The sequence below is a fragment of the Streptomyces sp. Ag109_G2-15 genome (assembly GCF_900215565.1).
GTDB lineage: Bacteria > Actinomycetota > Actinomycetes > Streptomycetales > Streptomycetaceae > Streptomyces > Streptomyces diastatochromogenes.
Genome location: NZ_OCNI01000001.1, coordinates 4,578,267 through 4,693,609, shown reverse-complemented (window position 1 = coordinate 4,693,609; position 115,343 = coordinate 4,578,267). Strand labels below are relative to the sequence as shown.

The window sequence follows — 115,343 nt, the reverse complement described above, 5'->3', positions numbered from 1 at the left end:
GTCGGCGCCGGCCATCAGCGCCAGCTCGGCGGCGGCGACGGCCGTACCGCGGTCGTTGTGAGGGTGGACGGAGATGCAGACGTGCTCGCGGCGGGAGATGTTGCGGCTCATCCACTCGAAGCGGTCCGCGTGCGTCGACGGGGTCGAACGCTCCACCGTGGCGGGCAGGTTGAGGATGATCTCGCGGCCCGGACCCGGCTGGTAGACGTCCATCACCGCCTCGCAGACCTCCAGCGCGAAGTCCAGCTCGGTGTCGGTGAAGATCTCCGGGCTGTACTGGTAGCCGAACTCGGTCTCCGGGCCCAGCAGCTTCTCGGCGTACTCCATCACCAGACGGGTGCCGTTGACGGCGATCTGCTTGATCTGGTCCTTGGAGCCGCGGAAGACGACCCGGCGGAAGACCGGCGCGGTCGCGTTGTACAGGTGGACGGTCGCCCGGCGGGCGCCCTTCAGGGACTCCACGGTCCGCTCGATCAGGTCCTCACGGGCCTGGGTCAGCACGGAGATGGTGACGTCCTCGGGGATCGCGCCCTCTTCCTCGATGATCGAGCGCACGAAGTCGAAGTCGGTCTGGCCGGAGGCCGGGAAGCCGACCTCGATCTCCTTGTAGCCCATCTTGACCAGCTGGTCGAACATCCGGCGCTTGCGCTCGGGCGACATGGGGTCGATCAGGGCCTGGTTGCCATCGCGCAGGTCGGTGGAGAGCCAGCGGGGGGCGACGGTGATGCGCTGCTCCGGCCAGGTGCGGTCCGGGATGTCGACCTGCTCGTAGCGGCCGTACTTGTGGATCGGCATGGAACTGGGCTGCTGGCGGTTGGCCATGATGCGGGGGCTCCTTGGAGGTGTCCGGAAGGACGGCCGACGACGCAACGCCAAGCTCCGCGGGGAGGGAGTCGGCCTCGACTACAGGCCCTCGCCGCGGCAGCTAAGAAGGAGCAGCCCGAAACGCATGATGCTCCGCATGCTAGCCGAGCCGTGCCTCGCCGCGAGGGTTCGTATCAGTATGCGGGACCGCGGGTGCAAATCGGACAAAAAGTGCGCCATACCACTTCGACTACGGGGAGTGAGCCCGATGTCACCGTATTTCACCAATCATGGTTGCGAGTGGTGACAGTCGCATCACACAGTGCAAGGGTGCCGGGCATGACGACCAACGGGGGCTTCCAGCCCGTCTTCTGCACGATCGTCCCGCCGCACGTCCTCGACAAGCTCGCCCGCAACGAGGACCCCGCGCTCTCCCGGCCCGCCCGCCGGTCCCTGGAGCACGACGCCTACCAGCGCACCCACCGCCGCCTGACCACGGTGATCGGCGCGCCCGCCGTCGCCGCGCCCGCCGGGGCCGTGGCCGACCAGCCGCACCGCACCATCTACGACGCCGGCCACCAGCAGGACCTGCCCGGCACGAAGGTCCGCGAGGAGGGCGCCGAGCCCGGTGCGGACGCCACGGTCAACCGCGCCTACACGGGCCTCGGCGCCACCTTCGAGCTGTACCTGAAGGCGTACGGCCGCAACTCCATCGACGGCGAGGGGCTGCCGCTGGACGCGACCGTGCACTTCGGCGAGGGCTACGACAACGCCTTCTGGAACGGCGAGCAGATGGTGTTCGGCGACGGCGACAACGAGATCTTCCTGGACTTCACCATCCCGGTGGACGTCATCGGCCACGAGCTGACCCACGGCGTCACCCAGCACACCGCGAACCTGGCCTACTTCGGCCAGTCCGGCGCGCTCAACGAGTCGGTCTCCGACGTCTTCGGCTCGCTGATCAAGCAGTACGCGCTCGGCCAGAGCGCCGCCGAGGCCGACTGGCTGATCGGCGCGGGCCTGCTCGCCCCGCGCGTCACCGGCACCGCCCTGCGCTCGATGAAGGCGCCGGGCACGGCGTACGACGACGACGTCCTCGGCAAGGACCCGCAGCCGGCGACCATGGAGGACTACGTCCACACCGGCCGCGACAACGGCGGCGTGCACATCAACTCGGGCATCCCGAACCACGCCTTCTACCTGCTCGCCACGGCCATCGGCGGCAACGCCTGGGAGCGGGCCGGACAGATCTGGTACGACGTCCTGACCGGCGGCGAGCTGAAGCAGGACGCCGAGTTCACCGACTTCGCCACGCTGACCGTCAAGGTCGCCCGCGAGCGCTACGGCTCCGGCGACGAGCTGCAGGCCGTGCAGAAGGCGTGGGAACAGGTGGGGGTGCGGACGCTGTAGATCCGTACTAGAAGTGACCCATGCGTATCCAAGTGCGGCGCACGGGCGGCTTCGCGGGCATCGAGCGCCGGGCCGAGGTGGACACCTCGGGCCGGCCCGACGCCCATGAGTGGCACACCCTGGCCGAACGCGCCCTCGCGTCCGGCCACGGCACGCGCCCGGCCGGGGTCCCGGACGGCTTCAGCTACGAGATCACCGTGGACGGCCGGACGGTGTACGCGGCCGACCCCCGACTGACCGAGGAACAGCGGGAGTTGATCTCGCGGGTGCTGAAGGAAGGCGCCTAGGGCCTGTCGTGGACGGTGGGGTCTAGGCCTGCGGGGTGGCGCGGAAGTCGCGGAAGGACAGTTCCGTGTTGTCCGCGCGGATGCCGACGCCACCGGGCAGCACGAGCGGGCCGGGCGTACGGTCGTCGTGGCTCAGCACGGTCCGCTCGTCGATGCGCAGCTGGAGCCGGACGCCGCCGAAGAGGTTGACGGCGCTCGCGGTGACCTGGTGCCAGCTGTCGTAGGCGAAGGCGTGGCGGCTCTCGGCCAGGGTCGCGTAGTCGCCGCCGTCGACAGCCCGCGCATCGTGCGCGGGCACTTTTCTCTTGATCACCACGGCCCCGTCACGGCGCCGGAAGCTGAACGCGTACAGCTCCTCGGGGCTGTGGTAGCGCAGCCAGAGGTGGCCGCCGTCCCAGTCCCGGGCCGGCGTCCGGGGCGTGGTGACGGGCGGTCGCAGGCGCACCCAGGTACTGACCGACACCGACCCGAAGTCCCGGCGCCGGCTGACCAGCCGGAAGACGGCGGAGTCGGTGGCCCGGGCGGAGTCCGGCCCGGTGGGGCCGGCGTCCGGCGCTCCGGTCCGGCCCTCGCCCTTCGAGGCGAACAGCGAACCGCTGGTGACCACCCAGTCCGGTGAGCGCCGTGCGTCGGTGGCGTGCGGATGCCGGAACGCGTACTCGTTCGTCACCAGCCCGTCGGCGCCGAGGACCGGCGCGAAGGGTGCGGTCTCCTTGCGGAGGGCCCGGTCGAGCAGGACCGCTCCGGTCGCCGTGGCGGACGCGCCGACGGCGAGGCCGCCACCGAGCAGGGCACGTCTGGAGACCCGCCGGCCGCCGGCCGCCCACGGGGGGAGGCGGTCCGGGGCGGCCGGCGGGTCCGGGCGGTCCTCTCGACCGCTCACGAGCCCACCTGGGGAGTCACCTTGAGATCCCCGACGGTGGGCCACGAGTGCCGTGTCATGTCCCGGTACGCGGAGTAGGCCACGCCTCCGGTCTCCGACCTGGCCATGAGCGTCATCCGGACCGAGCCGTCGACAGCGATCTCCGTGGAGCCGCCGGTCACGGTGACGGACACCCGGTGGCTGTCCGCCGGGGTGAGCCGACGGGTGCCGACGAGCTGCTGGTTGTCGGCGTCCCCGGAGAGGACGTTCAACTGGCCCTGACCGACCTGCACGCTGATGGCCAGGGCGCTGCCCACCCGGACCCAGATGGCCCCGCTGACGCCCGGCCCGGACAGCCGCTGCACCGTTCCGGTGACGGTGTAGCCGGTCCAGCCCTGGGTCCGCCCGGGCTGGTAGGCGCCGTACGCGGAGAGCGTGCGCCCCGTGGGCTCGATGGCGGTGTGCGAGATACGGAAGGGCGCCTTGACGCCGGGCGCGCTGAGCCACTGCGCGGCGGGGTCCATGAGGTGGGCGTCGGTGACGCTCTGCCGGGCACCGCCGGAGCTGGGGAACGCGCCGGTCAGCTGCTTGATGGCGAGGGCCGTGAACCTGGGCCAGGCCGCGCCGGACCGGTTGATGCCGACCCGGATGCCGATGCCGCCGGTGATGTCGGCCGCGGCCCGGCGGGACGTCCGGCGCAGGGTGACGGTGCCGTCGACCTGCACGGTGGTGGTCTGCCCCTGGACGGTGACGCGCAGCCGGTGCGTGGTGGCCGGGACGAGCTTGGCCTGACCGACATGCTTGCCCTTGACGGACAGCAGCAGCGTGCCCTGGCTCACGCTCACGTCGACCGGTTCCAGGCTGCCGCCGCGGACCTGGACGGCCCCCTGGTTGGTGCCGTCCCCGAGGCCGCCGATGGTGGCGTCCACCCGGTATCCGGTCCAGTCGACGCTGCTCATGTCCCGGTAGTCGGCCGCCACGTAGTGCGCGGATCCCGACGGAGCGGGTCCGGTGCCGGTCAGCGCGCCGATGCCGTGCTGGCCGGTTCCGTCGTCGCGCGTCCAGCGCGCCGGGTGCGACAGCGGGGCCGGGTCGGAGGGTGCCACCTGGGTCCACTCGGCGATGTCGGACATGAGGTGGTCCAGTTTCGTGGTGCGGACGACCTCCAGGCGCTGCACCACCCGAGCCGAGGCCGCTCGCCGACCCGCCGTCAGCGGCCGGGACGAGTCGTTGGTCATCGTCGCGGCGAAGTAGCGGTTCATCAGGTCCTGGAGCGTCGGTCCGGGACTGGGCACGTTGACCTTCTCCGTCGCCTCCGAGAAGGGGTAGGCGAAGACCTGCGGTTTGGGCAGGCCATGGTCGGCGAAGTCGGCGAACGACCGCTTGATGTCGGCGGTGACCCGGCCCTCGTACTCCTCACGGGTCTCCAGCCGGTTCTCGTCCTTCAGCCACAGCCGGTTGGCCAGCATGGAGGCCGTGTGCCCGGCGGCGTCCACCGCGCCCCGCAGGTGCAGGTCGTGGGTGTGGTCCTGGAAGTCCCAGCGGCCGGACCCGGCCATGCGCTTGATCTCGTTCCAGGACAGGTAGTACGGGCGCCGGTCGACGCGTCCGGTGATCAGGAAGACGGTGCCGTGCATGTGGTGCCGGGCCAGGATCCGGTCGCCGTACACCCACAGGCCGTTGGGCCCGTCGTCGAAGGTGATGTACACCGAACGCGGGGGCGCCGGGCCGCCCTTGAGGTAGTCGACGAACTCGTCCGTGGTCAGGCTCCGGTAACCGGCCTGTTCGAGCGCGGCCATCTGGGCCTCGAAGGCCTTCGGCGTGACGACGTAGGAGCTCTTGTTGTGCCCGATGTCGTGATAGGCGAGCACGACCGGCGCCGACGTGGCGGGCAGGCTCTTGATCTTCGCGGCCCAGGAATCGGTGTCGGCGGACGTCAGCTCCACCGGGGCGGTGGCCACCTGGGTGCTCATGTACTTCTGGTACAGGTAGTACTCGGTCGCGGCGTAGAACGGCAGGGCGAGCACGGCCAGGGCGAGCAGCACCAGGCCCGCCCGGGCGGCGTAGTGTCCCGGCCCCCGGCGCTGCCGGCGGCGTGCGGTGGCCGGCGCCGCGAAGGACTCGTGGCGGGTCACGGCAGGATGCTTCCTCTCGTCAGCACGATCAGATAGACGCCGGAAACCACGGCGAGGGACAGCAGCGCGGCGAGCAGCCGCAGCACGAGACGGAGCCCTGTCATCAGTTCGCCCCCCGCGCCCACACCCCGCGCCGGATGGTGGCGAAGGAGTACGGCAGGAGCCAGGCCAGGACGAGCGCGGAGAGCAGGCTCATCAGCGGCCGGTACCGCCAGCGTCCGTCACCGGGGTTGTCGATCTTGAAGGCGAGCCCCCAGACGCAGCCCTTGAGGATCACCCCGCACAGGTACAGCAGGGTCAGGAAGGCGGCACCGTGCAGCGGCGCCCACAGCAGGTGCCGGAACGCCATCACGGGCGCGGCGACGACCCACAGGGCGTGGCCGTAGTAGAGGGCGGCCGGGCCGGGGCCGCGGCGCCACATGAAGGAACCGGTGAAGAACAGGTTGCGGATGAAGCTCTTCTTCCAGCGGATCTGCTGCTTCATGAAGGGCTTGAAACGGGCCGGCACGTTCGTCCACACCTTCGCGGACTGCACGTAACCGATCCGCCAGGCGCGCTCCGGATAGTCCTGTGCGGTGACGAACGGGGAGTCGGCATAGCGCCGCTTGAGGGCCTTGCCGCGCCAGCGCTGGCCCAGCACGTAGCCGGTGAGCTGGCGGTCGGTGGCGAAGCGGAAGGGCGCGCCGAGGAAACGGTCCCCGGCCCAGGCGGGCAGGTAGTTGTAGATGGCGTCGCGCCGGAACACGGCGAGCGGTCCGGAGACGCAGGTCACCGAGCCGAAGGTGGACTCGGCCGCCTTCGCCACCCGGAACTGTCCCTCGTACCAGACGTCCTGGGCCTTGGTGAAGAAGGTGTCCGCCGCGTTCAGCGCCCGGGCGTGACCGCTGACCGCGCCCAGTTCCGGGTGGGTGGTCAGGGCGCGCACACAGCGGGCCAGCGCGTCGGGGGCGAGGATGCAGTCGGAGTCGGTGAAGGCGATGACGTCACCGTCGGCCACCTCGCAGGCCCGCACCAGGGCGTGCTTCTTGCCGACGTTCTTCTCCAGGTAGATGACCGTGATGCCGAGTTCGGCCTCCAGGCGGCGCAGTACGTCCCGGGTGCCGTCCTCGGAGAGGTCGTCGACGACAACGACCTGCAGGTCGGGGTAGTCGCTTCCGGCCATGGAGCGCACGCAGTCCTCGATGCACTCCTCCTCGTCCTTGACCGCCAGCAGGAAGGAGACCCGGGGCACGGTGGGCAGCGGGGGGAAGGCGGCGAGGTCCTTGGCGCGGGGGCGGCGCCTGAGCGGCCGCTCCGACGGGTCGTCGTAGCGGCTGTAGGCGATGTAGAGCATGGCGATGGTGCCGATCAGGACGGTGAAGCCGTAGCCCAGCACCAGCGGGCTCTGTGCCAGCCGCGGTGCCTCACGGCCGAGGATCAGCAGCATGGGCAGCAGGCACACCAGCGTCAGGACCCGCCGGGCGGCGTGCCGGATCGCCGGATCCTGACGGTCCAGCCCTCGGCGTATGAAGCCGGGCTTGTGCGGGCGGGCCGACCGCAGCCGGGGCAGCGGAACGGGTGCCGCGTGGGGCCGCGACGGGGCGGGCACGGCGGCCGGACCGGTCGACCCCTCGAAGGAACTCGGCTCGTGGACACCGGGGTTGCCGTACGGCGTCGCGACACCGGGGTTGCCGTACGCCGTCGCGACACCGGAGTTGTACGGCCCTCCCGGGACGGCGCCGGAGTCGTACGGCGTCCCGGCACCGGGCCGGTACGGCTGTTCCTGCGCGGAACCGTGGTCCCAGCCCCCGAATGCCTGGTCGACGTAGGCCAGGGCGTCCTCGCCGCCCCAGCGCTGCTGTTCGGGGGGCGCTTCCTCGTACCACCGCTCGCCGCCCGGCGAGAGGTGAGATCCGTTGCTCACACGACCGCCTTGCCGGGCACGGAGTCGAGCCGGTAGGTGGCGTCCAGCACCAGCGGCTGCCCGGCGAGCCAGCCGAGGTCGACCCCGGGGTGCACGGTGTGCACCAGCACCAGGTCCCAGGCCTCGGCGGCCGGGTCCGCCAGGCTCTCGCGCACCGCGGCGCCCAGGCGCAAGGAGGACACCAGCGGGTCGTGGAAGTCCACCTTCGCGCCCTCGGCCGTGAGTTCCTCGATGATCTCCAGCGCCGGGGACTCCCGCAGATCGGCCACGCCGGGCTTGTAGGCGACGCCGACGACCAGGACGCGGGCGCCCGAGACGGACCTGCCGCTCTCGGCGAGGAGGTCCCGCACCCGCTGGACGACGCGGCGCGGGCGGCCCGCGATGGCGGTCATGGCGGCGTCGATGAGGGGCGAGGAGACCCGGTGGGCGCGCAACTGCCAGAGCAGGTAGTGCGGATCGCAGGGGATGCAGTGCCCGCCGACGCCCGGGCCGGGGTAGAACGGCATGAAGCCGTACGGCTTGGTGGCCGCCGCCTCGATGATCGACAGCGGCTCCAGGCCCAGCACCCGGCAGTCCTCGGCGAACTCGTTGGCCAGCGCGATGTTGACCGCGCGGAAGGTGTTCTCCCACAGCTTGGTCATCTCGGCCTGCTCGGCCGAGGGCAGCAGATGCACGGCGGGCGCCGTGCGCTGCAGGACCGCCTCGGCCAGACGGTTGGTGAGTTCGTTGGTGCCGCCCACCACCCGGGGCGTGCGGTCCTGGGCGTGATGGGCGTTGCCCGGGTCGATGCGCTCGGGCGAGAAGGCCACGTACACGTCCGTGCCCACCCGGAATCCGCGCGCGGTCAGCGGCTCCACCAGCAGTTCGCGCGTGGTGCCGACGTAGGTGGTCGAGGTCAGCATGATCAGCTGGCCGGGCACGGCGTGCGCCACGACGGAGGCGCAGGCGGCGGCCAGCGCGTTCAGGTCGGGCACCAGGTGGCGGTCGACCGGAGTCGGCACGCAGATGACCACCGTGCGCGCCCGCTGGAGGGCCGCGGGGTCGGAGGTCAGGGTGAAGCGCGGGTCTCCCAGGTGAGTGGTGAGCCGGCCGTGGTCGCTCGGCAGCAGATCGACCTCGCTGCTGCGGATGGCGTCCAGCCGGGCCTCGCTGACGTCGATGCCGACCACTTCGTTGCCCGCGGCGAGCAGGGCGAGGGCGGTGGGCAGACCGACGTACCCCAGGCCCACGACGGCTACGGGCGCGGCGGCGTGCTCGGCGGGGGCCGGCGCAGCGGTCGCGGAGGCCGGCCGTGCGGGCGAGAGAAGTTCCATGACTCTCCGTGGTCAAGATCAGGACAGATGCACGACTCCCCCTGAAGAACCGTTTCTTCGTGCGGTGAGGGCACACAGACGCGGCGTCGTACTGCACCAGCGCTGCGGGTCGCGCAGCCCACCCGGCAGATCAGGGAGCCCCGTTGAAGAAGTCCGCGGGGAAACTTTGACCGGGAAACTACTTCCGACTTCACCATTCGATCAAACGTCAGACACGTGGCATCTTGGGCGATTTTCCCGATATGGGTGCTCAACGGTCGGCGAAATAAACCGGTTTAGGCGCGATCCGCCCCCGCCAATATGGGGAGATCATTAACAAGTTGCGATCATGACGTGATGACTCATGGAGAATTTGTGAAGGTCTACCAGCGGTAACCGGCCACTCTTCACTGGAGCGTTGACTTCAGTTACCGGGGGTAAGGATGATCCCGGCCATGGCGACTGACGCACTCAATCCGATCCCCCGCTTCCCGGCCGGCTTCCTGTGGGGTGTCTCGACCTCCGCCCACCAGATCGAGGGTGCGGCCGACGAGCGCGAGGCGTCCGTGTGGGACGTGTTCACGGCCGAGCCGGGGCGGGTGAAGGACGGCACGACGGCGGCGGTGGCCTGCGACCACTACCACCGCTACCGGGAGGACGTGGCCCTTCTCGCCGGCCTCGGCGTGGACGCGTACCGCTTCTCGATCTCCTGGCCCCGCGTGAACTCCCCCGGCGGCCTGGACTTCTACGACCGCCTGGTGGACGAGCTGTGCGCGGCGGGCGTACGGCCCGTGCCCACCCTCTTCCACTGGGATCTGCCCGCCTCGCTCGACTGGCTGGAGCGGGACACGGCGGACCGGTTCGCCGAGTACGTGTCCGTGGTCGCCGAACGCCTCGGCGACCGCGTCAGCAAGTGGATCACCCTCAACGAGCCCGCCGAGCACACCCTGCTGGGCCACGCCCTCGGCGCCCACGCCCCCGGCAGGCAGCTCCTCTTCGACGCGCTGCCGGTCGCCCACCACCAGCTCCTCGCCCACGGTCTCGCGATACGGGCCCTGCGCGCGGCCGGCGCGACGGACATCGGCATCGCCAACTCCCACGGCCCCACCTGGCCGGCCTCCGACGAACCGGCCGACCTGGAGGCGGCGGGCTTCTACGACACCCTGCTCAACCGGCTGTTCGCCGAGCCCGTCATCCTGGGCGCCTACCCGGAGGGCATCGGCGACCTGATGCCCGGCGACGTGTCCGCCGACCTGAAGGTCATCTCCGAGCCCGTCGACTGGTACGGCATCAACTACTACGCGCCGACCAGGGTGGGCGCCCCGCAGGGCACCGAGATCGAGTTCGGCGGCCTGACCATGCCGGCCGAACTGCCCTTCTCCGTCCGGGAGATCGAGGGCCGCCCGGTGACGGACTTCGGCTGGCCCGTCGTCCCGGAGGGGCTGACGGAGCTGCTCACGGGCTTCCGCGACCGCTACGGCGACCGGCTTCCGCCGATCGTCATCACCGAGAACGGCTGCTCCTACGAGGGCGTCGACGACCAGGACCGGATCGCCTACCTGGACGGCCATGTCCGCGCCCTGCACACGGCGCTGGAGTCCGGAGTGGACGTACGCGGCTACTTCGTCTGGTCCCTGATGGACAACTTCGAGTGGGCGGAGGGGTACGCGCGCCGCTTCGGCCTGGTCCACGTGGACTTCGACACCCAGCAGCGGACCCCGAAGGCGTCGTACCGCTGGTTCCGGGACGTGCTGCGGGCGCAGAGATGACCACCGCCCGTGCCTCGGCCGCCCTCGCCGAACCCGTGGAGCGGGTCGGCCGCGGCTGGACGGCGGCGCTCTCGCTGGCCAACGGGGCGATCTGGGTCGGCTGGTTCGGCCCGCTGCAGATCCTGCTCGCCTCCCAGGCGAAGGACTTCGCGCCCGGCTCCGGGATGTCGAAGGAGACGATGCTGGCGTGGGTGACGGGGGCGGGCGCGGTGGTCTCGCTGCTCGCGAACCCCTTCTTCGGCGCCCTGTCCGACCGCACGACCGCCCGCCGGGGCCGCCGTACCCCGTGGATCGTGGCGGGCACGGCGGGCGGTGCGCTCTCCCTGCTGCTGCTCGCTGGCGCGGGCGGGCTGTGGACGATGACGCTGGGCTGGTGCCTGGTGCAGCTCACGCTGAACGCGGCCTTCGCGGCGGTGACCGCGGCCGTGCCGGACCGGGTGCCACGGCTCCAACGGGGCTCGGTGGGCGGCTGGTTGGGGGCGGCACAGATCCTGGGCGTGGTGGGCGGGACGGGCCTGGCGACGGCGGCCGGCGGGATCGGCGCCGGGTACACGGCCTGCGCGGTGTTCACGCTGGTGGGCGTCCTGCCGTACATACTGCGCTACGAGGACCTGCGCCTGGCACCGGAGGAGCGGCCGCCCTGGTCCTGGCGCGGCTTCCTGGCGTCCTTCTGGCTCAGCCCGCGCCGCCATCCCGACCTGGGCTGGGCCTGGCTGACCCGCTTCCTGATGAACCTCAGCAACTCGCTGGTGCTGCTGTATCTCCTCTACTACCTGCGCGACCGCCTGCACTACTCCGACCCCGACCAGGGCGTGCTCGTCCTCACGGCGGTCAACAGCCTGACGCTGATGGCGACGGTCGTGTGGGGCGGGGTCTGGTCGGACCGGGTGGGCCGGCGCAAACCGTTCGTCGTCTGGTCGGGCGTGCTGATGGCGGTGGCCACGGCGGCCCTGTCCGGCTGGCAGACCTGGCCGGGCGCGATCGTCGCGTCGGCGGTCCTGGGGATCGGCTTCGGCGTGTTCACCTCGGTCGACTTCGCCCTGATGACCGACGTCCTGCCGAAGGCGCTGAACCGGGGCAAGGACCTGGGCGTGATCAACGTGGCCAACGCCCTGCCCCAGGTGGCGGCCCCCGCCCTGGCCGCACCGATCGTGACGTACCTCGGCGGCTACCGGGTGCTGTACCTGGTGGCGGCGGTGATCGGGCTGGCGGGGGCGGTGCTGGTGGGGCGGATACGCGGGGTGGACTGACCGGTCACAGGGCTCCGGCGTCCCGGGCGGACCAGACGGTCGGGAAGTGGGGGCGAAAGCCGAGGTCCCTGCGGATCCGCTCGGTGGACATGATCCCGAACCACGGGTCGGGATCGGTCCGGGTGTACAACTCGGCGGGCACCTCGACGCCGTTGAGCTGGTGCAGCTCGACCGCCGTCACAGGGGCGTCGTCGGCAATGTTGTGGACCGGTCCGCTCACCGCCGGCGCGTGCAGGAGGCGCAGCAGCCCCTGGGCGACGTCCGCGTGGTGCGCCAGCTGCAGCCGCTGGGCCGACGCCCAGTTCGCGGCCCACCGCAGGGACTGGGCGAGGTGCGGGTCGCCCTCGCCGTAGACGAAGGGCAGCCGGCCGATCCGCACCTCCATGCCGTCCAGCGCGAGCAGCTCCCGCTCGGCCTCGGCCTTCGATTCGGTGTAGGCACCCCACATCTCCCCGCCCGGCCGGACCTCGTCCTCCTCGACCAGCGGGCGACCCCGCCCCAGGCCGTACACGAGCCCCGTGCTGACCTGCACGAAGCGCCGTACACCGGAGGCCAGCGCGGCGCGGCCCAGTTCCACGGCCGCGTCCCGGTTGACGGCCCATGCCTCCTCGTCCGGCACCCCGCGGAAGGACGCCGCGACGTTCACGACCGCGTCCACCCCGGCCACCGCCTTGCCGAGCGCATCCGTGTCCCTGAGATCCCCGAGCACGACCTCGGCGCCCAGCTCGGCGAACCGCTCCGCACGGGCCGCGTCGCGCACCAGAATCCGCACCCCGTCCCCCGCCCGGGCCTGCGCCAGCAGCCTCGGCACGAAGCGCCGCCCGACCTGCCCCGTCGTACCCGTCACCAGTGTCGACATCATCTTCTCCTCGCTGTCCGGTGCCACCACCTTCGGGCGGAGCCGGGACGGGCGGGAGAGACCCGTCGATCAGGGGATCGGCAGTCCCTGGATAAGCCGGGCGCGGTGCCCCACGCTTGTGAGGTGAACCGGAGCGAACTCGCCGACTTCCTGCGCCGCAGCCGTGCCCGCCTGGACCCCGCCGACGTGGGCCTCCCGGCCGGCGCCCGACGCCGTACCCCCGGCCTGCGGCGGGAGGAGGTCGCCTCGCTCGCGGGCATGTCGGCGGACTACTACACCCGCCTGGAACAGTCCCGGGGCCCGCGCCCGTCCCGCCAGATGCTGACGGCACTGGCCCGTGCGCTGCGGCTCACGGACGACGAACGCGACCACCTCTTCCATCTGGCGGGTGAGGAGCCACCGCGCCGCGACACGGCCTCGGCTCATGTCCGCCCCGGTCTGCTGCTGGTCCTGGACCGGCTGCACGACGCGCCGGCGCTGGTGGTGACGGACTGCGGCGAGGTGTTGGCGCAGAACGCGCTGTCGCGGGCGCTGTCGGGAGACGTGCCGACCAGGCCGCCGCGCGAACGCAACCTGATCCGCCGCTTCTTCCTGGACCCGGTGGGACGTGAACTGTTCCCGCCGGAGGACGTACCGGAACACGCGCGCGTCCATGTGGCGAACCTGCGCGCGGTGGCCGCCGCCCGCCCGGACGACCCCGAGCCCGCCGCGCTGGTGGCCGAACTCCGCGCCACCAGCGAGGAGTTCGCCCACCTCTGGGACACCCACGAGGTGGCGGTACGGCGCACCTCGACCAAACGCTTCCGGCACCCGGTCGTGGGCCTCCTGGAACTGGACTGCGAGGTCCTCCTCACCGACGACCACCGCCACCACCTCGTCCTCCACACGGCCCGCCCGGGCACGGAGTCCTACGAACGGCTTCAGCTGCTGAGGGTGGTGGGGTTGCAGGACATGACGCCGGGCGGGGTGGACATGCTGGAGGACTGAGCGAGCTGCCCGCACATCACTCCCTTGTCTCTGTTTGTCCATATGGCTCCCTCGGACATCACCCCGCTGCTAAACAGTGCGCACGGTGGAATCCGGGGGGTATCACGCGATGCGGCGCGAGTCGGTCGAGGACTTGGTGGTGGTCGTCCCAGGCATCATGGGCAGCCGTCTGGGGCTCGGGGGACGTGAGGTGTGGGGGCCGTCGCCGGGTGCGGTCTGGCAGGCCGTCAGGACGTTCGCCGGTTCGGTGAGGGAGCTCGCCCTTCCGAAGGACATCGGCGACGACCACCCCGGAGACGGTGTCGTACCGCTGGGCCTGGTCCGGTCCCTGCACGCGTTACCCGGGGTCTGGCCCCTCACCGACGGCTACGACACCCTGCTCGACTGGCTGCGGGGCGGCTTCACGCCCCGGCCGGCCGCGAACCTGGTGGAGTTCGCCTACGACTGGCGTCTGTCGTGCCGCCACAACGCCCGGCTCCTGGCCCGCCGTATCGACGAGGCGCTGGGCCGCTGGCAGGCGTCGGCCCCCGGGCGAGCCGATGCGAGGGTGCGGCTGATCTGCCACTCCATGGGCGGCCTGGTGGGCCGCTACTACGTCGAGTGCCTGGGCGGCGCCGAGGTCACCCGCCGGCTGATCACCCTGGGCACCCCGCACCGGGGGTCGATCGGCGCGCTGGACTCGCTGGTGAGCGGCCACCGCCTCGGCCGGAGAGGGCCACGGGTGGGCCTGCTGACGGGCTTCGCCCGCAGTCTCCCGTCCCTGCACCAGCTCGTCCCCGACTACGCCTGCCTGGACGGCCCCCGCGGACTGCTGAAGCCGCCGGAGGTCGCCGGCGGTCTGCCCGGAGTGGACCCCGAACTCCTCGAAGACGCCGCGAAGTTCCACGAGGACATCCGCGACGCCGCCCTGGCACGGGTCCGGCGGGGCGGCAGCGACCGCCTGTGCCTGCCCGTGGTGGGGGTACGGCAGCCCACGCCGACCACCGCGGCACTGGAGGGGGAACGGCTGCGGCTGCGGGACACCATCAAGGGCACGGACGAGGGCGGTGACGGGCGGGTGCCCCAGTTCGCCGCGTTCCCCGCCGAGGTCGCCCTGGACAGCGAGACCGCCCGGCAGGCCTTCGCGACCCACGGCGCGCTCAAAACCCACACCGGCGTACGGGAGGGCCTGTTCGGTCTGCTGGCGCCGGCACCGCGCGTCTACCGCGGTGCGGATCCCGCGTATCCGCTGAGCGTGCGGATCCCGGAGCAGTTGCCCGCCGGTGAACCCCTGCCCGTGGCGGTTCAGGCCGTGGAGGACCGGTCCGGGGCGGACGCACTCGCCGTCCGCGCCGAGCTGACCGGACCGGACGGCATCGCACACCGCCGCACCCTGCGCAATCTCGGCGGCGGCCGCTATGCCGGGCAGTTCGCCGGCCTGGAACCGGGGGCGTACCGCGTGTCGGTGCACGCGGCGGGGGACACGGCGTCGGGCACTGTGACGGCTCTCGCGCTGATCGGCGACGACGAGGACGACGTATGCGACAGGTGAACAGCACGTGCGGCGACGGGTCGTTCCTGGCCGTCGTGTACGACGCCTACGACGATCCACGCCTCACACCGCTCGACGGCGCGATGGAGCAGGTGACCGAACTGGCCGATGTGCTGCGGGCGTTCGGCTACCGCCCGACCCTGCTGGCCAACCCGGACCAGGCCGGTCTGCGCACCCGCCTGCGCGCCTGGTCCGACGGCTGGGCCGCGGCGGGGGAACACCGTCCGGCCGTGGTCGCCTGGTCCGGACACGCTCTCATGCGCCGGGGGGAGCTTCGGCTGATCAGCCGCAAGGCAGGGCACCAGCCGGGCACGGACGAGTACCTCACCGCGGCAGAATTCGCCAGAAGAGCCCTGGAGAGCGGTGCCGACCAGATCCTCGTCCTCCTGGACACCTGCCATGCCGGGGCCGGCGCGCGCGCCGCCGTGCAGGAGGCGCTGAACACCATGGCCGAGCAGACCCTGCCCGCACCGCGCCGGGCGTGGCTGGGTGCGCTCGCAGCCTGCCAGGAGGATGAAGAGGCCGAGGGCGGCAGAGGGGTGCTGCTGGAGACCGTGCTGCGCACGCTCCGGCACGGCCCCACCCAGGAGGGCCGGTACCGGCACGAGTGGAGCGTGCGCAACAAGGGCGTCAGCGGCCACACCCTGGCTCTGGCCGTCATGGCGGACTGGTCGGAGGACGGGCAGGTGCCCGTGCTGGCCTCGGCGGGCCGTCCCGAGCCGGTCTTCCGCAACCCGCTGTGGCGCCCGCATGCCGGTGAGGCGCTGGTGGAACACCTGGTCCTCGCGGCGAGGGGCATCGACCCGACGGAGGAGGGCTGGTTCTTCACCGGCCGCAGACGCCTTCTCGGGGAGATCACCGAGTGGCTCGCCGAGGGCCGGGCAGGCATGCTGCTGCTGATGGGGAGCGCGGGCTGCGGGAAGTCCGCCGTCGCGGGCCGCATCGCCGCCCTCTCGCACCCGGAGGAACGCCGGGAGATCTTCCTCCACGCGCGCCCCGCCCCCGGCGAACCCGACCCCGGGAAGAACAGCGTCGACGCGGCACTGCATCTGCGGGGCATGAGCGTGCAGGGCCTGGCCGAGGCACTCGCGCAGAAACTGGGCCTGCCCGCGCCCGAGACACCGGCCGGCCTGATTGCCGAGCTGGAGGGCCTGGAACATGCGGGGGCCCGCCGACACGTCCTGGTCCTGGACGGGCTGGACGAGGCCGCGCCGGACCAGGCCGGCCCGATCGCCGAGCAGCTCCTGGTCCCGCTGAGCCGGCTGTGCACCGTCCTGCTGGCCTCCCGGGACCGGCCCTTCCAGCCGCACACCGAGTCCGGCGAGACGCTCGGTGCGGCCCTGACCCGCGCCGCCGGGGCCACGGTCCGGGTCGTCGACCTGGACGAGGAGCCCGACACCACCGACGACATCGCGGCCTACGTGCGCAAACGGCTCGACGCCGACGGTGTGCCCGTCGGCACCGCCGCCGAGATCGCCGCAGAACTGGCCGGCCGCGCCGCCCGCGGCCGGGGCGGCTTCCTCTTCGCCCGCATCGTCGCCTCGGCCCTCGCCCGCGGCCTGTCCGCGGACCCGGACCGCCCCTGGCGCGACCGGATCCCGGACGGCATCGGGGACGCGCTCGCCCAGGACCTCGCGGCCGGCGCCGTACGCCACCGCGACGGTAGCCTCCTGCCCCACGCGGCGGGCGACCTGCTGACCGCCCTCGCCTGGGCCGCCGGCACCGGCATGCCCGCGCACGGTGTGTGGCAGGCGGCGGCGGAGGCCGTCAGCCGGGAGGGCACGTCGTACGGGCCCGAGGACATCGACTGGGTGCTGGCGCACTACGGCCGGTACATCGTCGAGGACAGCGACGGGGAGCAGGCGGTGTACCGGCTGTACCACCGTGAGCTGGTGGCGTATCTGCGGGACGCGGATGCCCGGCGGAACCGGGAGAGACCGCCCAGCGAGCTGGCGATCGTACGGGCGCTCGTGGCGCTCACGCTGCGTCAGACCGGGGGCGCGCAGCGACCCGAGGACGCGAACGCCTATCTGCGGGGGCATCTGGCGGAGCACGCGGTGGTCGCGGGGGAGGAGGGGGTGGAGGCGTTGCGGGGGCTGGCCGGGGCGAACTCGGCGGCCTATCTCCCGCCGCTCGCGGTGGCGTTGACGGCGCTCGCGCTGCGCCTGGGCCACCGGGAGGGGCAGGGAGAGAAGGCCCTGCACATGGGCGTGGAGGCCGTCACCCTCCACCGCGAACTCGTCCTCGGCAATCCGGCTCTCCGGCCTCGACTCGCCACGTCGCTGAACATCCTCTCCCTGCTGCTGGCAGAGAACGGGCAGCGGGAAGCGGCCACGGCCGCGGCGCAGGAATCCGTGCGTATCTGCCGGGAGCTCTCCGCGGACAGCCCCGCCGCCCACCGCGCCAATCTGGCGAACTCCCTGAACAGCCTGGCCAACCTGCTGGCGGAGGCCGAACGCCACGACGAGGCACTGGACCTGGCCGAAGAGGCCCTCGGCCTCTACCACGAGCTGTCCCGGACCGGGCCCGACGTCCACCGTCCGGGGCTGGCCGGGACCCTCGTCAACCTGGGTCTGCGGCGCGCGCGGATGGGCAAGCACGATGCGGCCCTCGACGCGTTGCAGGAGGGCACCGACCTCTACCGGGAACTCGCCCGGAAGAATCTGACGGCGCACCGCCCCGAGCTGGCCGCGGCCCTGTCCAACCTCGCCACCCAGTTCGTGGACGCCGGGCGACACGAGGAGGCCCTGGTGCTGGCCGAAGAGGCCACCGCCTGCTACCGCGAGCTCGCCGCGACCAGCCCGGCCGCCCACCGCCCCGCCCTGGCCCTGTCACTGGGCAACCTGGCCGCCCACCTGGCGGGGTTCGAGCGGCACCGGGAGGCGCTGGTGCTGTCTCAGGAGGCGGTGGCCCTCTATCGCGACCTCTCCGAGACCAGCCCCGCCGCCCACCGCCCCGCCTTGGCGAGCGCCCTGGACCGCCTGGCCAGGTACCTGGCTGCCGACGGGCGGCACGACGAGGCCCTCGCCGTCGCCGAAGAGGGGGTGAGGCTGCATCACGAGCTGGCCGTGGCCGACCCCACCGCCCACCGGGGCGACCTCGCGGACTCGCTCGGCCAGTTCGCCGACCGCCTCGCGGACGTCGGGCGACACGAAGAGGCCGTGGCTTTGGCCCGGCAGTCCGTCCGGATCCGCTCCGCGCAGGCCCGGACATCCCTCTCCGCCCACGGCCCCGACCTGGCCTCGTCACTCCGTACGCTCGCCGTGCGCCTGGCGGAGGCCGGACGGGAAGCCGAAGCCGTGGCGCCGGCCGCCGAGTCCGTACACATCCGTCGTCAGCTCGTCGCGGCCAACCCCGGCGCGCATCTCCCTGAACTGGCGACCTCTCTCACCACCCTCACCGCCGTCCTGCCGCCCGACTCCCCCGACCTCGCTCTGCGACTCGCCGAGGAAGCCGTCGCCATCCACCGTGACCTCGCCCGCACCAACCCCGCCGTCCACCGGGCCGGTCTGGCGGACTCCCTGCACAAACTCTCCGGCCAACTGGCGGAAGCCGCACGGTACGACGAGGCCGTGACGGTGGCGGAGGATGCCGTCAGCATCTACCGCGAGCTGGTCCGGTCCAGCCCTGTCGTGTATCTCCCGGCCCTCGCCACGGCGCTGGGCAACCTCGGCAGGCATCTGTCGGGCACCGGACGCTCGGACGCGGCCGTGCAGTGCCTGGCAGAGTGCCTCGGGATCCTCCGCCCCCTCTGCCGGGCCAATCCTGCCGCTCATCTCCCCGACCTGGTCACCGCACTCAACAACCTGGCTGTTGATCTGACGGAGGCCGGTCGACCGGAAGAGGCCATGGCGCACGCCGACGAGGTCGTCCGGATCCGCCTCGACCTCGCCTTGGCCGACCCCGCCACCCACCTGGACCTGCTCTCGGCGCTCAACAAACTCGCCCTCCATCTGAAGGCGGCCGGACGGCCCGAGGAAGCCATCACGCGCTACCGGGAGATCATCGAGGCCTTCCGGGGACAGGCTCATGTCGCCTCGGTGCTCACCTGCGGCCTCGCCACGCACTGCCTGAGGATCGGCGACCTCGCGGCTGTCGTCGACGTGCTGTGCCCCCTGCTGTCCGGCGCCGACGACGACCTCGACCCGGAGATCACCTTCGAGGCCCGCCGCCTGCTGCGCCGCGCCGCGGAGGCCGATCCCCCGCTGCGGGAGGCCGTGGCCCGTCGCTGCGGGGAGAACAACGCGGCACCGGACTGGCTGAACGTGAGCGAGGCGGCACTGCGGTTGACGGAGTCGTGGCTGACTACGCCGACACCCGCCGAGTCCCGCGCCTTCCTGCTCGCCCACCCCGAACTGCTCACGGAGGAGTGCGTACGGGCCGTACGGGAATGGACCCTGATGAACCCGGCGGCCGACGAACGCGCGGAACGTCTGGAGCGCATCGTGGCCGGCACCCCGGTGGACACCGTCTACCGGCCCCTGTTGCTGTGGACGACCGTCGCCGGGTGGTTCACCGGCGGCGACGCGACGACCGGCTCGACCGACTACTGGGCCGCCTCCGCCGCATACCTGACCGCCCATGCCGCGGAACTCCTCACCCCGGAGGCCGATCAGATCCTGGCCGAGATGGCGGCCCTGGCCTCGGTGACGGCCCACGTGGCCGGGTACCACCGCGCGATCCTGGGACTGGCCGCCCTGGACGGCATCGAACCCGCCTACGACCTCCTGCGCAGGCCACATGCCCTCCAGGACCGCATCTCCAAGGCCCTGGACACCGCTGACGCGAGGGCACTGGAGTGGCTGGCGACCCTGGAGGCCAACATCTTCTTCGCCGGCTGGTCCGGCACGGTGCACTGGCTCACGGCGCAGGTCCTCTCCGGCGCCCCGGCCCCACTGGACGTCCTGTCCCGCATCCCCGAGCAGCAGGCCCCCACCCCGGCCGACCGCCACCGGGCCGCCACCGAAGTGGCCGCACTCCTCACCGCCCACCCGGACGAGGCCGTGGCACTCGGCGCACTGCTCCAAGCGGTGCTGACCCCGGAGCCCGGGCAGGGCACGGAGCCGGACCGGGCACGGGACGGCGCGGACCAGGACCGGACGAGCAGCGGCGAACGGGAGGGAACGTCAGGTGCGTGACGGTCGTACGGGACTCGTGCTGGTGTGCGCCTGCTACCTGCTCGTCGTCCACATCACCAACCGGGGCCTGATCGCCGCCCCGCGCTACCGTCTGCTGCAGGCCCGGCTGCGCGACTGCCGGGCCAGAGCCGGGGTACTCGCCGCCGGCTGTCCCGAGGGGTCAGCGGAAGGGGCCACCGTCAGCGCCGTGCTGACCCGCCTTCAGGACCTGGACCTGGCGGGCACCGTGGTGTGGCGGCTCAGCCCCCGCTTCGGCGTGCTGGCGATACCCCTGTCGAAGCTCGCCGCCGCCTGGCGGGTCCTGCACAGCGCGGAACGCCGGCTGCTGTCCGTCGAGAGTGCCGCGGAGTTCCACGCGCAACGCCAGTGGTTCCTGCTCCGTCTGGCCGCTTCCTCCGACCCCGCCGACGGCGAACTGGCCGCGAGACTCGCCACCGACTCCGCCGCCGACCCGCAGGCACCCGAGGCCCGCGCGCTGCTGCTCACCGCCGCGCAGCGCGTCCACGACCTGGAGGACACCGCGTCGGAACGGGACTACGAACAGCAGCGCATCGCACTGTGGCTGGCGATGACCGGCCTGGGGTCGATCCTGTTGATCGGCTCGGTGCTGGACCACCGGGCCACGATGCTTCTCGGAGCGCTGGGCGGCTTCCTCTCCCCCGTCATCGGCGTCCTGCGCTCCCAACGCCCGTCCTCCTGGGGCGTCCTGGTGCTCGCCCCGGTCGGCGGAGCCCTCGCCGCGGTAGGCGGGCTGCTGCTCGTGCGTATGCTCGCCGACCCGGACCTGAACCTCCTGGGTCAGGTCTTCCTGGAGAACTCCTGGGCCGCACCGGCCCGCCCCCTGGCCCTGGCCATGGCCCTGTTGTTCGGCTTCTCGGGCACCCTGTTCTCCCGCCTGGCCCTCACAGCCACCGGCCAGCTGACGGGACCGTCGCCCCGCCCGGTCTGACCGGTCCGAACCCAAGCCTGCTGGTGGGCGGAGAAATCAGAAGCCCAGCCTGCGAAGTTGCTTCGGGTCCCGCTGCCAGTCCTTCGCCACCTTCACGTGGAGGTCGAGGAAGACCGGCGTACCGAGCAGTGCCTCGATGTGCTTGCGGGACTTGATGCCGACCTCCTTCAAGCGCTTGCCCTTGGGGCCGATGATGATGCCCTTCTGGCTGGGGCGTTCGATGTAGACGTTGGCGTGGATGTCCAGGAGGGGACGGTCCGCGGGGCGGTCCTCGCGCGGGAGCATCTCCTCCACGACCACCGCGATGGAGTGCGGCAGTTCGTCGCGGACGCCTTCCAGGGCCGCCTCGCGGATCAGCTCCGCGATCATGACCTGCTCGGGCTCGTCCGTGAGGTCACCCTCGGGGTAGAGGGCCGGGCCCTCGGGCAGCAGCGGGACGATCAGGTCGGCCAGCAGGCCCACCTGCTTGTCGCCGACCGCCGACACCGGCACGATCTCCGCCCACTCGAAGCCCAGCTCCTTGCCCAGCTGGTCGATCGCGATCAGCTGCTCGGCGAGGGTCTTGGAGTCGACCAGGTCGGTCTTGGTGACGATGGCGACCTTCGGGGTCTTCCGGATCCCGGCCAGTTCCTTGGCGATGAACCGGTCGCCCGGGCCGAGCTTCTCGTTCGCCGGAAGGCAGAAGCCGATCACGTCGACCTCGGCCCACGTCGTCCGTACGACGTCGTTGAGCCGCTCACCGAGCAGGGTGCGCGGTTTGTGGAGCCCCGGGGTGTCGACCAGGATCAGCTGGGCGTCGGGCCGGTGCACGATGCCGCGCACCGTGTGCCGCGTCGTCTGCGGCTGGTTGGCGGTGATCGCCACCTTCTGCCCGACCAGAGCGTTCGTGAGGGTGGACTTGCCCGCGTTGGGACGGCCCACGAAGCAGGCGAAGCCGGCGCGGTGGGCGGTCTCGGCCGGCTCTTCGGATGACGGGGTACGAACGCTCATGGCGACCATTGTCCCTGATCCACAAAGCCGTCCCGTACCGGTGGGGCACACCCCGTCCACACGTGAGCTTTCGGAAACCCCCACGCAACGAAACGTCACGGAAACACACCCGTACGCAACCGGAAACTCACACCGGTGACCCTCTGACGAGCCCGCACACCGTTGGAGACGCCCGTGACCCTCGCCGCCACGCACGTGAACACCGGCGACACCGCCTGGCTGCTCGCGGCCACCGCCCTCGTCCTGCTGATGACCCCGGGTCTGGCCCTGTTCTACGGCGGCATGGTCCGCACGAAGAGCGTCCTCAACATGCTGATGATGAGCTTCGTGTCGATCGCCCTGGTGACGGTGGTGTGGCTGGCGGTCGGTTACTCGCTGGCCTTCGGCGACGACGTCGGCGGCGGGCTGATCGGGGGGCTGGAGCACGCGGGCATGAGCGGCCTCGGCCCGGACAGCGTCCACGGCACCGTCCCCACCCTCCTCTTCGCCACCTTCCAGCTCACCTTCGCGATCATCACGGCCGCCCTGATCAGCGGCGCGGTCGCGGACCGGACGAAGTTCTCGGCGTGGCTGGTCCTCGTCCCGGTGTGGACCCTCCTCGTATACGTTCCGGTCACCCACTGGGTGTGGGGCCCGGGCGGCTGGATCCTCGACGGACTCGGCGCCCTCGACTTCGCGGGCGGTCTGCCCGTCGAGATCACCTCGGGTGCGTCCGGGCTGGCCCTGTGCCTGGTCATCGGGCCGCGCCTCGGCTTCAAGAAGGACGCCATGCGTCCGCACAACCTGCCCATGGTGGTCCTCGGCGCCGGCCTGCTCTGGTTCGGCTGGTTCGGCTTCAACGCGGGCTCCGCGCTCGGCGCGAACGGCCTCGCCGCGGCCGCCTTCCTCAACACCCTGGCCGCCGGCTGCACCGGCCTGCTCGGCTGGCTCTTCGTCGAGCAGCGGCGCGACGGCCACCCGACCACGCTGGGCGCCGCCTCCGGCGCGGTGGCCGGCCTGGTCGCGATCACGCCCTCCTGCGGCACGGTCTCCCTGCTCGGCGCGCTGGTCGTGGGCCTGGCCGCCGGCGTCGTCTGCTCCTACGCGGTGAGCTGGAAGTTCAGGCTGAACTTCGACGACTCGCTGGACGTCGTCGGCGTCCACCTGGTCGGCGGCGTCATCGGCACCCTCCTCATCGGCCTGTTCGCCGAGAAGGCGATGACCGGCGGCGTCGAGGGCCTGTTCTACGGCGGCGGGCTCGCCCCGCTCGGCAAGCAGCTGCTGGCCGTCGTGGTCGTCGCGGGGTACGCCTTCACGGTGACGTACGGCCTCGGCAAGCTGATCGACCGGGCGATGGGCCTGCGGGCGAGCGAGGAGCAGGAGCACACCGGCCTGGACCTTACGGTGCACGCCGAGACGGCTTACGATCACGGGGTCCTGGGGCACGGTGCCCCGGTCTCCTCCTCCGTCGTCCCCACCGCCCAGAAGGTCAAGAGCCAGGCATGAAGCTCATCACCGCGATCGTCAAGCCGTACCGCCTGGACGCGGTCAAGACCGCCCTGCAGGAGCTGGGTGTGCACGGTCTGACCGTGACCGAGGCGAGCGGCTACGGCCGCCAGCGCGGCCACACCGAGGTGTACCGGGGGGCCGAGTACCAGGTCGACCTGGTGCCGAAGGTCCGGATCGAGGTCGTCGTCGAGGACGCGATCTCCGAGGACGTGATCGACGCGATCGTCAGCGCCGCGCAGACGGGGAAGATCGGGGACGGGAAGGTGTGGGCGCTGCCCGTGGAGACCGTCGTACGGGTGCGGACCGGCGAGCGCGGCCCCGACGCGCTCTGACCAGCAGCACACCCGTCACCACGCCCGCGACGAACACCAGCCCGACAAGCAGCCACGGCAGCGCGAAGAAGGAGGCACTCGCCGACTGGCGGGTGTCCTGCGCGCTCGCGGTCAGGGTGATGTCGCCCCAGTCGAGCTGGGGTGCGCCGTGCCAGGTCTCGGTGAGCCGCACGCTCTGTCCCGGCAGCAGCTCGGACGGGATCCCCTTCAGGGCGCGGTCGAGCAGCGTACGGCCGAACAGCCCGCGCGCCTTCAGCTCCACCTTGGGGTCGAGGGTGACGTTCCCGGTGTTGCGCAGGGTGTAGCCGATGGTCGCCGTGCTGTCGCCGAAGCCGGGGACGAGCGGCTGGTGATGGCTGAGATGCACCTGCTCGACGGAGATCCCGGTCAGCGTGGGCCCGCCGACCCGGAGGTAGACACGGGCGCCGACGGCCCGCTGCACACCGAGCGCCAGCTTGCCGCTGCCGGGGTCGACCCGCTCGTCGAGCGCGACGATCGCGCCCGGGTGGTCGCCCGGTTCGGCGCCCTGGGGGACGCGCAGGGTGAAGGGCACGGTGACGGTCTTGTGTCCGGGGACGGTGATCCGTGACCTGGCGGGCCTGGCCCACGCGCCCACCCCGCGCATCCGTTCCTTCAGGGTCCGTACGGCGAACCCGCCGTCGCGGGCGGTGTTGTAGGCGTCGGCCGCGTAGAGCCGGAAGGTGAGCGGCTTGCCGGTCTTGTTGGCGACGGCGACCTTGTCGGTGAGGGTCTGCCCGGGGTCGGCCGAGAGGTAGAAGTAGGGGCGCGCGGCGACCTTGGAAGCGACCGGGTAGACGGACCAGCTGCCGTTGTCGGCGGCCCGCGCGGGGACGGCCGTCAGCCCGAGGAACAGGCCGATCAGGCTCAGGAGGAGGACGTACGGCTTGCGCATGGGTGCGGACCCCCCATGGGCTCGGGTCGTGGCGGTCGGGCGGGTGCGGCCCCGTGGTGCGGCAGGGCGCCCGGCCACCGGTGTCGGAGTGCGGGTCAGGTCAGGGTGAGGGTCAGGACGCCGGAGTAGGAGCCCGGAGGCGTGAACGCCGGTACGTCCAGGGAGAGTCCGGCGTCGACGGTGAACTCACCGCCGGTGAGCGTGGCGGCCGGGGTCGACGCGAGGGTCGCTCCCGAGGTGCCCACCGCGCCCGTGGAACCGGCCTTGCAGGTGCTGGGGCTGCCCGCCTTGGTCACACAGGCGGGGGTCCAGCTCAGCCTGCTCGCGTCGATCTTGGCGCCGGGACCGGTGAAGTCGGTGACCTTGCCGGTCAGGGACCAGCCCGCGGGCCCGCCGCGGAAGTCCTTGACGGTCACCGTCTGCAGCGCTCCGGTGGAGGCCCCGCCCTTGCCGAAGTCGACCGACGACAGCGCGACGGCGTCCCCGGCCTGGGACATGGACAGGGTGCCCGCCTTGACCGTGGTGGTCAGCTTCTGGCTGCCGGCCGGGACGGGCGTGTTGTCGTTGACGACGTAGGCCGCGGGGCCCGCGCCCTTGTCCGCGTTCCAGGAGCCGCCCTCGTAGGCCACGATCCCGGTCGTCGTCTTGTCGTTGACGACGAGGGAACCACTGAAGGAGCCCTGGGCGTTGGCGGTCACGGTGGCGGTGTCCGCGGTCTGGGTGGCCCCGGCCCGCCCGGCCAGGGTGACGGTGGCGCCCGGCGTGAAGTTGCTGCCGCTGACCGTGACGCCGGCACCCGGGTCACCGGAGGCCGAACCCAGCGAGATGGCACGGGTGTTGGCCGGGGTCCCGTCGGTCGCGGTGACGGTCTGCGACACCGGGGCGGGCGGGTTGGTGACCGTGCACGGGGTGTCCAGCTCGAGGATGTAGCTGGTGTGGATGTTGTAGTCGCCCGGCGAGAGGGTGATCTGGCCGGCCTTGGTCACGGTGAACGTCCCGGTCATGGAGAAGGACGGGAACGCGGCCTTCCCCGGCACCGGCGGGTTCTTCTTCGGTCCGGCGACGGTGACGGCACCGGTCTGGGCACCGCCGAGGGTGACCTTGCCGGTCGGGGTCATGATGTCGGCCGGCAGGGCCAGGTCGGTGGGGTTGCTGGCGGCGGCCGTGACCACGGTGTAGGTCACGGTGACCGTGTCGCCGACCTTCGGGCTGGCGTTGTCCACCGAGACACTCGCGGTGGTGGTGCCGTCGATCGGCGGAATGCCCGCGACGGCGGGCGGGATGCAGTGCGTGGCGAAGTCCACGTTCGTACCGGCGGCACCGGCCGGACCGGCCAGCGCGCCGCCCGCGGTGACCGCGAGAGCGGTCGCCCCGAACAGTGACGCCCAGCGCCACCGTCGGGATCTTAGGGGTGTCGAACCCATGGGGGCCCCTCCTGAGGGTTGCGGGCGCAGCGGCTCATCTGCGCCGACAGGGGGCATTGATGTGGAGCCCGCGTGAGAAGTCAATGGAGATGCCGCAGAAAACTGACGGATCATCAGTTTCTGCGGCATCCCCGGGAGATCCGGCAAGAACCGGAACAGATCGCTCAGTTCAGTCAGTCGAAGACGAACGGTCCGGGCGACTGCTTGGCCGTCGCCGTACAGGTGACGTTGACCCCGAAGATCGTCATCTTCAGCGAGCCGCCGTACGCCTCCAGGCTGTCGCCGGAGGCCACGGTGCCGGTGAGCGGGCCGGCCGTGACCGGGTCGCCGGCGGCCATGGCCGGGTTCTTCGTGCCGGTGAAGACGGTGGTGCCGCCGCTCGCCTTGACCAGGGTGAGCTTGGAGGTGATGGAGTCCTTCGCCACCGCGACCGGCGCCTTGACCGCGGAGGAGGTGAGCGTGATGGTGGCCGAGGTGCCGCTCTGGGTGGCGGTGAGCGTGGCCGCGCCACCGCCGAAGATGCCGCAGCTCGCGTTGATGGTCGCCGTCTGGGGAGTGACGGCGGCCGCGGTGGGCGCGAAGGCGAGTCCGGTGACCGCGAGGGCCCCGGCAACCAGCGCCGCACCTGTTGCTGTGCGCTTGCCTCTCATGGGGATCCGCTTCCCTTCCCTGTGGGGATGCCATGTGGGGATGGTCGGAAGGTGCGCCGACGAACGGCAGGCCTGAGCAGGTGGATGCGGGCACGCTGCGGCGGCGGTGCGGATCTGACGGATCGTCGGAACTTACGGCTCCATTGATGCGCGAGAGGCAGGCGACGGCAAGGATGAAATCCGGACTACTCCGCGGCGCCCGCCGGGACCGTCAGCTTCACGGCCCCGTCCGGCCCGGCGAGCAGCACCGGCGTCTCGGCACCGCCCAGGTCGGCCACGGCGGCCCGGTCCTCGGCGGCGACCCCCTCCGCCTCGCTCACCACCGCCGCCGCCTCCAGCGACTTCGCCCCGGAAGCCACGGCCATGGCGACGGCGGTCTGCAGGGCACTCAGCTTCAGCGACGCGAGCTGCACCGACCCGGCGACATACGTACGCCCGGTCTCGTCCCGTACGGCCGCCCCCTCGGGCACACCGTTGCGGGCCCGGGCGGAACGGGCCAGGGTGACGATCTTGCGGTCCTCGGGGTCGAGCGCGTTGCTGTCGGTCATGCCCCGAGCATACGGACCGGGCCGGACCGGCGCCGAGGTCAGTCCAGGGTCTGAACGATCCCGCTCCGCGCGGCCGTGTGCAGCACGCGGGCACGGGCGCCGTTCACCAGGGGAAGGTAGGGCGCCACGTGGCCGCACTCGACGTCCGCGACGATCGGTACGCCCAGGGAGCCGAGGGCGTCGAGGACGGCCTCGTGCTGGGTGAGCGTGCGGCCGTCGGGGGCGTGGGTGCGGCCCACGAGGACGGCGGTCGCCCGGTCGAAGAACCCGTTGAGGCGCATGCCGTGCAGATTGCGGCAGATGGTGAACGCGTTGTCCTCGGCGGCCTCGACGTAGACCAGCAGCCCCTCGTCGCCCGCGAAGGACGAGGTGTTCAGGTACGGCGTCCCGGCGAGGTTGGTGAGGGTCTCGATGCAGCCGCCGATGAGCCGGCCCTCGACGTCCACGTCACCGGTGCCGTCGAGCCGGGTCCAGGTGCCCTCGGCGTCCAGGGTGAGGTCGCGGATCCCGGGGTACTGGACGTAGTCGTCCCAGCCGCCGGACCGGTGGCGGCCGGGCGGGGTCTGGGAGAGCGGCCCGCCCTGCGGCGCCGCCACGATGTCGAGCCAGGACAGCAGGCCCTCGGGCGTCCGGTAGGGCGTGTCCATCAGGTTGTTGCCGTGCACGGTCGCGACGCCGGTGAGCAGGGTGAGGGGCGTGATCAGGGTCGACATGTCGGACCAGCCGGCCACCCACGTCGGCTCGGCCCGCCCGATCTTCTCGAAGTCGAGCAGCGGCAGCAGGTCGATCGCGGTCTCTCCGCCCCACGGCGGCACCACGGCCCGGATCTCCGGATCGGTCAGCATCTCGGTCAGTTCGGCGGCGCGCTCGGCGGCCGGGGCGCTGATGTGTCCGGTGCCGTCCATGCACCGGCCGACGACCACCTCGTACCCGCGCGCCTCCAGGTCGCGTATCGCCACGTCGAGGCGCCCGAGCATCTTCTCGGCCACCCCGCTGGACGGGGAGGTCACACCGATACGGTCACCGGGGCGCAGTGGGCGCGGATATCGCACAGAAGCCATGCGCCGGATTCTGACACGGGGTCAACCGGCCCCGGCAAAGGGTTTTACGCCCGGTCCAGCCGGAGTCGCTCCGCCCTCGGCAGGCCCGCGACGACGAGGTCGTACGAGTCCTCGATCAGCTCGCGGACCAGGCGGTCCGGGAGGCCGCCGTCCACCGTCACCGTGTTCCAGTGCCGCTTGTTCATGTGGTAACCGGGGATGACCAGCCCCTCGTGCTCACTCCGCAGCCGGACCGCGTCCTCCGGGTCGCACTTGAGGTTGACCGTCAGGGGCCGTGCGTCCAGCCAGGTCAGCGCGAACACCTTGCCCAGCACCTTGAAGACCGAGATCTCCGGGCTGAACGGGAAGTCCTCCACCGCCGCGTTGAAGGACAGGCAGAAGGCGCGCAGCTCCTTGGGGGTCACTCGGGCTTCTCCTCCCGGGCCGGCCCGCCGGCCGGCTCCACCAGGACCGTGACGATCTTGTTCCGGCGGCCGGCCGCCGCCTCCGCCGTCAGCCGCAGCCTGCGCTCGTCGGGCAGTTCGACCTCGGCCGAGGCGCCGGCGATGGGCACGCGGCCGAGCGCCTTGGCGAGCAGTCCGCCGACCGTCTCCACGTCCTCGTCGTCGTACTCCTCCAGGCCGTACAGCTCGCCGAGGTCGGTGATGTCGAGGCGCGCGGTGACCCGGTAGCGGTCGTCGCCGAGGTCCTCGACGGGCGGGAGTTCGCGGTCGTACTCGTCGGTGATCTCGCCGACGATCTCCTCGAGGATGTCCTCGATGGTGACGATCCCGGCGGTGCCGCCGTACTCGTCGATGACGACGGCGACGTGGTTGCGGTCCTTCTGCATCTCACGCAGCAGGTCGCCGGCGTTCTTGGTGTCCGGGACGAAGACCGCCGGGCGCATGGCCGTGGACACCAGGTCGTTCTCGGCGTCGCGGCTGATGTGCGTCTTGCGGACCAGGTCCTTCAGGTACACGATCCCGACGATGTCGTCCTCGCTCTCACCGGTGACCGGGATCCGCGAGAAGCCGGAGCGCAGGGCGAGGGTGAGGGCCTGGCGGATGGTCTTGTAGCGCTCGATCACCACCAGGTCGGTGCGCGGGACCATGACCTCCCGCACGAGGGTGTCGCCCAGCTCGAAGACCGAGTGCACCATGCGGCGCTCCTCGTCCTCGATCAGCGACTCCTTCTCGGCGAGGTCGACCAGCGCGCGCAGCTCCGCCTCGGAGGCGAACGGGCCGCGGCGGAAGCCCTTTCCGGGGGTGAGCGCGTTGCCGATGAGGATCAGGAGCGACGGGATCGGGCCCATGATCCGGGCGAGGGGCAGCAGCACGTACGCCGCCGCCGTCGCCGTGTTCAGCGGGTGCTGGCGGCCGATGGTGCGCGGGGAGACGCCGACGGCGACGTACGACACCAGGACCATCACGCCGATGGCGACCAGCAGGGCCTGCCAGGTGGCCGCGAACTCCTGCAGGCAGGCGTACGTCACCAGGGCCGCGGCCGCCATCTCGCAGGCGACGCGGACCAGCAGGGCCACGTTCAGATAGCGGGTGGGATCGGCGGCGACCTGGGCCAGCTTGGCGCTGCCGCGCCGCCCGGTGCGGACGGCCTCCTCGGCGCGGAAGCTGGAGACGCGCGCGATGCCCGCCTCCGCGCAGGCGGCGAGCCAGGCGACGACGACGAGGGCGATGGCGCCGATGACGATCTGAAGACTCATGGGGTGCGCTTACGACACCGTCGGCGCCGGCGACGGGCCGGTCAGCCCCCGCTCGGCCCGCCACCCGTCCACGATGGCGGCCTGGAGCCCGAACATCTCCGCCTTCTCGTCGGGCTCCTCGTGGTCGTACCCGAGCAGGTGCAGCACTCCATGGACGGTGAGCAACTGCAGCTCCTCGTCCATGGAGTGCTGCGTCGGCGCTTCCGCACCCTGCTTGGTCGCGACCTCCGGGCACAGCACGATGTCACCGAGCAGGCCCTGCGGCGGCTCCTCGTCGTCCTTCGACGGCGGCCGCAGCTCGTCCATCGGGAACGACATGACATCGGTCGGACCCGGCAGGTCCATCCACTGGATGTGCAACTGCTCCATGGCGTCGGCGTCCACGACGATCACCGAGAGCTCGGAGAGCGGGTGGATGCGCATCCGCGCGAGCGCGTAGCGGGCGATGTCGAGGATCGCCTGCTCGTCTACCTCGGTGCCGGACTCGTTGTTGACGTCGATCGACATGGTCGTGCTGGTCTACTTCCCCTTGGAGCCCTTGGCACCGGGCCTGCCATGGCCGCCCTTGTGGGCGCCGTTCTCGGTGCCGTGCTTGCTGTCGTACATCTCGTACGCGTCGACGATACGGCCCACCAGCTTGTGCCGTACGACATCGTGGGACGACAACCGGGAGAAGTGGACGTCCTCGACGCCCTCCAGGATCTCCTGCACCTGCCGCAGACCGCTCTTGGTGCCGTTCGGCAGGTCGACCTGCGTCACGTCACCGGTGATCACGATCTTCGAGTCGAAGCCGAGGCGGGTGAGGAACATCTTCATCTGTTCAGGGCTCGTGTTCTGGGCCTCGTCGAGAATGATGAAGGCGTCGTTGAGCGTGCGACCGCGCATGTACGCGAGCGGCGCGACCTCGATCGTGCCCGCTGCCATCAGCCGCGGGATCGAGTCCGGGTCGAGCATGTCGTGCAGCGCGTCGTACAGCGGGCGCAGGTAGGGGTCGATCTTCTCGTAGAGCGTGCCCGGCAGGAAGCCGAGGCGCTCGCCGGCCTCGACCGCGGGACGGGTCAGGATGATCCGGTTGACCTGCTTGGACTGCAGGGCCTGCACGGCCTTGGCCATGGCCAGATAGGTCTTGCCGGTACCGGCGGGGCCGATGCCGAAGACGATCGTGTGCTTGTCGATCGCGTCGACGTACCGCTTCTGGTTGAGGGTCTTGGGGCGGATGGTGCGTCCACGCGAGGACAGGATGTTCTGCGTCAGTACCTGGGCCGGGGTCTCCGGTCCGTCGCTCGTCCCGTTCTCGCTCGCCTTGAGCATGGCGATCGAGCGTTCCACTGCGTCCTCCGTCATCGGCTGCCCGGTGCGGAGCACCAGCATCATCTCGTCGAACACGCGCGAAATGAGGGCGACGTCCGCAGGGTCGCCGACCGCGCTGATCTCATTGCCCCGGACATGTATGTCGGCTGCCGGGAAGGCCTTCTCGATCACGCGCAGAAGGGAGTCACCGGAACCCAGCACGGTCACCATGGGGTGCTGGGCGGGGACGGTGAGCTGCGCTCGTGCCTGCTCCCGCGCGGGGGTGTGAGCTGTGGGTGTCTGAGTCATGGGCCGGCGCTGTAGGCCTGCGGTTCCTCCTCGTCACGGCCGCATAGCTGAGGGCGGCCTCGCGATTCCAGGGTACGACGGTGGACTGACAAGACCGTAGGGCTTTTCAGGGGGCGACTATTCAGCCGACAGCTTCACGTGGGTGGGAAACGGGGGTCCAGGGGCGGAGCCCCCTGGTACGTCAGCTGAACCGACGGAACCCAATGGTCGGCACCGCCCGCCGCAGGGGCCACGGCCGGTCCAGTTCCTCCGGCACCAGCCCCTCAAGAAACGCGAACCTCCGCAAGGCCATCGGCTCCTGCCCCGGAAGGGACTGCACCCTCCGCCACCAGGCCCCGATCTCCGACCACCCAGGAGCCGAGAGCGACCCCCCGAACTCCTGCACGGACAGAGCCGCCGTAAGCCCCGCGAAGGCAAGCCGGTCGGCAAGCGACCACCCGGCCAGCGTCCCGGTCACGAACCCGGCCACGAACACATCCCCCGCCCCGGTCGGATCCAGCGCCTCCACCGCGATCGCGGGCACCTCGGCCGTCTCCCCCGTACGCCGGTCCACCGCGTACGCCCCCTCCGCCCCGAGCGTCACCACCGCCACCGGCACATGCTCGGTCAGCGCGTGCGCAGCCGCCCGCGGGCAGTCCGAGCCGGTGTACCGCATCGCCTCCTGCGCGTTGGGCAGGAACGCCTCGCAGTGGGCGAGGTCGGCGAGGCCCGCCAGGTCCCAGGCCCCGGTGTCGTCCCAGCCGACGTCCGCGAAGATCCGGGTGCCCGCACGGGCGGCCTGGGCGATCCAGGGTGCCCGCGTGCCGGGGGTTAGCGAGGCGACGGCCGCACGCGCGCGGGGCGGGACATCCGGCGCCGGCTCGTCCGGCGGCGGCTCATGGCCGTGGGACACCATGGTCCGCTCGCCCTCGTAGGCCATGGAGACGGTCACCGGCGAGTGCCAGCCGGGCACCGTCCGCGAGAGGGTGAGGTCGATGCCCTCGCCCTGTGCCAGCGCGTCCCAGCAGTACTCCCCGTAGTGGTCGTCCCCGAAGGCCGCGGCGAGGGACGTCTTCAGACCGAGGCGGGCGAGCGCGGCGGCCATGTTGGCGACCCCGCCCGGGCTGGAGCCCATCCCCCGGGCCCAGGACTCGGTGCCGCGCACGGGCGCCGAGTCCAGGCCGGTGAAGATGATGTCGAGGAAGACCGTGCCCGTGAGGTAGACGTCCCAGGGCGGATCGTCGGGTGCGCGCAGGGCGGCCAGCGGGTCGATCTGGGCCCGGCAGGGCGCTGCCCGCGTGAGGTGTTCCGGTTCCTCTCCGGCGATCGTGTGGGACGGGGTCACGGTGCGCTCCCTGAGGTGATACGGATCTGGCCAGTGTGCACCAGATCTCACCTGGGGCGCGGCTACCAGCGGGGCATCACCGGTGTCCGCCATTCCGGCTCGGCCACCCGCATCGCCGCCGCGTCGTCCCGCTCGCGCATCGTGCCGTCGTCCTCGGCCCACCGCCGGTGCAGCCGGGCCAGCTCGTCCCGGTCCAGTTCGACGCCGAGGCCTGGAGCGTCGGATACGGCGACCCTGCCGTCGGTGAAGGCGAGCCGTTCGGTGAGGACGTCCTCGGACTGCCACGGGTAGTGGGAGTCACAGGCGTGGTGGAGGTTGGGGACCGTGGACGCCACCTGGGTCATGGCGGCGAGGCTGACGCCGAGGTGAGTGTTCGAGTGCATGGAGACCCCGACGCCGAAGGCGGCGCAGATCGCGGCGAGGCGCTGGGTGTTGCGCAGTCCGCCCCAGTAGTGGTGGTCGGAGAGCACCACTTGGACGGCGTCCTCGGTGAACGCCTCCTTGATCTCGCCGAAGGTGGTCACGCACATGTTGGTGGCGAGCGGGACGTCCGTCCCCGCGGACACCTCGGCCATCGCCGGGGTGCCCAGCGTCGGGTCCTCCAGGTACTCCAGGACGTCCCCGAGTTCCTTGGCCACCTTCAGCGAGGTCTCGACGGACCAGGCGCCGTTGGGGTCGAGCCGCAGCGGGTGTCCGGGGAAGGCCTCGGCGAGGGCCCGTACGGCCGCGATCTCCTCCTCGGGCGGGAAGACGCCGCCCTTGAGCTTGAAGGAGGTGAACCCGTACCGCTCCTTGAACTCCCGTGCCTGGGCGACGACTCCGGCCGGGTCCAGGGCGGCGCCCCAGTCGTCCGGCTCGGCGGGGACGCCCTCGGGGTGGCCGGCCCACTTGTAGAAGAGATAGGCGCTGTACTCGACCGTGTCCCGCACCCTGCCGCCGAGCAGTGCGTGCACGGGCAGCCCGAGCGCCCGGCCCTGGGCGTCCAGGCAGGCCACCTCGAAGGCGGAGAGCACGGACAGCCGCAGCTTGTCGGCGCTCTGCACGCCCCGCAGACCGCCGGCGTCCACGGCGCCCCTGATCCGGTCCTCGTCCACGGCGAGGTCCAGGGAGAACAGCCCGTTCACATCCATGACCGAGCGTCCGGGGAGGCGCTCGGCGAGGGGGCGGGCCAGCTCCAGGTACTTGGTGTCGCCGTAGGTCTCGCCGAGCCCGGTGATCCCGTCGGCCGTGACGACCTCCACGATCAGCCGGGGCGTGTACGGCTGGTGCACGCCCTGGGTGTTGAGCAGCGGCGCGTCGGCGACCAGGATCGGCGTCAGCCGCACCTCGGCGATGGTCAGGTCACGGGTCACAGGGAGGCTCCTACGAGGTCGAGTCCGGCGGTGAGGAGGGCCTTCAGGTCGGCGAGGTCGGCGGGCGAGGGGTCGGTGAGCGGGGCGCGGACGGGGCCGACGCGTTCACCGCGCAGCCGGGCCGCCGCCTTCACCAGGGACACCGCGTATCCGGGTGCGCGGTCGCGGAGTTCGACGAAGGGGACGTAGAAGTCGCGCAGCAGCTTCTCGGTCGTGCCGTGGTCGCCGCTCTGCAGCGCGGCGAAGAAGGCGTCCGCGATCTCGGGGGCGAAGGCGTGCACGGCGGAGGAGTAGGCGGGGACGCCGACGGTGGCGTAGGCGCGGGCCTGGATCTCGGCGGTGGCGGCGCCGTTGAAGAACAGGAAGTCCTCGGGGGCGGCGAGGGTGAGGCGCTGGAGGCGGTCGAGGTCACTGTGGCCGTCCTTGAGGCCGATGACGTTCGGGATGCGCGCGATGCGCCGCAACGAGGCCACCGTATAGGCGACCTGGCCGCGCTGGTAGGCGACGATCGGCAGCCGGGTGCGGGCGGCGAGCTGCTCCAGCTGGGCGGCGAGGCCCTCCTGCGGGGCGGCGACGAGGTAGTGCGGCAGCACGAGCAGGGCGTCGGCGCCGGCCTCCTCGGCGATCCGCGCGAACCGGGCGGCCTGCGCCCAGCCGTACCCGGTCCCGGCCACCACCGGCACCCGGCCGGCCGCCTCCTCGACGGCGACGGTGACGACCTGCCGGTACTCCTCCTCGTCCAGCGAGAAGAACTCGCCGGTGCCGCAGGCCGGGAAGACGGCCCCGGGCCCGGCGGCGAGCCGCGCGGCGACATGGGCGCGCAGGCCGTCGGGGTCGAGGGAGCCGTCGTCGTGGAAGGCGGTGAGCGGGAAGGACAGCACGCCGTGCGCCATGCCCTCCCGCAGTCGCCGCGTCACGTTCTGCGGAGTTGTGTCGCCGCCCACCTGACCATCTCCCCTTCTGAATGCCGTCCATATATGCGAACACAGCTTAGCGGCCCGCTCCTACCCGCGCCCACCGACCCCAAACGCAACAGTGACCCGGATCACCCCCACCGACCTTCTTCTCCCACCACGTGCTTGATACAACTTGCTCGCTGAGCCGCTCCTTTCGCACGCCCTGGGAACGCCCGTGTCCGCCCCCCGCACCATGCCCTGGCCCCTCGTCGCCCTTTTCACGGCCGGGTATCTCGCCCCCTACCTGCTGCCGACCACGGTCGGCCGGCTCGACACCGGGCTACCGCTCTCCGCCACCCAGGCCGGGGCCATCGGCAGTGCGCTGCTGCTGAGTTCGGCGGCGGCGGGGTTCCTGCTGGCCTCCCGGGTCGAGCGGATCGGCGCCCGCACCCTCGCCCGGCTCGGGCTCGCGCTCGCCTTCCTCGGCTACGGCGGGGCCGCGCTCACCGGGGTCGTACCGGCCGTCGTCGCGGGCGCGCTGGTCGGCGGGTTCGGGTCCGGTACGGTCACGGCGGTCGCCGTCGGCGGCATCGCCGCGCAGCGCGATCCCCACCGGGTCACCACCTTCGGGCTGCTCGGCGTCTCCGCCCTCGCGGGCGCCCTCTACCTGACGATCCCGCACCTCGGCCCCGGCCACGGGCAGCCGCTCGCCGCCATCGCCCTGACCGCCCTCGCGGTCTGGCCGCTCACCGGCCGCCTGTCCGGCCGTACGGCCCCGGCCCGCACCCTCCCCCACGCTCGAACACGCTCGCGCGGGGGGACCCCCATCCAGCGCGGCCGGCTCCCCCACCTCCGCGCCGGTCTGCTGCTGGCCGCCGCCATGCCCTGCTGGTCCCTGGTGCAGAACTCCCTGTGGGGCGTCAGCGGCCGCATCGGCCTCGACCAGGCGCACCTCACCGAGGTCACCGTCGGCGCGGTGTTCGCGGTCGCGCTCGGCGCCGGGCTGGTCGGGGTCGTGGGCGCGGGCGCGCTCGGGCCGCGGCTGGGCCGGGCGGTGCCGATCGGCCTGGGTACGGCGCTCATCGCGGGCTGTATCGCGCTCAGCGCGTCGGCGACGGACCTGCCGTCCTTCGCCGGGGGCGAGATCGCCTGGAACCTGCTCTATCCGGTCGTGCTGTCGTACGTCATCGGCCTCGCCGCCTCCCTCGACCCGCGCGGCCGCTGGGCGGTGTTCGTCGGCTCGGCGTCGTCCCTGGGCACGGCGGCGGGACCGCTGACCGGCAGCGCGCTGGCGGCGTGGGCGGGCTTCCCGGTCATGGGCGAGATGCTGGCGGTGGGACTGCTGGGGGTGGCGGTGCCGCTGACGGTGGTGGCGCTGCGGGCGGGCAGGCAAACGGTCTCCGTGGTGGAGATCCGGGTGGACACCCCGGCCGTGCCTGCCCAGCCCGCGTACGACACCGCCTACCCGAACTCGTACGCCTCGACCTCGGCCAGGTAACGGGCCCGCCGCTCCTCGTCGTCCTCCAGGAAGGAGGCGCGGAAGGAGTTGCGGGCGAGCTCGCGCATCTGCTCCCTGGTCAGACCGAGGGCGTCGCGCACGGCGTGGTAGTTGTCGGCGACGTACCCGCCGAAGTAGGCCGGGTCGTCGGAGTTGACCGTGCACAGCAGACCGGCGTCGAGCATGGCCGGAAGGGGATGGTCCGCGAGGACGTCCACCGCCCGCAGCCGGACGTTGGACAGCGGGCACAGGGTCAACGGGACGCGCTCCCGGACCAGCCGCTCGACCAGCTCCGGGTCCTCCATGCAGCGCAGGCCGTGGTCGATGCGCTCGACGCCGAGGACGTCCAGGGCCTCGGTGATGTACGCGGGCGGCCCCTCCTCGCCGGCGTGCGCCACGCGGCGCAGCCCGAGCGCGGCGGCGGCCTCGTACACCTCCCGGAACTTCACCGGCGGGTGCCCGACCTCGGCCGAGTCGAGGCCGATGCCGGTGATCCGGTCCAGGTAGGGCCTGACCGCCTCCAGGGTCTCCAGCGCCGAGTCGGCGGACTCGTCGCGCAGGAAGCACAGGATGAGCTTCGTGGAGACGCCGTGGTTCTGCTCGCTGCTGCCGAGCGCCCGCCACAGCCCCTCCACGACCGTGCCCATGGTCAGGCCCCGGGCGATGTGCGCCTGCGGGTCGAAGAAGATCTCCGCGTGCCGCACGCCCTGCGCGGCGGCGCGGGCGAGGTAGGCGTCGGCGAGGTCCGCGAAGTCCTGCTCGGTACGCAGGACGGCCATCAGCTCGTAGTACAGGTTCAGGAAGGACTGGAGATCCTCGAACTGGTACGCCTTGCGCAGCTCGTCGGTGTCGGCGTAGGGCAGCTCGACGCCGTTGCGGGCGGCCAGCTCGAAGGCCAGCTCGGGCTCCAGGGTGCCTTCGATGTGGAGGTGCAGTTCTGCTTTGGGGAGGGGCATCAAAGCATCGTAATCGTGCTTCAGCTGCGCTTCGGGACCGGCACTCGCAGCAGATCGTGCGCCACGGTCAGCTCCCCCTCGAACCCGGCGTCCCGCGCCTGCCGCTCGAACTCCTCGGGGTCGGAGTAGCGCTGGCTGAAGTGGGTGAGCACGAGGTGCCGTACGCCGGCGTCCCGCGCGACCCGAGCCGCCTGACCGGCCGTCAAGTGCCCGAAATCGACGGCTAGTTCCTCGTCCTCGTCCAGGAAGGTGGACTCGATGACGAGCATGTCGCAGCCCTCGGCGAGCGCGTGCACCGCGTCGCACAGGCGCGTGTCCATGACGAACGCGAACCGCTGCCCGCGCCGCACCTCGCTGACGTCGTCGAGCCGCACGCCCCCGAGGACGCCCTCGCGCTGGATCCGCCCGACGTCCGGCCCCTTGATCCCGTGCGCGGCGAGCCGCTCGGGCAGCATGCGGCGCCCGTCGGGCTCGACGATCCGGTAGCCGTACGACTCGACGGGATGGGACAGCTTCCTGGCCTGCAGGGTGTACGACCCGGTCGCGGCGAGGTCGCCGTCGGCGTCGACCGGTGCCTCGGTGAGCTGGACGGTCTCCCGGTACGCGGTCGCGTACCGCAGCCGGTTGAAGAAGCGCTGGCCGGAGCGCGGGTAGTGGGCGGTGATCGGGTGCGGCACCTTGTCGAGGTTGATCCGCTGGATGACTCCCGCCAGGCCCAGGGAGTGGTCCCCGTGGAAGTGCGTGACGCAGATCCGGTTCAGGTCGTGGGCGGCGACCCCGGCGCGCAGCATCTGCCGCTGTGTGCCCTCGCCGGGGTCGAACAGGATGCCCTCGCCGTCCCAGCGCAGCAGGTAGCCGTTGTGGTTGCGGTGCCGGGTCGGGACCTGGCTGGCGGTGCCGAGGACCACCAATTCACGTACGGACATGGCGACTTATCCGGGGGGCCATTCCATGCCACGGCCGCCGAGCACATGCGCGTGGGCGTGCCACACGGTCTGGCCGGCGCCGCCGCCGGTGTTGAAGACGATGCGGTAGCTCTCCAGCTTGTCCTCGTCGGCGACGACCTGGGCCTCGCGCAGTATGTCGGCGGCGATGCCCGGTTCCGCGGCGGCGAGTTCGGCCGCGTTCTTGTAGTGCACCCTGGGGATCACCAGGACGTGCGTGGGCGCCTGGGGGTTGATGTCCCGGAAGGCGACGGTCGTCTCCGTCTCACGGACGATCGTCGCCGGGATGTGACCCCCGACGATCTTGCAGAACAGGCAGTCGTCCTGCGGCTCTCCTGCCATAGCGCTGCGCTCGCTTTCGCCTGTGATCAGTTACGGGGGCATCGTAGTCGGTTGGGTGCGGCTTGGTGGGGGCTGGTCGCGCCCACGCGGCGGAGCCGCATATCGACACAGCCCCGCGCCCCTTAGGTGGGCAGGCCTGGTGGAGTTTTGGCCGGCCGTTCCTCCAGTGCCTCCAGCGCCAGGCTGATTGCCTTGTCCAGCTGGGTGTCCCTGCCCGCCGCGTAGTCCTGGGGGCGCTGGACGATCTCCACGTCGGGGTCCACGCCGTGGTTCTCGACGCCCCACTCGTAGCCCTCCAGCCAGAACGCGTACTTCGGCTGGGTGATCAGGGTGTCGTCGACCAGGTGGTAGCGGCTGTCGATGCCGATGACTCCGCCCCAGGTGCGGGTGCCGACGACCGGGCCGATGCCGAGGGCCTTGATCGCCGCGTTGACGATGTCGCCGTCGGAGCCGGAGAACTCGTTGGCGACGGCGACGACGGGACCGCGGGGCGCGTCCTGCGGGTAGCTGTACGGCCGCATGCCGCGGGGCAGCGCCCAGCCGACGATCCGCCGGGCCAGCTTCTCCACGACGAGCTGGGAGGTGTGGCCGCCGCGGTTCTCGCGGACGTCCACGACCAGGCCCTCGCGGGCCACCTCGACGCTCAGGTCGCGGTGGATCTGGGCCCAGCCGGGCGCCTGCATGTCCGGCACGTGGAGGTAGCCGAGGCGGCCGCCGGACGTCTCGTGGACGTAGGCGCGGCGGTCGGCGACCCAGGCGTGGTAGCGCAGGGGCTCCTCGTCCGCGAGGGGGACCACGACCGCGTGCCGGGGGTCCCCCCCGCCGGCCGGCGAGATGGTCAGCTCGACCGGCTTCCCGGCCGTACCGATCAGCAGCGGGCCGGGGCCGGTGACCGGGTCGACCGGCTGTCCGGCGACCGCGACGATCGCGTCCCCGGGGCGCACGGCGACACCGGGCGCGGCGAGCGGGGACCGGGCCTCCGGGTCGGAGGTCTCCGCGGGCAGGATGCGGTCGATGCGCCAACTGCCGTCCTCGTGACGGGAGATGTCGGCACCGAGCAGGCCCTGCCGGGCGCCGTTGCCGTAGCCGCCGCGCGGCATGACGTAGGCGTGCGAGGTGCCGAGTTCGCCCTGCACCTCCCACAGGAGGTCCACCAGGTCGTCGTGGGTGGCGAGGCGGTCCAGGAGGGGGCGGTAGCGGTCGAGGACGCCGTCCCAGTCGACGCCGCTCATGTCCGGCCGCCAGAAGTTGTCCCGCATGACGCGGCCGGTCTCGTCGTACATCTGCCGCCATTCGGCGGCGGGGTCGACGGTCTGCCGGATCCGGGTCAGGTCGACGGTGATGTTCGAGTCGCTGTCCTCGTCGTCGGAGGCGCGGCGGTCGGCGGGTACGACCTTGAGCCGGCTGTCGGTCCACAGCAGGACCCGCTTGCCGTCGCCGCTGACCTCGAAGTAGTCGGCGTCGGCGGCGAGGTGCTCCAGGCGCTGCTGGGCGAGGTCGTAGCGCTCCAGCTCGGTCTTGGGGTCCGGGTCGTCGGGAGTGGCCCGGGAGGAGCCGAGGACGCCGCGCACCGGGTAGCGGAGCCAGAGCACGCCGTCCTTGGCGGTGCGCAGGTTGGCGTAGCGGCCGGCCTCGACCGGGAAGGGCACGATGCGGTCGGCGAGGCCGTCGAGGTCGATCCGGGTCGCCGGGGCGCCCTCGCTGTCGGGCGTCTCCTCCTTGTCGGGGGTCCCGAAGGGCCGGCCGTGCCGCTGCGGCCCGAACGGGGACGGCGTGGTCGCGGCGAGGGTGATCAGGTACGGGCGGACGCCCTCGACGAAGGCGAGGTCGAAGACGTGCTCGTCGTAGACCGGGTCGAAGGAGCGGCTGGAGAGGAAGGCGAGGTGCTTGCCGTCCAGGGTGAAGGCGGGTGCGTGGTCCTGGAAGCGCAGCGGGGTCGCCTCGGTGACCGACAGGTCGGTGGTGTGGGCGATGCGGATCTGGCTGAGCGGCCGCGGGCCGGGGTGGGACCAGGCGAGCCAGCCGGAGTCGGGTGAGAAGGCGAGGCCGCTGACGTCCCCGTTCTCGCTGCGGTCCACCTCACGGACCTCGCCGCTCTCGCGCTCCACCAGCAGCAGCCGCCCGTCGTGCGCGGCGACGGCGGCCCGGCTGCCGTCGGGGGCCATGGCCAGCTCCAGGACGCGGCCGAGCTGTCCGGCGGCGATCCGGCGCGGGACGGCGCCGGGTGCGACGCCGGTGGCGGGCGCGAACTCCAGGGCGTCCTCGCCCTCGGCGTCCGTCACCCACACCACCCATTCCTCGCTCTCCGCGCGGAAGGTGCGCGGCAGCCGGGCCCGTACGCCGGGCTGCGCGGCCAGCGCGCGGGCCGGGCCGGAGCGGTGGGTGACCCAGTGGACGGCGCCGCGTACGGCGACCGCGCTGCCGCGCGCGGTGTGGTCGGGGGCGGCGTGCCCGAACCAGCGGGCGGCGTTCACCGGCCGGGGCTGCAGGTCGACGCGCGGGCCGCCGAGCCGGATGTCCAGGCGGCGCGGTTCGGCGCCGTCGAGGTCGTCGAGCAGCCAGAGTTCGCCCGCGCTGGAGTAGACGACCCGGCGGCCGTCGGAGGCGGCGTGCCGGGCGTAGAAGCCGTCGAGGGGGGTGTGGCGCCGCAGGTCCGTCCCGTCGGCGAGGGAGGAGTACAGGGCCCCGGTGCCCTCGTGGTCGGACAGGAACGCGATCCGGTCCCCCGCCCACAGCGGGTACTCGAGGTTGCCGTCCAGCTCCTCGTGCAGCCGCACGAACTCGCCGGCACCTTCTTCACCTTCGGCGGCACGGTCGATCCACAACTTGCCCGCCGTACCGCCCCGGTAGCGCTTCCACCAGGCGGCCTCGCGGCCCATGGGGGCGGACAGCAGCACGGTGTGCGGGCCGTGCACGACGTCGCCGACCGGCCCGTACGGCAGCGTGGCGGCGGGTCCGCCGTCCAGCGGGATCGCCCGCGCCCAGCTGCGGCGCAGGCTCGCCTGGCCCTGGGTGCTGACCGCGAGGACCTCGCCGTCGGGGGTCCAGCCACGCACCTGGGTCTTCGAACTCCCCCAGTACGTCAGCCGCTTGGCGGGGCCGCCGGCGACCGGGGCGATGTGCACCTCGGGGGCACCGTTGCGGGTGGAGGTCCAGGCGACGGTCGTACCGTCGGGCGAGATGCGGGGGTGGGTCACCGGCACGTTGTCGGCACTGACCCGCCAGGCCCGCCCGCCGTCCAGGGGTGCCAGCCATACGTCGTCCTCGGCGGTGAAGGTCACCAAGTCGCCGTGGACATGGGGGAATCGGAGGTAGCCGGAAGATCCCGTCGAAGCGCCCTGAGTCACCCCGTCACTTTACGCAGCGACCGGCGACCGCGCCCCCGGTTTCGATCACTTGCCCTGCGCGGGCCAGCAGGTCGGGTCGCCCTTGCACCAGATCGTCCGCGTGACGGTGACGGTGACGGTCGGCTGCCCGCCGCTGGGCCGGTAGGTGACGGGCGGGGCGAACGTCGGCCCCGGCGTGGCCTTGCAGTTGCCGAGCCCGCCGACGTGGAACACCTGTTTCCGCTCGACCCTGGCCGTCAGGTCCCCGCGCACACAGGCGCCGTCGACGGCGCTGGTCACGATCCCGACGACGGTGATCTTCCGCCCGTCCCCGGTCTGCCCCTGGCAGTCGACGTTGACGACGGTGGTCCGCGTCGGCGAGGGAGTCTTCGCGGGCGTCCGGCTGTTGCCGTAGTTCCCGGTGCAGGTCAGCCAACTTACGTTCACGTGCTGCCGTCTCAGCTCGTCGGTCGCGGTCTTGTCGGTGGTGTACGCCACCGCGGCCGAGCCGAGATCCGCCGGCTGGCACGCGACCACCGCACCCACGGCCACCACGGCGAGCCCGGCCCCGGCCAGCACACGCGCGGGTCCCGACCCGCGCCGAATCCGCCTCAATGCCCCCATGAAGGGCAGCGTGCCACCGGCCTGCGCGCGGCGGAAGGTCGCATACGGCCACTCGTCAGTTCGGAGCCACCACCATCGGATGATCCGGAGCCGTCACAACTGGGCGTGGACCAGCCGGCCGACCTCAGCCCCGCAGCAGGAGCCACTCCTGGAGTTCCACCAGGTTTCCCTCGGGGTCCTTGAGGTGGGCCACGCGCATGCGGTCGGTCATGGGGGCCGGGCCGTGGAGCAGGGTGGCGCCGCGGGCGGTGATCTGCTCGCAGTAGGCGTCGAGGTCGTCGACGCGCAGGACGACCAGGGAGCGGTGGCCGGTGGCCGTCTCGCCCAGCTCGTCCAGGAGCTCGGCCATCATGGCGCGGTCCTGCAGGGCGATCCCGGCGGAGCCGGCGTGCGGGCTGAACTTCTCGTACGGGCCCTCGGTCGCGCCGGACTGCGGCTTGAGGCCGAGGACTTCGGCGTAGAAGCGGTAACAGGCGGCGAAGTCGGTGACGAGGAGCCGTATCTGGGCGAGTTCCATCCGTTCCCCCGGGTGTCAGGACCAGCGGCCGGTGCGGCCGAGGAGGAGGGCCGTGGCCGCGGTGCCCGCGGTCGACGTGCGCAGCACGCTGCGCCCGAGCCGGTAGGCCTTCGCGCCCGCCTCCTCGAAGAGCGACAACTCCTCGGGGGAGACGCCGCCTTCGGGGCCGACGACCAGCACGATCTCGCCGGTGGCGGGGAGTTCGGCGGTCGCCAGGGGCTCACTGCCGTAGTCACGGTCCTCGTGCAGGACGGCGGCGAAGTCGGCTTTGGCGAGAAGTGCGGCAACCTGCTTGCTCGTCGCCGCGTCCGCCACCTCCGGGAAGCGCAGGCGGCGGGACTGCTTGCCGGCCTCGCGCGCGGTGGCCCGCCACTTGGCGAGCGCCTTGAGGCCCCGGTCGCCCTTCCACTGGGTGATGCAACGGGCGGCCGACCAGGGCACGATCGCGTCGACCCCGGTCTCGGTCATCGTCTCCACGGCCAGTTCGCCGCGGTCGCCCTTGGGAAGGGCCTGGACGACGGTGATACGGGGGCTGGGCTCGGGTTCCACCGGGAACGCGAAGGGCTCGACGACCAGGTGGTCCTTCCCCGACGCGCTGAGGACGACCCCGGCCGCGCCCCGGCCCTTCCCGTCGGTGACCACCACGTCCTCGCCGGGCTGCAACCGTCGTACGGAGACCGCGTGCCGCCCCTCGGGGCCCGTCACGTCGATGATCGATCCGGGGCCCACGCCCTCCAGGGAGTCGACGACGAACACCGGCGCGGTCATCGGAGGTCACCCTTGGCCGACAACGCTGTCCTGGCCGCGTCGAGTTCGCCGACGAGGACCTCCACCAGCTCCCCGGCCGGCAGCTCGCGGGCCATCCGGTGCCCCTGGCCCGCCCACAGCGCCATGCCCTGCGCGTCCCCGGCCTTGGCGGCGGCCTTGCGCAGCGGCGAGGTCAGGTGGTGGATCTCGGGGTAGGCGGCGGGAGCGTACGGGCCGTGCTCGCGCAGGAAGCGGTTGACCAGTCCGCGCGCCGGGCGGCCGGAGAAGGCGCGGGTCAGCTCGGTGCGGGCGAACAGGGGGTTGGTCAGCGCCTGCTTGTGCCGGGCGTTGGCGCCGGACTCGGGGGTGGCGAGGAACGCGGTGCCCAGCTGGGCCGCGCTCGCGCCCGCCGCGAGGACGGCGGCGATCTGGCTGCCGCGCATGACGCCGCCGGCCGCGACGACCGGGATGCTCACGGCCTCCCGGATCTGGGCGATCAGCGAGAGCAGGCCGATGCCGGAGCCGTCGTTCTCCGGGATGTCCCGGTGGGTGCCCTGGTGGCCGCCGGCCTCCACGCCCTGCGCGATCACCGCGTCCGCCCCGGCCCGCTCGACCGCGAGGGCCTCCTCGGCGGTGGTGGCGGTGACCAGGGTGAAGGTTCCGGCACGGCGGAGGGAGTCGAGGACGTCCCGGCTCGGGACGCCGAAGTGGAAGGAGACGACCGCCACCGGGTTGTCGAGCAGGACGGCGAGCTTGGCGTCGTAGCCGTCGTCCCGGCCGCTGTCGGGGTCGCCCAGCTCGGTCTCGTACCAGGCGGCCTCACCGGCCAGCTGGTGGGCGTAGACCTCGACGGCGCCCGACTCGGCATACTCGGGCTGGGGCATGAAGAGGTTCACACCGAAGGGCCGGCTCGTGAGCCCCCGCAGCTGCTTGATCTCCTGGTACATGCCGTCGGCGGTCTTGTATCCGGCGGCGAGGAACCCGAGACCGCCCGCCTCGGACACGGCGGCGGCGAGCTGCGGGACGGAGACACCGCCCGCCATGGGGGCCTGCACGATCGGGTGGGGGAAGAGATCGGTCAGTGCGGAGGACATGACGGCATGTTGTCACGTCCTCCGAACAAGTCCGAATCCGGGCTTCCCACGGCATAGGCCACCGGCATACGGGGTGCCGAAGCACCCCGTAGACGATGGCTCAGCGCCCGTTGAAAGCATCCTTCAGTCGCGAGAACAACCCCTGCTGACCCGGCTGACTGTGCCTGCCCGGGGGCCAACCCCCGGACCCCCGGCCGACCCCGCAGCTCGCGTCAGCGACCGTTGAAAGCATCCTTCAGTCGCGAGAACAACCCCTGCTGACCCGGCTGGAACTGCCCCTGCGGCCGCTCCTCGCCCCGCAGCTTCGCCAGCTCGCGCAGCAGCCGCTCCTGCTCCGGGTCGAGCTTGGTCGGGGTCGTGACCTCGACGTGGACGATCAGGTCACCCCGGCCGCCGCCGCGCAGATGCGTGACGCCCCGGCTGTGCAGCGGGATCGACTGGCCGGACTGGGTGCCGGGCCGGATGTCGACCTCCTCCATGCCGTCCAGGGTCTCCAGCGGCACCTTGGTGCCGAGGGCCGCCGCCGTCATCGGGATCGTGACCGTGCAGTGCAGGTCGTCACCGCGCCGCTGGAAGGTCTGGTGCGGCAGCTCGTGGATCTCGACGTACAGGTCACCGGCCGGACCGCCACCGGGGCCGACCTCGCCCTCGCCGGCCAGCTGGATCCGCGTGCCGTTGTCGACACCGGCCGGGATCTTGACCGTGAGCGTGCGACGCGACCGTACGCGCCCGTCGCCCGCGCACTCCGGGCACGGGGTCGGCACGACCGTGCCGAAGCCCTGGCACTGGGGGCAGGGGCGGGAGGTCATGACCTGGCCCAGGAAGGACCGGGTCACCTGCGAGACCTCACCGCGGCCGCGGCACATGTCACACGTCTGGGCGGACGTGCCGGGAGCCGCGCCTTCACCGTTACAGGTGTTGCAGACGACCGCGGTGTCGACCTGGATGTCCTTGGTCGTCCCGAAGGCCGCCTCGTCCAGCTCGACCTCGATGCGGATCATCGCGTCCTGGCCGCGCCGGGTGCGCGAGCGCGGGCCGCGCTGCGACGCCGTACCGAAGAACGCGTCCATGATGTCGGAGAAGTTGCCGAAGCCACCGGCCCCGAAGCCGCCCGCACCGGCGCCGCCCGACTGGGAGAGCGGGTCGCCGCCGAGGTCGTAGACCTGCTTCTTCTGCGGGTCCGACAACACCTCGTAAGCGGCGTTGATCTCCTTGAACCGCTCCTGGGTCTTCGGATCGGGGTTGACGTCCGGGTGCAGCTCGCGCGCGAGCCGACGGAACGCCTTCTTGATCTCATCCTGCGACGCGTCGCGGCGCACGCCGAGAACGGCGTAGTAGTCCGTGGCCACTTACGACTCCGCCAGGATCTGTCCGACGTACCGTGCCACTGCGCGTACCGCTCCCATCGTTCCCGGGTAGTCCATGCGGGTCGGTCCGACCACGCCGAGCTTGGCAACCGCCTCGCCGCCCGAACCGTAGCCGACCGACACGACGGAGGTGGAGTTGAGTCCTTCATGGGCGTTCTCGTGCCCGATGCGCACGGTCATGCCCGGATCCTTCGCCTCGCCGAGGAGCTTGAGGAGCACGACCTGCTCCTCGAGGGCCTCCAGGACGGGCCGGATCACCAGGGGGAAGTCATGTCCGAAGCGGGTGAGATTGGCGGTGCCGCCGATCATCAGCCGCTCCTCGTTCTCCTCGACCAGTGTCTCCAGCAGAGTGGAGAGCACTGCGGAGACCGTACCGCGGTCCTCGACGTCGAAGGCCTCGGGCAGGTCCTCGACCAGTCGCGGCACGTCGGTGAACCTGCGGCCCGCGACCCGGCTGTTCAGCCGGGCCCTGAGGTCCGCCAGGGACGCCTCGCCGAAGGGAGCCGGGCAGTCGACCATCCGCTGCTCGACCCGGCCGGTGTCCGTGATCAGCACGAGCATCACGCGCGCGGGGGCGAGCGAGAGCAGCTCCACGTGCCGCACGGTGGACCGGGTCAGGGACGGGTACTGCACGACGGCGACCTGCCGGGTCAGCTGCGCGAGCAGCCGGACCGTGCGGGCCACGACGTCGTCGAGGTCGACGGCGCCCTCCAGGAAGTTCTGGATCGCCCGGCGCTCGGGCGCGCTCATCGGCTTGACGCCCGCGAGCTTGTCCACGAACAGCCGGTAGCCCTTGTCGGTCGGGATGCGCCCGGCACTGGTGTGCGGCTGGGCGATGAACCCCTCGTCCTCCAGGGCCGCCATGTCGTTGCGCACGGTCGCCGGGGAGACACCGAGGTTGTGCCGCTCGGTGAGCGCCTTCGAGCCCACCGGCTCCTCGGTGCCCACATAGTCCTGGACGATGGCGCGCAGCACCTGAAGCCTGCGTTCACTCAGCATTCGCGCGCACCTCCAGCATGTCGTCCCTCGGCCCTTCCGATCGCCCGCCTGGCACTCTGCGTGTCCGAGTGCCAGCCTTCCCCAGCCCAGTGTACGGGCGTGGGGTACTCACTGGGCAAGGTCGGTCCTGCCGTACCGGGTTGTACCGCTAGCGTCGCGGTATGACGGTGACTTGGGAAGAGCTGGGGTGGGAGCGGCTGGCGCCCGGGGTGGGCCGGTGCCGGCTGCCCGGCTGGGACTGCACCGCGGGCCTGGTTCTCGGCGCGGGTACGGCGCTGATGGTGGACGCCGGGTCGAGCCCGGCCGAGGGCGAGCGGCTGCGGACGGCGGCGCAGCGGCTGGCGGGGCACGGTGTGACCCATCTCGCGCTCACCCATCCCCACTTCGACCACGTCTTCGGCGCGGCCGCCTTCGCCGGGGCGGAGACGTACGGGGCGGTGGGCATCGACGCGGTGCTCGCGTACGAACGCGAGGAGCTGCGCCAGGACGCGGTCAGGAACGGCCTGCCGGCCCCGGACGCGGACGAGGCCGTCGCCGCCCTCCCCTCTCCCCGCCACCTGGTCTCCGGCGAGTGGACGCTGGACCTCGGCGACGGCCGCCAGGCGCTGCTGGCCAACGTGGGCCCCGGCCACACGGCCCACGATCTCGCGGTGCTCGTCCCCGGCACCCCGGAGATCGTCTTCTGCGGCGACCTGGTCGAGGAATCCGGCGAACCCCAGGCGGGCCCGGACGCCGTACCGTCCCGCTGGCCCGACGCCCTCGACCGGCTGCTCGCCCTCGGCGGCGAGGACGCGCTGTACGTGCCCGGTCACGGAGCGGTGGTGGACGCGGCGTTCGTACGACGCCAACGCGACGCGCTGGCAGCGCGTTTCGGCGTGTCATGAGTGCCGGTCGGCGGCTTCTCCTATCGTCATCCGAATGCGCCAGTACTCGCCGGACCTGACCCCGCCCTGGAAGAAGCCCAAGCCCGTTCCGGAGGTCCCGGCGGAGCCCGGCCTGGTGGTCGAGGAGCCCGGCACCGGCTTCTGCGGCGCGGTGATCCGCTGCGAGGCGGGCACGGTGACCCTGGAGGACCGCTTCGGCAAGCACCGGGTGTTCCCGCTGGAGCCACGGGGCTTCCTGCTGGAGGGCAGGGTGGTGACGCTGGTGCGCCCGTCCTCGGGCCCTGTCCGCCCCACCCGTACGGCATCCGGCTCGGTCGCCGTCCCCGGCGCACGCGCGCGCGTGGCCCGCGCCGGCCGCATCTACGTCGAGGGCCGGCACGACGCCGAACTGGTCGAGAAGGTCTGGGGCGACGACCTGCGCATCGAGGGCGTGGTCGTGGAGTACCTGGAGGGCGTGGACGACCTGCCGGCGATCGTGGCGGAGTTCGGTCCGGGCCCGGACGCGCGGCTGGGCGTGCTCGTGGACCACCTCGTCCCCGGCACGAAGGAGTGGCGCGTCGCGGAGTCGGTGACGAGCGAACACGCGCTGGTCGTCGGCCACCCGTACATCGACATCTGGGAGGCGGTGAAGCCGTCGTCCCTGGGGATCCCCGGCTGGCCGCGGGTGCCGCGCGGACAGGACTGGAAGACGGGGGTGTGCCGGGCGCTGGGGTGGCCGGAGAACACGGGGGCGGCTTGGCAGGGGATCCTGGGGCGGGTGCGGTCCTACAAGGACCTTGAGCCGGAGTTGCTGGGGCGGGTGGAGGAGTTGATCGACTTCGTCACGGCACCGCCCGCCTGACCCCGCTCAGTCCACCAGGTCCCGCACCACCGCGTCCGCAAGCAGCCGCCCGCGCAGGGTCAGCACCGCACGCCCCTCCTCGTACGGGCCTTCCTGCAGGAGTCCGTCCGCCAGCGCCCGCCGGGAAGCCGCAAGGCCCTCTTCCTTCAGCAGGGACAGCGGTACGCCCTCCCGCAGCCGCAGCTCCAGCAGGATCCGCTCCACCCGCCGGTCCTCGTCCGACAGCAGCTCGCGCCCGGCACCCGGCGACCGCCCCGACGCCAGCGCCGCCGCGTACGCGCCCGGGTGCTTGACGTTCCACCAGCGCACCCCGCCGACGTGCGAGTGCGCCCCGGGGCCCGCGCCCCACCAGTCCGCGCCCCGCCAGTACAGCTCGTTGTGCAGGCAGCGGGCCGCTTCCGAGGTGGCCCAGTTGGAGACCTCGTACCAGTCGAAGCCCGCCGCCGACATCCGCTCCTCCGCGATCAGGTAGCGGTCGGCGTGGACGTCGTCGTCCGTCATCGGGACCTCGCCCCGGCGGATGCGGCGGGCGAGCTGGGTGCCCTCCTCGACGATCAGGGCGTACGCGCTGATGTGGTCCGGCCCGGCGCCCAGCGCCGCGTCCAGCGAGGCCCGCCAGTCGTCGTCGGACTCGCCGGGGGTGCCGTAGATCAGGTCGAGGTTGACGTGCTCGAAGCCCGCGGCCTTCGCCTCCGCCACGCACGCCTCGGGGCGGCCCGGGGTGTGCGTCCGGTCCAGCACGCGCAGCACATGCTGCTTCGCGCTCTGCATGCCGAAGGAGATCCTGTTGAAGCCACCCTGCCGGAGGGTGGCGAGGTAGGCCGGGTCGACCGACTCCGGGTTCGCCTCCGTCGTGATCTCCGCGTCCGGCGCGAGACCGAACTCGTCGCGGATCGCGCCCAGCATCCGCACCAGGTCGTCGGCGGCCAGCAGCGTGGGCGTGCCGCCGCCGACGAAGACCGTACGGACCTCGCGCGGGTCGTCGCCGAGCACCTTGCGGGCCAGGCGGATCTCGTCGGTCAGGGTGTCCGCGTAGTTGTCCCGGGAGGCGAGCACTCCGCCGGTGCCGCGCAGCTCGGTCGCGGTGTACGTGTTGAAGTCGCAGTAGCCGCAGCGGGTCGCGCAGTACGGGACGTGCAGATAGAACCCGAGGGGTCGGTCGGCGGCACCGGCGAGCGCGGAGGCGGGCAGCGCGCCGTCGTCGGGGACCGGCTCGCCGTCGGGGAGTGCGGAAGGCATGTCCCCCATTGTCCCGTACGGCGCCGGTTACTCCGCCTGGAGCACCAGCAGGGCCAGGTCGTCCTCCGGCAGGCCGCCGCCGAAGTCGTGCACCAGGCGGCGGATCCTTTCCGCGATCAGGTCGGCGCTCAGGCCCGCACAGCCGGACAGGGCCCGCGCGAGCCCGTCACCGTCGTCGAACTGGCGGGAGCCGGAGCGGCGCTCGGTCACCCCGTCGGTGACGCACAGCAGGCTGTCGCCGGGCCGCAGCTCGATGGTCTCGCTGGTGTAGGTCTCGTCCTCCACGACGCCGAGCAGGGTCTGCGGGCGGGCGGCGGTGCGCACCTCGCCGTCGGGGCGCAGCAGCAGCGGCAGGGGGTGTCCGGCGGAGGCGAGGGTGCAGCGGACGCCGCCGTCGTGCGGGGTCAGCTCGCCGTACAGGAGGGACAGGAACCGGGTCTGCGGGCCGTCCCCGGGGACCAGGGGCCGGCCGCCGACGGCGACCAGCGCGCGGGCGGCCGCGTCGGCGGCCTCGGTGGCGTCGTCCAGGAGGAGCTGGTTGAGGCGGTCGAGGACGTCGGCGACCCGGTAGCCCTCGCGCGCGAGCAGGCGCAGCCACGGGCGGGCGAGTCCGATCACGACCGCCGCCTCGGGGCCCTTGCCCTGGACGTCGCCGACGGCGAAGCACCAGCGGCCGTCGCCCGCCGGGAAAAGGTCGTAGAAGTCGCCGCTGGGGCCGCCCTTGTCGCAGGGCTCGTAGACGAGCGCGCTGCTCACCCCGGGGATCTCGGCGACCGCGCCGGGCAGCAGGCCACGCTGCAGGACGGCGCTGATGGTGACCTGCCGGGCGTACTGGCGGGCCGCGCCGATGGCCAGCGCGACCCGGCGGCCGAGGTCCTCGACGAGCCCGGTGACCTCGTCGGGGAAGCGTTGCAGCCCGCAGCGGCCGATGACCAGCGTGCCCAGCGGGCGGCCGCCCGCGATCAGCCGGTACGCCAGCGCCGTGCCGTGGGCACCCTGCGGACCGAGCGCGTCGCCCGGCCAGGGGTACGGCTCCGGGCCGGACCGCAGCCCGTCCCGCGGGCACGGCGGGTCCTTCTCCAGGGCGCGGGTCAGCTCCTCGATGCGGTTCTCGCTGGCGTGCCAGACGCGCGCGGGCGCGCCGCCGTCGCCGCCGCGCAAGGTGGCCTCGTCCTCCAGCCACACCGCGCACCAGTCGGCGAGCCGGGGCACGATCAGCTGGCCGGTGAGGGCCGTGACCAGGGTCTCGTCCAGCTGCCCCGCGAGCAGGTCGGAGGCCTCGGCGAGGAAGGACAGCGCACCGCGGCCGAGCCATTCCCGGTCGGCTCCGGGACGCTGCGGCTGCGGAGCGAGGGCCTCGGCGGCCGCCAGGGTGTGGTCCGGGGCGGGCCCCTCCGGCTCCTCCTTCCCGCCGGCGGGCAGCCGCGCCCACACCGTCTTGGTGCCGGTGCGGTAGGTGACGCCCCAGGACTCGGCGAGGGTGGCCACCAGGCGCAGGCCGCGCCCATGGTCGGGGGCGTCGCACGGCGCCTCGCCGCCCGCGGGGTCGCGCGGCGCGCGCGCCGGGTGCTGGTCGCGCACCTCCACCATGAACGCGCCCCCCTCCTCCAGGCGCCAGTCGACCTCCAGCTCCGTGCCCGCGTGTACGACGGCGTTGGTGACGAGTTCGCTGACGACGGCCATGGCGTCGTCGGCCTGCCGTGCGGACTCCTCCGGATCGGTGAGCCCCCGGTCGCACCACTCGGCGAACGCGGCGCGCACCAGCGCACGGGCGGAGCCGGGCGCGAGGGGACTGCCGGGCAGGGTGGCGTGTCCCTGTGCCCCACAGTCGTAGGTCTCGCTCTCCCGCTGCGCCGGTATGGCCGCCATGTCCATGCGGCCAGGGTGACAGAGGGGCCCCAGACCTGTGCGCTGAGTTACCGAAGTGGACAGGCGCGCGTGAGAACTGTGCTACGGGTGTGCTCGAACACGGTCGGAAAGTGTGCGGAATTCGAGCATCCGCCCGTCTCAGTCCTCTCGGTCGTCCCGGTCCGTCAGTCCTCGATGTACCGGATGAGCACGCGCAGCGTCGTGCCGCGTTCGGTCCGCCAGGTCACCTCGTCCCCCACCTCCCGCCACAGCAGTGCCTTGCCCAGGGCCGAGTCGGGGCTCAGCCGCTCCGCCTCGTCACCGGCGAGCAACGCTATTTCGTACGCCGTGATCCCCGGTTCGTCCGGGTCCTCGACGCCGACCAGGCAGCCCGGTACGACGACGGCTCCGCCGGTGTAGGACGGGTCGGGGACGACCTGGTCGAGCAGGGCCCGCAGGAAGCTCCGCCGTTCCTTCAGCGCCTCGCGCCGCTTCTCGTGGTCGGCCAGCTGGGCCTTCCGGGAGGAGGAGTCGACGGCCACCACCTCGGGCAACGGCAGGTCGAGCACGTCCTGCACCCGCTCGAGTTCCCGCTGCACCCGCCGGTGGGCGCCCAGACTGATCCGGTCGACGCGCAGGCGCGGCAACGGTCGCTCGGGAGCGGGGGCGGCCGTCTCGCTGGTCCGCACGGGCTGCCGCGGCAGGGCAGGCAGCGTGGGCTGGGCGGCCGTCCGGCCGGTCGCGTTCCGGGCCACGGGCTGCTGCCGGTCCGCCGCTCCGGCTCCCGTCGGCCGCCGGTCCACGCGGAGCAGCTCCGTCGTACGGCCCTGGGCGGCTTCGGGTGAGCCGGGCGCGTGGTAGCGGGCCACGCCGACCTGGCCGTCGTCCCCGAGGACGGGTACGTCCACGCGCGCGATCGCGGCCCGGATCATCGCCTGTACCTCGGCATGGGCCAGCCGTGCGACGGGCCGTCCACCGCGCAGGACCTCCACGGCATCGACCCCCGGGAAACCGGGCACTCCCGCCGCACTGAGAAAGCGAGCGGAACCGGCCACGGCCGAGCGCAGACTGAACGCGTGCTGGGCCGCGTTGACTTCGTCCCGGTGGAGACGGGCCACGGAGACCAGGGCGGGGGCGGCGGGACCGGTTTGCGGTACGGCTGGGGCGGTTGGCCGGGTTGGTGGTGTTGCCGCTTGTGCCGGGCGGGGACGCGGGACGGAGGGTCGGGGCTGTGGAAGGGACGGTCGGGGCTGCGGCACGGACGCTCGGGTCTGCCGTACGGCGTCGCGGGTCGGGGGTTCGGCCGGAGCGGTAGCCGGCGCGGCCGGGTCGGCCGGGTCGGCCGGTCGGGTCTCCTTGTCGGCGTCAGCCAGCCGGACGTCCCGGTCGGCGTCAGCCAGTCGCGGCTCCCGGCCCGCACCGGCCGTCGCCCCTTCGATGCCCAGCCGGTCCAGCTCTGCCCACAGGGGTTCGAGGGCCCGTTCCGGGTCGAGGAAGAAGCGGCTGCCGCGGATGCGCACGAACGTCCAGCCGACCCGCTCCAGTTCACGCTGGCGTGCCGCGTCCGCGTCCGCGTTCTCCTCGTTGTGGAAGGCGTCGCCGTCGCACTCCACGGCCAGGCGCCTGGTTCCGCCCTCGACGACGAGGTCGATGCGGTAGCGGCCGGCCGGATACTGCGGCCGTACCCGGTATCCCCGGGCCCGCAGGGCCAGGTACACGCGCTGCTCGAAGAGGCTGTCGAACGCCTCGTGCGGCACGTCCGGACGGACCTCGCCGAGCCCCGCGCCGTCCTGGTCCTCGGCCGGCCGGGAGAACCAGTCCAGGTAGGCGCGCCGCAGGTCGGTCTCGCCCCACTCCGTGAGCGTCACGCTGTGGAAGAGCCACACCTGGTCGCGGGCCCGGGAGGCGGCCACATTGAGGTGCTGCCGGTTGAGGGCGCTGCTGTAGGGGCCGATGCGGCGCGGTCCGTCCGGGCCGGTGAGCGAGGCGACCGTGCCGATGAAGACGACGTCGCGCTCGTCCCCCTGGAACTCCTCGGCGTTGCCCACGCGCAGCCGCCGCCGCTGCCGCTCGTCGAGCGGGATCCGGTCGGCCAGCAGATCCTCGATGAGGAACTTCTGCCCGGCTCCGAGCAGGGTGATCACGCCCATGCTGCGGCCGGCGTAGGCGGGGTCCGCGATGCAGCGGGCGACGGTGTCCACCAGCCGCTCGGCCTCGGGCCGGTTGACCTGCTTCTGCCCGCTGCCCTCCACCCAGCCGTCGGCCACGTGGACCGCGCGCAGCGGCGGCAGCCGGTCGGCGCCGTACTGCCGCAGGGGCTGGAGCCGGCCGCCGTAGCAGAGGTCGTTGGAGAAGGCGATGATCTCCGGCATGCAGCGGAAGTGCTCCTGGAGCATCAGCCGGCCGCGGCCGCCGGCGAGTCCGGAGGCGATGTCGAAGAGGCTGGCGGTCGGCGTGAACAGGTTGCGGCGGGCGGCGGGCAGTTCGGCGAGCAGCCGCCGCTGGAGGGCGAACTGCTCGTCGTGGTCGACGCCGACCTGGGCCGGGCTGACCTGCTGGTCGTCACCGACGACCACGACCTTCGCGCCGAGCCAGGCGAGCAGCAGCGCCTCCGGCCCGGACTGGCTCGCCTCGTCGATGATCACCACGTCGAAGCGGCCGGCCCGGTCCATGGGGACCGTCTCGGTCACCTGGTGCAGCGGCATGATCCAGGCGGGTACGGCCTCCTGGCTGGCCTGGAGGCTCTCCCGCGCCTGCCTGCGGTAGGTGGCCGCGTACTTGCCGGTGCCCTTGCCGAGCCTGCGGACGTTCTGCTGGTACGAGGTGAGGGCCACGGCCTGGTCGTCGGTGAGCCGGGACAGGCAGCTGAACCAGGCCTTGTCGGCCGCCAGCCGCTCCAGGCCGATGCGGATGTCGGCGTCCGCCTTGGCGAGCAGGCGCAGTTGCCGCGTCTCGGCCTCGGGGTCGGTCAGGTCCGTCATGCGGGCGTGCCAGGCCGACCAGGCCCAGGCCGCCTCGAACTCCGTCAGGCGCGTGTCCCAGGCGGGGTCGTCCGGTGCCGACTCCAACGCGTCCGCGATGTAGGGGAGTTCGGCCGCGACCACCCGGTAGGCGTCGTCGCACGTCTTCTTGCGGTTCAGTGCCTCGCGCAGGTCGTCCAGCTCGCCGACCGCGGCGCCGTAGGCCTCCGCGTCGCGGGCCTCGGCGGCAGCGCGCGCCCGCTCCACCGCCGCCGTCGCACCGCGCCGGTGGGCGGCGGCCCGGAGCACGTCGATCGCGACGTCGAGCAGCGCGCGGGCGGGGTCGGCGGCGCGGCGGCCCGCTCGCGCGCGCAGCGCCGCGCGGACGGTGCGCACCCGCTCCTCGTCTCCCCAGTCGACGCCCGCGAGCCCCGGCGCGGGCGCCGCCGCGCGCGCCACGTCCTGGCGCAGGTCGGCGAGGGTGGTGAGGGCGGTGAGGGTGGCGATGTCCTGACGCAGCCGGGTCATACGCCGGTTGACGCTCTGCCAGGCCTCGGCGCCCTCGCCCCACTCCTGCTCGACGTCCTGCAGGTGCCGTTCCAGGGTGACGCGGTGTGCCACGGCGGACGCGGCGGCCTCCGTGTCGACGGTGCGGCCGTCGACCCGCACGGTCTCGGGGAAGTCGCCGACCGCCTTGCGCAGCCGGGTCTTCAGGCCGAGCGGGCCGCGCAGCTTCTCGCCGGCGGCGAGGCCGTCGCGCAGAGAGGTGGCCAGCCCCAGCGCCGTCGGCACGTCGTACGACTCCAGGCCGCTGACCAGGGTGGAGCCTAGGGCCCCTGCCGCCTGCTCGACCGCGGTCAGGGCCGCCGCGGTACGTGCGTGCCGGTCGCGGGTTACGAGGTCCTGCCCGGCGATGATCTCGCGGCGCAGTGCGGCGGCCCAGTCGGCGGGCAGGGTGGCCGCCGCGGCGGAGGCCGCCGTGAACTGGTCCAGGGCCGCGGCCAGCTGGTCCTGCTGCGCGACGGTCAGGGTGGACACGGCGTCGTCCAGACGCGAGGCGGAGCCGTCCTGACGGAGTGCGGCGAGGTCGGCCTCGGCCTCCCGGACGGTCTCGACCGCCTCGGCGAACGCGGGCCCGGTGGGCAGGCGCCCCGGATCGGGCAACGCGGCGGTCACCGTGGCCGCGAGGGCGCGGTGCCGGTCGGTGAAGGCGAGGGCCGCGCGCCGCAGGACCGTCAGGGCCGCGGGGTCGAGCGTGGGTGCCTCCGCGGGGACGGCGCCGAGCCACGCGTACCGCGGGCGCTCGGCGGCGAGGCGTTCGGCGATGCGGGTCAGGGTGCCCTCGTAGTCGCCGATCTCGGCCGGATGGCGGTAGGTCTCCTGTTCCCGCAGGGCCCGCAGGGACTTGAGGGCGAGCGCCTGCGCGGAGCGCGCGGACCTGAGGCGCTCCTCGTGATCCTGGATGCGCCGGCGGTAGGCGCGCGCGGAGAAGTCACCCTGCCGGTCCAGGATGGCCTTGACCGACTGTTCCAGTTCCTGCTGTCCGGCTCCGTCGTCGGTACGGCTGACGCACAGTTCGCGGATGCTGGCGGGGAGTTTGTCCCGCAGGACCTTCAGGGCACGGGCCGTGTGGCTGGTGATCAGGACCCGGTTGCCGTGGGCGAGCAGGTCGGTGACCAGGTTGGCGATGGTGTGGGTCTTGCCGGTGCCGGGCGGGCCCTGCACCACGACCAGGTCGCGGTCGCGCAGCCGCTCGGCGATGGTGCGCTGCTCGTCGTTGGAGGGCAGGGCGAAGTACAGCTCGGGCTGGGCGCCGCGGGCCTCCGGGGTGCCGGGCTCGCCCAGCGGCCGGTCGCCGCCGGCCCCGGCGACGGCGCGGAGCAGCGCGGTGGGTTCGGCGCCCTGTTCGATGTGCAGGGCGACACCGCGCAGGGCTTCGAGCATGCTGCGCCGGGTGCGCTCCCTGAGCAGCAGCACGGGCGCGAAGCTGACGACCGGCACGGCGGGGTCTCCCGTCGCGCGGTGCCGGACGGGTGAGGGGTCGTAGCGGCCCGCTTCGTGGGCGGCGAAGGTCCAGGTGGTGAGCGCGCGATGCAGCGGGTCGGCGAGCATCGCGTCCGTGGTGTCGCCGGCGGCTTCCAGCTCCTGGCGGACCAGGGCGCGGATCTCGGCGCGGGCCTTCTGCCCGGCGTCGAGCATGGACTCCTCGAGGACCGGGCTGCCGTGCTCCGGGTCGGGTCCGACGGTGATGGCCCCGGTGTCGGGGTCGATGGCGATGACGGCCCGGCAGGTGACGAGGTGCCGGCGGATCGGCTCGCTCTGGGCGGACCAGGTCAGATGGCCGAAGCCGACGACGAGTTCGAAGCTCTCGCCGAGTTCGGAGGCGTCCACGCACAGGCGGTAGAGGCGGTCGTAGGCGCGGACGACCGGTTTCGTGGCGCGGTCGCGCGCCGCCCACTTCTCCCACTGGCGCGACCAGGAGGCGTACTGCTCGTGCACGACGTCGCGGTGGGGGTCGTCGGCGAGGGCGACCGTGCGGTGCCCGGCGCGTGAACTGCCGCCCGCCGACACCTCGTCGGCCGGGATGTCCGCCTCGGTGCGCGGCGCGGGCGGCTCCTCCCGCTCGGAGTCGCGGATCTCCCGGCCGTCCAGCCAGTGGGCGAGCGGCAGGGGCGGGGCCGGCGGGTCGTGCCGTACGGGCCGGTCGGCCCGCAGCCACAACGGGGTGTCACCGGGGACGGCTTCGGTGAGGAAGCAGGCGAACTGCTCGGGCAGATCGGCGAACCACATCGGGTGCCGGGCGTCGTCGTGTGTGCGTACCGGCCTGGTGCGGCTTTCGCCGACCTCCGCGAGATAACGGAAGACGTGACGGACGACATCGTCGGGCGTCGCGGCGGACACGGGCACGCTCACCTCGCTGAACTGGCGGAACCCACATGTGGAGGGATTGTGTGCATCCTAGGGGGCGGGTCTGACACTCGTGTCGTTTCCGCCTGTTCCGGGCATGGGACGGCCCCGGAGGGCGAAGTGCCTTCCGGGGCCGGAGGGTTGTCTCAGCCTTCGCGCGTGCCCGCGTACATCTCGTCGATCAGGGCCTTGTACGTCCGCTCGACCACCGGACGCTTCAGTTTCAGGCTCGGCGTGATCTCGCCGTGCTCGACATCGAGGTCACGCGGCAGCAGGCGGAACTTCTTGATGGTCTGCCAGCGCTGCAGGCCCTCGTTGAGCTGCTTGACGTAGCCGTCGACCATCTCGACCGTCTGCGGGGCCGCGACGATCTCGGCGTACGACTTGCCCGCCAGGCCGTTCTCCTTGGCCCACTGCAGGATGGCGATCTCGTCGAGCGCGATGAGGGCGGTGCAGTAGTTCCGGTCGGCGCCGTGCACCAGGATGTTGGAGACGTACGGGCACACCGCCTTGAACTGGCCCTCGACCTCGGCCGGGGCGACGTACTTGCCGCCGGAGGTCTTGATGAGGTCCTTCTTGCGGTCGGTGATGCGCAGGTAGCCGTCGGGCGACAGCTCACCGATGTCGCCGGTGTGGAACCAGCCGTCGCTCTCCAGCACCTCGGCGGTCTTCTCGGGCTGCTGGTGGTAGCCGTCCATGATGCCGGGGCCGCGCAGCAGGATCTCGCCGTCGTCCGCGATGCGCACCTCGCAGCCGGGCAGCGGCTTGCCGACGGTGCCCGTGCGGTAGGCCTCGCCGGGGTTGACGAAGGAGGCCGCGGAGGTCTCGGTGAGGCCGTAGCCCTCCAGGATGTGAATGCCGGCGCCGGCGAAGAAGTAGCCGATCTCGGGGGCGAGGGCGGAGGCGCCCGAGACACAGGCGCGCAGCCGGCCGCCGAAGGCGTCCCGCAGCTTGGAGTAGACGAGGGCGTCGGCGACCTTGTGCTTGGCGCCGAGGCCGAACGGCACGGCGTGGGTGCCGGTGCGGCGGAAGTTGTCCTGCGAGACCTTGGCGTACTCGCGGGCGACCTCGGCGGCCCACTGGAAGATCTTGTACTTGGCCCCGCCGCCCTCGCGGGCCTTGGCCGCGACGCCGTTGTAGACCTTCTCGAAGATGCGCGGCACGGCCGCCATGTACGTCGGCTGCACCACCGGAAGGTTCTCGATGATCTTGTCGACGCGGCCGTCGACGGCGGTGACGTGGCCGACCTCGATCTGGCCGGAGGTCAGGACCTTGCCGAAGACGTGGGCGAGCGGCAGCCACAGGTACTGCACGTCCTCGCCGCTGATCAGGCCGGTCGCCGCGATGGCCTTCGCCATGTACGCCCAGTTGTCGTGCGGCAGGCGCACGCCCTTGGGGCGGCCGGTGGTGCCGGAGGTGTAGATGAGGGTGGCGAGCTGGTCGCTGGTGAGCGCGCCGACCCGCTCCTTGATCAGCTCGGGGTGCTTCTCCAGGTAGGCGGCGCCGCGCTGCTCCAGCTCGGTGAGGGTGGTCACCCAGTCGTTCGTCTCGACGCCGGCCGGGTCGATGACCACGACCTTGGTCAGCGCGGGCAGCTCGCCGCGCTTCTCCACCGCCTTGGCGACCTGGGCCGCGTCCTCGGCGATCAGCACCCGGCTCTCGGAGTCGGAGAGGATGAACGCGGACTCGTCGGCGTTGGTCTGCGGGTAGACGGTGGTGGTGGCGCCGCCCGCGCACATGATGCCGAGGTCGGCGAGGATCCACTCGACGCGGGTCGAGGAGGCGAGCGCCACCCGCTGCTCCGGCTGCAGACCCAGTTCGATGAGCCCGGCCGCGATCGCGTACACCCGCTCGGCCGCCTCGCCCCAGCTCAGCGACTTCCAGTCGTCGGGGCCCTGGCCGGAGGCGGGCGGGACCGGGTAGCGGTAGGCCTCGGCGTCCGGTGTGGCCGCCACGCGCTCCAGGAAGAGGGCCGCCACGGACGGCGGACGGTTCTCGATCAGGGTCTGTGTGTCGCTCACGACATCCTCCGGGGCCCGCGACAGTGCGGCTGGCTCAAGTGCGGCTGGGTTAACTCACGGGTGTGGTCAGGGCTTGTTGTTTAACTCGCGAGTAACTATCGAGCAGGGATCAGAGTAAGGGGCGACCGGCCGCTGCGTAAGGGGCATCGGCCTGTCACTTTCCACGCAGAGCGACGCTACGCACGCGTAGGGGCCCGCCGCGCTTTCGCACGACGAGCCCCTGTTGTGCCCGGTTTGCGGACACAGCCCGCTGTTACCGTTGGTTACTTCTTGCCCTTGGCCGACCCCGCGCTGTCATCGCTGGACAGGACCGCGATGAAGGCCTCCTGCGGAACCTCCACGGAACCCACCATCTTCATCCGCTTCTTGCCTTCCTTCTGCTTCTCCAGCAGCTTCCGCTTACGGGAGATGTCACCGCCGTAGCACTTGGCGAGGACGTCCTTGCGGATGGCACGGATGGTCTCGCGGGCGATGACCCGGGAGCCGATGGCGGCCTGGATCGGCACCTCGAAGGCCTGCCGCGGGATGAGCTCACGCAGCTTGGCGACGAGCCGCACCCCGTACGCGTACGCGGCGTCCTTGTGGGTGATCGCCGAGAAGGCGTCCACCTTGTCGCCGTGCAGCAGGATGTCGACCTTGACCAGGCTGGAGGTCTGCTCGCCGGTGGGCTCGTAGTCGAGGGACGCGTAGCCGCGGGTCTTGGACTTCAGCTGGTCGAAGAAGTCGAAGACGATCTCCGCGAGCGGGAGGGTGTAACGGATCTCGACCCGGTCCTCGGAGAGGTAGTCCATGCCGAGCAGGGTGCCGCGCCGGGTCTGGCACAGCTCCATGATCGAGCCGATGAACTCGGTGGGCGCCAGGATGGTGGCGCGCACGACCGGCTCGTACACCTCGCCGATCTTCCCCTCGGGGAACTCGCTCGGGTTGGTGACGATGTGCTCGCTACGGTCCTCCATGACCACGCGGTAGACCACGTTGGGCGCGGTGGCGATCAGGTCGAGGCCGAACTCGCGCTCCAGCCGCTCCCGGATCACGTCCAGGTGCAGCAGGCCGAGGAAACCGACGCGGAAGCCGAAGCCGAGGGCGGCGGAGGTCTCCGGCTCGTAGACCAGCGCGGCGTCGTTGAGCTGCAGCTTGTCGAGGGCCTCGCGCAGCTCGGGGTAGTCGGAGCCGTCGAGCGGATACAGACCCGAGAAGACCATCGGCTTCGGGTCCTTGTAGCCGCCGAGCGCCTCGGTGGCGCCCTTGACCTGGCTGGTGACGGTGTCACCGACCTTGGACTGGCGGACGTCCTTCACGCCGGTGATCAGGTAGCCCACCTCGCCCACGCCGAGACCGTCGGCCGGGAGCATCTCAGGCGAGTTGGTCCCGATCTCCAGCAGCTCGTGGGTGGCGCCGGTCGACATCATCTTGATGCGCTCGCGCTTGTTGAGCTGGCCGTCGATGACACGGACGTAGGTCACGACACCGCGGTAGGAGTCGTAGACCGAGTCGAAGATCATCGCGCGGGCCGGCGCGTCGGCGACCCCGACCGGTGCCGGGATCTCCTTGACGACCTTGTTGAGCAGCGCGTCGACGCCGAGGCCGGTCTTGGCGGAGACCTTGAGCACGTCCGACGGGTCGCAGCCGACCAGGTTCGCCAGCTCCTCGGCGAACTTCTCCGGCTGCGCCGCCGGCAGGTCGATCTTGTTCAGCACGGGGATGATCGTGAGGTCGTTCTCCATCGCCAGGTAGAGGTTGGCGAGGGTCTGCGCCTCGATGCCCTGGGCGGCGTCGACGAGGAGGATGGTCCCCTCGCAGGCGGCCAGCGACCGCGAGACCTCGTAGGTGAAGTCGACGTGCCCCGGGGTGTCGATCATGTTGAGGATGTGCGTCGTGCCCTGGTCGGGGCCCTCGGTCGGGGCCCAGGGCAGACGCACCGCCTGGGACTTGATCGTGATGCCGCGCTCGCGCTCGATGTCCATCCGGTCGAGGTACTGAGCACGCATCTGCCGCTGCTCGACCACACCGGTCAGCTGGAGCATCCGGTCGGCGAGCGTGGACTTGCCGTGGTCGATGTGCGCGATGATGCAGAAATTGCGGATCAGCGCCGGGGCGGTACGGCTCGGCTCGGGCACATGGTTAGGGGTCGCGGGCACGCAGGGTCCTGTCTCTTGAGGCGCCTTATGCCTCGGGTCGGATCGATACGTAGTCTCCATGGTCCCACGCGAAGGGACCGAGGACCGTTTTGGGCCGCTCGCAGGGCCACTGGTACTGTAGATGGCTGTGCCTCATGCCCTCTCAGCGCGAGGCACGACAGAAAATTTTTGGATCACCGGTACGGGACCCGAGCGGCCCCGCACCAAGAACCTGAAAAGGCTCCTTCGTGGCGAACATCAAGTCCCAGATCAAGCGGATCAAGACCAACGAGAAGGCTCGGCTGCGCAACAAGGCCGTCAAGTCCTCCCTGAAGACCGCGATCCGCAAGGCCCGTGAGGCCGCTGCCGCGGGTGACGTCGAGAAGGCCACCGAGCTGCAGCGCGCTGCCGCGCGTGCGCTCGACAAGGCCGTCTCCAAGGGCGTCATCCACAAGAACCAGGCCGCCAACAAGAAGTCGGCGCTTGCTTCCAAGGTCACGTCCCTCAAGGGCTGAAACTCCCTTCTGATCTGACCGCCGGAAGGACCCAGAGCGGGCCCTCTCTCATCCGCTCCCGACCGGCACCCCAGGAGTCACACGCGGCCTGCGTTCGCCACGCGGGTGTGATTCCGAGAGCTTGAACCCGAGGCCCCGGTGCCCTCCCTTCCCCAGGGTGGGCGGCGGGGCCTTCGGCATGGCCGCCCCGGGCCTTCGCGTCACGACCACCTTCGCGTCACGACCAGAAGGCGTTGTCCTTGTCGATGTCCGGTACACACTCGTCGATGTCGGTGATCTTGTCCCCGACGATCCGGAGGATCAGGCATCCGTCCTCGTGGTAGCGCCTGCCCTCGCGTTCCGCGGTGACGTGGTGCAGGGCCACGGCGTGGCCCCGACCGTCGACGAACACGCTGCGCAGGTCCACGCGCAGGCTGCCGCCGGTCTCCTGGAAGAGCCGGCCGTACATGCCGATGACCGCGTCCTGTCCCTTGAAGTCACCGGACAGCGGATGACTGCCGGGCACGTGATGGGTGACGTCCGCCGCCATCAATCCGCGCAGAGTGTCCATGTCGACACGGAGGAAGGCGTCGTAGCCCTTGCGGACGAGGGTTGCGTGCGGGTGTTCAGCCATGGTGATCGCCACCTTTCAGTGCGTCGGCCATGTACGGCTGATACCTGAGATTCTCCTCGCCAAGGGCCCTTGAGCGACTGGATCAGCCCCGGCCCCTGGACCGCGCGGCCCGGGCGATCGTCACGACCGCCTTCTCCAGCGCGTACTCGGGGTCGTCGCCGCCGCCCTTCACGCCCGCGTCGGCCTCGGCCACCGCCCGCAGCGCCACGGCCACCCCGTCCGGCGTCCAGCCCCGCATCTGCTGGCGCACCCGGTCGATCTTCCACGGTGGCATGCCCAGCTCACGGGCCAGATCGGCGGGCCGGCCGCCGCGCGCCGACGACAGCTTCCCGATCGCCCGCACCCCCTGGGCCAGCGCGCTGGTGATCATCACCGGAGCCACCCCGGTGGCCAGCGACCACCGCAGCGCCTCCAGCGCCTCCGCCGTACGGCCCTCCACCGCCCGGTCGGCGACCGTGAAGCTGGACGCCTCGGCCCGCCCGGTGTAGTACCGCCCGACGACGGCCTCGTCGATCGTCCCCTCGACGTCGGCGACGAGCTGCGCCACCGCCGAGGCCAGCTCGCGCAGGTCGCTGCCGATCGCGTCGACCAGCGCCTGGCACGCCTCGGGCGTGGCCGACCGCCCGAACCCCCGGAACTCCCCTCTCACGAACGCCAGCCGGTCCGCCGGCTTGGTCATCTTCGGACAGGCCACCTCCCGCGCCCCGGCCTTGCGCGCGGCGTCCAGCAGCCCCTTGCCCTTCGCACCGCCCGCATGCAGCAGCACGAGGGTGATCTCCTCCGCGGGCGCCCCCAGGTACGCCTTCACGTCCTTGATCGTGTCGGCCGAGAGATCCTGCGCATTGCGTACGACCACGACCTTGCGCTCGGCGAAGAGCGAGGGACTCGTCAGCTCGGCGAGCGTGCCGGGCTGCAACTGGTCCGGGGTCAGGTCCCGTACGTCCGTGTCGGCGTCGGCGGCCCTGGCAGCGGCCACCACCTCCTGCACGGCACGGTCGAGCAGGAGGTCCTCCTGGCCCACGGCAAGGGTCACCGGGGCGAGAGGGTCGTCATTCGCAGTCTTCCTGGCCATCGCCTACAGCATCCCACGCGGCACTGACAACGAACCGGCCGCGCACCCCGACCGGTCCCTGAGCGAACCCGGAGTCCGTCTCGGGGTCACGGCTCCTCGCGCCAGCCGTCCCACTCCTCCGCGAAGGCGTCCAGTTCGGCGGGGTCCAGGCGTCCGGTCTCGTCGTGCAGGACCAGCAGCCACTGGGCGTCCTCCGCGTCGTCCTCGCCGGCCAGGGCGTCCCGGACGAGCTGGGGCTCCTCGTCGATGCCGAAGCGCTCCCCGAGCGCCTCTGCCGCCTCCTCGGCGGCATCGCGGTCGGGCAGCACCAACACGTGTCTCACATCGCTCACGGCCCCATTCTCCGGCACCCCCGCATCGCGGGAATCCAGCACAAGCGCCGGAACCGATCCGAGCTAGTCGTTCCGGTTCTGGCTGCGCACCGTGGGCACACGGCTCAACCCGATCCCGAACCGCTCCCGGTACACCGCCAGCACCTCCTCGTCCGTCCCCAGTTCCCTCGTCTCCTACCGTCCGTCGGGGGCCGTCGTCGTCAACGCCCGGCCGCTGAGGGTGATCCGCCCGCCGTCCTCCGTGACCCGTGAGCACACCAGGGACCGGGTGAAGTGCGACTGCGGCGAGGTGCTGTGCCACCAGGCCCCGGCCACGAAGTCCCCGAGCGCGCGGGGTCGCGTCTCCAGCCGGTACTGCGGCCTGCCGTTGCGTACGACGTCCAGATCCGGGGCCCCGGCCGAGCCCGCCCCGCCGCCGAGCACTCCGGCGGGGTCCGGACCGGCCTCCGCCACCCGGAACGTCCCGCCGGGGTCCGGCTGCTCCCCGCGTTCCGCGAACGCCAGCGGATAGTGGTTGTGCGCCCCGAACCCCACGTCGACGAGCCAGTCCCCGCCGTCCGCCGTCCGCACCCGCAGCGCGAGATGGTCGTACGGGATGCCGAGTCGCCCTTCGTCGCCGTACACCCGCGCCGCCAGCAGCCGGACCTCGTAGCCGAGGGCGGCGAGCAACGCCCCGAACCCGCCGTTGAGTTCGTAGCAGAAGCCGCCCCGCCGAGCCTCGACCACCTTGTCCAGCAGCCGCTTCTCCTCCAGCACGATCTCCTCGCCGAGGTGGATGGACAGGTTCTCGAAGGGCACGGTCCGCAGATGGCGCAGGTGCAGCTCGCGCAGGGCCTCGGTGGTGGGGTGCTGCGGACGGGTGGCCCCGAGGCGGTGGAGATAGGCGTCTGCCTGTGCTGGGTTCATGCACCCAGTCTGGGCGAACAGCCGCTCCTCGGTCTCTGATCACCTGTACTCCGGTCTCTGATCATCTGTGTTCCTCAGTCCCTCGTGACCCGCACCTCCCCGTCCGTCCCGTCGCCTCCGCCGACCGCGAGCGCTCCGTCCCGGTCCGTGCGCAGTACCGTCGCCCCTCCGGCCCTGAGCGCGGCGACGGTCGCCGGTGCCGGGTGGCCGTACGGGTTGTCGACGCCGCAGGAGATGAGTGCCACCCGCGGGGCCGCGAGCCGTATCAGGTCCGGGTCCTGGTAGGCCGAGCCGTGGTGGGCCACCTTCAGTACGTCCACTCCCGCCAGCTGGGCCGCGGCCGGGGAGTGCAACAGGGCCTGCTGGGCGGGGGGTTCGAGGTCCCCGAGCAGCAGCAGTCGTAGTCCGCCGGACCGGACGAGCAGGGCGACACTGGCGTCGTTGGGTCCGTCCGGCTCCGGTACCGCGGCCTGGCCCGGGGCCGGGGCGGCGGGTGGCCACAGCACCCGCCAGGCCAGCGGTCCGCTGCGCCGCTCCTCCCCGGCCACGGCCCGAGTGACCGGGATGTGCCGTTCCGCCGCCTCCTTTCTCACGAACTCGGCCTGGTCCGCCGGTTCTTCGAAGTCCGTTGTCTCGATCGCGGCCACCGAGCGACCCCGCAGGACACCGGGCAGCCCCGCGACGTGGTCCGCGTGGAAGTGGGTCAGGACGACCAGGGGGATGCGGGTGATGCCCAGTTCCCGCAGGCAGTGGTCGACCAGTGCGGGGTCGGGTCCGGTGTCCACGACCACCCCGGCTCCCTCGCCGGCCGCCAGCACGGTCGCGTCGCCCTGCCCGACATCGCACATCGCGTACCGCCAGTCCGGCGGCGGCCAGCCCGTGACCACCCGGGTCAGCGGTGCCGGCCGCACCACCACCAGCAGGAGCAGCACACCGAGGGCACCGCACCACCAGGGGTGCCGCAGCAGCCGCCGGCCGGCCAGGACGACAGCCACGGTGACCGCCGTGAGCAGCAACGCCCCGCGCCAGCTCCCCGGCCAGTCCACTCCCGCACCGGGCAACGCCGCCCCGGTCCGGGCGACCCCCGCGATCCATCCGGCGGGCCAACCGGCGCACCACGCCAGCGCTTTGGCCGGCGGCATCGCCACCGGTGCCATGGCGAGAGCGGCGAACCCCAGCACCGTGGCCGGAGCGACCGCCACCTCGGCCAGCAGGTTGCAGGGCACCGCCACCAGGCTCACCCTGGCCGACAGCACCGCCACGACCGGCGCGCACACGGCCTGCGCGGCCGCGGCCGCGGCCAGCCCCTCGGCGAGCCGGGCCGGCACCCGGCGCCGCTGCAGCGCCTCGCTCCAACCGGGCGCCAGGACGAGCAGCGCGCCGGTGGCCAGCACGGAGAGCAGGAAGCCGAAACTGCGGGCCAGCCAGGGGTCGTACAGCACGAGCAGGAGGACGGCCGTGGCCAGCGCCGGGACCAGGGATCTGCGGCGCCCTGTGGCCAGGGCGAGCAGGGCGACCGAGCCGCAGGCCGCGGCCCGCAGCACGCTGGGGTCGGGCCGGCACACGATCACGAAGCCGAGCGTGAGCGCTCCCGCGAACAGGGCGGTGGCCCGCAGCGAGAGCCCCAGGCGCGGGGCGAGTCCGCGGCGCTCGACACGCTGGGCAAGACCGGGCGGTCCGATGAGCAGGGCGAGCAGGATCGTAAGGTTGCTGCCCGAGACGGCGAGCGTGTGCGCCAGGTCCGTCTCCTTGAAGGCGTCGTCCAGTTCGGGTGTGATCCGCGAGGTGTCGCCGACGACCAGCCCGGGAAGCAGCGCCCGGGCGTCGGCCGGCAGCCCCTCGGTCGCCTCCCGCAATCCGGCCCTGAGCCGACCCGCCAGCCGCTGCGGCCCGCTCGGCCCCGCGACGACTTCCGGCACGGGCTCGCTCCGCACCCGCAGCACGGCCGCCGTTCGGTCGCCGCCCGTCAGGGCGGGCGCCAGCCGGGCGTTCACCCGTAGCCGGGTGGACGGCAGCAGCCCTAGCCAGCCCGGACTCGCGCCGCGCATGCCCCGCGCGCCGGTCACGTCCCCCGTGGGAGGTGCGCGCGGCGCCGGAGTGGCCGCGTCGACGACCAGCAGCACGGGAGTTCGCGTCCGTGCACCGGCACCGTCGCCCTCCGTCACGCGCCGCACCTCCGCCCTGGCCAGCACCGCTACGGGCGCCGCGTGATCACCCCGTACCCGGGGCCTGCTCTGCCAGGGGTCGCCGGTCAGCTCGACCTCGGCGGTCACGGTCGCGAACCGCCGCGCCAGCTCGGGCACCGGCCCGCGCCGCACATCCGCCCCGTGCAGCCCCGCGGAGGCGGCAGCCGCGGCTACGCAGAGGAGCACGGCGGCGACCGGGACACGGGCGCAGGCGAACCGGACGGGCGGCCGCCCAGCCCTCCCCCACCGCCGGGCCGACAGCAGGACGACTCCGGCGAGCAGACAGGCGAGCGCGATGCCGGCACTCCAGCCCGGCGGAGCATCGAGGACCAGGGCAGCCGTCGCCCAGGCCGCGAGTGCCGGCGGCACCAGGCGAAGGTCGGTCGGAGCCGGCGGCGGCTGCTCGGCGGGGCCGCTCATGGCCGCACCATGGTCCGCAGGTCGGCGAAGCGGCGGTCGCCGATGCCGTTGACCTGGCGCAGCTCGTCCACCGAGCGGAAGCCGCCGTGTCGGGTGCGGTAGTCGATGATGTGCTGGGCCAGCACGGGGCCGACTCCGGGCAGGGTGTCGAGCTGGTCCGCGGTCGCCGTGTTGAGGGAGACCGGGGCCGCGGGTCCCGTCCCCGCCACTCCGGAGCCCACACCGCTGCCGGGCCCGGGCGGGGCGGCCGCCGCTCCCGCGGGCGCACCGACCAGGACCTGCTCGCCGTCCACCAGGAAGCGCGCCCGGTTGAGCCCCTCGGTACTCGCACCCGGCCGCACCCCGCCCGCGGCCCGCAGCGCGTCGGCCACCCGCGAGCCCGCCGGCAACCGCCGGATCCCGGGCCTGCGGACCTTGCCGCTGACGTCCACGACGATCTCCCCACCCGGCGTCGCCGATGCGCTCATGGCGCCACCGGACTTGGTGTCCTCGTCCCTCCTGGCGAACGGTTCCTCGGCGCGCACCACTTGGGGAGCGCTCACGGTCTGCGTCCGGCCGGCCCAGAAGTGCTGGACGGCGAACACGGCGGCCACCAGCAGCACCACGGCGAGCGCGACCACTCCCCGCCGCTCCACCCCGCACCGCACCTGCAACCACACCGGCAACCGCTCCCGGAGAGCGAGCCCGGCCCGCTCCCGCAGGCCCGGCACGACAGGTTCGGCCGTCTCCGAGTGGCCTGCTGGGCCGGGCAGTTGCCCCTCGGACACCCTGGCCGGACCTGACCGAGTGGACAGCGTGCGTGCCCCGCCGAGTCCGGGCAACGCCGTACTCACCCCTGGCGCCGCCCCCGTCGCGGTCCTCAACCCTGGCGCCGCCCCCGTCGCGGTCCTCAACCCGGGCGCCGCCCCCACCGCCATCGTCGTACGCGCGGGCGACTGCCCGTCCGGCGGAGCGTTGCCCGACTCCCGCCATTCCACGGCCCGTTCGCCGAAGAGAATTTCCGCGCGGCGGCGCAACTCCTCCGCGGGTGCGGGCATGCGGTGTCGGGCGTGGCGCCGGTCGGTGGGGCGGCGGCGGATGCGCCCGTCGGAGCTGGGGCCGCGGCCCGGTCCGCTGGTCGGGGTGGCGGTGCGTGAACGTGATCGAAGTGCCATGCGACGAGGATGGGGCATCTCGCCGCTTCGCGATGATCTTGGTCAATTCCCGGGGATTACTGCCCAGTTGTGGAAAACTCCACCACTCGCACGAGTGACGGCAGCCCGTGCGACGAGGGCGTCAGCGCGGCGAGACGACCGCTCCCAGCAACCCGGGCCCGGTGTGTGCCCCGATCACCGCCCCGACTTCGCTGACATGCAGATCTGCCAGTCCGGGCACCCGCACCCGCAGCCGGTCGGCGAGGGCGGCGGCCCGCTCGGGGGCCGCGAGATGATGGACGGCGATATCGACTTCGGCGCCGCCCGCTCGGTCGGCCACGATCTCCTCGAGGCGGGCGATCGCCTTGGACGCCGTACGGACCTTTTCGAGAAGCTCGATGCGGCCACCGTCCAGCTGGAGCAGCGGCTTGACGGCCAGTGCGGACCCGAGCAGGGCCTGTGCGGCGCCGATGCGACCGCCGCGGCGCAGATAGTCGAGCGTGTCGACGTAGAAGTAGGCGGAGGTGCCCGCGGCCCGCTTCTCGGCTGCCGTCACGGCCTCGTCCACCGTGCCGCCGGCCTCCGCCGCTTCGGCCGCGGCAAGCGCGCAGAAGCCCAGGGCCATCGCGACCATCCCGGTGTCCACCACCCGCACCGGCACCGGTGCCTCACGCGCCGCGACGACCGCCGCGTCGTAGGTGCCGGACAACTCGGCGGACAGATGCAGGGAGACGATGCCGCTCGCGCCGGACTCGGCGACTCTGCGGTAGGTCTCCGCGAACACCTGAGGGCTGGGGCGGGAGGTGGTGACCGGGCGCCGCTTCTGCAGCGCCTGGGCCAGGGAACGGGTCGAGATCTCGGTGCCCTCTTCGAGCGCCTGGTCGCCGAGGACGACGGTCAGGGGCACCGCTGTGATGCCGTGGCGCTCCATCGTCCGCGGCGGCAGGTAGGCCGTTGAATCGGTGACGATCGCGACATGGCGGGACATGAGCTGGAGGTTACCTGCCGTAGCGCTCGTGCGGCAGCCCGGCCCCTGTCTGCAGGTCCGGGAGCGGACCGGTCATGTGGTGCTCTCCGGGCGCGGCTTCTTCTCCCACGGGTAGGCGGGGCGCTGTACCGGCGGGGTGATCGCGGGGGCCTTCGGCTCCCCGGCGGTGCGGGATCCGGGCGTTTCCTGCCAGGTCTGCCGCTGTGCCTCCGGACCGCCGGCGGCGGCCGGGGCCTCGGGCCACGGCGGGGGTGCCGGTGTGGGTTCGGCCCGCGTCCAGTGGCGAAGGGCCCCTGCCTCGACGTCGATCTGGGCGCTGAGCGAGTCCAGGTCGTCGTCGGAGAAGCGGCGGGCCCGGTCGCGGGCGGCCCAGCGCAGGGAGTCGGCGGACTCGGTGATGCGCTCGGTGCGGCTGCGCAGCTCGGGCAGTCGCGCGGTGAGCGTGGCCCGGTCCGGCTCGGACTCCAGACGCTTGAGGTCGGCGTCCAGCTCATGGCCGTGCGCGCTGAGCCGCTCGAAGAGGCCGAGGGACTCCTTCAGCGACTCGTCCTCGGTCACGCCCGCGTGCAGCGCGTCCTGGGTGGCGCGCATCGAGGTGCGCAGCCGGAGCCGCAGCTGGGCGATCTCCCCGGCCGGGCCGAGCTGGGCGAAGGACTTGGCGCGCAGGGTGTGGTCCTCGACCGTGCGTCTGGCCTGCGCGATCGTACGGTCCACTCCGCGCTTGGCGGCGCCGACCGCCTTGACCGTGGCGTAGGCGCCGAGGCCGATGAAGAGCAGGAAGAGCAGGGCGAACACGGTGATCACTGTTTCCATGACGCTCCTCCTCCGCACGATGCGGCACGAGCCGCTGTGTTCTCCACGGTAAACGCAGCGGGCAGGCCCGGAGTTCCAGAAAAACCCCGAACCTGCCCGTAGGGGACTACCCCGATGCTTGCGCCGGACCCGTGCTTACGCCGGAACGGCGCCTACGCGGGAACGATCCTTACCGAAACGACGCTTACGCCGGAACGATGTTGACCAGCTTCGGCGCCCGCACGATCACCTTGCGGATGCCCGCGCCGTCCAGCGCCGCGACGACCTTCTCGTCGGACAGCGCCACCTTCTCCAGCTCCTCCTCGGAGATGGCCGGCGGCACCTCCAGACGGGCCTTGACCTTGCCCTTGATCTGGACGACACAGGTCACGGTCTCGTCCACCACGTACCGCGGGTCGGCGACCGGGAAGTCCTGGTGGACGATCGAGTCGGTGTGGCCCAGCTTGCGCCACAGCTCCTCCGCGATGTGCGGGGACAGCGGGGCGACCATCAGGACCAGCGGCTCGGCGACCGACCGAGACACCGAGCCACCGGCCTTGGTCAGGTGGTTGTTCAGCTCGGTGACCTTGGCGATGGCGGTGTTGAAGCGCAGGCCCTCCAGGTCCTGGCGCACGCCGTCGATCGCCTTGTGCAGGGCACGCAGCGTCTCCTCGTCGGGCTCGGCGTCGGTGACGGTGACCTCGCCGGTGTTCTCGTCGACGACGTTGCGCCACAGCCGCTGCAGCAGCCGGAACTGGCCGACCACCGCGCGCGTGTCCCAGGGCCGGGAGACGTCCAGCGGGCCCATCGCCATCTCGTACAGGCGCAGCGTGTCCGCGCCGTACTCGGCGGCGATCTCGTCCGGAGTCACCGCGTTCTTCAGGGACTTGCCCATCTTGCCCAGCAGCCGGGTGACCTGCTCGCCCTCGTAGTAGTAGGCGCCGTCGCGCTCCTCCACCTCGGCGGCCGGCACCGCGATGCCGCGGCTGTCACGGTAGACGTAGGCCTGGATCATGCCCTGGTTGAACAGCTTGTGGAACGGCTCCGCGGAGGAGACGTGCCCCAGGTCGTACAGGACCTTGGACCAGAAGCGGGCGTACAGCAGGTGCAGCACGGCGTGCTCGGCGCCGCCGACGTACAGGTCGACACCGCCGTGCGGCTGGCCCTCGCGCGGGCCCATCCAGTACTGCTCGATCTCGGGGTCGACCAGCTTCTCGCTGTTGTGCGGGTCCAGGTAGCGCAGCTCGTACCAGCAGGAACCGGCCCAGTTGGGCATGGTGTTGGTCTCGCGCCGGTACTTCTTCGGCCCGTCGCCCAGGTCCAGGGTGACGTCGACCCACTCCTCGTTGCGCGACAGCGGCGTCTCGGGCTGGGTGTCGGCGTCGTCCGGGTCGAAGGTGCGCGGGGAGTAGTCCTCGACCTCCGGCAGCTCCAGCGGCAGCATCGACTCGGGCAGCGCGTGGGCGATGCCGTCCTCGTCGTAGACGATCGGGAAGGGCTCGCCCCAGTAGCGCTGGCGGCTGAACAGCCAGTCGCGCAGGCGGAAGTTGACGGTGCCCTCACCGATGCCCTTGCGCGCCAGCCACTCGGTGATGCGCGCCTTGGCCTCGGCCACGGCCATGCCGTCCAGGCTGATCTCGTCGTTCGACGAGTTGATGATCTTCGCGTCGTACGACCCGAAGGCGTTCTCCCACGTCGAGGTGTCGGTGCCACGGCCGTCGGTCGGCTCGACGATGCAGTGGATCGGCAGCTCGAAGGCGCGCGCGAACTCGAAGTCGCGCTGGTCGCCCGCCGGGACGGCCATGATCGCGCCGGTGCCGTAGCCCATCAGGACGTAGTCGGCGATGAAGACCGGGATCCGGTCGCCGTTGACCGGGTTGGTCGCGTACGCGCCGATGAAGACGCCGGTCTTGTCCTTGGCCTCGGCCTGGCGCTCGACGTCGGACTTCGAGGCGGCCTGCGCGCGGTAGGCGGCGACGGCCTCGGCCGGCGTGGCGTGACCGCCCGTCCACACCTCGTGCGTACCCTCCGGCCAGGCGGCCGGGGTGAACTTCTCGACCAGCGGGTGCTCGGGGGCCAGCACCATGTAGGTCGCGCCGAACAGGGTGTCGGGGCGGGTGGTGAAGACCGTGATCCGCTCGCCGTCGATCGGGAAGTCGACGCGGGCGCCCTCGGAGCGGCCGATCCAGTTGCGCTGCTGCAGCTTGATGGCCTCGGGCCAGTCCAGCTCCTCCAGGTCCTCCAGCAGCCGGTCCGCGTAGGCGGTGATGCGCATGTTCCACTGGCGCAGCTTGGCTTTGAAGACCGGGTAGTTGCCGCGCTCGGAACGGCCGTCTGCGGTGACCTCCTCGTTGGCCAGCACGGTGCCCAGGCCGGGGCACCAGTTGACGGGCGCGTCGGAGGCGTAGGCCAGGCGGTACTCGCCCAGGACGTCGGCGCGCTCGGTGGCGGTCAGCTGGTTCCACGCGCGCCCGTGGTCACCCGGTACGGCGCGCTCACCGGACTCGAACTGGGCGATCAGCTCGGAGATCGGGCGGGCCTTGCCGGCCTCGTCGTCGTACCAGGAGTTGAAGATCTGCAGGAAGATCCACTGGGTCCACTTGTAGTAGTCCGGGTCGATCGTGGCGAACGAGCGGCGCTTGTCATGGCCCAGACCCAACCGGCGCAGCTGGGCCTTCATGTTCTCGATGTTGGCCTCGGTGGACACGCGCGGGTGCGTGCCGGTCTGCACGGCGTACTGCTCGGCGGGCAGGCCGAAGGCGTCGAAGCCCAGGGTGTGCAGGACGTTGTGGCCGGTCATGCGCTGGAACCGGGCGTAGACGTCGGTGGCGATGTAGCCCAGGGGGTGGCCGACGTGCAGGCCCGCACCCGAGGGGTACGGGAACATGTCCATGATGAACTTCTTGGGCTTCGCGGCCAGCTCCGGGTCGCCGGCCAGGTCACCCTTCGGGTTCGGCGCCGCGTAGGTGCCGTCGGCGTCCCAGAAGTCCTGCCAGCGTGCCTCGATCTCGGCAGCCAGGGCGGCCGTGTAGCGGTGCGGCGCGGCCACCTCGGCGGTGGCAGCGGGGTTCGTCTCGCTCATGATCCTCAAAGCTCCATCGATCGTCTCTGCCTGCAGAAATGAAAAATCCCCTCGCACAGGAGGGGACGCCGCGCCGATGCCGACCCGCCCGGTTCGACCGGGGGTCGGTACTGATCAGCGCGGCCCGCTAAGCAGAAGGCGTACGGCACGCATGGCGCTAGGGTACCGCAGCCCTTGAGCAAGCGGCGACGGACTTCCGTATGCCTTGTGGACATGCCACGAACCCGACCAGAGCTGAACGAAGGTCAAAGATTACTTCGCGTAACACCCACTAAGGGACATCGACACGGTCGCATTGTCCTTTGATAACAACGCAATAACTCAAACCTCGTACTGATCGGTATGGCGCCACTTAGAGTTCGGCAGCGGGACCGCCTTCCCGAAACTGCTCGGAGTTGCCCCCATGAACCCTCGTCGTAGTAACAGCTCGCTCCCCAAACCGGGCCGGTCGGCCTATGGGGTGGCGTCCGCCGTCGTCCTGCTGCTCATACCCGTGGTCGTGCTGGTGGGAGGCAGTCAGTTCCGCGACTTCCTGAACTTCGGTGCGGGCGTACTGTCTCTCGTCTCGCTCAGCTGTTCCGTGATCTGGGGCCTGTTCGCCCAGGACCGGATCTTCCTGAACACGCGCCAGCGGATCGTCGGCCAGGCAGTGCACCGGACGACCGCGGTCGCCTCGATCGCGTTCCTGCTGCTGCACATCACCACCAAGGTCGCGCTCGGCCACACGCAGCTGATCGCGGCGATCATCCCGTTCTCGCTCGGCGTCACCGGAATCGGCGGCCTGATCGGGCTGGGCTCACTGGCGGGCCTGCTGATGATCTTCGTGGGCATCACCGGCGCCCTGCGCAGCAACTTCGCCACCCCGGCCCCCGTCGCCGCCCGCTGGCGCGCCATGCACATGCTGGCCTACCCGGCCTGGTGCGCGGCGCTGATCCACGGTCTCTACGCGGGTCGCGCGGCCAAGCCGATCTTCGTGATCCTCTACAGCCTGTCCCTGCTGGGCGTCATGGGCGCCCTCGCGCTGCGCGCGGCCCCGCGCCCCGTCAAGCGCAAGGTCGCCGACCGGCTCGTGACCCTGCTGGGCAGCTCGGAGCGGTCGGCACTCGACGACCTGGACGCGAGCCGCTCCCGGGTCGCCGAGTCCGGCCTGGCAGGCTTCGAGGGCCGGCGCGAGCCGAAGGCCTCACCTGCCGACTCGCCCGCCCCCGCCGCCTCACCGCTGTACCAGACGCCCGCGGCCCCGGCCCCCGAGCCCGCCTCCGGCTTCGCGGCGGCCTACCGCGCCGTGTCCACTCCGGGCCGCCCGCAGCAGCCGTTCGCGGCCGGCCAGACCACGCGCATGGACCTGCCGCTGGATCTGCAGGCCACGGAGGCGATCCCGCGCGTGGACGGCCCCTCCAGCACCTCGGGCAGCTGGCCGATCCCGTCCCCGCCGCCGGTCGGCGAGGCTCCGCCGTCGGCGTACGACCCGCTCCAGGACACCGGATACAACATCCCGGTCTACGGCAATTCGGGCACCGGCGGATACGGCGGAAGTGACATGTACGACACCGGTGAGACGAACAACCTGTACGGCACGTACAACTCGGGTGACACGTACAACAGCGGTCCCGCCACTGAACCAACCCCCGGCACCTCGTACGAGACGCCGGGTTCGGGCGAACCTTGGAACACGCCTTCCGGAGGCTATAGGTGAACGAGGCCCTGCCCGACGTACCCGAAGTCCGCGTGGTCGGTCTTCCCCAGCTGACGTCGGGCTTCGACCTTGTGGAACGGCTCGACCTGCCCATGCATCTGAAGGTGCACGGGCCGCTCGACCCGCTGGGCGGCGAACAGCTCGCCCAACTCGCCGAGGCCATCAACCTCAAGGGCCGCGGCGGCGCGGGCTTCCCCTTCCACAAGAAGCTGCGCTCGGTCGCCGAGTCGGCGATCAAGCGGGGCGTGCGGCCGGTCGTCGTCGTCAACGGCAGTGAGGACGAACCGGCCTGCCGCAAGGACACGGTGCTCATCAACCGCGCCCCGCACCTGATCCTGGACGGCGCCCTGCTGTGCGCCGAGGCCCTCGGTGCCCGCACGCTGGTGATCGGGGTCACCCGGGAGTCCACCCAGCGCTCCATGGAGGCCGCGCTCGCCGAACGCGGCCTGAGCAACAGCCGTAGATCGGCACTGCGCGCGTGGGTGCAGCGCAACCCCGTGCGCATGGTCACCGGCGCCGCCGCGTCGCTGATCCGCTCGATCGATGGCGGCCCGGCGATCCCGCCCGGCCGCAAGATCAGCGCCTCGCAGACCGGCGTCGGCGGGGCACCCACGCTGCTGTCGAACGCGGAGACGTTCGCGCAGCTGGCCATCGCCGCCCGCATCGGCCCCGAGCGCTACGGCAACACCGGCCTGTACGACGAACCGGGCACCGTCATGCTCACGGTCTCCGGCGCGGTCGCCCGCCCGATGGTGCTGGAGGTCCCCACAGGCGTCCCACTGCGCTACGTCCTGCAGCTGGCCGGCGCCCCGCCGGTGCCGCAGGGCGTGCTGACCGGCGGCTACCACGGCAAGTGGATCGACGCGGCCACCGTCAACGAGGCGATCGTCTCCCGCAACTCCCTGGACGCGGTGGGCGGTTCGCTGGGCGCGGGGGCGATCCTGCCGATCAGCCAGGACACCTGCCCGCTGGGCGAGTCGCTGCGGGTGGCGCAGTGGCTGGCCGAGGAGAGCGCCGGCCAGTGCGGCCCCTGCTACCTCGGACTGCCCGCCGCCGCGCGCGGTATGGAGGACATCCTCAACGGCGGCGGGCCCGCCGCGCTGGAGGCGCTGAAGCAGGTCGCGAAGAACGTGAAGCGGCGCGGGGCGTGTTCACACCCCGACGGCTCGGCGATGTTCCTGGAGTCGACCATCAAGGCGTTCACCGACGACCTGGCCGCGCATGTCCTCGGAAACGGCTGCGGACGGCCCGTGGAGGGCGTTCTGCCGCTCTTCGAGGGGGGCAGGGCCCCTACGGGCATCCCGGGCGGCGGAGAGCCCGAGGAGACCGGCTCCAGCCGCCAGAAGATCTACGTCGACTGGACGCTGTGCCGGGGCCACGGACTGTGCGCCGACATCCTCCCGGAGGTCTTCGAACTGGGCGCGGACGGATTCCCGACCGTGGCGCAGGCGCAGGTGCCGCGCTACGCGGAGGCGAAGGCCCTGCGCGCGGTGCGCCGCTGCCCGGCGCTGGCGCTGCGCCTCGAGGAGGACACGCGCGGGCAGGCACCCTCGCGCAACCTTCCCGTCCTCTCCCAGGGCCGCGGCCGCCGCGCCCTCGGACGCTGAGCACACGAACGGCGGGTCACCCGGCTCGAGTGACCCGCCGTTCGTGTCGCGCCTTTCACATGCTCCGGAACACGCCGAAGGCGGACCTTCCGTTCGGAAGGTCCGCCTTCGACTTCTGTGGAGCTAAGGAGAATTGAACTCCTGACCTCCTGCATGCCATGCAGGCGCTCTACCAACTGAGCTATAGCCCCTTGCTTTGGTCCGCCCGGTTTCCCCGGCGGCGACGCCAACATTACACGGTCACCGGGGCGCAGTACCAAATCGGTTTCCACTCTGCCCTCATACGGGGGCTAATGTCTGCTTTCGTGACCCTGATCGCGTTCTCCGGAGCCCGGCGCCGGGTGCCGGTGGCCGTAGGTGCGTGCCTGGTGTCGTTCACGGCGTTCTGGCTGGCCCAGAGGGCTGCGCACGTGACGATGATCGACCTGATGGTGTACCGGTCCGAGGGGGCCACCGTCCGCGCGGGGGGCGACCTGTACGCGCTGCGGGCGACCGCCGCGCACCTGCCCACCACCTACCCGCCGTTCGCGGCCCTGCTGTTCACCGCGCTGACCCTGCCGGACACGCTGACGCTGCGGGTGTTGGCGACGGCGGGAAATCTCGCTCTCCTCGTGGTGTTCGCACGGCTGTCGCTGAAACTCGTCGGCCACGCGCGCGTGGAGAGCGTCTGGTGGGTCGCGGCGGTGGCCGTGTGGTGCGAGCCGGTGTGGACGACGCTGCGGTACGGCCAGGTCAACCTGCTGCTGGCCGCCCTGGTGCTGTGGGACCTCACCCGCCGCCCCGCCGGCGGGTACGACCGCCTGGCCGGGGCGGGGCTCGGGCTCGCCGCCGCGGTCAAGCTGACCCCCGCACTCTTCCCGGTGTTCCTGCTCGCCGCGGGTGTCGTGGCCCGGCTCAGGGGCGGGGACGGGGGGCCGTGGCTGCGGCACGCCCGCGGGGCGGCCGCCGCGTTCGCCGGGGCGACACTGCTCGCGGCCGCCGCCCTGCCGTACGACTCGTGGCGGTTCTGGACGGACACGGTGTTCCACGCGGACCGGGCCGGGCATCCCGAGAGCAGCGCCAACCAGGCCCTGCGCGGCATTCTGGCCCGCCTGCTGCACACACCCGACCCGGGAGCCCTCTGGGTCGCCTCCGCGGCCCTGGTGGCCGTCCTGGGGCTCGCGGTGGCGGTGACGGCGGAGCTAAGGGGGATGCGGCCCTGGGCGGTGTGCGCCTGCGCGGTCACGGCGCTGCTGATCAGTCCGGTGTCGTGGACGCACCACTGGGTGTGGTGCGTGCCCCTGGTGCTGCTGCTGTGGACGCGCGGACGCCGGGCGGCCGCCCTGGGCACGGCGCTGGTCTTCTGCTCGTACGCCCCGTGGTGGGTACCGCACGGCCCCGGACGGCCCGAACTGCACCAGACAGGCGTCCAGTTGACACTGTCGGCCCTCTATGGAGGAGCCGGTGCGCTGTTCCTCGCGCTGGCCCGGACATCGTTGCCGAGGCCCCGGCAGCGGTCGGCAGCGCGTCAAGCGGTCACGAAGGAGTAGAACCTCTTGAGCGTGCAGTGCTCCTCGAGCAGCCGGCCGTAGATCGGCTCGCCCTCCAGCTCGCGGTAGGTCTCGATCGGGTCGCCTTTTATGATCAGCGCCCGCGCGCATTCCTCGCACCAGTACTGGTAGTCGGGATTGATCGGTTCCATGTCACGAACGATCGGTGTACCGCTCCCGCACCAGTCGCACTTTCGCCTGTGTGCACCCATCGATCAGCTCCAGCTGTGGCCGCAGGCCGTGCACACGTAGGAGATTCCGCCGTTGTCGCCAAGAACCTGGGCCACACGCGCGGAACCGCAGGAAGGGCAGCTGAGCCGGGTGGTCGTATCCCGTATCAACGCCGCACCGAGGAGGTGGCCGCCCTCCTCAAGGATGCTCGCAGGCATCGCTACTCCCTCCCGTCGGGCCGCGCCCCCTTCCGGCCGTTTGATTCTGCCACGGCCGGACCAATACGGTCAGCGACGCCTCAGTACCAGTCCGGACACGGCCCCCACTGCGGCCGTTCCGGCCAGCGCCCAAGCACACACCGAGAACGCCTCCGCAGAGGTATACGCCCGCAGAGCCCCGAGTGACTCAAGCCGGTTCAGGAACAGTGTGCCGAAAGCCGCCACCCCGATCAGCTGACCGAGCTGGACGACAGTCGCCAGCAGCCCGCTGGCGTCCGCGGCGTCCTCGGGCCGCACAGTGGCCAGCGCGCCGGTGAGGGTCGGGCTGAAGGCCAGCGCGAGACCGACCCCCACCCCGGCGTACCCGACGTACAGCAGCGCTCCCCCGTCGCCACCGTCGTGGAAGGCCAGGCCCACCACGGCCGTGGACACGGCCGTCAGCGCGAACCCGGCGGGAGTGAGCGCCCGCTGCCAGGCGGCGGGCCACTTCCGCCAGGTCAGGCTGACAGCGCCGAAGACGACCGCGGTCGGCGCGAAGCTCAGACCGGCACGCAGCGCGCTGTAGCCGAGACCGCCCTGGACGTGCAGGGTCAGTGCGAAGAGGAAGCCGGCGTTGACCGACATGACGGCCAGGATGCGCAACACGGCCAGGCCGATGCCGGGGTGACGCAGGACGCGCAGTGCGATGAGCGGGGCGCCGCCGCGCCTGGCCAGCCGGGATTCATAGCCGCAGAACACGGCGAACAGAACCGCGGCGGTGGCCAGCGACACCCAGGACCACAGCGGCCAGTCCTCCTCCTGCCCGAGCACCAGCGGCACGGTCAGCAGTGACACGGCCGCGCCCAGCAGGACGAGTCCGGGCAGGTCGAGGTCGCGCACCCGCTCGGCCTCCGCTCCGCGTCCCGGCGGCAGCACCCGCCTGCCCAGCACCAGCAGGAACACGCCCACCGGCACGTTGACCAGGAACACCGGACGCCAGCCGGTGCCGAACAGGTTGGCGCTGACCAGCAGGCCGCCCACCACCTGCCCGGCCGCCGCACCGACCGCGAGGACGGCCGAGTAGGCGCCGAGCGCCCGGGCCCGGGCCTCGCCGGTGAAGGTGCGCTGGATCAGGCTGAGCACCTGCGGGATCATCAGCGCCGCGCCGGCGCCCTGCACCAGCCGGAACACGATCAGCTCGGTCGAACCCTGCGCCAGGCCGCAGGCGAGCGAGGCCGCGGTGAACAGGGTGAGTCCGGCGAGGTGGACCCGACCGTGGCCGACCCGGTCGCCGAGCCGGGCGCCGGTGATCAGCAGCACGGAGTAGGTGATGGCGTAGCCGGCGACCACCAGCTGCAGGTCGGCGCCCGAGGCGTGGAGATCGGAACCGATGGTGGGCGCCGCGACGTTCACGATGAAGACGTCCAGGGCCGCCATGAACAGGGCGGTGAGCAGGACCGCGAGCAGCAGCCGGGGCTGATTGTCAGTGGCGGATGCTTCACTGTGAGTGACTGGGGAACCACCGTCGGCGGCAGCTTCCGCACCGTCGGCGGTAGGGACCTCACTGTCAGTGGCGAGTGCTTCACTGGTCGCAGGGCTTGGAACGGGTGCGGGACTCGGCCCGGTTCGAGGTGTCGTCGTCATGACGTCGAGACTGACGACGGACCGGCGAGGGTGCCGAGTGCCCTTTGATGCTGGTACTGGCAGCACCTGGCAGCGCCCGGGGCGGGTGCCGACGATGGGGACGGGACGACGGGGGACGGGGGACTGACGATGGGGACGACGACACAGCGCCGCAGGCCGGAGCTGGCCGCCTTTCTGCGCAGCAGGCGGGCCAGGGTGACACCGGCCGACGTGGGCATGCCGCCGGGGCTGCGGCGACGCACACTCGGGCTGCGCCGGGAGGAGGTCGCCCAGCTCTCGGGCGTGGGGGTGACCTGGTACACGTGGCTGGAGCAGGGCCGGCCGATCAACGCCTCGTCGCAGGTACTGGACGCGGTCGCACGGACGCTGCGGCTGGACCCGCCGGAGCGGGAGCACCTGTACCGGCTGGCGGAGGTGCCCTTCGAGCCGGCACCGGAAGGCCTGACCCGGCGGGCCGGTCCGGAGGTCCGGGGCATCATCGACGCCCTCGACCCGCTGCTCGCGGTGGTCTACAACTCGCGGTACGACATCCTGGCCACCAACCCGGCCTACCGCGACCTGTTCGTGGTGCCGCAGACCCTCCCCATCGGTGTGCCGAACGTGCTGTGGACGTTGTTCACGCTGCCGGAGGAGACGTGTCCGGTGGTGCACCGGGACCGCGAGCTGCCGGTGATGGTGGCGACGCTGCGGTCGGCGTACGGCAGACATGTGGGCGAGCCGGCCTGGGAGGACTACATACGCGGTCTGTCGGCGGCGAGCCCCTACTTCGCGTCGCTGTGGGCGAGTGGTGAGGTGACGCCGCCGGGGCCGCGGGTCAAGACGTTCCGTCACCGGGCGGTGGGCGAGATGCGGATGACCTCGCAGTCGCTGTCCATCGACGGGATGCCCGAGTGCCGGATCGTCGTCTACACACCGGAGGACGAAGACGCGCGCGCGAAGGTCGCGTTGCTCAGAGAACAGAGGCAGCGGCTGTGGCCGCCGACGGACGGGGAGGCCGCCGAGATCATTCGTCGATGGAACACAGAAAATCCCGCCCCCTGAGGGGACGGGATCCTCTTCACCGATCTTTGACAACTCAACAGAGTGTCGATCTGTGGAGCTAAGGAGAATTGAACTCCTGACCTCCTGCATGCCATGCAGGCGCTCTACCAACTGAGCTATAGCCCCTTGTGTTCTTCCCGCTCGGCGGGGGCGAACAAGAAGAACTCTAGCCTGTGACCTGCCGGAAAGTGAAATCCGGGGTCAGGGGTCAGTCGTCGTCGCCGAGGACGGGCTCCGGGAGGGTGCCGGCGTTGTGCTCCAGCAGGCGCCAGCCGCGGGCGCCCTCGCCGAGCACGGACCAACAGCAGTTGGAGAGGCCGCCGAGGCTCTCCCAGTTCCGGGCCTCCAGGCCGAGGAGCCGGCCGATGGTGGTGCGGATGGTGCCGCCGTGGCTGACCACCACGAGGGTGCCGTCCTCGGGCAGCTTCTCGGCGTGCCGCAGCACGACGGGGGCGGCGCGGTCGGCGACCTCGGTCTCCAGTTCGCCGCCGCCGCGGCGGACCGCCTCGCCGCGCTTCCAGGCGGCGTACTGCTCGCCGTACCGGGCGATGATCTCGTCGTGCGTCAGCCCCTGCCAGACGCCCGCGTAGGTCTCCCGGAGGCCCTCCTCGCGGACGATGTCGAGGCCGGTGAGGGTGGCCAGCTCGGCGGCCGTGTTCGCGGCCCGCTGCAGGTCCGAGGAGACGATCGCGTCCGGGCCCAGGGAGGCGAGCAGCCGGGCGGCGCGGCGGGCCTGGCCGAGGCCGGTCTCGGTCAGCTCGACGTCCGTGGTGCCCTGGAAGCGGCGCTCCACGTTCCAGGAGGTCTGGCCGTGCCGCCACAGGATGATGCGGCGGCCCCGGCCGGTGCGGTCGCTCACCTCGCCGGTGGCGCTCATCACCACTCCCCGGCCGGCTCGTCGGCGGCCTCGGCTGCCTGCAGCTCGGCGTGCTCCTTGGCCTTGCCGCGGGTGGCCTTGGCGTCGGCGGGCAGCTCAAGCTCGGGGCAGTCCTTCCACAGCCGCTCCAGGGCGTAGAAGACCCGCTCCTCGCTGTGCTGGACGTGGACGACGATGTCGACGTAGTCGAGCAGGATCCAGCGGGACTCGCGGTCGCCCTCGCGGCGTACCGGCTTGGCGCCGAGGTCCTTCAGCAGGCGCTCCTCGATCTCGTCGACGATCGCCCTGACCTGGCGGTCGTTCGGCGCGGAGGCCAGCAGGAATGCGTCCGTGATCGACAGCACGTCGCTGACGTCGTAGGCGATGACGTCGTGGGCGAGCTTGTCGGCCGCTGCCTGGGCGGCGGTGTTGATGAGCTCAAGGGAACGATCAGTGGCGGTCACTACATGGCTTTCCGTCAAGGGGTCACTTGACATCAAGGGTCTCACGGACCGCTGGGCGCACCCCACGTGATTAACGGATCACATGGGGTGCCCCGGCCGCTGTCAGGAGGAAGCGGGCTTGTAGTCGCTGCCGAGGACGACCGAGACGTCGGCGCCGGAGGAGACCGTGCCCTTGGTCACGGAGCCGGCGGGCAGGCCCAGGGTCTTGGCGACCTCGGTGGCGTTCGCCTTGTCGGCGGCGTCGGCGTAGAGCACCTTGGAGGTGGCCTGGGTGCCGGACGCGGTTCCGCCCTCGAGGAAGGTGAAGCCGCCGTTGAGGAGCACCACGCGGGCCTTCTCTGTGTCGTCCTTCACACCGGTGGCGTTCTGGACGGAGACCCGGACCGCGGAGCCCGCGTCGGGGCTCTTGGCGGTGCCGCCGAGGATGTCCTTCACCACGCTGTCGCTCGTCCTGGCGCTCAGCGTGCCGTCGGACTGCACGGGCAGCAGGGCCGTCTTGTAGTCGCCGCCCTTGGCGAGGTCGGCGAGCCTGGCCAGGAAGGCGCCGAGATCCTTGTCGGTCAGCGGCGGGTCGAGGATCTGCGCGAGGGTCTGCACGGTGGTCGTGGCGCCCGTCGGGTCGGAGGACATCTTGCGCAGCACCCCCTGCATGACCTGCCCGAACCGCTCCAGCTGGGCGTTCTGGGCCTCGCCGGAGGCACGGTAGGTGGCGTAGGCGACGGCCATCTTGCCGCTGAGAGTCTGGTCCTTGCCCTGATGGACCAGCGGCGAGGTGCCCTTCTTCTTGGCGTCCGGGTCGGGTACGTCGGCGTTGGTGTCGATGTCGATGTTGCCGACCAGGTCGACGAGGTTCTGCAGATACGGGGTGTCCAGGCGCCAGGTGCCCTGGATGTTCGTGCCGAGGACGGTGTCGAGCTGGTCGCGGGTGCCGGAGGCGCCGTCGTCGTCGACCGACTTGGCCAGGGTCGTGGTGGTGCCGTCGTCGCCGGTGAGCGCGAGGGAGTTGGGCAGCAGGACGGTCGTGCCCTGCTTGGTGGTGGTGTTGTCGACCAGCAGCGCCGTGGAGGTGCCGCCCTTGCCGGTGTTGTGCAGGTGGACGACGATCACGTCGCGTTTCTGGGCGGCCGCCGACGTCGCCGTGCCCGACTTGGAGCCGGAGGAGGACAGGCCGGGCAGCTTTCCGGCGTACCAGAGGTAGCCGACACCGCCGACGGCGACGAGGGCGAGGACGACGAGCAGGGCGATGGTCCGGCTGCGGGCGCGGCGGCGGGCCTCCTCGCGGCGCTCGGTGCGGTTCTCGGTGAAGTTCAGCCAGTCGATGACGTCTTCGGAGTCGTCGGTCGGCTCCTCCACGAAGGCGAACTGCTCGGTGTGGTACTCGCGTTCGGGGTCGGCCGCGGGTTCCGGCTCCTCGGCCTGACCGGGCTGCTGCGGGACCGGTCCGGCCTGCTGCGGGATGTACGCGGTCTGCTCGGCGACGCGCGGCTGCTGCCCACTGGTCGCGGTCTGGCCGTAGGGGTCGTACGCGTTCGCCGCGCCCCTGCCGCCGTAGGAGTCGTAGGAGGGGGCGGGCGCCTGGTGGCCGGTGTCGTAGGGGTCGTAGGAGGGGGCGGGGGCCTGGTTGCCGGTGTCGTAGGGCTGGGCCTGCTGCTGCCCGGTGGCGTACGGGTCGTAGCCGTAGCCCTGCTGGGCGTACGGGTCATAGGGCTGCTGCGGAACCTGCTGCTGTGGAACCTGCTGTGCCGGGACCTGCTGGTACACCGGCCGGCCGTACTCGTCGTAGCCGACGAGTTCGTACGGGCCGTCTCCGTACCCCGCGTCGTATCGGTCGTTCACCGGTGCCCCTCTCGGCTCACTCGCCGCGGTACAGCTCGCGCTTGTCGATGTAGCGCACGACTCCGTCCGGCACCATGTACCAGATGGGCTCGCCCTTGGCGACTCTCGCGCGGCAGTCCGTGGAGGAGATGGCGAGCGCGGGCACCTCGACGAGCGTGACTCCGCCTTCCGGCAGGCCGGGGTCGGTCAGGTGGTGGCCGGGCCGGGTGACGCCGATGAAGTGCGCGAGGGAGAACAGCTCCTCCGAGTCACGCCAGGTCAGCAGCTGGGCGAGGGCGTCGGCGCCGGTGATGAAGAACAGGTCGGCGTCGGGGTTGAGGGCCCGCAGGTCGCGCAGGGTGTCCACGGTGTAGGTGGGGCCGCCGCGGTCGATGTCGATGCGGCTGACGGAGAACTGCGGGTTCTCGGCGGTCGCGATGACCGTCATCAGGTAGCGGTCCTCGGCCGGGGAGACCTTGCGGTGGGACTTCTGCCACGGCTCGCCGGTGGGCACGAACACCACCTCGTCCAGCTGGAACTGCGCGGCGACCTCGCTGGCCGCCACCAGGTGTCCGTGGTGGATCGGGTCGAAGGTTCCGCCCATGACGCCGAGGCGGCGCTTGCCCGAGTGGGCGGGGCCGTTGCCCGGCGCGTATGCCGGGGTCTTCACCGTGCCTGCCGCCGTTCCGGCGTGCCCGGCGGCTTTGCCGGCCGCGTGTGCGGCCGTGTCGTTCGCCGGGCCGGTAGGCATGTCCTGCTCTCCCATGCGTGCAGACCCTACCGGCCCCGGCTGAGGGCCCCGGCGGCGGACGGGGTCCCGGGTCAGCGGTCGCGGTTGAAGCGGGTGGTGATCCACAGGAGCAGCAGCAGGATGATCAGGGCGCTGCCGCCGGTGACGGCCGGGTTCAGGCTGTTGTGGTTGCCGCCGTGCTCCTCGCCCTCGGCGGCGAGAGTGACCAACTGGGCAGCGGCGCTGTGGAAGCTCATCTTCGGCAGGACCTATCGCGTGTGGGCGGGATAAAGACGTCGGCTCATCGTAAGCGGGCGGCCCGGCGGCGATCACGCCGACTCCGCCGTTGGTGCGGGCGCGGGGCGCGGGTCGGCCGTCGGCGGGGAACTTTCGCCGTCGGTCAGTCGTCCTTCCTCTTGTAGCCGCGCAGCAGGAACCATGCGGTCAGTGCGCAGCCAAGGATCATCACGATGAGGACGACCCGGAGCAGATTCCCCGCCCCGTGCTGCTGGACGGCGCTCGTGGCGGCCTCGGTTAGCCAGGCGGCTGCGGGGTGGTGCTCCATGACGTGGACTCCTTCGGCTGTACTGCCCGTCCACGGTATCTCCGCCTAGGCTGGCTCCTGCCTCGGGGGCACAGTGAGGCATTCACACGCACATGGGGGAAGACATGTCCGACGACGGCCGCGAGCAGACAGGGCACGAGCGCGTGCCGAGCAGGCAGCGCAGGCGCTTCCCGGGGATCTCCTCGCGTGCGTACGAGCACCCGGCCGACCGGTCGGCCCTGGTGGCGCTGCGCAAGCTGAGCGGTTTCGACACCGTGTTCAAGGCGCTCAGCGGGCTGCTTCCGGAGCGGAGCCTGAGGCTGCTGTTCCTGTCCGACTCGGTGCGCGTCTCCGAGCGGCAGTTCAAGCATCTGCACGACATGCTGCTGGACGCCTGTTACATCCTGGACCTGGAGAAGGTCCCGCCGATGTACGTCAACCAGGACCCGCAGCCGAACGCGATGTGCATCGGGCTGGACGAGCCGATCATCGTGGTCACCACGGGGCTGGTCGAGCTGCTCGACGAGGAGGAGATGCGGGCGGTCGTCGGGCACGAGGTGGGCCACGCCCTGTCCGGGCACTCGGTGTACCGCACGATCCTGCTGTTCCTGACGACCCTGGCGCTGAAGGTCGCCTGGATCCCGCTGGGCAACCTCGCGATCATGGCGATCGTGACGGCGCTGCGAGAGTGGTTCCGCAAGTCGGAGCTGTCCGCGGACCGGGCCGGGCTGCTCGTGGGGCAGGACGTGAAGGCCTCCATGCGCGGCCTGATGAAGATCGCGGGCGGCAACCACCTGCACGAGATGAACGTGGACGCGTTCCTGGAGCAGGCCGAGGAGTACGAGGCCGGGGGCGATCTACGCGACTCCGTGCTGAAGATCCTCAACGTGCTGCCCCGCTCGCATCCCTTCGCCACCATACGGGCGGCCGAGCTGAAGAAGTGGGCCGAGTCCCGGGACTTCCAGCGGATCATGGACGGGCACTACCCGCGGCGCACCGAGGACAAGGACACCTCGGTCAGCGACTCCTTCCGCGAGTCCGCCGCGAGCTACGCGGACGACGTGAAGACCTCCAAGGACCCGCTGATGAAGCTGGTCACGGACCTCGCGGGCGGCGCCGGCGGCCTGGGCGGCCGGGTCCGCCGAGGCTTCGACGGCTTCAAAAGCCCGGCTCCCCCGAAGGACGGGCCCAGCGACACCCCGCCGCAGGACGAGGAGTAACCAGTCCCACGGGAACGACCGAGCAGGGGCCGCCCTTCCTTCCCCAGGGGCGCGGGGCTGTATCGATATGCGGCTCCGCCGCGTGGGCGCGAGAACCCCCCACCCACCCGCACCCGCCAACGCACCCCGTCAGCCCACTCACCCCTTCGGCTGAGCCCCAGCGGCCAGCGTCCCGCACAGGGCGGTGGCGCTGTCCGTCGCATACGGGTCGGTGCCTGCCGGGCCGCCTGTCCTGGCGGTCTGGCCGGACAGGAGGGGGTGGAGGTAGGAGGTGGCGTCCTCCGCGCAGGACATGGGGCCGGCCTGGGCGTAGGAGGTGACCAGCTGGAGCTGGCCCACGCGCAGGTCGTCACGGTCGAAGCGGAAGGTCATCTCACGGCGGACCGTGAACAGGGACACGGGCGCGTCGGCGGCGGCTCCGGTCGGGCGCAGCGCGTAGACGAAGATCGTGTCGGCGGTGACCTCCAGCGTGGCCGAGTCGGTCTCGCCGGCCTGCAGGGTGCCCTGGACGCGGATCCGGTCGTCGGCCAGCTGCGCGCGGGAGGGGTCGAGGCGGACCAGCCAGCCGGTGGGGGCGTGGCGGCCGTCCGCCGCCGGGTGGTCGAAGCTCTGGTCGAACTGGTCGAGCTGGTCGCCGTCGAGGAGGGCCCGGGCCGGGCGGACCTGGCGGCCGGTGAGCACGTCGGGGTCGAGGGAGGAGCGGACGAGGTAGGTCCTGGCGATGCTCAGGGCGGCCGTGACCTGGCTGTCGGAGAAGTGCGGGGTGTTGCGGGTGGCCGGCAGCGGGATCCCGGCAGCGCCGACCTCGAACTGGGCGGCGGGGCTGTGCGCGTACAGCAGCTCGGCGTCGGCGCCGCCGGGCACCTTGCCCTGGGGGGCGAGCGGGATGACGGTCATCCGCAGGGCCTCGACGGAGCGCCGGGCCTGCGGAGAGCTGTAGGGGTGGCGGAGGCCCATGTAGATCGCGGTGCCGAAGGCGACAGCGAGCAGCAGGGAGAGGATCAGTAGCTGCCGGGTCAGTCCCCGGCGCAGGGCCGGGCGGCGGCGCACGGCGGGCGCGTGGTCGCCCATGCGCTCCTGCGCGGAGTACTCCTGGAGGCGGGCAGCGCGGACGAACGACTCGTCGAACACGACGGATCGGTACTCGTCCTCTCCACCTCCGGGGCCGCCCTCGGGTGTCCCCTCCGGTGGGTCTCCAGGCCCGCCCATACTTTCAGAGTAGGTCTCGTGGGCCTCGGGTAAACGCCCCGCTACGCGACAACTTCTGACAGGTTCTCAACAGGTGCGCGCGTGGACGTTCAGGGGGTTCGCGGGAAAGCCGAGACGGCCGGCGGGTAGGAGTCGGCGGAGGCCGAGGGGGGCGAGGCCGCGCCCTGTTCCAGGCCGGTCGAGGCGGGGGACGGCACCCGGTCGCGGGTGTTCGACGAGGCGCCCCGGTAGACCGCGGCGAAGGCCAGCGCGACCATGCCGATGCCCATCACGAGGGCGAGCACCCAGGCGACGGGCCGGTGCCAGCGGACCTGCTTGCCGTGGTTTCCGAAGATGCCGCCACGGTCGCCGAGGACGTAGGCGTCGTCCAGTTCGTCGTCGTCCCGATCATGACCGAAATCGGCACCTTCGGGGCCGTACCCGTCGTCGTAGCGCTCGCCTCTGGCGTGGGCTCGGCGGGCTTCTGCCTCGGAGGCCTCGGCTCTGGCCTGCGCGGCGGCCAGGAGGCGTTCCACGGCGGTCGGCTCATGCACCACGGCCGCCTGTACGAAGGCCTCGTCGAAGACCACGGAGGCGAACTCTTCGTCCGACACCCCGCGGTCGTGGTCGTCGTCGGGCTCCCAGCCGTCAGGGAACGGCGTGCCCCCCACGTCCTCCGGCACGGATCCAGAGTAGACCTGGGGGGTCAATTTGGGCAGACGGTATGGAAATTCATCCGCCTGCTGAGACGCCTTTTGGCCAGGGCCGTCAGCGGCGCACGTGTCCGTCGCCGGTGACGATGTACTTCGTGCTGGTCAGCTCCGGCAGGCCCATCGGGCCGCGGGCGTGCAGCTTCTGGGTGGAGATGCCGATCTCGGCGCCGAAGCCGAACTGGCCGCCGTCGGTGAAGCGGGTGGAGGCGTTCACGGCGACGGTGGTGGAGTCGACCAACTGGGTGAAGCGGCGGGCGGCCTGCTGGGAGGTGGTGACGATCGCCTCGGTGTGGCCGGAGGTCCACAGCCGGATGTGCTCGACGGCCTTGTCCAGCGAGTCGACGACGGCGGCGGCGATGTCGTAGGACAGGTACTCGGTCTCCCAGTCCTCCGGGGTGGCCTCGACCACGGTGGCCTTGGAGTCCTTGGCGTAGGCCAGCACGCGCTCGTCGGCGTGCACGTTCACGCCGGCCTCGGCGAGGGCGTCGAGGGCGCGCGGCAGGAACTCGGGGGCGATGTCCTGGTGGACCAGGAGGGTCTCGGCGGCGTTGCAGACGCTGACCCGCTGGGCCTTGGAGTTGATGAGGATCTCGATCGCCATGTCGATGTCGGCCTGGGCGTCGACGTAGACGTGGCAGTTGCCGGTGCCGGTCTCGATGACGGGGACCTTGGACTCCATGACGACGGTCTGGATCAGGGAGGCGCCGCCGCGCGGGATGAGGACGTCGACGAGGCCGCGGGCGCGCATCAGCTCGTGCACGGACTCGCGGCTCTCGCCGGGCACCAGCTGGACGGCGTCGGCGGGCAGCCCGGCGCCGCCGACGGCGTCCCGGAGCACCCGGACGAGGGCGCTGTTGGACTCGTAGGCGGAGGCCGAGCCGCGCAGCAGGACGGCGTTGCCGGACTTCAGGCAGAGGGCGGCGGCGTCGACGGTGACGTTCGGGCGGGCCTCGTAGATGATGCCGACCACGCCGAGCGGGACGCGGACCTGGCGCAGGTCGATGCCGTTGGGGAGCGTGGAGCCGCGGACGACCTCGCCGACCGGGTCGGGCAGCTTCGCGACGTCGCGGACGTCGGAGGCGATGGCGCGGACCCGCTCGGGGGTGAGGGTGAGCCGGTCGACGACGGACTCGCTGGTGCCGTTCTCCCGGGCCTTGGCCACGTCCTTGGCGTTGGCCTCCACGATCTCGCTGGTCCGGACCTCCAGGGCGTCGGCGATGGCGAGCAGCGCGTCGTCCTTCACGGCGCGCGGGAGCGGCGCGAGGTCGGCGGCGGCGGCCCTGGCCCGGTAGGCGGCCTGGGTGACCGGGGACATGGAGTCGTACGGCGAGAGCGTGGTCATGAGGGAAGGGTAGTGCGCCGGACGGGGCCGTCCACCGCTCGTTCCACACCCCGAGACGGGATCAAAGGGGTGGAAACACCTGTACAGGATCAGAAGGGATGAACCCCTACCGGGGTCGCGGGCGGTGGGCCGTAGCCCTCGGCGATGCGCTGGTGGTAGGTCTCCCGGTCGATGACCTCCAGGCCGACGATCTCCCAGGCGGGGAGTCCGGCCGTCTGGCGGTGCTCGCCCCACAGGCGCAGGGCAACGGCGGCGGCGTCGTGCAGGTCGCGGGCCTCTTCCCAGTAGCGGATCTCCGCGTGGTCGTTCGCGTATCTGCTGGTCAGCAGGAAGGGGTGGTCATGGGCCAGCTGTTCCAGGGCGCGTCGCAGATCCTTGAGGGGGACCTCCTGCCCGGAGACGCTGAGGGTGACGTGCCACAGGCGGGGCAGGTCCCTGGGCTCCTCGTAGGCGTCCCCGGCCACGACGCTCGTCAGAGCACCGCGGGACGCCGCCGCCCCAGGGCGCACTCGTCTCACGACGACCTCCTTCACCCAGCGCTCGGGAACGTGTTCCTGAGACAAAGTTGAGCAGGCCCCAAGGCTCCGCGGGGCGGTTTTACGGAACGTCCCCCACCGGGGGCGGTCGTTACGCCCCGTTTTACGGGTGCAGGAGCACCAGGTCGTCCCTGTGTACGACCTCGCGTTCGTACGCCGGGCCCAGCTCGCGCGCCAGCTCCCGGGTCGAACGTCCGATCAGCTGAGGGATCTCCTTGGCGTCGAAGTTGACGAGCCCGCGGGCCACCGCGCGGCCGGTGCCGTCCCGCAGCTCGACGGGATCGCCGGCGCTGAACTCGCCCTCCACGGCGGCGATTCCGGCGGGCAGCAGCGACTTGCGCCGCTCCACGACCGCGCGGACGGCGCCGTCGTCCAGCGTGAGGGAGCCCTGCGGGGTGGAGGCGTGCTGGAGCCACAGCAGCCGGTCGGCGGAGCGCTTGCCGCTGGGGTGGAAGTAGGTTCCGGTGTCGCCGCCGCTCAGCGCCTCCGCGGCGTGGACGGCGCTGGTGAGCACCACCGGGATGCCCGCGGCGGCGGCGATCCGGGCGGCCTCGACCTTGGTGACCATGCCGCCGGTGCCTACGCCGGCCTTGCCCGCGCTGCCGATGTCGACCCCGGCGAGATCCTCGGGCCCCCGTACCTCCGCTATCCGCGAGGTGCCCGGCTTGCTGGGGTCGCCGTCGTAGACGCCGTCGATGTCGGAGAGGAGCACCAGCAGGTCGGCGTGGACGAGGTGGGCGACGAGGGCGGCGAGGCGGTCGTTGTCGCCGAAGCGGATCTCGTCCGTGGCAACGGTGTCGTTCTCGTTGACGATGGGGAAGGCGCCCATGGCCAGCAGCTTGTCGAGGGTGCGGGAGGCGTTGCGGTGGTGGGCGCGGCGGCTCATGTCGTCGCTGGTGAGCAGCACCTGGCCGACGCGCACGCCGTAGCGGGCGAAGGAGGCGGTGTAGCGGGCGACGAGCAGACCCTGGCCGACGCTGGCGGCGGCCTGCTGGCGGGCCAGGTCCTTGGGGCGGCGGCGCAGGCCCAGCGGAGCGAGGCCCGCGGCGATGGCACCCGAGGAGACCAGCACGATCTCCCTCTCTCCCCCGCTGCGAATCTTGGCGAGGACGTCGACCAGCGCGTCGACGCGGTCGGCGTCCAGGCCGCCCGCGGCGGTGGTCAGCGACGAGGAGCCCACCTTGACGACGATCCTGCGGGCCTCACCCACGGCCTGCCTAGCCCTTGCCACCTTGCCTGCTGTCCCCTCGCCCGGTTCCGGCTGCCTGTGCGGCAATCTACGCGAAGGGGGCCGTGCGGTGCGCACCGGTCCAGCCCCCGGACAGGCGGGGTGTCATCGTTCGCTCACGGAGCGAGCACGACAAAGCGGGCAAACTGACGCTTCAAGGACGTGTGCACAAAAGGACACGCACACAAGAGGGCCTTTCAGGCCGCCGCCGCCCCGAACCCGCCGCTCGGCAGCATCCGCCGCACCTTGCGGAGCGCCCGGCGCAGGAAGGAGTTGGCGGCGGCCTCGCGGTAACCCTCGAAGGCGCGGGCCTCGCGGGGTTCGGCGAGGTAGACCTGGTCGGGGATGCCGGCCGCCTTGGAGCGGAAGTGCGGGTAGACGAGGTAGAGGCGGGTGCCGCGCTTCTCCAGGACGGCGGCGGCCTGCTTCTTCGCCTTGACGAACTTCACGACGTCCAGCAGCAGTTCGGGCCGCTGGATGGCCACCAGGTGCAGCCGCAGCCGCTCGTGGACCTTCAGGCGGCGGGCCACCCCTGGGGTCCAGTAGGCGTCCATCAGCGGCTTGGCCAGCTCGAACTTGTGCCTGCGGACCTCCTCGCTGTCCGTGAGGAACTTGGGTCCGAACTGGGGCAGCAGGGTGATGAGGAAGGGCCGGATCATGAGGGTGTCGCGCTTTGCGTCCGCCGGGACCATGTCGGCGATCAGCTTCATCAGGGCGCGCGCGGAGTCGAAGCGGAGCGTGTAGCTGCCGGTCTTCGTGACGTGCTTGCCGTCCTCGCGGCCGACCAGGTAGTAGCAGGGGTAGTCGGCGACCACCGAGACGCCGTCGGCCCGCAGATAGGCCTCCATCGTGAACAGCGCGTCCTCGCCGGTCCACAGGGACTCGTCGAAGCGCATGCCGTGCTTCTCCAGCAGCGCGCGGCGGAACAGCTTCTGCGCGCTGAGGGTGAACTTGATGTTGGACGAGAAGACGTCGGTCCGGTCGAGGGTCTTGCCCCACATGGACTTCGGCGGGATGCGGTTGATGCCCTCGACCTTGCCGAGCACCACGTCGGTGCCGTTCTTGTCGGCCATGGCGACCATGCGCTCCAGGGCCTCGGCCCCGAGCCGGTCGTCGGCGTCCAGGAAGAAGACATAGCGTCCGGCCGCCTTGCCGAGGCCGACGTTGCGCGGTCCGCTGGGGCCGCCGGAGTTCTCCTGGCGGATGACGGTGACCGGCATGGGGGCGCGGGCCGCGAACTCCTCCAGGTACTCCCCGGTGCCGTCCGTGGAGCCGTCGTCGACCGCGATGACCTCCATGCGTGCCGGGTCGATGGTCTGTGCCTCTACGGATGCCAGGCACTCGACCAGGTACGGCATCGCCTCGTACGCCCCGATGATCACGCTCACATCAGGCTGCGTCACGACGGTCACGGTTCCCCCTTGCTGCTTTCCCGCTGGTCAACGGACATTTCCCGCGTATCGCATCATTAGCAACTTGATAGACGGGCACCCGTGGGAAGCGGTTGCCTCACTGCGGGCAATCAGTGGCGCACGTCACACACCGTCACCCTCACAGGAAGCGGACAGATTCGGAGCACGGCGGGCGGTACGAAACGGTACGCAGCCGGAGTAAGAGCCGTTCAAAGGCGGTTAAGAGCCGGGCAAGACGCGCCGGACACGGCAACGGCCCCCGAGGAGTGCTCCTCGGGGGCCGTGGGCAGGGTGGCGGGTCAGCCCGCGGTCACGCCGTCCGTCTCACCGGCGGACACCCCGCGCTGACCCGGTACCGCGTTGGTCAGCTCGGCCGTGTCGGCGTCCCCGGCGCCCAGCCGGGACTCCTGGCCGACATTGCGGGCCTCGGCCTTGAGGCCCAGGTCAGCGACCGCGGCATTGAACTGGTCGATGGACTTCGGCTCGTCCGGGCCCAGCAGGTACCGCTTCAACTCGCCCCGGTCCTCGGCCAGCGGGTCGCTGGCGGGGTCGCGTACGGCGTCCAGCAGGCCGCCCAGCTCGGCCGCGCTGTTGGACAGGATCGTCGCGGCGCGCACGGCGGTGTTCTGCCGCTTGAACTCCTCCACGCCAAGATCGGCGGAGTCGGTGACGGCGTACGGCTTGCCGCTCGCGATGAAGTCGGAGACCACGGAGGAGATGTCGGAGACCATCGCGTCCGAGACGTTGAAGCAGTCGTACAGGCGCGGCTCGGCGCCCGTGATGACGCGGTGCTCGTAGGAGGGGAAGGAGCGCCAGTAGGCGTCGTTCCACTCGGCGCGCAGCCGGGCGATCTCCTCGTGCTTCGCCACGTCGACCACCCCGTCGCGGGTGGCCTCGGCCTCGTCCCCCTTGTCGCCGCCGACGGCGGCCAGCTCGGCGAGGCGGGCCTCGATGCGGGCCAGCTCGGCCTGGGCCTCGGCCTGGGCGGTGGCGTCGGCGGTGAAGCGGGAGTCGGTGGCGCGCTCGGCGGCGGCCTGCTCGACCAGGGCGGTGATGCGCCGGTGCGCGGCGCCCGCCTCCTTGCTGACGGTGCCGGTGAAGGGGTGCGGCTTGTAGAGGACTCGGACCGGCGGGTCGGCCTGCACCAGCTTGCTCAGGATGTTCTCGCCGGCGAGCACGATCGAGGTGTTGCCGGGGTTGCCGTCCCAGCCCTCCCAGGTGGGGGCGTAGAGGACGGTCGCGATACGCCCCTCGGGCACGCCCTGCCAGCTCTGGATGGGCGCCAGCTGCGGGCGGCCGACCTCGACGATGTCGTCGTCGCGGACGCCGACGTCGGCGATGGCGTAGCGGTCACGCCCGGCCCGGCCGGCGGTCCAGACCTCGTCGTACACCTTGCTGTACGGGTTGACGCTGGCCAGCTTGTCGCTGTCGCCGTGGCCGATGAAGACGTGCTTCATGGTGGGCACGCGCAGCAGGTGGATGTTCTTGCCGACGTTGGCCGCGTACAGGGCGACCCGCACGGTCGACAGGTCCAGGTTCATCAGGTGCACCCCTCCGGGCACGCAGATGACGGGGACCGTGGTGGGCGCGAGGTTGTTCAGGATGGCCCGCTCGCGCAGGATGATCAGCGGCCGGGTCTCCAGCTGCTCCATCGTCTCCAGCCACATGTTGACCTGGTACGCGGAGTCCTTGGAGCCGGAGAAGTACAGCACCGTCTCCGGCTTGTAGCCGGCCAGCCAGTCGTCGACGGCGGCGAGCACGTCGTCGGCCTTCGGCGGAATCTTCCGGCCGCGCACATACGGCACCAGCACCAGGACGTAGAGGCAGCCGAGGCCCACGGTGAGGCCGATGCCCACGAAGCCGGCGACGGCCGGGCCCACGACGGCGGAGACCAGGATGCCGACCATGGCGAACAGGTCGAGATGGAGCATCTTCTCCGCGGAGCGGTGCAGCAGGCCGCGCGGCGGGGCGTCCGGGATACGGATGCGGGACTTCAGGTCGACGTTGCGGGTCGCGACCGGCATCTTGCGGCGATTGCGGATGAGGGTGACCAGAGCGCCGTGCGGGGCCTGGAGGCCGTAGAAGGCGATGAAGCAGGCGACCGCGCCGTAGAAGATCAGGTCGTTCGCGTGGGACAGCCGGGCCAGCAGCAGGATCAGCAGCAGCTGCCGGATCAGGAACCGGATCGACAGGCCGGCCCGGACCTTGCTGAGGCGATTGATCAGGTAGCTGCCCTTGCGGTGCAGATAGTGGTCCGCCAGGTACGTCACGGCAGCGGCGGCCGCGAAGGCGTACACGCTCGGGACCAGCGCAGCCAGCATCAGCGCCGGGAAGCCCAGCATCACGAGGGCCGCCGCGGCCAGCTCGGCCGCGCTGCCCACCCGGGCGACGCGAATAGCGGTGGATATCACGGAGAAACCTGCTCTGGGAGGGGGAGTGCCGGTTTTGTTCGGTAATGCCGGGGGTGCCGGTAATTCGCGAGAGGTAAGGAGTCAGGCCTCTGCGAAGGCCCGTCGAATGGGCGGCCGCAGAGGCCTGAATTCCTAAAAGCTAATTAACCGCAATTATTACATGCCGTCCTGACGGTCCAGAACCGAGGCCAGCGCCTGCTCGAATCCGGAGGCCTTGGCGGCGCCCGCCGTCGGGTCCTGCTGGCGGACGTCGATGACGTGCCCGGTCAGCTCCGAGAGCAGCACGTCCAGGGACGTGCGGGCCACGGCCTCGGAGGAGAGCAGCGAGCCCGACGGCTCCTGGCCGAAGGCCTTGGTGCGCATCGGGGTGGCGGTGCGCTCCGGGTTGATGCAGTTGACGCGGATGCCGTCGCCGGCCCACTCGTCGGACAGCGCCTGGGTGAGGTTCACCATCGCGGCCTTGGTCGAGGAGTAGAGGCTGTACTCGGCGCGGCCGCGGGTGTAGCTGCTGGAGGTGTAGAGCAGCAGCTGACCCTTGGTCTCGGCCAGGTACTTGTACGACGAACGGGCGATCTGCACCGGGGCCAGGTAGTTGACCTTCAGCGCCTCCTCGATGGTGGCGTTGTCGGTCTCGGCGAGCTTGCCGATGCGCAGCACACCCGCGGTGTTGACGACGTAGTCGATCCGGCCGGTCTCCGCGTACGCCTTGGACAGCGCGTCGTCGACCTCCTCCGGGTTCTCCACGTGGGTACCGGTGGTGGAACGGCCCAGCGCGTAGACGTTCGCGCCGTAGGACTCGGCGAGTTCGGCGATGTCCTTGCCGATGCCGTAGGAACCGCCGAAGATCACGACGGTCTTGTCGGTGAGGAGTTCGCGGTAGGCGTCCTCGCTCACCTGCTCGGGGGCGGCGGTGGAGGCGAGCTGGAACAGCTTGTCGGCGATGAAGACGTCGACCGGCTGCGTCACCTTCATGTTGTACTCGTCGCCCGCGACGACGTGGATCGGCACGTCCGGCAGGTACTTGAGCACGACGGAACAGTCGTCCGTGGCCTGGAAGTTGGGGTCGCCGGCGGCGACCTCGTAGGCGCGGCGGATCGTGGACAGCTTGAAGGCCTGCGGGGTCTGGCCGCGGCGCAGCCGGGAGCGGTCCGGGATCTCGGTGATGAACTCGCCGTCCTCGCCGTGCGTGCGCGTGACGATGATGGTGTCGGCGGACGGGATGGCGACGTCGACGGCCTGGTAGCGCTCCAGCGCGGTCACGCAGTCGTCGATGACGCGCTGCGACAGCAGCGGACGTACGGCGTCGTGGAAGAGGACGTTGCGGTCCTCGCCCTCGGCCAGGCCCTCGCCGAGGGCGGAGATGGCGCGCTCGGTGGTCTCGTTCCGCGTCGAGCCGCCCTCGATGATCCTCTTGACCTTGGTGAAGCCGGCCTTGGCGACGATCTTCTCGATGTCCGGCACATAGCCCGGTGCCATCAGCACGATGACGTCGTCGATCGACTCGGCGTTCTCGAAGGTGGTCAGAGTGTGCTCGATGACTGCCTTGCCGGCGATCTTCAGCAGCTGCTTGGGGATCGACAGACCCACCCGCTGACCGGTGCCACCGGCCAGGATCACTGCGGTGGTTCGGGGCTTGGCTATGTGCTGGGACACAGGCTGACCTACCTTGTGGCGACAGGGAACCGTGAAAGGGTCCCACTTCGGGTAACCGCAGTGCAAGGTGAGTGACGTCCCCCGCATATGTGCGCGCTACCTCTCATTCACCTTGCACTCCTGGTGATTGGGTGGGGTTGCCTTGAACCCCCATGAATTTGTTGTGAGTAAGTCCACAGGTGGTGTTCAGGTTCCGTTCAGGTTCCCTTCAGCGCCGCCCGAGCCGTTTCAGACAGCGGTGCCCGAGCACCCGGACCAGCTCCTTCGACGACGTCTGGTGCACGGTCCGGGCGGGGGCCGCGCCGGGGGGCGCCGAGGCGGCCGCGGCGAGCGCGCCGTACAGGGCCTGGGCCGCCGCTTCCGGGGAGATCCGGGGCTCCGGCGAGGCCGGTGACGCCTGCTCGGGCACCGCCGACAGGAGCGCCGGATCGCCGATGATCCGCACGCCGAGCGCACCGATCCGTTCGGCCGTCTCCGCGCCGATCTCACCGGCCGCCTCGACGGCCCAGCGGGGGGTAGAGATCTTCACGTCCCGGGGCGTGGGGCTGCACGAGTTCTTCATATGCAGCACCGCACCGTTGCGCACGAGCCGGGAATACAGCTCGTCGGGGAGTCCATTGCCGCGGAATTCCACATTGAGGTTCCGCAGCATTTCGGTCTCGGCCAGAGTGAGTGACCGATTCGCGGTGTCCGGAACCGGTTGCAGGAGATTCCCCGGCAGTCCGAGCAGCGCCTCGAAGGTGCGCATCAGCCCGCCTCGGTCCCGGTCGTCCACCACGACCACGGTGACCTTCCCGGGCCCGACGATCCGGGCCCAGCGTTCGACCAGCCGGTCGTGCCGGTGCCGCTGCCAGAAGCTGGGGTTCGGCTTCTCGTACGGCGGCTTGCGGAGCATGTGCTCCAGCCAGTCCTCGTAGCCCATGCGCAGCCCGTTCTGCACGTACTGCTGCCACTGCGAGGGCATGATCTTCGCCAGCGGACGCAGCGTGACCAGGACGTGCGCACGGTCGCCGCCGAGCTGCTCGACGATCCGGGTGATCGTCCCGTCGTCGGGGGCGTCGGCGAAGAACTCGCTGCTGATCACCGACGTCTTCGTCCTGGTGGCCCGCACCTGCTCCAGCAGCCCGGTCCAGTGCCGGTCGGTCGGCCGGGTGTCCCCCATCATCGCGGGCCGGGCGCAGGCGGCGAGGGCGGCCTCCATGGGGTGCCTGCTGTGCGCCGGGAACGCCACGCCGTACTCGGGCAGCCGGTCCTTCGCGGCGAACAGCGCGCCCTGGATGGCGGTGGTCCCCGTCTTGTGCGGGCCGATGTGCAGCAGCCGGGTGCCGGCGGGCAGGGGCGCGGGGGTGTCTCTCGTACAGTCCGTCTCCATGGTCAACGGACGGTAAGAGTTCTTCCTTGGGTAGAGCTGAGAGGAGCCTGGGACACAGATGAGTCCCAGGCTCCGGTCACACGGACTTCACCCGCCGTCGTGTCACACGACCTGGACGCCCGGCTCGTCCGACTCCACCCGCAGCCGCACCAGCGTGCTCGCCGTGGCCTGCGGCTTGACGACCGTGTCGACGACCCGGACCTGGGCGTCGATGCCGTCGCGGCGGATGTCGAAGAGGTGGTAGCCGCGGTGGGCGTCGATCACCTTCCAGTGCGGGTTGTCCGCCTTCAGCGGGTCCCACTGGGCGTGGAAGGCGGCCTGGTCCTGGTCGCCGTTGCTGGAGATGGAGGTGCCGACGAACTCCGCGCCGACGACGTCGGAGTCCGGGTCGGCGAAGTCCTCCTTGAGGTCGCTGATCATCGTCAGGTGCCGGTCGCCGCTGAGCACGACCGGGTTGCGGATGTCGGCGAACTCCCCCAGCAGGGCGTTGCGTTCGGCCTGGTAGCCGTCCCAGGCGTCGTAGTACCAGAGCTTGCCCTCGCCGAGCAGCAGATCGGTCTCGGCCATCATGATCTGCGAGGCGATCAGGTTCCAGCGGGCCGGGGAGTCGCACAGCCCGTCCAGCAGCCACTGCTTCTGCTCGGCGCCGAGCATGGTCATCGACGGGCTCTCGGCGCCGTCCTGCGTGGTCGCCTGGTCGGTGCGGAACTGCCGGGTGTCGAGGACGTTCAGGCGGGCCAGGCGGCCGAACTCCAGCCGGCGGTACATCTGGATGTGCGGGCCGTCGGGGATCGCGGTGGCGCGGACCGGCATGTGCTCGTAGTACGCCTGGTAGGCCGCGGTCAGCCGGGCCACGAAGGCGTCGTGCGACTGCTTGTCGGGGTCCTGCGGGATCTCGCCGGCGAAGTCGTTGTCGACCTCGTGGTCGTCGAAGGTGACCACCCAGGGGGCGTTCGCGTGCATCGCGGCGAGATCGGGGTCGGTGCGGTACTGGGCGTAGCGGTTGCGGTACTGGACCAGGGTGTACGGCTCGTCGCTGCCCTCGTGCCGGCGTACGGCGGTGGCGGAGGGCTTGGACTCGTAGATGTAGTCGCCGACGAAGAGGACGACGTCGGGGTCCTGGGCGAGCATGTCGGCGTACGGGGTGAAGTAGCCGTGCTGCCAGTTCTGGCAGGAGGCGAGCGCGACGCGCAGCGAGCCGCCCCTGCGGTGCGGGTGCGGGGCGGTGCGGGTGCGGCCGGTCGGCGAGAGCTGGCCGTCGGCGCGGAACCGGTACCAGTACGGGCGGTCCGGGCGAAGCCCCCGTACGTCCACGTGCAGGCTGTGCCCGTACTCGGGCCGGGCCTCGGCGGTGCCTCTGCGGGCGGTTCTTCCGAACCGCTCGTCCTCGGCGATCTCCCACTCCACGGGGACGACCGCGTCGGGCATGCCGCCGCCGTGGAGGGGGTCGGGGGCGAGCCGGGTCCACAGCACGATGCCGTCGGGCAGCGGGTCGCCGGAGGCCACACCGAGGGTGAACACACCGTCGGGAAGCGGGGTTTCGGCCGCCCGGGCGACGGTGGCCGGCAGCCAGAGCTGGGCGGAGGCCGCGGCGCCGAGGACAGCGGCACCGGCGGTCAGAAAGCGGCGGCGGTCGGGCGGTAATGCTCCGGTCATACGCTGACTCCCTTGCCACAGAGGCCTCTTGGGCTTCGACCTTCGGAAGCTCCCACGGCCGGACGGCCCGTCCGCCGAACGAGAGCATTCGCGTGCATGACAAATAGGCAGACAACAGAAGACCCGCCGCGACACGGGAACCACGGATGGAACGTGCCTTGCCGCAACGGGTCTTACTGAGTGTCAGGAGTTAGCTACTGTAATGGGTGTTAGTAGGCGAATCCCGAGCCGATCCGGCCATTCACCGCAGGTGAGGCGAGAAACGGCTCGGGGGGTACGACCGACTACTCGAACGGGTCGAACTCGTCGAACTCACGCAGCGTCTCGTCCCGCTCGGCCTGCTGGTCGCGGCGGCGCTGCGCCGCGGGCCGCGGTGCGTCGAAGCGGTGGTCCTCGCCACGGCGGCCGAGCATCTCCGCGCCCGCCATCACCGTCGGCTCCCAGTCGAAGACGACCGCGTTCTCCTCGGGCCCGATGGCGACGCCGTCGCCGGCCCGGGCGCCCGCCTTCATCAGCTCCCCCTCGACACCGAGGCGGTTGAGTCGGTCGGCGAGGTAGCCGACGGCCTCGTCGTTGTTGAAGTCGGTCTGGCGGATCCAGCGCTCCGGCTTCTCGCCGCGCACCCGGAACAGCGGCTCCCCGCCGACCTCCTCGCGGGTGACCGTGAAGCCCGCGTCGTCCACGGCCTTGGGCCGGATGACGATCCGCGTCGCCTCCTCCTTCGGCTTCGCCGCGCGCGCCCCGGCGACCAGGTCACCGAGGGCGAACGACAGCTCGCGCAGCCCGATGTGGGCCACCGCGGACACCTCGAAGACGCGGTAGCCGCGCGCCTCCAGGTCGGGGCGGACCATCTCGGCGAGGTCCTTGCCGTCGGGAACGTCGACCTTGTTCAGGACGACGATCCGGGGACGGTTGCCGAGCCCGCCGTACTGCCGCAGCTCCTCCTCGATGATGTCGAGGTCGGAGACCGGGTCGCGGTCGGACTCCAGGGTCGCGGTGTCCAGCACGTGCACGAGCACACTGCACCGCTCCACGTGCCGCAGGAACTCCAGGCCGAGGCCCTTGCCCTGGCTGGCGCCCGGGATCAGACCGGGCACGTCGGCGATGGTGTAGACGGTCGAGCCGGCGGTCACCACGCCCAGGTTCGGGACGAGGGTGGTGAACGGGTAGTCCGCGATCTTCGGCTTGGCCGCGCTGAGCACGGAGATCAGCGAGGACTTGCCCGCGCTCGGGTAGCCCACCAGGGCCACGTCGGCGACCGTCTTCAGCTCCAGGACGATGTCCTGCAGGTCCCCGGGCACACCCAGCAGCGCGAAGCCGGGCGCCTTGCGGCGGGCGCTCGCCAGCGCCGCGTTGCCGAGGCCGCCCCGGCCGCCCTGCGCGGCGATGTACGAGGTGCCGTGGCCGACCAGGTCGGCGAGCACGTTGCCCGCCTTGTCCAGGACGACCGTGCCGTCCGGCACCGGCAGGACCAGGTCCTCGCCGTCCTTGCCGGAGCGGTTGCCGCCCTCGCCGGGCTTGCCGTTGGTGGCCTTGCGGTGCGGGGAGTGGTGGTAGTCGAGGAGCGTGGTGACCGATTGGTCCACGGTCAGGATGACGTCACCGCCGCGGCCGCCGTTGCCGCCGTCCGGGCCGCCGAGCGGCTTGAACTTCTCGCGGTGGACGGAGGCACAGCCGTGGCCCCCGTTACCCGCGGCGACATGCAGTTCGACGCGGTCCACGAAGGTGGTCATGGTTCAGTGCCTCCAGATACGTACGGGAATGTCTACTACGTAACACGCGAAAGGCGGACCCGCCTTCCCGACCGGGAAGTGAGGTCCGCCTCGCGAAGTGAACGTTCGGGTCAGCCGACCGGAACGATGTTCACGACCTTGCGGCCACGGTGGGTGCCGAACTCCACCGCACCGGCCTGCAGCGCGAACAGCGTGTCGTCGCCGCCACGGCCGACGCCGGCGCCCGGGTGGAAGTGGGTGCCGCGCTGGCGGACCAGGATCTCACCAGCGTTGACGACCTGACCGCCGAAGCGCTTCACGCCGAGCCGCTGGGCATTGGAGTCGCGACCGTTCCGGGTGGACGATGCGCCCTTCTTGTGTGCCATGTCTCCTCAGTCCCTTACTTCGCAGCCGCGGGGATCGACGTGACCTTGATCGCCGTGTACTGCTGGCGGTGGCCCTGACGACGGCGGTAGCCGGTCTTGTTCTTGTAGCGCAGAATGTCGATCTTCTGGCCCTTGTGGTGGTCCACGACCTCGGCCTGGACCTTGATGCCGGCCAGCACCCACGGGTCGCTGGTCACAGCGTCGCCGTCGACAACGAGCAGGGTCGAGAGCTCGACCGTGTCGCCAACCTTGGCGGTGGAAATCTTGTCAACCTCAACGATGTCGCCGACAGCAACCTTGTGCTGGCGACCACCGCTGCGCACGATGGCGTACACGCGGATCTCTCTTTCGCTCGAAGAAACGGCACCCCCGAAGGCCAGCCGCCCAGGAACAGCAGGAACGACCTCTCCCGGCCAACCGTGTGCCCGGGAGGAAGAGGTTTACGGGGATGTGGCGTGTTCAGTGGACACGCCGACGGTCAAGGTTACGGGGCCACGGCCGAAGGGGTCAAACCGGGCCGGGCCCCCGCGGTATGCGGCCGGTCACACGGACCGGCCGCACACCGCTCAGCGGGTTCAGCTCTCGTCGGTGGCCGCGGAGACCGTGGTGGTCTTCTTCGCCGTCGACTTGGCGGCGGCCGTCTTGGCGGTCGTGGCCGCCTTCTTGGCCGTCGTCTTCTTGGCGGCCGTCTTCTTGGCCGCGGTCTTCTTGGTGGCGGCCTTCTTCGCCGTGGCCTTCTTGGCCGCCTTACGGGCGGTCTTCTTGGCCGGCACGGCCTCCTCGACCGCCTCCTCCTCGGCAGCGGGCGCCTCGGCGACGGCGGCCTCCGGCGCGGCGGCCGGGACGACCACGACGGCCGTCTCCTCGGACGCGGTCGGCGCGGTGGCCTTGCGCACGGCACGGCGCCGCGGGCGGGCCGGGGCGGCGCTCTCGGCGGGCGCCTCCTCGACCGGAGCGGCGACCGGAGCCGGGGCCTCGGGCTGCTCCACCGGCACCTCGGGTGCGGTCTCGGCGACCGTCACCACGGCCGCCTCCGCTCCCGCCGGGGAACCGGCCGGAGCCGACACCTTCCGGGTCGCCCGACGGCGCGTACGGCCCTTGGGCGCGGCCTCCTCGACAGCGGGCTCCGGGGCCTCCACGGCGACCGGCTCGGCCTGCGCCTCGACCACCTGGACCACCGGCTCCGGCTGCGCGGGAAGCACGGCCTCCTCGGCGACCGGGACGACCTCGGCGGCCTTTGCGGTCTCCGCGGTCTCGGTGACCTCCGCGGCCTTCCGGCGCTCGGCCCTGCGGCTCTCGGCCTTCGGCGCGCCGGCCGGAGCCGAGGCCCGACGGCTGACGCGGCGCCGCGAACGGCCACGGCCGGCCGCCGCCTCCGCCTCGGCGACGCTGCTGTACAGCTCCTCGTCCGGCGCGAAGTCGGGCGCGGGCAGGGCGACCGGCTCGGCGATCTCGGCCGCGACCTCGACCACGGTCTCGATCTCCGGCTCGACGGCCTCGCCCGTCTCCACGGCCTCGGCGGCGATCTCGTGCTCGGGCAGCTGCCCGTCACCGCCACGCCCGCGCTTCTTGCGCTTGCCGCCGCCACCGCCGCCGACCGCGGTCGGCTGCTCCATGTGGACGATGACGCCACGGCCGTTGCAGTGGACGCAGGTCTCGGAGAAGGACTCCAGCAGGCCCTGGCCGACCCGCTTGCGGGTCATCTGGACCAGGCCCAGCGAGGTCACCTCGGCCACCTGGTGCTTGGTACGGTCGCGGCCCAGGCACTCCAGCAGGCGCCGCAGCACCAGGTCCCGGTTCGACTCCAGGACCATGTCGATGAAGTCGATGACGATGATGCCGCCGAGGTCGCGCAGCCGCAGCTGGCGCACGATCTCCTCGGCCGCCTCCAGGTTGTTCCTGGTGACCGTCTCTTCCAGGTTGCCGCCCTGACCGGTGAACTTGCCGGTGTTGACGTCGACTACGACCATCGCCTCGGTCCGGTCGATCACCAGCGAACCGCCGCTGGGCAGCCAGACCTTGCGGTCCAGCGCCTTGGCGAGCTGCTCGTCGATCCGGTAGGTGGCGAAGGCGTCGACCTCGGAGGTCCACTTCGACAGCCGCTCGGCCAGGTCCGGGGCCACGTGGGAGACGTACCCGTGGATCGTCTCCCAGGCCTCGTCACCGCTGACGACGACCTTGGAGAAGTCCTCGTTGAAGATGTCGCGCACGACCCGGACGGTCATGTCCGGCTCGCCGTACAGCAGCGTGGGAGCGTTGCCGCTCTTGGCCTTCTTCTGGATGTCCTCCCACTGCGCCTGCAGCCGCTCGACGTCCCGGCGCAGCTCCTCCTCGCTCGCGCCCTCGGCGGCGGTGCGCACGATGACGCCCGCGTCCTCGGGGACGATCTTCTTGAGGATGGTCTTCAGCCGCGCGCGCTCGGTGTCGGGCAGCTTGCGGCTGATGCCGGTCATCGAGCCCTCGGGGACGTACACGAGGTAACGGCCCGGCAGGGAGACCTGGCTGGTCAGACGGGCGCCCTTGTGCCCGATCGGGTCCTTCGTCACCTGGACGAGGACGGACTGGCCGGACTTCAGGGCGGCCTCGATACGGCGCGGCCCGTTGGCCATGCCGAGCGCCTCGAAGTTGACCTCACCGGCGTACAGGACGGCGTTGCGTCCCTTGCCGATGTCGATGAACGCGGCCTCCATCGACGGCAGCACGTTCTGGACCTTGCCCAGGTAGACGTTACCGACGTACGAGGTGGCCTGCTCCTTGTTGACGTAGTGCTCGACGAGCACGCCGTCCTCGAGCACGCCGATCTGCGTGCGCTCGCCGTGCTGGCGCACGACCATCACGCGCTCGACGGCCTCGCGGCGGGCCAGGAACTCGGCCTCGGTGATGATCGGGACGCGACGGCGGCCCTGCTCACGGCCTTCGCGGCGGCGCTGCTTCTTCGCCTCCAGACGGGTCGAGCCCTTGATGGACTGCACCTCGTCGGACGGCTCGGCGGGCTTGCGGGGCTCGCGGACCTTGACGACCGTGCGCTCCGGGTCGCCCTCGTCGGGCTCGGTGTCGACGGAGGTGTCACCGGCGCGACGACGACGGCGACGACGACGGCGGCTGCCGGCGGAGCCGCCGGCCTCGTCGCGCGCCTCCTCGGCGTCCTCTTCCTCCTGCTCGGCGGTGTCCTCGGTGTCCTGGGCGGCCTGCTCGGCGGCCAGCTCGTCGGCCTCGGCGTCCGCGCCCTCACCGGCCTCGCCCTCGACGGCGTCACCCCGGCGACGGCGACGGCCGCCCCGGCGACGACGGCGGCGCGAGCCGGCCTCCTCGGTCTCCTCGGCCTCGTCGCCCTCGGCGAGGTCCTCGGCGGCGGCCTCCTCGGCCTCCTCCGGCTCCTCGTCCTCGGCGGCGGCCTCGACGGCCGGCGTCTCCTCGGCGGCGCCCCGGCGGCGACGGCGACGGCGGGAGCCGGCCTCGGCCCGCTCCTCGGCGTACGCCGTGGTCTCCTCGGTCTCCTCGGGCTCCTCCACCTCGGCGGCGGCCTCGGCGGCGGCCTGGGCGGCGGCCCGCTCCGGGGTCTGGAACCTCGGCTCGGCGAACACCGGCGCCTGGAACACGGCCACGGCGGGCCGGGCCGGGCGACGCGGCGCCTCGGCCTCGGCGGCCCCCTTATGCGCGGGCGCGGAGAACCCGGTCGCGGCCTGGCGCACGACCCGGCGGCGACGGCGCGGCGCACCCTCGGCGGGGGCCTCGGCAGCGGGGGCCGGCACCTCGGCGGCGGCCTGGACGGTGACGGGCTCGGCGATCTCGGTCTCCTCGGTGGGCTCGGCGGCGGCCGCAGGGGCCTCTTCGACCGCGGGAGCGCCGGCGGGCGCGGCGACCTGGCGGGTGGCACGGCGGCGGGTACGGCGCGGCGCGGCCTCTTCGGCGACCTCGGCGGCCTCGGCAGCCGTGGGCTCCTCCGCGGCCTCGACGGCGGCGGGCGCGGCGGCGGCCGCTACGACGGCCTCGGCGGCCTCGGCGGCCTCGGGGGATCCGGAGGGCGCGGACGCCCGGCGGGTGGCACGGCGACGCGTACGAGCGGCCGGCACGGCCTCCGCCTCGACGGCCGGCGCGGCTTCGGCGGCGGGCGTCTCCACGGCGGGGGCGGTTTCGGCGGCGACCGGCGCTTCCGCGACAGGCGCGGACTCGGGCGCCTCGGTGACCTGCGGCGCACCGGCGGGGGCGGAGGCGCGGCGGGTGGCACGGCGACGCGGACGGGCCGCGGGCGCGGCCTCGGCCTCCGGCTGCTCCACCTCGGCCTCTGCCTTCACCTCGGTCTTCTCTTCCACCTTCACCTCGGCCTTTTCCCCGGCCTCGGCCGGGGCTCCGGTCGGCGCGGACGCGCGGCGGGTGGCCCGACGGCGGGTACGAGGAGCGGGCGCGGCCTCCTCAACGGCCTCGGCGGCCTCAGCCGGCTCAACGGCCTCGGCAGCAGCGGTCGTAGCAGCCGGTACGACCGTCTCGACGGCCTCGGCAGCCGCGGGTGCCCCGGCGGGCGCGGACGCACGGCGCGTGGCACGACGACGCGTACGAGCGGCGGGCGCGGGCTCCTCGACGGCGGCGGCCGCAGGGGCCTCCTCGGCCTCGACCTCGGCCGGCTCCTGCGGATCGGCGAGTTCGTCGGCCTCCACTGCCGGTATGGCCGGCAGGGCGACCTCGATGGTGGCCTCGCCCGCTGCGGGCGGGCCCGCCGGGCGGGAGGCGGCACGGCGACGCCTGCGCGGCGGCAGGGTGTCGCTCGGAGTGTTCAGTTCAGAACCCTCGAGGGGTTCGGTCGGCTCGAGCATGCGGGCGGTTCTCCCGTCAGGCTCCCGGGCGCCGCGCCTGGTCCGGCGCCGGTCTCCAAGGACCGTCCGCCGTTGACGTCCGCGGCCCGCGCGATGCGCGATGGCCGCCGTCCGGGGCGCGGGCGCCGCACGGGAGCACTCTGTGTCCTGTCTCGCCGGTTCCGTACGCCTTGTCGGTACGGCCTGGCGAAAGTCTTCTGGTCGGTGCGCTGCCCGACCCAGGTGGCTCCCGAGTACGAGGGCTGCGCTACGACGTCCGTCCCTACGCGGAACCTTCCGGCGTCGGCGCCGTCGCGGCGGCAGCCGGTTGGGCCGTCAGGGCCTCGGCTGCCTCGCGGTCGGGCGCGAGCGGGTCGGTCACCGTGCCGGTCTCTTCATCGAACAGCCCCTGCGCCAGCCTGGTCACCGCTGCGGGGACCGGCGGCGCCAGGTCGGCCACGGCGCGGAGACCGGACAGGACGTCGTCGGGTCGTACGGCAGGCGTCACGTGCCGAACAACCAGCCGCAGTATCGCACAGGGCTGGTCGGTCGGCCTATCGGCAGGCGAACTGCGCGTTGTCAGCTCGGCGACCGCCGGGCGGGCGTCGAAGGTGCGAACACCGTTCTTGGTCATGCGCTGCACCTCGACGGTGTCGGCCTTGGTGAAGGCCTCGACCGCACGCTGCGCGTCGACCGGGTCGACTCCGTCCAGCCGCAGCTCCCAGACGGAGGCCGTGAGCCGGTCGGCGAGGCCCGAGGTCCGTGCCTCGACCGCGTCGACGATGTCGAGCCCGGCGGGCAGCGACTCGTCGAGGAGGCCGCGCAGGGTCTCGGGGTCGCGCGGCGCGGTCAGCGCGATCTCCAGGTACTCCGCCTCGCTGCCCGTGCCGGTGGGTGCGGCATTGGCGTACGACACCTTCGGGTGCGGTGTGAACCCCGCCGAGTACGCCATGGGTACCTCGGCGCGGCGCAGCGCACGCTCGAAGGCGCGCTGGAAGTCACGGTGGCTGGTGAACCGGAGGCGGCCGCGCTTGGTGTAGCGCAGTCGGATGCGCTGCACCGCGGGTGCGGGCGGCGGGCCTTCGGGCTGTCGCTTGCCCAGTGTCCTAGTCCTTCGTGAGAGCGGTCGTACTGCTACCAAGAGTACGTGTGTCGCGCCCCGCGGGTTCCCGCCGGTCCACGGCGACCGGCGGCCGGGGCTCGCCGAAGAGCATCCGCCTCAGGTCCGCGCGGGCCTGCCGTACGGTGTCGCGGGCGGTGGTCAGCGCCTGCCGCGCGGTCCGCCCCACCACGCGCGCGGCCTCGGCGACGGGCCGCAGGACGAGGTCCCGTACGACGTGTCCGACGGGGGTGAGGACCGTGCGGTACACCCAGCGCAGCGGCTCCACGAAGATCCACCGGAAGAGGGTCTTGAGCGCCCGTCCGACCGCGCGGGAGATCCGCCCCGCGACCCGCCAGGCGTGCCCGAGGGCCTCGCCCACCTCTCGCGCGACGACGGCGAGGAACCGGCCGACGGGTGCGAGGACCCAGCGCCACAGGGCGAGGGCGGGCAGGACGATCAGGATGCGGGTCGTCCAGTACAGGACCGCGCCGATCCCGGTGACAACGGCGCCCGCGACCCAGGCCAGCGCCCGCCCGACCGGGGCGAGGACCCACGCGTACAGCCACCGGGCGGGGACGACGAGCAGGTACCGCACCAGCCAGGCCACGGCGGCGTACACGCCCGCCCCGACGGCGGCGAGCAGGATGCCGACACCCTTCAGCAGCCAGAGGATCCCCCGGCCCACCGGTGCGAGCACGCGCGCGTACAGCCACTCCAGGCAGGCCCCGATCCCCCGCGCGACCCAGGCGACGGCGTGCCCGACCGGGGTCAGCACGTAGGTGTACAGCCATCGCAGCGGCACGACGACGAGGACGTGCCCGAGCCATCCGAGCGCCTTCCCGACGGGCACGAGGACCCAGCGCCACAGCGCCACCCACGGCCACACGAAGACCGCCCGGCCGATCCACAGCAGCGCGCGCCCCACCGGCCGCAGCACGGTGTCGGTGAGGAACCGGCCGCAGACGACCAGCGCGTCCCACGCCATGCGCACGGGCAGCACCAGCACGAGCACGACGATCCGCACCGGGATGCGGATGGCGACGGCGAGGCACCCTTCGGGGTACTGCGGCTCGGGCGGGGGCTTCTGTAGATCCATACCGACTTAGACGCCTGAGCAGCCCCTACGGATGCAGTCGTCTCTTAGTCCAATCCACGGATAGACCGGCGAGTTCCGACGTGACACACGCCCGGTCCGGGCAGGGTCCGGAAACAGGTCGACCGCAGCGCGGCCGCAGAGCGGACGGTGAGCGCCCGGGACGCCCTGCTGCGCGCCGCCGGTCACTTCGGCGTCGACGCGGTCACCGATCCCGACAGACGGCTGGCCGAGGTGTTCCCGGAGCACCGCGCCTGCCTGCGCTGATCGCCAACAACGGCAGCGACGGCCCGCTCAGCGCGGCCTGGACGCTGCTCGGCGAACGGGGCGTAACCTTCCGGCCCGACTGGGAGGACGTCATCACTCCGGTGGTGGATTTCCTCCTCTCCGGTGACCGTGCCGTCTTCGACCGCGTCATCGGGGACGCCCTCGCCCAGGACGGGGCACTCGCCGCGACCTGGCGCCGGCGGGCCAAGGCGTACGGCATCGACTCACCGTTCGACCTCCTCACCGAGGTCTCCCGGTACGACGTCACGTCGGTCGTCGGCCGGATCACCACCCCGCTGCTGATCACCGACCCGGACGGCGAGCCCTTCTGGCCAGGCACTTCAAGGGAGTTGTACGACGCCCTGACCGGCCCGAAGCACCTGGTCCGCTTCACCGAGGCGGAGGGGGCGCACCTCCACTGCGAGCCGATGGGCCGCGCCCTGTTCGAACAGCGTGTCTTCGACCGGCTGGACGACCGCCTCGCCGCTGCCGACGGGGCCGGATCACCGAACGGCAGCGGCCGGGTAACACATTGACCCGCGCACGCCAAAAACATGGTTTCCGGTCAGCCTGACTGATTCCATGGGGGACCAAGCACGCGATTCCCAGGGGGGACGAGACAAATGCACTGGTATGTGGACGTACTCAAGAAGTACGCGGTGTTCAGCGGCCGTGCGCGGCGGCAGGAATACTGGATGTTCTTCCTGTTCAACCTGATCATCAGCATCGTGCTGACGGTCGTCGACCGCGCCATCGGCTCGAACGTCATCAGCCTGATCTACACCCTGGCCGTCCTGCTCCCGGGCCTCGGTGTCGCGGTCCGCCGCCTGCACGACACGGGCCGGTCCGGCTGGTGGATCCTCATCGCCCTCATCCCGCTGGTGGGCTCGATCATCCTGATCGTCTTCCTCGCCACCGAGGGCAAGGCGGAGCCGAACCAGTACGGCCCCAACCCGAAGTACGCCCCGGCCCACTGAGCCGACGTCAGCGAAGAGGCCCGCCGGAGTTCTCCGGCGGGCCTTTCCCGTTGCGGCCTACTCGACGTCGATGCCGTGATCGCGCACGAGCTGTGCCAGACCGCCCGGGTATCCCCGGCCGCCGACGACGAAGTCCCAGTCGCCGCCGGCCCGGCGCCGGAAGGAGCCGAGCACCAGGGCGGTCTCGTGAGGCCTGCCGTCCGAGACGTCGAGCCGGCCCAGCTCCGTCATCGCGGAGTCCAGCAACCGGATGCCGGCACCGGTGAACCCGGACAGATCGGCGTGCGGGGCGGCCTCCGGATCGATCGCGGCCACCAGCACCAGACGGTCCGCGCGATCCGGCAGCGCGTCGAAGGCCACCCTCAGGGCGGCCCGGTCGGGCGGCACGGCCGCCACCGTGCGCACCGAACCGTCGGGCGTGGCCGGGTTGTTGAAGAAGACGAAGTGCTCGTCGCTCAGCACCCGGGTGCCCGCGCAGACCAGCGCGCAGACGTCCAGCGCCACGTCACCGGACCAGGACATCCCCAGCACGTTGTAGTCCTCGCGTGCCGCCGGCTCGGGCCTCGCGGCGGGCCGGCCCCGCTCCCCCAGGCGGCCGCGGAGCCCGTGCCGGTGCAGCAGGTCGACGAGTTCGGTGCCGGAGATCAGCTCAAGGGGCTTGCCCTGGGCGAAGGTGCGCGAGCCGGGTCCGAAGCCCGACGTCGTGACCAGCACCCCCTTGTTCGCTCCGACGTCCTGCACCGTCCCGTACAGATCGCGCACCGCCGTGGGCGGCACCGTGTTGCGGTAGCGCTTCACCTGTACGACGATCTTGCCGCCGCGGATCGGAGTCGGATCCACCGCGTCGACGTCCACCCCGCCGTCGTTCGAGCGCTCGGTCGTCACCGCCTCCATGCCCATGGCCCGGAACAGGTCGGCGACCAGGGACTCGAAGGCGATCGGATCCATGTCGTACAGATCCGGTTCCTCGTCACCCCCACGGGTGACCGGACGGTCCCGGACGTCCTCGGGCCGGCGGCTCGGCCGGACCGCGGCGAGCTGGTCCGGCCGGGCCGAGAGCTGCCCCCGCAGCGCCTCGGTCAGGCAGCTGACCGGGTCCACCTGCTCCAGGTGCAAGCCGGTGAAGGTGCCCCGCGGAGCCATGACCGTGGCCAGGCAGATGAGCGCCTGCCGTCCCGTCGCCGGATCGTGGTCGTCCACGACGCCGTTCAGCGCGACGGACTCCAGCGCCCCGGACTCGTCCGCCGCGAACAGCTGGTGGACGGCCAGCAGCACGCTCTGCGCCAGCACCTCCCGGTACAGCGCACGGCGCTGCCCCACGGGACGCGGGGTCTCCTTGTCCTGGTCCAGCGTGGGCATGTACCGCACCGACTTCGCCTCGGGGACGACGCCGTAGCCGGGCAGCTCCCAGTCCAGCACCAGTTGCCGGGCCGCCGGGTCGTAGGCCGCGGAGACCTGCCGCGGAAACCCCTCCGGCCAGGTCGTGGCGGCGTACAGGACGGCCGAGAAGTACTCGACCACCGCCTCGGGGTCGCCGCTCCTGACGCCCTCGGTCAGCTCGGCCACCCCGGCGTTGTGCCGGCGTACCTCCGACAGGTGGGCGCCGGTCCGCTGCTCGTACTCGTGCCGGTGGGCGGCGAGTTGCTGCTGCCGCTGCGCTTCGGCGGCCTGGGCGGCATACCAGTCGTGCTCGAACCGGGCCCGGGCCTCGGCCTCGGCCTGCGCGCGCCGGTTGGCGGTCCAGCCGCCCTGCGGCTGGTACTGCGCCGGATCCGGCATGCGCACCGGCCAGGCGAGGTGCCCCGGGTCGAACGCCTGGACCTCCTCGGTGCGCAGCAGCGCCGCCGCCCGGAAGGCCGGGGCGCGGCACCCGGCGGCCAGCAGCCCCTGCAAGGACGCCACCTGGGCGTCCAGCTCCGCAGTGCGCCGCCCCGCCTCCGCCTGCCGGTACTCACGGTGATTCTGGGCGAGTTGCCGCTGGTGGGCCCTCACCTGCCGTTCCTGCTCCCTGCGCTGCCGGGCCTCGGCCTCTCTCTGACGCTGCTGCTGCCGCTGCACCTCGGCCCAGACCCCCACCAAACCAGCAGAGCGACGACTCATCCGCTGTATGCCCTCCCCAGGACGTCGGCATCGCCGACCGAACTCCGGTCGCCCCCACAACCGGTCGTAACCGGACGACTTTATCCGGCATGTGCCGCCCCGCACATGCCGGATATGAAATGCCTCCGCCGGCCGTCACGTGACACCATCACCCTTCGCCGGACACAAGACCGGGAGAGTCCATGGCGAACGAGATGCCCACCGTCCGTCTGCCGCCGGATGCCGGTCGCTCCACATGGCCTCCGGAACGGCCTGGCGACCCCTGCCCTGCTCGGCTGGTCAGGGGCCGCTTCGTTGCGTGGCGACCTGCGCCGGTCAGGGGGTCTGTGTGGGCTGTGGGTCCACCGCGATCCACTGGGACTGCGCGTTGTTCCCCTGCCGCGGAGCGGGACACACGAGGGTGGCCTTCTGGGAGGCCGCGCAGTGCAGGGTGAAGACATCGCCACCCTGGGTGATGATCTTGTAGAACGCGTCGCTGCCGTGGGCATCAACCGAGACGCCGCAGACCGGATCCTTGGGGAAGCCGTTGATCTTGCTGAGGTCGGTCCAGCCGGGATCGTTGGAGGGGCCTGACACGATGTTCGGGTTGTCCGGGGACGGGGCGATGCTGGGGCGCCTGCCGGCGAACGGCACCCCCTTGACGAGTGCGGCGAGGAACTGCTCGTCGCCGTTCGGATTCGTCGAATCGACGCCGGGGCCGCACGCCGTTGCAGTCGCGGTCACGGTCGCCGTCGCGGTCACGGTCGCGGTCGCCGTCGTAGTCACGGTCGCCGTCGCAGTCGCCGTCTTCGTCACCGTAACCGTGGGCTTGGGATGGTTGGTCTCGCACTCGTCGCCGCCGCCGCCACGCGGCTTCTGGTGGTCGCACTGGTCATGGGGATCGCTGGCATAGGTGTACGTCGCGCCCTTCTGAGAGGTCATGCCGGCGGCCACCGCCACCGCCGGGGTCGCCACCGCGACCGTCACCGCCGCAGCGATCGCGGCGAGCCTGCGGGTCCTGGCGAACCCGCCTTGAGCCGCTGGCCCCGGTTGCGAGGTCGTCGTGTGCTCAGGACTCATCTGGTGCTCCTTGTTCTCAGAGTTTCGGGTGTTCCCCGAGTCCGAGTGCGAGCTTGACCTGGGCACGCCGGAGCACCGACGCAATAAGGAGGAAACACGCTGGTAGATCA

90 protein-coding genes, 2 tRNA genes and 1 pseudogene (1 of these 93 only partly in view) are annotated in these 115,343 nt (G+C 71.8%); 21 read left to right on the top strand and 72 right to left on the bottom strand.

The window, feature by feature from the left end:
* Positions 1 to 822: the 5' end (the start) of a 2-isopropylmalate synthase gene (gene leuA, locus CRP49_RS21005; protein ID WP_097254756.1), read on the bottom strand. The gene continues 900 nt to the left of window position 1, outside the view; only the first 822 of its 1,722 coding nucleotides appear in the window; it begins with the start codon at positions 820 to 822; the stop codon falls past the left edge of the window.
* A gap of 321 nt (positions 823 to 1,143) precedes the next feature.
* On the opposite strand from leuA, the gene CRP49_RS20995 reads away from it, so the two are divergent.
* Positions 1,144 to 2,214 (top strand): M4 family metallopeptidase, encoded by a 1,071-nt coding sequence (locus CRP49_RS20995; RefSeq protein WP_097254755.1) that lies wholly within the window; start codon positions 1,144 to 1,146, stop codon positions 2,212 to 2,214.
* 20 nt (positions 2,215 to 2,234) lie between these two features.
* Positions 2,235 to 2,501, top strand: a complete 267-nt coding sequence (locus CRP49_RS20990; protein WP_097254754.1) for a protealysin inhibitor emfourin — start codon at positions 2,235 to 2,237, stop codon at positions 2,499 to 2,501.
* 22 nt (positions 2,502 to 2,523) lie between these two features.
* Here the strand turns inward: CRP49_RS20990 and CRP49_RS20985 are convergent, their stop codons facing one another.
* From CRP49_RS20985 to CRP49_RS20970, 4 genes are all read right to left on the bottom strand, one after another.
* Positions 2,524 to 3,384 carry a hypothetical protein gene (locus CRP49_RS20985; RefSeq protein ID WP_257033456.1) on the bottom strand — a complete coding sequence of 287 codons (861 nt, stop codon included), beginning with the start codon at positions 3,382 to 3,384 and terminating at the stop codon, positions 2,524 to 2,526.
* The gene (locus CRP49_RS20980; RefSeq protein ID WP_097254753.1) at positions 3,381 to 5,498 is read right to left on the bottom strand and encodes a polysaccharide deacetylase family protein; all 2,118 of its coding nucleotides are present in this window, start codon (positions 5,496 to 5,498) and stop codon (positions 3,381 to 3,383) included. The genes CRP49_RS20985 and CRP49_RS20980 overlap by 4 nt, the downstream gene beginning before the upstream one ends.
* Positions 5,499 to 5,601: 103 nt before the next feature.
* Positions 5,602 to 7,086, bottom strand: coding sequence for a glycosyltransferase (locus CRP49_RS20975; RefSeq protein WP_097257469.1), 1,485 nt, complete (start codon positions 7,084 to 7,086; stop codon positions 5,602 to 5,604).
* Positions 7,087 to 7,397: 311 nt separating this feature from the next.
* Complete coding sequence (locus CRP49_RS20970; RefSeq protein ID WP_097254752.1) at positions 7,398 to 8,714, bottom strand: nucleotide sugar dehydrogenase; 1,317 nt, start codon at positions 8,712 to 8,714, stop codon at positions 7,398 to 7,400.
* Positions 8,715 to 9,148: 434 nt separating this feature from the next.
* Between CRP49_RS20970 and CRP49_RS20965 the strand changes: the two genes are divergently transcribed.
* Together CRP49_RS20965 and CRP49_RS20960 are read left to right on the top strand one after the other, a co-directional pair.
* Positions 9,149 to 10,462, top strand: a complete 1,314-nt coding sequence (locus CRP49_RS20965) for a GH1 family beta-glucosidase (RefSeq protein WP_097257468.1) — start codon at positions 9,149 to 9,151, stop codon at positions 10,460 to 10,462.
* Positions 10,459 to 11,712 carry an MFS transporter gene (locus CRP49_RS20960; RefSeq protein ID WP_097254751.1) on the top strand — a complete coding sequence of 418 codons (1,254 nt, stop codon included), beginning with the start codon at positions 10,459 to 10,461 and terminating at the stop codon, positions 11,710 to 11,712. Before CRP49_RS20965 ends, CRP49_RS20960 begins: the two co-directional genes overlap by 4 nt.
* A gap of 4 nt (positions 11,713 to 11,716) precedes the next feature.
* Here the strand turns inward: CRP49_RS20960 and CRP49_RS20955 are convergent, their stop codons facing one another.
* Positions 11,717 to 12,571: an NAD(P)-dependent oxidoreductase gene (locus CRP49_RS20955; protein ID WP_097257467.1), complete on the bottom strand. Its 855-nt coding sequence runs from the start codon at positions 12,569 to 12,571 to the stop codon at positions 11,717 to 11,719.
* 123 nt (positions 12,572 to 12,694) lie between these two features.
* Here CRP49_RS20955 and CRP49_RS20950 point away from each other — a divergent pair, with 123 nt between their 5' ends.
* The 4 genes from CRP49_RS20950 (at position 12,695) to CRP49_RS20935 (ending at position 21,176) form a co-directional block, all read left to right on the top strand.
* Complete coding sequence (locus tag CRP49_RS20950; protein ID WP_097254750.1) at positions 12,695 to 13,558, top strand: helix-turn-helix transcriptional regulator; 864 nt, start codon at positions 12,695 to 12,697, stop codon at positions 13,556 to 13,558.
* 85 nt (positions 13,559 to 13,643) lie between these two features.
* Positions 13,644 to 15,089, top strand: coding sequence for a triacylglycerol lipase (locus CRP49_RS20945; protein WP_257033455.1), 1,446 nt, complete (start codon positions 13,644 to 13,646; stop codon positions 15,087 to 15,089).
* Positions 15,077 to 20,227, top strand: coding sequence for a tetratricopeptide repeat protein (locus CRP49_RS48850; RefSeq protein WP_097254748.1), 5,151 nt, complete (start codon positions 15,077 to 15,079; stop codon positions 20,225 to 20,227). The genes CRP49_RS20945 and CRP49_RS48850 overlap by 13 nt, the downstream gene beginning before the upstream one ends.
* On the top strand, positions 20,220 to 21,176 hold the full coding sequence (locus tag CRP49_RS20935) for a hypothetical protein (RefSeq protein ID WP_097254747.1): 957 nt from the start codon (positions 20,220 to 20,222) through the stop codon (positions 21,174 to 21,176). The genes CRP49_RS48850 and CRP49_RS20935 overlap by 8 nt, the downstream gene beginning before the upstream one ends.
* Positions 21,177 to 21,212: 36 nt before the next feature.
* Here CRP49_RS20935 and era read toward each other — a convergent pair whose 3' ends face one another.
* Positions 21,213 to 22,166 (bottom strand): GTPase Era, encoded by a 954-nt coding sequence (gene era / locus CRP49_RS20930; RefSeq protein WP_097257466.1) that lies wholly within the window; start codon positions 22,164 to 22,166, stop codon positions 21,213 to 21,215.
* A 174-nt stretch (positions 22,167 to 22,340) separates the two neighbouring features.
* Between era and CRP49_RS20925 the strand changes: the two genes are divergently transcribed.
* Entirely contained in the window at positions 22,341 to 23,651 is a 1,311-nt protein-coding gene (locus CRP49_RS20925; RefSeq protein ID WP_097254746.1) for an ammonium transporter, read from the top strand.
* On the top strand, positions 23,648 to 23,986 hold the full coding sequence (locus CRP49_RS20920; RefSeq protein WP_097254745.1) for a P-II family nitrogen regulator: 339 nt from the start codon (positions 23,648 to 23,650) through the stop codon (positions 23,984 to 23,986). The genes CRP49_RS20925 and CRP49_RS20920 overlap by 4 nt, the downstream gene beginning before the upstream one ends.
* Here CRP49_RS20920 and CRP49_RS20915 read toward each other — a convergent pair.
* The 12 genes from CRP49_RS20915 to CRP49_RS20860 form a co-directional block, all read right to left on the bottom strand.
* Positions 23,880 to 24,899: a WxL protein peptidoglycan domain-containing protein gene (locus tag CRP49_RS20915; protein WP_097254744.1), complete on the bottom strand. Its 1,020-nt coding sequence runs from the start codon at positions 24,897 to 24,899 to the stop codon at positions 23,880 to 23,882. The genes CRP49_RS20920 and CRP49_RS20915 overlap by 107 nt on opposite strands.
* A 95-nt stretch (positions 24,900 to 24,994) precedes the next feature.
* On the bottom strand, positions 24,995 to 26,323 hold the full coding sequence (locus CRP49_RS20910; protein ID WP_097254743.1) for a beta-xylosidase: 1,329 nt from the start codon (positions 26,321 to 26,323) through the stop codon (positions 24,995 to 24,997).
* Positions 26,324 to 26,496: 173 nt separating this feature from the next.
* The gene (locus tag CRP49_RS20905; protein WP_097254742.1) at positions 26,497 to 26,973 is read right to left on the bottom strand and encodes a hypothetical protein; all 477 of its coding nucleotides are present in this window, start codon (positions 26,971 to 26,973) and stop codon (positions 26,497 to 26,499) included.
* Positions 26,974 to 27,158: 185 nt separating this feature from the next.
* Complete coding sequence (locus CRP49_RS20900; protein ID WP_097254741.1) at positions 27,159 to 27,521, bottom strand: cytidine deaminase; 363 nt, start codon at positions 27,519 to 27,521, stop codon at positions 27,159 to 27,161.
* A 38-nt stretch (positions 27,522 to 27,559) separates the two neighbouring features.
* A complete protein-coding gene (locus tag CRP49_RS20895) occupies positions 27,560 to 28,498 on the bottom strand; it encodes a S66 peptidase family protein (protein ID WP_257033683.1) in 939 nt (312 codons plus the stop codon).
* Positions 28,499 to 28,626: 128 nt separating this feature from the next.
* Entirely contained in the window at positions 28,627 to 28,986 is a 360-nt protein-coding gene (locus CRP49_RS20890; protein WP_097254739.1) for an MmcQ/YjbR family DNA-binding protein, read from the bottom strand.
* Positions 28,983 to 30,281, bottom strand: a complete 1,299-nt coding sequence (locus CRP49_RS20885; protein ID WP_097254738.1) for a hemolysin family protein — start codon at positions 30,279 to 30,281, stop codon at positions 28,983 to 28,985. Before CRP49_RS20885 ends, CRP49_RS20890 begins: the two co-directional genes overlap by 4 nt.
* A gap of 9 nt (positions 30,282 to 30,290) precedes the next feature.
* Entirely contained in the window at positions 30,291 to 30,788 is a 498-nt protein-coding gene (gene ybeY / locus CRP49_RS20880) for an rRNA maturation RNase YbeY (RefSeq protein ID WP_094221115.1), read from the bottom strand.
* A 12-nt stretch (positions 30,789 to 30,800) separates the two neighbouring features.
* Positions 30,801 to 31,880: a PhoH family protein gene (locus CRP49_RS20875; protein ID WP_097254737.1), complete on the bottom strand. Its 1,080-nt coding sequence runs from the start codon at positions 31,878 to 31,880 to the stop codon at positions 30,801 to 30,803.
* Positions 31,881 to 32,061: 181 nt separating this feature from the next.
* Positions 32,062 to 33,204, bottom strand: coding sequence for a carbohydrate kinase family protein (locus CRP49_RS20870; RefSeq protein WP_097254736.1), 1,143 nt, complete (start codon positions 33,202 to 33,204; stop codon positions 32,062 to 32,064).
* Positions 33,205 to 33,266: 62 nt separating this feature from the next.
* Positions 33,267 to 34,556 (bottom strand): glucarate dehydratase family protein, encoded by a 1,290-nt coding sequence (locus CRP49_RS20865; RefSeq protein ID WP_097254735.1) that lies wholly within the window; start codon positions 34,554 to 34,556, stop codon positions 33,267 to 33,269.
* A complete protein-coding gene (locus CRP49_RS20860; RefSeq protein ID WP_257033681.1) occupies positions 34,553 to 35,449 on the bottom strand; it encodes a 5-dehydro-4-deoxyglucarate dehydratase in 897 nt (298 codons plus the stop codon). Before CRP49_RS20860 ends, CRP49_RS20865 begins: the two co-directional genes overlap by 4 nt.
* A gap of 238 nt (positions 35,450 to 35,687) precedes the next feature.
* Between CRP49_RS20860 and CRP49_RS20855 the strand changes: the two genes are divergently transcribed.
* Complete coding sequence (locus tag CRP49_RS20855; RefSeq protein WP_097254734.1) at positions 35,688 to 36,950, top strand: MFS transporter; 1,263 nt, start codon at positions 35,688 to 35,690, stop codon at positions 36,948 to 36,950.
* On the opposite strand, the gene CRP49_RS20850 is transcribed toward CRP49_RS20855, so the two are convergent.
* The 10 genes from CRP49_RS20850 to hrcA all read right to left on the bottom strand — a co-directional run bounded on the left by CRP49_RS20850 (position 36,914) and on the right by hrcA (position 47,866).
* A complete protein-coding gene (locus tag CRP49_RS20850) occupies positions 36,914 to 37,906 on the bottom strand; it encodes an adenosine deaminase (protein WP_179851696.1) in 993 nt (330 codons plus the stop codon). The genes CRP49_RS20855 and CRP49_RS20850 overlap by 37 nt on opposite strands.
* A gap of 20 nt (positions 37,907 to 37,926) precedes the next feature.
* Positions 37,927 to 38,832, bottom strand: a complete 906-nt coding sequence (locus tag CRP49_RS20845; protein ID WP_097254733.1) for a ribonuclease Z — start codon at positions 38,830 to 38,832, stop codon at positions 37,927 to 37,929.
* 6 nt (positions 38,833 to 38,838) lie between these two features.
* Positions 38,839 to 39,192: a histidine triad nucleotide-binding protein gene (locus tag CRP49_RS20840; RefSeq protein ID WP_097254732.1), complete on the bottom strand. Its 354-nt coding sequence runs from the start codon at positions 39,190 to 39,192 to the stop codon at positions 38,839 to 38,841.
* 122 nt (positions 39,193 to 39,314) lie between these two features.
* Positions 39,315 to 42,539 (bottom strand): S41 family peptidase, encoded by a 3,225-nt coding sequence (locus CRP49_RS20835; protein WP_097254731.1) that lies wholly within the window; start codon positions 42,537 to 42,539, stop codon positions 39,315 to 39,317.
* A 45-nt stretch (positions 42,540 to 42,584) separates the two neighbouring features.
* On the bottom strand, positions 42,585 to 43,142 hold the full coding sequence (locus CRP49_RS20830; RefSeq protein ID WP_097254730.1) for a hypothetical protein: 558 nt from the start codon (positions 43,140 to 43,142) through the stop codon (positions 42,585 to 42,587).
* 124 nt (positions 43,143 to 43,266) lie between these two features.
* Positions 43,267 to 43,659, bottom strand: coding sequence for a VOC family protein (locus CRP49_RS20825; protein ID WP_097254729.1), 393 nt, complete (start codon positions 43,657 to 43,659; stop codon positions 43,267 to 43,269).
* Positions 43,660 to 43,674: 15 nt separating this feature from the next.
* Positions 43,675 to 44,427 carry a 16S rRNA (uracil(1498)-N(3))-methyltransferase gene (locus tag CRP49_RS20820; protein WP_094221126.1) on the bottom strand — a complete coding sequence of 251 codons (753 nt, stop codon included), beginning with the start codon at positions 44,425 to 44,427 and terminating at the stop codon, positions 43,675 to 43,677.
* Positions 44,424 to 45,500, bottom strand: coding sequence for a nitronate monooxygenase (locus CRP49_RS20815; RefSeq protein WP_097254728.1), 1,077 nt, complete (start codon positions 45,498 to 45,500; stop codon positions 44,424 to 44,426). The genes CRP49_RS20820 and CRP49_RS20815 overlap by 4 nt, the downstream gene beginning before the upstream one ends.
* A 212-nt stretch (positions 45,501 to 45,712) precedes the next feature.
* Entirely contained in the window at positions 45,713 to 46,849 is a 1,137-nt protein-coding gene (gene dnaJ, locus CRP49_RS20810; RefSeq protein WP_097254727.1) for a molecular chaperone DnaJ, read from the bottom strand.
* Complete coding sequence (hrcA, locus tag CRP49_RS20805) at positions 46,850 to 47,866, bottom strand: heat-inducible transcriptional repressor HrcA (RefSeq protein WP_094221129.1); 1,017 nt, start codon at positions 47,864 to 47,866, stop codon at positions 46,850 to 46,852.
* Positions 47,867 to 48,027: 161 nt separating this feature from the next.
* On the opposite strand from hrcA, the gene CRP49_RS20800 reads away from it, so the two are divergent.
* Positions 48,028 to 48,750, top strand: a complete 723-nt coding sequence (locus CRP49_RS20800; protein WP_097254726.1) for an MBL fold metallo-hydrolase — start codon at positions 48,028 to 48,030, stop codon at positions 48,748 to 48,750.
* 34 nt (positions 48,751 to 48,784) lie between these two features.
* Complete coding sequence (locus tag CRP49_RS20795) at positions 48,785 to 49,591, top strand: DUF3097 domain-containing protein (RefSeq protein ID WP_097254725.1); 807 nt, start codon at positions 48,785 to 48,787, stop codon at positions 49,589 to 49,591.
* Positions 49,592 to 49,597: 6 nt separating this feature from the next.
* Here CRP49_RS20795 and hemW read toward each other — a convergent pair whose 3' ends face one another.
* The 5 genes from hemW to lepA all read right to left on the bottom strand — a co-directional run bounded on the left by hemW (position 49,598) and on the right by lepA (position 62,704).
* On the bottom strand, positions 49,598 to 50,830 hold the full coding sequence (gene hemW / locus CRP49_RS20790) for a radical SAM family heme chaperone HemW (protein ID WP_097254724.1): 1,233 nt from the start codon (positions 50,828 to 50,830) through the stop codon (positions 49,598 to 49,600).
* Positions 50,831 to 50,857: 27 nt separating this feature from the next.
* Positions 50,858 to 52,699 (bottom strand): SpoIIE family protein phosphatase, encoded by a 1,842-nt coding sequence (locus tag CRP49_RS20785; protein WP_097257463.1) that lies wholly within the window; start codon positions 52,697 to 52,699, stop codon positions 50,858 to 50,860.
* A 164-nt stretch (positions 52,700 to 52,863) separates the two neighbouring features.
* On the bottom strand, positions 52,864 to 58,545 hold the full coding sequence (locus tag CRP49_RS20780; protein ID WP_097254723.1) for an AAA domain-containing protein: 5,682 nt from the start codon (positions 58,543 to 58,545) through the stop codon (positions 52,864 to 52,866).
* Positions 58,546 to 58,691: 146 nt separating this feature from the next.
* Positions 58,692 to 60,566, bottom strand: coding sequence for a long-chain fatty acid--CoA ligase (locus tag CRP49_RS20775; RefSeq protein ID WP_097254722.1), 1,875 nt, complete (start codon positions 60,564 to 60,566; stop codon positions 58,692 to 58,694).
* A gap of 263 nt (positions 60,567 to 60,829) precedes the next feature.
* Positions 60,830 to 62,704, bottom strand: coding sequence for a translation elongation factor 4 (gene lepA, locus CRP49_RS20770; protein WP_097254721.1), 1,875 nt, complete (start codon positions 62,702 to 62,704; stop codon positions 60,830 to 60,832).
* Between the two features lie 227 nt (positions 62,705 to 62,931).
* Here lepA and rpsT point away from each other — a divergent pair, with 227 nt between their 5' ends.
* On the top strand, positions 62,932 to 63,198 hold the full coding sequence (rpsT, locus tag CRP49_RS20760) for a 30S ribosomal protein S20 (protein ID WP_067006864.1): 267 nt from the start codon (positions 62,932 to 62,934) through the stop codon (positions 63,196 to 63,198).
* 217 nt (positions 63,199 to 63,415) lie between these two features.
* Here rpsT and CRP49_RS20755 read toward each other — a convergent pair whose 3' ends face one another.
* The 9 genes and pseudogenes from CRP49_RS20755 to leuS all read right to left on the bottom strand — a co-directional run bounded on the left by CRP49_RS20755 (position 63,416) and on the right by leuS (position 74,722).
* Positions 63,416 to 63,811, bottom strand: coding sequence for a nuclear transport factor 2 family protein (locus tag CRP49_RS20755; RefSeq protein WP_097257462.1), 396 nt, complete (start codon positions 63,809 to 63,811; stop codon positions 63,416 to 63,418).
* 82 nt (positions 63,812 to 63,893) lie between these two features.
* Positions 63,894 to 64,883, bottom strand: coding sequence for a DNA polymerase III subunit delta (holA, locus tag CRP49_RS20750; RefSeq protein WP_094221136.1), 990 nt, complete (start codon positions 64,881 to 64,883; stop codon positions 63,894 to 63,896).
* Between the two features lie 86 nt (positions 64,884 to 64,969).
* Positions 64,970 to 65,215, bottom strand: a complete 246-nt coding sequence (locus CRP49_RS20745) for a hypothetical protein (RefSeq protein WP_094221137.1) — start codon at positions 65,213 to 65,215, stop codon at positions 64,970 to 64,972.
* A gap of 63 nt (positions 65,216 to 65,278) precedes the next feature.
* Positions 65,279 to 66,121, bottom strand: a pseudogene (locus CRP49_RS20740) (arylamine N-acetyltransferase).
* A 74-nt stretch (positions 66,122 to 66,195) separates the two neighbouring features.
* A complete protein-coding gene (locus CRP49_RS20735; RefSeq protein WP_097254719.1) occupies positions 66,196 to 68,727 on the bottom strand; it encodes a ComEC/Rec2 family competence protein in 2,532 nt (843 codons plus the stop codon).
* A complete protein-coding gene (locus tag CRP49_RS20730; protein WP_097254718.1) occupies positions 68,724 to 69,881 on the bottom strand; it encodes a ComEA family DNA-binding protein in 1,158 nt (385 codons plus the stop codon). Before CRP49_RS20730 ends, CRP49_RS20735 begins: the two co-directional genes overlap by 4 nt.
* Positions 69,882 to 70,002: 121 nt before the next feature.
* Positions 70,003 to 70,848 carry a DegV family protein gene (locus tag CRP49_RS20725; RefSeq protein WP_097254717.1) on the bottom strand — a complete coding sequence of 282 codons (846 nt, stop codon included), beginning with the start codon at positions 70,846 to 70,848 and terminating at the stop codon, positions 70,003 to 70,005.
* A 72-nt stretch (positions 70,849 to 70,920) separates the two neighbouring features.
* On the bottom strand, positions 70,921 to 71,661 hold the full coding sequence (locus tag CRP49_RS20720; protein WP_097254716.1) for a hypothetical protein: 741 nt from the start codon (positions 71,659 to 71,661) through the stop codon (positions 70,921 to 70,923).
* Between the two features lie 184 nt (positions 71,662 to 71,845).
* Positions 71,846 to 74,722 (bottom strand): leucine--tRNA ligase, encoded by a 2,877-nt coding sequence (gene leuS, locus CRP49_RS20715; RefSeq protein ID WP_097254715.1) that lies wholly within the window; start codon positions 74,720 to 74,722, stop codon positions 71,846 to 71,848.
* Positions 74,723 to 75,125: 403 nt separating this feature from the next.
* On the opposite strand from leuS, the gene CRP49_RS20710 reads away from it, so the two are divergent.
* The gene (locus CRP49_RS20710; RefSeq protein ID WP_179851695.1) at positions 75,126 to 76,418 is read left to right on the top strand and encodes a cytochrome b/b6 domain-containing protein; all 1,293 of its coding nucleotides are present in this window, start codon (positions 75,126 to 75,128) and stop codon (positions 76,416 to 76,418) included.
* The gene (locus CRP49_RS20705; protein ID WP_097254713.1) at positions 76,415 to 78,025 is read left to right on the top strand and encodes an NADH-quinone oxidoreductase subunit NuoF family protein; all 1,611 of its coding nucleotides are present in this window, start codon (positions 76,415 to 76,417) and stop codon (positions 78,023 to 78,025) included. The genes CRP49_RS20710 and CRP49_RS20705 overlap by 4 nt, the downstream gene beginning before the upstream one ends.
* Positions 78,026 to 78,143: 118 nt before the next feature.
* Here CRP49_RS20705 and CRP49_RS20700 read toward each other — a convergent pair.
* Positions 78,144 to 78,216, bottom strand: a tRNA-Ala gene (locus tag CRP49_RS20700).
* A gap of 114 nt (positions 78,217 to 78,330) precedes the next feature.
* On the opposite strand from CRP49_RS20700, the gene CRP49_RS20695 reads away from it, so the two are divergent.
* Complete coding sequence (locus tag CRP49_RS20695; protein WP_257033453.1) at positions 78,331 to 79,554, top strand: glycosyltransferase 87 family protein; 1,224 nt, start codon at positions 78,331 to 78,333, stop codon at positions 79,552 to 79,554.
* Here CRP49_RS20695 and CRP49_RS20690 read toward each other — a convergent pair.
* The 3 genes from CRP49_RS20690 to CRP49_RS20685 all read right to left on the bottom strand — a co-directional run bounded on the left by CRP49_RS20690 (position 79,533) and on the right by CRP49_RS20685 (position 81,566).
* The gene (locus CRP49_RS20690; RefSeq protein WP_006136074.1) at positions 79,533 to 79,766 is read right to left on the bottom strand and encodes a hypothetical protein; all 234 of its coding nucleotides are present in this window, start codon (positions 79,764 to 79,766) and stop codon (positions 79,533 to 79,535) included. The genes CRP49_RS20695 and CRP49_RS20690 overlap by 22 nt on opposite strands.
* Positions 79,767 to 79,769: 3 nt before the next feature.
* Positions 79,770 to 79,943, bottom strand: coding sequence for a hypothetical protein (locus tag CRP49_RS45975; protein ID WP_101373401.1), 174 nt, complete (start codon positions 79,941 to 79,943; stop codon positions 79,770 to 79,772).
* 69 nt (positions 79,944 to 80,012) lie between these two features.
* On the bottom strand, positions 80,013 to 81,566 hold the full coding sequence (locus CRP49_RS20685; protein ID WP_097254711.1) for an MFS transporter: 1,554 nt from the start codon (positions 81,564 to 81,566) through the stop codon (positions 80,013 to 80,015).
* A gap of 129 nt (positions 81,567 to 81,695) precedes the next feature.
* Here CRP49_RS20685 and CRP49_RS20680 point away from each other — a divergent pair, with 129 nt between their 5' ends.
* Entirely contained in the window at positions 81,696 to 82,607 is a 912-nt protein-coding gene (locus CRP49_RS20680) for a helix-turn-helix transcriptional regulator (protein ID WP_097254710.1), read from the top strand.
* 53 nt (positions 82,608 to 82,660) lie between these two features.
* Here CRP49_RS20680 and CRP49_RS20675 read toward each other — a convergent pair.
* The 7 genes from CRP49_RS20675 to CRP49_RS20645 form a co-directional block, all read right to left on the bottom strand.
* A tRNA-Ala gene (locus CRP49_RS20675) sits at positions 82,661 to 82,733 on the bottom strand.
* 82 nt (positions 82,734 to 82,815) lie between these two features.
* The gene (locus tag CRP49_RS20670) at positions 82,816 to 83,484 is read right to left on the bottom strand and encodes a histidine phosphatase family protein (protein ID WP_097254709.1); all 669 of its coding nucleotides are present in this window, start codon (positions 83,482 to 83,484) and stop codon (positions 82,816 to 82,818) included.
* Positions 83,484 to 83,927: a ribosome silencing factor gene (gene rsfS, locus CRP49_RS20665; RefSeq protein WP_097254708.1), complete on the bottom strand. Its 444-nt coding sequence runs from the start codon at positions 83,925 to 83,927 to the stop codon at positions 83,484 to 83,486. Before rsfS ends, CRP49_RS20670 begins: the two co-directional genes overlap by 1 nt.
* Positions 83,928 to 84,029: 102 nt before the next feature.
* Entirely contained in the window at positions 84,030 to 85,763 is a 1,734-nt protein-coding gene (locus CRP49_RS20660) for an LCP family protein (protein WP_097254707.1), read from the bottom strand.
* Between the two features lie 16 nt (positions 85,764 to 85,779).
* Positions 85,780 to 86,508 carry a nicotinate-nucleotide adenylyltransferase gene (nadD, locus tag CRP49_RS20655; protein ID WP_097254706.1) on the bottom strand — a complete coding sequence of 243 codons (729 nt, stop codon included), beginning with the start codon at positions 86,506 to 86,508 and terminating at the stop codon, positions 85,780 to 85,782.
* Positions 86,509 to 86,564: 56 nt separating this feature from the next.
* Positions 86,565 to 86,729, bottom strand: coding sequence for a hypothetical protein (locus CRP49_RS46905; protein ID WP_097254705.1), 165 nt, complete (start codon positions 86,727 to 86,729; stop codon positions 86,565 to 86,567).
* Between the two features lie 143 nt (positions 86,730 to 86,872).
* Entirely contained in the window at positions 86,873 to 87,037 is a 165-nt protein-coding gene (locus CRP49_RS20645) for a hypothetical protein (RefSeq protein WP_097254704.1), read from the bottom strand.
* A gap of 104 nt (positions 87,038 to 87,141) precedes the next feature.
* Here CRP49_RS20645 and CRP49_RS20640 point away from each other — a divergent pair, with 104 nt between their 5' ends.
* The gene (locus tag CRP49_RS20640) at positions 87,142 to 88,236 is read left to right on the top strand and encodes a M48 family metallopeptidase (RefSeq protein ID WP_097254703.1); all 1,095 of its coding nucleotides are present in this window, start codon (positions 87,142 to 87,144) and stop codon (positions 88,234 to 88,236) included.
* 138 nt (positions 88,237 to 88,374) lie between these two features.
* On the opposite strand, the gene CRP49_RS20635 is transcribed toward CRP49_RS20640, so the two are convergent.
* From CRP49_RS20635 to CRP49_RS20560, 16 genes are all read right to left on the bottom strand, one after another.
* Positions 88,375 to 89,445 carry a hypothetical protein gene (locus tag CRP49_RS20635; protein WP_097254702.1) on the bottom strand — a complete coding sequence of 357 codons (1,071 nt, stop codon included), beginning with the start codon at positions 89,443 to 89,445 and terminating at the stop codon, positions 88,375 to 88,377.
* 89 nt (positions 89,446 to 89,534) lie between these two features.
* Positions 89,535 to 90,107 (bottom strand): hypothetical protein, encoded by a 573-nt coding sequence (locus CRP49_RS20630; protein ID WP_097254701.1) that lies wholly within the window; start codon positions 90,105 to 90,107, stop codon positions 89,535 to 89,537.
* An 85-nt stretch (positions 90,108 to 90,192) separates the two neighbouring features.
* A complete protein-coding gene (locus tag CRP49_RS20625) occupies positions 90,193 to 91,479 on the bottom strand; it encodes a glutamate-5-semialdehyde dehydrogenase (RefSeq protein ID WP_097254700.1) in 1,287 nt (428 codons plus the stop codon).
* 89 nt (positions 91,480 to 91,568) lie between these two features.
* Entirely contained in the window at positions 91,569 to 91,997 is a 429-nt protein-coding gene (locus CRP49_RS20620; RefSeq protein ID WP_097257461.1) for a hypothetical protein, read from the bottom strand.
* A gap of 121 nt (positions 91,998 to 92,118) precedes the next feature.
* Positions 92,119 to 93,225 carry a glutamate 5-kinase gene (proB, locus tag CRP49_RS20615; RefSeq protein ID WP_097254699.1) on the bottom strand — a complete coding sequence of 369 codons (1,107 nt, stop codon included), beginning with the start codon at positions 93,223 to 93,225 and terminating at the stop codon, positions 92,119 to 92,121.
* 215 nt (positions 93,226 to 93,440) lie between these two features.
* Complete coding sequence (locus CRP49_RS20610) at positions 93,441 to 94,655, bottom strand: glycosyltransferase (protein ID WP_257033452.1); 1,215 nt, start codon at positions 94,653 to 94,655, stop codon at positions 93,441 to 93,443.
* Positions 94,656 to 94,954: 299 nt separating this feature from the next.
* Positions 94,955 to 97,066 carry a CDP-glycerol glycerophosphotransferase family protein gene (locus CRP49_RS20605; RefSeq protein ID WP_257033451.1) on the bottom strand — a complete coding sequence of 704 codons (2,112 nt, stop codon included), beginning with the start codon at positions 97,064 to 97,066 and terminating at the stop codon, positions 94,955 to 94,957.
* A 156-nt stretch (positions 97,067 to 97,222) separates the two neighbouring features.
* Positions 97,223 to 98,719, bottom strand: a complete 1,497-nt coding sequence (locus CRP49_RS20600) for a bifunctional cytidylyltransferase/SDR family oxidoreductase (RefSeq protein ID WP_097254696.1) — start codon at positions 98,717 to 98,719, stop codon at positions 97,223 to 97,225.
* Between the two features lie 208 nt (positions 98,720 to 98,927).
* Entirely contained in the window at positions 98,928 to 100,091 is a 1,164-nt protein-coding gene (locus CRP49_RS20595) for a hypothetical protein (RefSeq protein ID WP_097254695.1), read from the bottom strand.
* A gap of 102 nt (positions 100,092 to 100,193) precedes the next feature.
* A complete protein-coding gene (locus CRP49_RS20590) occupies positions 100,194 to 101,747 on the bottom strand; it encodes an alkaline phosphatase (RefSeq protein ID WP_097254694.1) in 1,554 nt (517 codons plus the stop codon).
* 284 nt (positions 101,748 to 102,031) lie between these two features.
* Complete coding sequence (gene obgE / locus CRP49_RS20585) at positions 102,032 to 103,480, bottom strand: GTPase ObgE (RefSeq protein WP_097254693.1); 1,449 nt, start codon at positions 103,478 to 103,480, stop codon at positions 102,032 to 102,034.
* Between the two features lie 110 nt (positions 103,481 to 103,590).
* Positions 103,591 to 103,845, bottom strand: a complete 255-nt coding sequence (rpmA, locus tag CRP49_RS20580; RefSeq protein ID WP_094221167.1) for a 50S ribosomal protein L27 — start codon at positions 103,843 to 103,845, stop codon at positions 103,591 to 103,593.
* A gap of 14 nt (positions 103,846 to 103,859) precedes the next feature.
* A complete protein-coding gene (rplU, locus tag CRP49_RS20575; RefSeq protein WP_030749991.1) occupies positions 103,860 to 104,180 on the bottom strand; it encodes a 50S ribosomal protein L21 in 321 nt (106 codons plus the stop codon).
* Positions 104,181 to 104,420: 240 nt separating this feature from the next.
* Positions 104,421 to 108,656: an Rne/Rng family ribonuclease gene (locus CRP49_RS20570; RefSeq protein WP_179851692.1), complete on the bottom strand. Its 4,236-nt coding sequence runs from the start codon at positions 108,654 to 108,656 to the stop codon at positions 104,421 to 104,423.
* Between the two features lie 262 nt (positions 108,657 to 108,918).
* Complete coding sequence (locus tag CRP49_RS20565) at positions 108,919 to 109,695, bottom strand: TIGR03936 family radical SAM-associated protein (RefSeq protein WP_097254692.1); 777 nt, start codon at positions 109,693 to 109,695, stop codon at positions 108,919 to 108,921.
* Between the two features lie 46 nt (positions 109,696 to 109,741).
* Positions 109,742 to 110,833 carry a hypothetical protein gene (locus tag CRP49_RS20560; protein WP_097254691.1) on the bottom strand — a complete coding sequence of 364 codons (1,092 nt, stop codon included), beginning with the start codon at positions 110,831 to 110,833 and terminating at the stop codon, positions 109,742 to 109,744.
* Positions 110,834 to 111,198: 365 nt separating this feature from the next.
* Here CRP49_RS20560 and CRP49_RS20555 point away from each other — a divergent pair, with 365 nt between their 5' ends.
* Together CRP49_RS20555 and CRP49_RS20550 are read left to right on the top strand one after the other, a co-directional pair.
* Complete coding sequence (locus CRP49_RS20555; protein WP_101373411.1) at positions 111,199 to 111,633, top strand: hypothetical protein; 435 nt, start codon at positions 111,199 to 111,201, stop codon at positions 111,631 to 111,633.
* 87 nt (positions 111,634 to 111,720) lie between these two features.
* Positions 111,721 to 112,074 carry a DUF805 domain-containing protein gene (locus CRP49_RS20550; RefSeq protein ID WP_097254690.1) on the top strand — a complete coding sequence of 118 codons (354 nt, stop codon included), beginning with the start codon at positions 111,721 to 111,723 and terminating at the stop codon, positions 112,072 to 112,074.
* 57 nt (positions 112,075 to 112,131) lie between these two features.
* On the opposite strand, the gene CRP49_RS20545 is transcribed toward CRP49_RS20550, so the two are convergent.
* The gene (locus CRP49_RS20545; RefSeq protein ID WP_097254689.1) at positions 112,132 to 114,174 is read right to left on the bottom strand and encodes a restriction endonuclease; all 2,043 of its coding nucleotides are present in this window, start codon (positions 114,172 to 114,174) and stop codon (positions 112,132 to 112,134) included.
* 315 nt (positions 114,175 to 114,489) lie between these two features.
* On the bottom strand, positions 114,490 to 115,233 hold the full coding sequence (locus tag CRP49_RS46900) for a hypothetical protein (protein ID WP_179851691.1): 744 nt from the start codon (positions 115,231 to 115,233) through the stop codon (positions 114,490 to 114,492).
* Between the last annotated feature and the right edge of the window lie 110 nt (positions 115,234 to 115,343).

Excerpts from the sequence above, each read along its gene's own strand:
- nadD (WP_097254706.1), bottom strand. The coding sequence starts at position 86,508 with ATGGGAGAGCAGGACATGCCTACCGGCCCGGCGAACGACACGGCCGCA.
- CRP49_RS20965 (WP_097257468.1), top strand. The coding sequence starts at position 9,149 with ATGGCGACTGACGCACTCAATCCGATCCCCCGCTTCCCGGCCGGCTTC.
- CRP49_RS20970 (WP_097254752.1), bottom strand. The coding sequence starts at position 8,714 with ATGGAACTTCTCTCGCCCGCACGGCCGGCCTCCGCGACCGCTGCGCCG.
- obgE (WP_097254693.1), bottom strand. The coding sequence starts at position 103,480 with ATGACCACCTTCGTGGACCGCGTCGAACTGCATGTCGCCGCGGGTAAC.
- CRP49_RS20990 (WP_097254754.1), top strand. The coding sequence starts at position 2,235 with ATGCGTATCCAAGTGCGGCGCACGGGCGGCTTCGCGGGCATCGAGCGC.
- CRP49_RS20915 (WP_097254744.1), bottom strand. The coding sequence starts at position 24,899 with ATGCGCAAGCCGTACGTCCTCCTCCTGAGCCTGATCGGCCTGTTCCTC.
- CRP49_RS20885 (WP_097254738.1), bottom strand. The coding sequence starts at position 30,281 with ATGAGTCTTCAGATCGTCATCGGCGCCATCGCCCTCGTCGTCGTCGCC.
- CRP49_RS20875 (WP_097254737.1), bottom strand. The coding sequence starts at position 31,880 with ATGACTCAGACACCCACAGCTCACACCCCCGCGCGGGAGCAGGCACGA.
- CRP49_RS20920 (WP_097254745.1), top strand. The coding sequence starts at position 23,648 with ATGAAGCTCATCACCGCGATCGTCAAGCCGTACCGCCTGGACGCGGTC.
- hrcA (WP_094221129.1), bottom strand. The coding sequence starts at position 47,866 with ATGCTGAGTGAACGCAGGCTTCAGGTGCTGCGCGCCATCGTCCAGGAC.
- CRP49_RS20785 (WP_097257463.1), bottom strand. The coding sequence starts at position 52,699 with ATGGCGGCCATACCGGCGCAGCGGGAGAGCGAGACCTACGACTGTGGG.
- CRP49_RS20680 (WP_097254710.1), top strand. The coding sequence starts at position 81,696 with ATGGGGACGACGACACAGCGCCGCAGGCCGGAGCTGGCCGCCTTTCTG.
- CRP49_RS45975 (WP_101373401.1), bottom strand. The coding sequence starts at position 79,943 with ATGCCTGCGAGCATCCTTGAGGAGGGCGGCCACCTCCTCGGTGCGGCG.
- CRP49_RS20850 (WP_179851696.1), bottom strand. The coding sequence starts at position 37,906 with ATGCCCCTCCCCAAAGCAGAACTGCACCTCCACATCGAAGGCACCCTG.
- CRP49_RS46900 (WP_179851691.1), bottom strand. The coding sequence starts at position 115,233 with ATGAGTCCTGAGCACACGACGACCTCGCAACCGGGGCCAGCGGCTCAA.
- CRP49_RS20645 (WP_097254704.1), bottom strand. The coding sequence starts at position 87,037 with ATGGAGCACCACCCCGCAGCCGCCTGGCTAACCGAGGCCGCCACGAGC.
- CRP49_RS20800 (WP_097254726.1), top strand. The coding sequence starts at position 48,028 with ATGACGGTGACTTGGGAAGAGCTGGGGTGGGAGCGGCTGGCGCCCGGG.
- CRP49_RS20755 (WP_097257462.1), bottom strand. The coding sequence starts at position 63,811 with ATGGCTGAACACCCGCACGCAACCCTCGTCCGCAAGGGCTACGACGCC.
- CRP49_RS20900 (WP_097254741.1), bottom strand. The coding sequence starts at position 27,521 with ATGACCGACAGCAACGCGCTCGACCCCGAGGACCGCAAGATCGTCACC.
- CRP49_RS20670 (WP_097254709.1), bottom strand. The coding sequence starts at position 83,484 with ATGAGCGCCACCGGCGAGGTGAGCGACCGCACCGGCCGGGGCCGCCGC.
- CRP49_RS20795 (WP_097254725.1), top strand. The coding sequence starts at position 48,785 with ATGCGCCAGTACTCGCCGGACCTGACCCCGCCCTGGAAGAAGCCCAAG.
- CRP49_RS20840 (WP_097254732.1), bottom strand. The coding sequence starts at position 39,192 with ATGGCAGGAGAGCCGCAGGACGACTGCCTGTTCTGCAAGATCGTCGGG.
- CRP49_RS20690 (WP_006136074.1), bottom strand. The coding sequence starts at position 79,766 with ATGGGTGCACACAGGCGAAAGTGCGACTGGTGCGGGAGCGGTACACCG.
- rpmA (WP_094221167.1), bottom strand. The coding sequence starts at position 103,845 with ATGGCACACAAGAAGGGCGCATCGTCCACCCGGAACGGTCGCGACTCC.
- CRP49_RS20845 (WP_097254733.1), bottom strand. The coding sequence starts at position 38,832 with ATGTCCGTACGTGAATTGGTGGTCCTCGGCACCGCCAGCCAGGTCCCG.
- CRP49_RS20710 (WP_179851695.1), top strand. The coding sequence starts at position 75,126 with ATGAACCCTCGTCGTAGTAACAGCTCGCTCCCCAAACCGGGCCGGTCG.
- CRP49_RS20685 (WP_097254711.1), bottom strand. The coding sequence starts at position 81,566 with ATGACGACGACACCTCGAACCGGGCCGAGTCCCGCACCCGTTCCAAGC.
- CRP49_RS20720 (WP_097254716.1), bottom strand. The coding sequence starts at position 71,661 with ATGGAAACAGTGATCACCGTGTTCGCCCTGCTCTTCCTGCTCTTCATC.
- ybeY (WP_094221115.1), bottom strand. The coding sequence starts at position 30,788 with ATGTCGATCGACGTCAACAACGAGTCCGGCACCGAGGTAGACGAGCAG.
- CRP49_RS20995 (WP_097254755.1), top strand. The coding sequence starts at position 1,144 with ATGACGACCAACGGGGGCTTCCAGCCCGTCTTCTGCACGATCGTCCCG.
- CRP49_RS20725 (WP_097254717.1), bottom strand. The coding sequence starts at position 70,848 with ATGTCCCGCCATGTCGCGATCGTCACCGATTCAACGGCCTACCTGCCG.
- CRP49_RS20815 (WP_097254728.1), bottom strand. The coding sequence starts at position 45,500 with ATGTCCTCCGCACTGACCGATCTCTTCCCCCACCCGATCGTGCAGGCC.
- hemW (WP_097254724.1), bottom strand. The coding sequence starts at position 50,830 with ATGCCTTCCGCACTCCCCGACGGCGAGCCGGTCCCCGACGACGGCGCG.
- CRP49_RS20825 (WP_097254729.1), bottom strand. The coding sequence starts at position 43,659 with ATGGAACTCGCCCAGATACGGCTCCTCGTCACCGACTTCGCCGCCTGT.
- CRP49_RS20635 (WP_097254702.1), bottom strand. The coding sequence starts at position 89,445 with ATGGGCGGGCCTGGAGACCCACCGGAGGGGACACCCGAGGGCGGCCCC.
- CRP49_RS48850 (WP_097254748.1), top strand. The coding sequence starts at position 15,077 with ATGCGACAGGTGAACAGCACGTGCGGCGACGGGTCGTTCCTGGCCGTC.
- CRP49_RS20625 (WP_097254700.1), bottom strand. The coding sequence starts at position 91,479 with ATGACCACGCTCTCGCCGTACGACTCCATGTCCCCGGTCACCCAGGCC.
- CRP49_RS20960 (WP_097254751.1), top strand. The coding sequence starts at position 10,459 with ATGACCACCGCCCGTGCCTCGGCCGCCCTCGCCGAACCCGTGGAGCGG.
- CRP49_RS20560 (WP_097254691.1), bottom strand. The coding sequence starts at position 110,833 with ATGGATCTACAGAAGCCCCCGCCCGAGCCGCAGTACCCCGAAGGGTGC.
- CRP49_RS20895 (WP_257033683.1), bottom strand. The coding sequence starts at position 28,498 with ATGCTCGGGCGCCTCGACGTGGCGATACGCGACCTGGAGGCGCGCGGG.
- CRP49_RS20595 (WP_097254695.1), bottom strand. The coding sequence starts at position 100,091 with ATGGAGACGGACTGTACGAGAGACACCCCCGCGCCCCTGCCCGCCGGC.
- CRP49_RS20860 (WP_257033681.1), bottom strand. The coding sequence starts at position 35,449 with ATGGCGCACGGCGTGCTGTCCTTCCCGCTCACCGCCTTCCACGACGAC.
- CRP49_RS20640 (WP_097254703.1), top strand. The coding sequence starts at position 87,142 with ATGTCCGACGACGGCCGCGAGCAGACAGGGCACGAGCGCGTGCCGAGC.
- CRP49_RS20735 (WP_097254719.1), bottom strand. The coding sequence starts at position 68,727 with ATGAGCGGCCCCGCCGAGCAGCCGCCGCCGGCTCCGACCGACCTTCGC.
- CRP49_RS20730 (WP_097254718.1), bottom strand. The coding sequence starts at position 69,881 with ATGGCACTTCGATCACGTTCACGCACCGCCACCCCGACCAGCGGACCG.
- CRP49_RS20830 (WP_097254730.1), bottom strand. The coding sequence starts at position 43,142 with ATGGGGGCATTGAGGCGGATTCGGCGCGGGTCGGGACCCGCGCGTGTG.
- CRP49_RS20905 (WP_097254742.1), bottom strand. The coding sequence starts at position 26,973 with ATGAGAGGCAAGCGCACAGCAACAGGTGCGGCGCTGGTTGCCGGGGCC.
- CRP49_RS20955 (WP_097257467.1), bottom strand. The coding sequence starts at position 12,571 with ATGTCGACACTGGTGACGGGTACGACGGGGCAGGTCGGGCGGCGCTTC.
- CRP49_RS20570 (WP_179851692.1), bottom strand. The coding sequence starts at position 108,656 with ATGCTCGAGCCGACCGAACCCCTCGAGGGTTCTGAACTGAACACTCCG.
- CRP49_RS20910 (WP_097254743.1), bottom strand. The coding sequence starts at position 26,323 with ATGGGTTCGACACCCCTAAGATCCCGACGGTGGCGCTGGGCGTCACTG.
- leuS (WP_097254715.1), bottom strand. The coding sequence starts at position 74,722 with ATGAGCGAGACGAACCCCGCTGCCACCGCCGAGGTGGCCGCGCCGCAC.
- CRP49_RS20545 (WP_097254689.1), bottom strand. The coding sequence starts at position 114,174 with ATGAGTCGTCGCTCTGCTGGTTTGGTGGGGGTCTGGGCCGAGGTGCAG.
- holA (WP_094221136.1), bottom strand. The coding sequence starts at position 64,883 with ATGGCCAGGAAGACTGCGAATGACGACCCTCTCGCCCCGGTGACCCTT.
- CRP49_RS20820 (WP_094221126.1), bottom strand. The coding sequence starts at position 44,427 with ATGACCGCGCCGGTGTTCGTCGTCGACTCCCTGGAGGGCGTGGGCCCC.
- CRP49_RS46905 (WP_097254705.1), bottom strand. The coding sequence starts at position 86,729 with ATGAGCTTCCACAGCGCCGCTGCCCAGTTGGTCACTCTCGCCGCCGAG.
- era (WP_097257466.1), bottom strand. The coding sequence starts at position 22,166 with ATGAGCGTTCGTACCCCGTCATCCGAAGAGCCGGCCGAGACCGCCCAC.
- CRP49_RS20550 (WP_097254690.1), top strand. The coding sequence starts at position 111,721 with ATGCACTGGTATGTGGACGTACTCAAGAAGTACGCGGTGTTCAGCGGC.
- CRP49_RS20590 (WP_097254694.1), bottom strand. The coding sequence starts at position 101,747 with ATGACCGGAGCATTACCGCCCGACCGCCGCCGCTTTCTGACCGCCGGT.